This is a genomic window from Pseudomonas sp. PDM09 (assembly GCF_014852305.1).
In the GTDB taxonomy this organism is placed as follows: Bacteria; Pseudomonadota; Gammaproteobacteria; order Pseudomonadales; family Pseudomonadaceae; genus Aquipseudomonas.
In genome coordinates, this window is record NZ_JACVBI010000002.1 from 115,344 (window position 1) to 227,772 (window position 112,429).

General features: G+C 58.3%; 106 protein-coding genes, 9 tRNA genes and 7 pseudogenes (2 of these 122 only partly in view). 75 read left to right on the forward strand and 47 right to left on the reverse strand.

The window, feature by feature from the left end; all coding sequences use genetic code 11:
* Positions 1 to 1,010, reverse strand: the 5' portion of a protein-coding gene (locus IB250_RS05115; RefSeq protein WP_192343280.1) for an aldose epimerase family protein. 139 nt of this gene lie to the left of the window's left edge; the window shows 1,010 of its 1,149 coding nt (coding positions 1-1,010); it begins with the start codon at positions 1,008 to 1,010; the stop codon falls past the left edge of the window.
* A gap of 250 nt (positions 1,011 to 1,260) precedes the next feature.
* Between IB250_RS05115 and IB250_RS05120 the strand changes: the two genes are divergently transcribed.
* The 3 genes from IB250_RS05120 (at position 1,261) to IB250_RS05130 (ending at position 4,411) form a co-directional block, all read left to right on the forward strand.
* The gene (locus tag IB250_RS05120; protein WP_192343281.1) at positions 1,261 to 2,010 is read left to right on the forward strand and encodes a hypothetical protein; all 750 of its coding nucleotides are present in this window, start codon (positions 1,261 to 1,263) and stop codon (positions 2,008 to 2,010) included.
* Positions 2,011 to 2,173: 163 nt separating this feature from the next.
* Positions 2,174 to 2,959 carry a sulfite exporter TauE/SafE family protein gene (locus IB250_RS05125; RefSeq protein WP_192343282.1) on the forward strand — a complete coding sequence of 262 codons (786 nt, stop codon included), beginning with the start codon at positions 2,174 to 2,176 and terminating at the stop codon, positions 2,957 to 2,959.
* Positions 2,960 to 3,052: 93 nt separating this feature from the next.
* Positions 3,053 to 4,411 (forward strand): erythromycin esterase family protein, encoded by a 1,359-nt coding sequence (locus tag IB250_RS05130; protein ID WP_192343283.1) that lies wholly within the window; start codon positions 3,053 to 3,055, stop codon positions 4,409 to 4,411.
* A gap of 18 nt (positions 4,412 to 4,429) precedes the next feature.
* Here the strand turns inward: IB250_RS05130 and IB250_RS05135 are convergent, their stop codons facing one another.
* Positions 4,430 to 4,798 carry a VOC family protein gene (locus tag IB250_RS05135; RefSeq protein ID WP_192343284.1) on the reverse strand — a complete coding sequence of 123 codons (369 nt, stop codon included), beginning with the start codon at positions 4,796 to 4,798 and terminating at the stop codon, positions 4,430 to 4,432.
* A gap of 176 nt (positions 4,799 to 4,974) precedes the next feature.
* Between IB250_RS05135 and IB250_RS05140 the strand changes: the two genes are divergently transcribed.
* The gene (locus tag IB250_RS05140) at positions 4,975 to 5,508 is read left to right on the forward strand and encodes a DUF4174 domain-containing protein (protein WP_192343285.1); all 534 of its coding nucleotides are present in this window, start codon (positions 4,975 to 4,977) and stop codon (positions 5,506 to 5,508) included.
* Between the two features lie 334 nt (positions 5,509 to 5,842).
* Here the strand turns inward: IB250_RS05140 and ampC are convergent, their stop codons facing one another.
* Positions 5,843 to 7,006, reverse strand: a complete 1,164-nt coding sequence (ampC, locus tag IB250_RS05145; protein WP_192343286.1) for a class C beta-lactamase — start codon at positions 7,004 to 7,006, stop codon at positions 5,843 to 5,845.
* A 179-nt stretch (positions 7,007 to 7,185) separates the two neighbouring features.
* On the opposite strand from ampC, the pseudogene IB250_RS28595 reads away from it, so the two are divergent.
* Positions 7,186 to 7,275: pseudogene (locus IB250_RS28595) on the forward strand (hypothetical protein); the annotation flags it as partial.
* A 205-nt stretch (positions 7,276 to 7,480) separates the two neighbouring features.
* Here IB250_RS28595 and gudD read toward each other — a convergent pair.
* Together gudD and IB250_RS05155 are read right to left on the reverse strand one after the other, a co-directional pair.
* Positions 7,481 to 8,824 (reverse strand): glucarate dehydratase, encoded by a 1,344-nt coding sequence (gene gudD, locus IB250_RS05150; RefSeq protein WP_192343287.1) that lies wholly within the window; start codon positions 8,822 to 8,824, stop codon positions 7,481 to 7,483.
* A gap of 23 nt (positions 8,825 to 8,847) precedes the next feature.
* On the reverse strand, positions 8,848 to 10,194 hold the full coding sequence (locus IB250_RS05155) for an MFS transporter (RefSeq protein ID WP_192343288.1): 1,347 nt from the start codon (positions 10,192 to 10,194) through the stop codon (positions 8,848 to 8,850).
* 367 nt (positions 10,195 to 10,561) lie between these two features.
* On the opposite strand from IB250_RS05155, the gene IB250_RS05160 reads away from it, so the two are divergent.
* The gene (locus tag IB250_RS05160) at positions 10,562 to 11,275 is read left to right on the forward strand and encodes a FadR/GntR family transcriptional regulator (RefSeq protein WP_123497997.1); all 714 of its coding nucleotides are present in this window, start codon (positions 10,562 to 10,564) and stop codon (positions 11,273 to 11,275) included.
* A gap of 294 nt (positions 11,276 to 11,569) precedes the next feature.
* Here the strand turns inward: IB250_RS05160 and IB250_RS05165 are convergent, their stop codons facing one another.
* A complete protein-coding gene (locus tag IB250_RS05165) occupies positions 11,570 to 12,919 on the reverse strand; it encodes a heavy metal sensor histidine kinase (RefSeq protein ID WP_192343289.1) in 1,350 nt (449 codons plus the stop codon).
* Positions 12,919 to 13,599 (reverse strand): heavy metal response regulator transcription factor, encoded by a 681-nt coding sequence (locus IB250_RS05170; RefSeq protein ID WP_192343290.1) that lies wholly within the window; start codon positions 13,597 to 13,599, stop codon positions 12,919 to 12,921. The genes IB250_RS05165 and IB250_RS05170 overlap by 1 nt, the downstream gene beginning before the upstream one ends.
* A gap of 154 nt (positions 13,600 to 13,753) precedes the next feature.
* Between IB250_RS05170 and IB250_RS05175 the strand changes: the two genes are divergently transcribed.
* The gene (locus IB250_RS05175; protein WP_192343291.1) at positions 13,754 to 14,290 is read left to right on the forward strand and encodes a plastocyanin/azurin family copper-binding protein; all 537 of its coding nucleotides are present in this window, start codon (positions 13,754 to 13,756) and stop codon (positions 14,288 to 14,290) included.
* 61 nt (positions 14,291 to 14,351) lie between these two features.
* Entirely contained in the window at positions 14,352 to 15,182 is an 831-nt protein-coding gene (queF, locus tag IB250_RS05180) for an NADPH-dependent 7-cyano-7-deazaguanine reductase QueF (protein WP_192343292.1), read from the forward strand.
* Between the two features lie 171 nt (positions 15,183 to 15,353).
* Here the strand turns inward: queF and IB250_RS05185 are convergent, their stop codons facing one another.
* Positions 15,354 to 15,617: a DUF4404 family protein gene (locus IB250_RS05185; protein ID WP_192343293.1), complete on the reverse strand. Its 264-nt coding sequence runs from the start codon at positions 15,615 to 15,617 to the stop codon at positions 15,354 to 15,356.
* Between the two features lie 109 nt (positions 15,618 to 15,726).
* A complete protein-coding gene (locus tag IB250_RS05190) occupies positions 15,727 to 16,347 on the reverse strand; it encodes an HAD family phosphatase (RefSeq protein WP_192343294.1) in 621 nt (206 codons plus the stop codon).
* Between the two features lie 200 nt (positions 16,348 to 16,547).
* Between IB250_RS05190 and IB250_RS05195 the strand changes: the two genes are divergently transcribed.
* On the forward strand, positions 16,548 to 17,237 hold the full coding sequence (locus tag IB250_RS05195; protein ID WP_192343295.1) for a VacJ family lipoprotein: 690 nt from the start codon (positions 16,548 to 16,550) through the stop codon (positions 17,235 to 17,237).
* 72 nt (positions 17,238 to 17,309) lie between these two features.
* On the opposite strand, the gene IB250_RS05200 is transcribed toward IB250_RS05195, so the two are convergent.
* A complete protein-coding gene (locus IB250_RS05200; RefSeq protein WP_123497823.1) occupies positions 17,310 to 17,609 on the reverse strand; it encodes a PilZ domain-containing protein in 300 nt (99 codons plus the stop codon).
* Between the two features lie 276 nt (positions 17,610 to 17,885).
* Between IB250_RS05200 and rssB the strand changes: the two genes are divergently transcribed.
* Entirely contained in the window at positions 17,886 to 19,067 is a 1,182-nt protein-coding gene (rssB, locus tag IB250_RS05205; protein WP_008076016.1) for a two-component system response regulator RssB, read from the forward strand.
* Positions 19,067 to 19,549, forward strand: coding sequence for an anti-sigma factor antagonist RssC (rssC, locus tag IB250_RS05210; protein WP_007897104.1), 483 nt, complete (start codon positions 19,067 to 19,069; stop codon positions 19,547 to 19,549). The genes rssB and rssC overlap by 1 nt, the downstream gene beginning before the upstream one ends.
* A gap of 243 nt (positions 19,550 to 19,792) precedes the next feature.
* Here the strand turns inward: rssC and tal are convergent, their stop codons facing one another.
* The 5 genes from tal to IB250_RS05235 all read right to left on the reverse strand — a co-directional run bounded on the left by tal (position 19,793) and on the right by IB250_RS05235 (position 23,117).
* Positions 19,793 to 20,719: a transaldolase gene (tal, locus tag IB250_RS05215; protein WP_192343296.1), complete on the reverse strand. Its 927-nt coding sequence runs from the start codon at positions 20,717 to 20,719 to the stop codon at positions 19,793 to 19,795.
* A 178-nt stretch (positions 20,720 to 20,897) separates the two neighbouring features.
* Positions 20,898 to 21,893, reverse strand: a complete 996-nt coding sequence (gene dusA, locus IB250_RS05220; RefSeq protein WP_008076014.1) for a tRNA dihydrouridine(20/20a) synthase DusA — start codon at positions 21,891 to 21,893, stop codon at positions 20,898 to 20,900.
* 399 nt (positions 21,894 to 22,292) lie between these two features.
* Complete coding sequence (locus IB250_RS28600) at positions 22,293 to 22,544, reverse strand: type II toxin-antitoxin system YafO family toxin (protein ID WP_225603316.1); 252 nt, start codon at positions 22,542 to 22,544, stop codon at positions 22,293 to 22,295.
* 6 nt (positions 22,545 to 22,550) lie between these two features.
* Positions 22,551 to 22,697: a hypothetical protein gene (locus IB250_RS05230; RefSeq protein WP_192343297.1), complete on the reverse strand. Its 147-nt coding sequence runs from the start codon at positions 22,695 to 22,697 to the stop codon at positions 22,551 to 22,553.
* Between the two features lie 150 nt (positions 22,698 to 22,847).
* Positions 22,848 to 23,117 carry a hypothetical protein gene (locus IB250_RS05235; RefSeq protein ID WP_007947603.1) on the reverse strand — a complete coding sequence of 90 codons (270 nt, stop codon included), beginning with the start codon at positions 23,115 to 23,117 and terminating at the stop codon, positions 22,848 to 22,850.
* A 528-nt stretch (positions 23,118 to 23,645) separates the two neighbouring features.
* Here IB250_RS05235 and IB250_RS05240 point away from each other — a divergent pair.
* Both IB250_RS05240 and IB250_RS05245 read left to right on the forward strand, forming a co-directional pair.
* Positions 23,646 to 24,145 (forward strand): annotated as a pseudogene (locus tag IB250_RS05240) (type VI secretion system amidase effector protein Tae4).
* Positions 24,145 to 24,600 (forward strand): type VI secretion system amidase immunity protein Tai4, encoded by a 456-nt coding sequence (locus tag IB250_RS05245; protein WP_192343298.1) that lies wholly within the window; start codon positions 24,145 to 24,147, stop codon positions 24,598 to 24,600. Before IB250_RS05240 ends, IB250_RS05245 begins: the two are co-directional and overlap by 1 nt.
* Positions 24,601 to 24,837: 237 nt before the next feature.
* On the opposite strand, the gene IB250_RS05250 is transcribed toward IB250_RS05245, so the two are convergent.
* From IB250_RS05250 to IB250_RS05280, 7 genes are all read right to left on the reverse strand, one after another.
* Positions 24,838 to 25,629, reverse strand: a complete 792-nt coding sequence (locus tag IB250_RS05250) for a transporter substrate-binding domain-containing protein (RefSeq protein WP_048395177.1) — start codon at positions 25,627 to 25,629, stop codon at positions 24,838 to 24,840.
* A 153-nt stretch (positions 25,630 to 25,782) separates the two neighbouring features.
* The gene (locus tag IB250_RS05255; protein ID WP_192343299.1) at positions 25,783 to 26,124 is read right to left on the reverse strand and encodes a hypothetical protein; all 342 of its coding nucleotides are present in this window, start codon (positions 26,122 to 26,124) and stop codon (positions 25,783 to 25,785) included.
* A 101-nt stretch (positions 26,125 to 26,225) separates the two neighbouring features.
* Positions 26,226 to 27,188, reverse strand: a complete 963-nt coding sequence (gene copD / locus IB250_RS05260; protein ID WP_192343300.1) for a copper homeostasis membrane protein CopD — start codon at positions 27,186 to 27,188, stop codon at positions 26,226 to 26,228.
* A gap of 3 nt (positions 27,189 to 27,191) precedes the next feature.
* On the reverse strand, positions 27,192 to 27,575 hold the full coding sequence (copC, locus tag IB250_RS05265; RefSeq protein ID WP_192343301.1) for a copper homeostasis periplasmic binding protein CopC: 384 nt from the start codon (positions 27,573 to 27,575) through the stop codon (positions 27,192 to 27,194).
* A 55-nt stretch (positions 27,576 to 27,630) separates the two neighbouring features.
* Positions 27,631 to 28,521: a copper resistance protein B gene (locus IB250_RS05270; protein WP_192343302.1), complete on the reverse strand. Its 891-nt coding sequence runs from the start codon at positions 28,519 to 28,521 to the stop codon at positions 27,631 to 27,633.
* 10 nt (positions 28,522 to 28,531) lie between these two features.
* Positions 28,532 to 30,325, reverse strand: coding sequence for a copper resistance system multicopper oxidase (locus IB250_RS05275; protein ID WP_192343303.1), 1,794 nt, complete (start codon positions 30,323 to 30,325; stop codon positions 28,532 to 28,534).
* A 145-nt stretch (positions 30,326 to 30,470) separates the two neighbouring features.
* Positions 30,471 to 31,175: a murein L,D-transpeptidase catalytic domain family protein gene (locus tag IB250_RS05280; RefSeq protein WP_123501404.1), complete on the reverse strand. Its 705-nt coding sequence runs from the start codon at positions 31,173 to 31,175 to the stop codon at positions 30,471 to 30,473.
* Between the two features lie 81 nt (positions 31,176 to 31,256).
* Here IB250_RS05280 and IB250_RS05285 point away from each other — a divergent pair, with 81 nt between their 5' ends.
* On the forward strand, positions 31,257 to 33,008 hold the full coding sequence (locus IB250_RS05285; RefSeq protein ID WP_192343304.1) for a L,D-transpeptidase family protein: 1,752 nt from the start codon (positions 31,257 to 31,259) through the stop codon (positions 33,006 to 33,008).
* Here IB250_RS05285 and IB250_RS05290 read toward each other — a convergent pair.
* Positions 33,005 to 33,487, reverse strand: coding sequence for a hypothetical protein (locus tag IB250_RS05290; protein ID WP_192343305.1), 483 nt, complete (start codon positions 33,485 to 33,487; stop codon positions 33,005 to 33,007). The two genes, IB250_RS05285 and IB250_RS05290, sit on opposite strands and share 4 nt — an antisense overlap.
* Positions 33,488 to 33,966: 479 nt before the next feature.
* Between IB250_RS05290 and IB250_RS05295 the strand changes: the two genes are divergently transcribed.
* From IB250_RS05295 to IB250_RS05310, 4 genes are all read left to right on the forward strand, one after another.
* Positions 33,967 to 35,538: a GGDEF domain-containing protein gene (locus tag IB250_RS05295; protein WP_192343306.1), complete on the forward strand. Its 1,572-nt coding sequence runs from the start codon at positions 33,967 to 33,969 to the stop codon at positions 35,536 to 35,538.
* A 335-nt stretch (positions 35,539 to 35,873) separates the two neighbouring features.
* Positions 35,874 to 38,444: an EAL domain-containing protein gene (locus tag IB250_RS05300; RefSeq protein WP_192343307.1), complete on the forward strand. Its 2,571-nt coding sequence runs from the start codon at positions 35,874 to 35,876 to the stop codon at positions 38,442 to 38,444.
* A 100-nt stretch (positions 38,445 to 38,544) separates the two neighbouring features.
* Entirely contained in the window at positions 38,545 to 39,339 is a 795-nt protein-coding gene (gene xth / locus IB250_RS05305) for an exodeoxyribonuclease III (RefSeq protein WP_192343308.1), read from the forward strand.
* A gap of 101 nt (positions 39,340 to 39,440) precedes the next feature.
* Positions 39,441 to 40,280 (forward strand): arylamine N-acetyltransferase family protein, encoded by an 840-nt coding sequence (locus tag IB250_RS05310; protein ID WP_192343309.1) that lies wholly within the window; start codon positions 39,441 to 39,443, stop codon positions 40,278 to 40,280.
* A gap of 81 nt (positions 40,281 to 40,361) precedes the next feature.
* Here the strand turns inward: IB250_RS05310 and IB250_RS05315 are convergent, their stop codons facing one another.
* Both IB250_RS05315 and IB250_RS05320 read right to left on the reverse strand, forming a co-directional pair.
* Positions 40,362 to 40,706, reverse strand: coding sequence for a BrnA antitoxin family protein (locus IB250_RS05315; RefSeq protein WP_192343310.1), 345 nt, complete (start codon positions 40,704 to 40,706; stop codon positions 40,362 to 40,364).
* Positions 40,707 to 40,709: 3 nt separating this feature from the next.
* Entirely contained in the window at positions 40,710 to 40,991 is a 282-nt protein-coding gene (locus tag IB250_RS05320; RefSeq protein ID WP_192343311.1) for a BrnT family toxin, read from the reverse strand.
* A 254-nt stretch (positions 40,992 to 41,245) separates the two neighbouring features.
* Here IB250_RS05320 and IB250_RS05325 point away from each other — a divergent pair, with 254 nt between their 5' ends.
* The 7 genes and pseudogenes from IB250_RS05325 to IB250_RS05355 all read left to right on the forward strand — a co-directional run bounded on the left by IB250_RS05325 (position 41,246) and on the right by IB250_RS05355 (position 47,458).
* Positions 41,246 to 42,763 (forward strand): nucleobase:cation symporter-2 family protein, encoded by a 1,518-nt coding sequence (locus tag IB250_RS05325; RefSeq protein WP_192343312.1) that lies wholly within the window; start codon positions 41,246 to 41,248, stop codon positions 42,761 to 42,763.
* Between the two features lie 501 nt (positions 42,764 to 43,264).
* Complete coding sequence (locus tag IB250_RS05330) at positions 43,265 to 43,840, forward strand: TetR/AcrR family transcriptional regulator (RefSeq protein ID WP_071550876.1); 576 nt, start codon at positions 43,265 to 43,267, stop codon at positions 43,838 to 43,840.
* A gap of 397 nt (positions 43,841 to 44,237) precedes the next feature.
* Positions 44,238 to 44,792 (forward strand): OsmC family protein, encoded by a 555-nt coding sequence (locus IB250_RS05335; protein WP_095633398.1) that lies wholly within the window; start codon positions 44,238 to 44,240, stop codon positions 44,790 to 44,792.
* A gap of 98 nt (positions 44,793 to 44,890) precedes the next feature.
* A complete protein-coding gene (locus tag IB250_RS05340) occupies positions 44,891 to 45,664 on the forward strand; it encodes an SDR family NAD(P)-dependent oxidoreductase (protein ID WP_071550874.1) in 774 nt (257 codons plus the stop codon).
* Between the two features lie 105 nt (positions 45,665 to 45,769).
* Positions 45,770 to 46,343 (forward strand): annotated as a pseudogene (locus IB250_RS05345) (TetR/AcrR family transcriptional regulator).
* Positions 46,344 to 46,366: 23 nt separating this feature from the next.
* On the forward strand, positions 46,367 to 47,065 hold the full coding sequence (locus tag IB250_RS05350) for a DsbA family oxidoreductase (RefSeq protein ID WP_095633396.1): 699 nt from the start codon (positions 46,367 to 46,369) through the stop codon (positions 47,063 to 47,065).
* Between the two features lie 63 nt (positions 47,066 to 47,128).
* The gene (locus IB250_RS05355; RefSeq protein WP_095633395.1) at positions 47,129 to 47,458 is read left to right on the forward strand and encodes a thioredoxin family protein; all 330 of its coding nucleotides are present in this window, start codon (positions 47,129 to 47,131) and stop codon (positions 47,456 to 47,458) included.
* A 14-nt stretch (positions 47,459 to 47,472) separates the two neighbouring features.
* Here IB250_RS05355 and IB250_RS05360 read toward each other — a convergent pair.
* From IB250_RS05360 to IB250_RS05395, 8 genes and pseudogenes are all read right to left on the reverse strand, one after another.
* Positions 47,473 to 47,736, reverse strand: a pseudogene (locus IB250_RS05360) (glutathione-regulated potassium-efflux system protein KefC); the annotation flags it as partial.
* Between the two features lie 13 nt (positions 47,737 to 47,749).
* Positions 47,750 to 48,152, reverse strand: a pseudogene (gene kefF, locus IB250_RS05365) (glutathione-regulated potassium-efflux system oxidoreductase KefF); the annotation flags it as partial.
* Between the two features lie 166 nt (positions 48,153 to 48,318).
* Positions 48,319 to 48,537 carry a tautomerase family protein gene (locus IB250_RS05370; RefSeq protein WP_095633394.1) on the reverse strand — a complete coding sequence of 73 codons (219 nt, stop codon included), beginning with the start codon at positions 48,535 to 48,537 and terminating at the stop codon, positions 48,319 to 48,321.
* Between the two features lie 48 nt (positions 48,538 to 48,585).
* On the reverse strand, positions 48,586 to 49,692 hold the full coding sequence (locus IB250_RS05375; RefSeq protein WP_095633393.1) for an alkene reductase: 1,107 nt from the start codon (positions 49,690 to 49,692) through the stop codon (positions 48,586 to 48,588).
* A gap of 44 nt (positions 49,693 to 49,736) precedes the next feature.
* On the reverse strand, positions 49,737 to 50,069 hold the full coding sequence (locus IB250_RS05380; RefSeq protein WP_014860758.1) for a carboxymuconolactone decarboxylase family protein: 333 nt from the start codon (positions 50,067 to 50,069) through the stop codon (positions 49,737 to 49,739).
* A gap of 243 nt (positions 50,070 to 50,312) precedes the next feature.
* Positions 50,313 to 50,447, reverse strand: a pseudogene (locus IB250_RS05385) (integrase); the annotation flags it as partial.
* Between the two features lie 910 nt (positions 50,448 to 51,357).
* Positions 51,358 to 52,680 (reverse strand): tyrosine-type recombinase/integrase, encoded by a 1,323-nt coding sequence (locus tag IB250_RS05390; protein WP_192343313.1) that lies wholly within the window; start codon positions 52,678 to 52,680, stop codon positions 51,358 to 51,360.
* Positions 52,681 to 52,842: 162 nt separating this feature from the next.
* Positions 52,843 to 52,918 (reverse strand) — tRNA-Asn (locus IB250_RS05395).
* Positions 52,919 to 53,143: 225 nt separating this feature from the next.
* Between IB250_RS05395 and IB250_RS05400 the strand changes: the two genes are divergently transcribed.
* Positions 53,144 to 53,374, forward strand: a complete 231-nt coding sequence (locus tag IB250_RS05400; RefSeq protein WP_008007186.1) for a hypothetical protein — start codon at positions 53,144 to 53,146, stop codon at positions 53,372 to 53,374.
* Here IB250_RS05400 and IB250_RS05405 read toward each other — a convergent pair.
* Both IB250_RS05405 and IB250_RS05410 read right to left on the reverse strand, forming a co-directional pair.
* Positions 53,371 to 53,571, reverse strand: coding sequence for a hypothetical protein (locus IB250_RS05405; RefSeq protein WP_192343314.1), 201 nt, complete (start codon positions 53,569 to 53,571; stop codon positions 53,371 to 53,373). The genes IB250_RS05400 and IB250_RS05405 overlap by 4 nt on opposite strands.
* 240 nt (positions 53,572 to 53,811) lie before the next feature.
* Entirely contained in the window at positions 53,812 to 55,008 is a 1,197-nt protein-coding gene (locus tag IB250_RS05410; RefSeq protein ID WP_192343315.1) for an amino acid aminotransferase, read from the reverse strand.
* A gap of 337 nt (positions 55,009 to 55,345) precedes the next feature.
* Between IB250_RS05410 and uvrB the strand changes: the two genes are divergently transcribed.
* The 11 genes from uvrB (at position 55,346) to IB250_RS05465 (ending at position 63,662) form a co-directional block, all read left to right on the forward strand.
* Positions 55,346 to 57,361 (forward strand): excinuclease ABC subunit UvrB, encoded by a 2,016-nt coding sequence (uvrB, locus tag IB250_RS05415; RefSeq protein ID WP_008007189.1) that lies wholly within the window; start codon positions 55,346 to 55,348, stop codon positions 57,359 to 57,361.
* Between the two features lie 324 nt (positions 57,362 to 57,685).
* Positions 57,686 to 59,167: a glutamate--tRNA ligase gene (gltX, locus tag IB250_RS05420; RefSeq protein ID WP_007905986.1), complete on the forward strand. Its 1,482-nt coding sequence runs from the start codon at positions 57,686 to 57,688 to the stop codon at positions 59,165 to 59,167.
* Positions 59,168 to 59,357: 190 nt separating this feature from the next.
* Positions 59,358 to 59,433, forward strand: a tRNA-Ala gene (locus tag IB250_RS05425).
* 79 nt (positions 59,434 to 59,512) lie between these two features.
* Positions 59,513 to 59,588: transfer RNA gene (locus tag IB250_RS05430), tRNA-Glu, on the forward strand.
* A gap of 53 nt (positions 59,589 to 59,641) precedes the next feature.
* A tRNA-Ala gene (locus IB250_RS05435) sits at positions 59,642 to 59,717 on the forward strand.
* Between the two features lie 80 nt (positions 59,718 to 59,797).
* Positions 59,798 to 59,873: transfer RNA gene (locus IB250_RS05440), tRNA-Glu, on the forward strand.
* Positions 59,874 to 60,057: 184 nt separating this feature from the next.
* Entirely contained in the window at positions 60,058 to 60,597 is a 540-nt protein-coding gene (locus IB250_RS05445; protein WP_192343316.1) for a TetR/AcrR family transcriptional regulator, read from the forward strand.
* Between the two features lie 30 nt (positions 60,598 to 60,627).
* A complete protein-coding gene (locus IB250_RS05450) occupies positions 60,628 to 61,461 on the forward strand; it encodes an alpha/beta fold hydrolase (protein ID WP_063340923.1) in 834 nt (277 codons plus the stop codon).
* A 48-nt stretch (positions 61,462 to 61,509) separates the two neighbouring features.
* Positions 61,510 to 61,959 (forward strand): acyl-CoA thioesterase, encoded by a 450-nt coding sequence (locus tag IB250_RS05455; RefSeq protein WP_192343317.1) that lies wholly within the window; start codon positions 61,510 to 61,512, stop codon positions 61,957 to 61,959.
* Between the two features lie 166 nt (positions 61,960 to 62,125).
* On the forward strand, positions 62,126 to 63,085 hold the full coding sequence (locus tag IB250_RS05460) for a tRNA dihydrouridine synthase (protein WP_123498692.1): 960 nt from the start codon (positions 62,126 to 62,128) through the stop codon (positions 63,083 to 63,085).
* Between the two features lie 130 nt (positions 63,086 to 63,215).
* A complete protein-coding gene (locus tag IB250_RS05465) occupies positions 63,216 to 63,662 on the forward strand; it encodes an Hsp20 family protein (RefSeq protein WP_007905974.1) in 447 nt (148 codons plus the stop codon).
* A 9-nt stretch (positions 63,663 to 63,671) separates the two neighbouring features.
* Here the strand turns inward: IB250_RS05465 and IB250_RS05470 are convergent.
* The 3 genes and pseudogenes from IB250_RS05470 to IB250_RS05480 form a co-directional block, all read right to left on the reverse strand.
* Positions 63,672 to 64,925 (reverse strand): annotated as a pseudogene (locus IB250_RS05470) (IS3 family transposase).
* A gap of 287 nt (positions 64,926 to 65,212) precedes the next feature.
* On the reverse strand, positions 65,213 to 68,491 hold the full coding sequence (locus IB250_RS05475) for a PAS domain S-box protein (RefSeq protein WP_192343318.1): 3,279 nt from the start codon (positions 68,489 to 68,491) through the stop codon (positions 65,213 to 65,215).
* Between the two features lie 84 nt (positions 68,492 to 68,575).
* A complete protein-coding gene (locus IB250_RS05480) occupies positions 68,576 to 69,466 on the reverse strand; it encodes a LysR family transcriptional regulator (protein ID WP_007905966.1) in 891 nt (296 codons plus the stop codon).
* Between the two features lie 321 nt (positions 69,467 to 69,787).
* Between IB250_RS05480 and leuC the strand changes: the two genes are divergently transcribed.
* The 22 genes from leuC (at position 69,788) to IB250_RS05590 (ending at position 93,364) form a co-directional block, all read left to right on the forward strand.
* Positions 69,788 to 71,206, forward strand: coding sequence for a 3-isopropylmalate dehydratase large subunit (gene leuC, locus IB250_RS05485; protein WP_192343319.1), 1,419 nt, complete (start codon positions 69,788 to 69,790; stop codon positions 71,204 to 71,206).
* An 11-nt stretch (positions 71,207 to 71,217) separates the two neighbouring features.
* Positions 71,218 to 71,862, forward strand: coding sequence for a 3-isopropylmalate dehydratase small subunit (gene leuD, locus IB250_RS05490; RefSeq protein ID WP_192343320.1), 645 nt, complete (start codon positions 71,218 to 71,220; stop codon positions 71,860 to 71,862).
* Between the two features lie 174 nt (positions 71,863 to 72,036).
* Positions 72,037 to 72,804, forward strand: a complete 768-nt coding sequence (locus IB250_RS05495; protein WP_192343321.1) for a class I SAM-dependent methyltransferase — start codon at positions 72,037 to 72,039, stop codon at positions 72,802 to 72,804.
* 59 nt (positions 72,805 to 72,863) lie between these two features.
* The gene (gene leuB / locus IB250_RS05500; RefSeq protein WP_008007203.1) at positions 72,864 to 73,946 is read left to right on the forward strand and encodes a 3-isopropylmalate dehydrogenase; all 1,083 of its coding nucleotides are present in this window, start codon (positions 72,864 to 72,866) and stop codon (positions 73,944 to 73,946) included.
* 67 nt (positions 73,947 to 74,013) lie between these two features.
* Positions 74,014 to 75,126, forward strand: coding sequence for an aspartate-semialdehyde dehydrogenase (asd, locus tag IB250_RS05505; RefSeq protein WP_008075929.1), 1,113 nt, complete (start codon positions 74,014 to 74,016; stop codon positions 75,124 to 75,126).
* Between the two features lie 248 nt (positions 75,127 to 75,374).
* Positions 75,375 to 76,385 carry an aspartate-semialdehyde dehydrogenase gene (locus IB250_RS05510; protein WP_048395145.1) on the forward strand — a complete coding sequence of 337 codons (1,011 nt, stop codon included), beginning with the start codon at positions 75,375 to 75,377 and terminating at the stop codon, positions 76,383 to 76,385.
* A gap of 208 nt (positions 76,386 to 76,593) precedes the next feature.
* Positions 76,594 to 79,254, forward strand: coding sequence for a FimV family protein (locus IB250_RS05515; RefSeq protein WP_192343322.1), 2,661 nt, complete (start codon positions 76,594 to 76,596; stop codon positions 79,252 to 79,254).
* Positions 79,255 to 79,689: 435 nt separating this feature from the next.
* Positions 79,690 to 80,514: a tRNA pseudouridine(38-40) synthase TruA gene (truA, locus tag IB250_RS05520; protein ID WP_032830732.1), complete on the forward strand. Its 825-nt coding sequence runs from the start codon at positions 79,690 to 79,692 to the stop codon at positions 80,512 to 80,514.
* Between the two features lie 63 nt (positions 80,515 to 80,577).
* Positions 80,578 to 81,198 carry a phosphoribosylanthranilate isomerase gene (locus IB250_RS05525; RefSeq protein ID WP_192343323.1) on the forward strand — a complete coding sequence of 207 codons (621 nt, stop codon included), beginning with the start codon at positions 80,578 to 80,580 and terminating at the stop codon, positions 81,196 to 81,198.
* Between the two features lie 183 nt (positions 81,199 to 81,381).
* Positions 81,382 to 82,302, forward strand: coding sequence for an acetyl-CoA carboxylase, carboxyltransferase subunit beta (accD, locus tag IB250_RS05530; RefSeq protein WP_007905946.1), 921 nt, complete (start codon positions 81,382 to 81,384; stop codon positions 82,300 to 82,302).
* Entirely contained in the window at positions 82,299 to 83,606 is a 1,308-nt protein-coding gene (gene folC / locus IB250_RS05535) for a bifunctional tetrahydrofolate synthase/dihydrofolate synthase (protein WP_192343324.1), read from the forward strand. The genes accD and folC overlap by 4 nt, the downstream gene beginning before the upstream one ends.
* On the forward strand, positions 83,590 to 84,261 hold the full coding sequence (locus tag IB250_RS05540) for an SPOR domain-containing protein (RefSeq protein WP_192343325.1): 672 nt from the start codon (positions 83,590 to 83,592) through the stop codon (positions 84,259 to 84,261). Before folC ends, IB250_RS05540 begins: the two co-directional genes overlap by 17 nt.
* Before the next feature lie 98 nt (positions 84,262 to 84,359).
* Positions 84,360 to 84,920, forward strand: a complete 561-nt coding sequence (locus tag IB250_RS05545; protein ID WP_192343326.1) for a CvpA family protein — start codon at positions 84,360 to 84,362, stop codon at positions 84,918 to 84,920.
* Positions 84,921 to 84,961: 41 nt separating this feature from the next.
* A complete protein-coding gene (gene purF, locus IB250_RS05550; protein ID WP_007905939.1) occupies positions 84,962 to 86,467 on the forward strand; it encodes an amidophosphoribosyltransferase in 1,506 nt (501 codons plus the stop codon).
* A gap of 78 nt (positions 86,468 to 86,545) precedes the next feature.
* Positions 86,546 to 87,757, forward strand: coding sequence for an O-succinylhomoserine sulfhydrylase (locus IB250_RS05555; RefSeq protein WP_123498715.1), 1,212 nt, complete (start codon positions 86,546 to 86,548; stop codon positions 87,755 to 87,757).
* Positions 87,754 to 88,530, forward strand: coding sequence for an SDR family oxidoreductase (locus IB250_RS05560; RefSeq protein ID WP_007905933.1), 777 nt, complete (start codon positions 87,754 to 87,756; stop codon positions 88,528 to 88,530). The genes IB250_RS05555 and IB250_RS05560 overlap by 4 nt, the downstream gene beginning before the upstream one ends.
* A gap of 255 nt (positions 88,531 to 88,785) precedes the next feature.
* Positions 88,786 to 88,861, forward strand: a tRNA-Val gene (locus IB250_RS05565).
* A 55-nt stretch (positions 88,862 to 88,916) separates the two neighbouring features.
* A tRNA-Asp gene (locus IB250_RS05570) sits at positions 88,917 to 88,993 on the forward strand.
* A gap of 93 nt (positions 88,994 to 89,086) precedes the next feature.
* Positions 89,087 to 89,163 (forward strand) — tRNA-Asp (locus IB250_RS05575).
* Positions 89,164 to 89,422: 259 nt separating this feature from the next.
* Positions 89,423 to 89,932: a sigma-70 family RNA polymerase sigma factor gene (locus tag IB250_RS05580; protein ID WP_192343327.1), complete on the forward strand. Its 510-nt coding sequence runs from the start codon at positions 89,423 to 89,425 to the stop codon at positions 89,930 to 89,932.
* Positions 89,929 to 90,873: a FecR domain-containing protein gene (locus IB250_RS05585; RefSeq protein WP_192343328.1), complete on the forward strand. Its 945-nt coding sequence runs from the start codon at positions 89,929 to 89,931 to the stop codon at positions 90,871 to 90,873. The genes IB250_RS05580 and IB250_RS05585 overlap by 4 nt, the downstream gene beginning before the upstream one ends.
* A gap of 67 nt (positions 90,874 to 90,940) precedes the next feature.
* On the forward strand, positions 90,941 to 93,364 hold the full coding sequence (locus tag IB250_RS05590; protein WP_192343329.1) for a TonB-dependent receptor: 2,424 nt from the start codon (positions 90,941 to 90,943) through the stop codon (positions 93,362 to 93,364).
* A gap of 116 nt (positions 93,365 to 93,480) precedes the next feature.
* Here IB250_RS05590 and IB250_RS05595 read toward each other — a convergent pair whose 3' ends face one another.
* Positions 93,481 to 94,764, reverse strand: coding sequence for an NAD(P)/FAD-dependent oxidoreductase (locus IB250_RS05595; protein ID WP_192343330.1), 1,284 nt, complete (start codon positions 94,762 to 94,764; stop codon positions 93,481 to 93,483).
* 183 nt (positions 94,765 to 94,947) lie between these two features.
* On the opposite strand from IB250_RS05595, the gene IB250_RS05600 reads away from it, so the two are divergent.
* The 3 genes from IB250_RS05600 (at position 94,948) to IB250_RS05610 (ending at position 96,324) form a co-directional block, all read left to right on the forward strand.
* Positions 94,948 to 95,024, forward strand: a tRNA-Val gene (locus IB250_RS05600).
* Between the two features lie 174 nt (positions 95,025 to 95,198).
* A complete protein-coding gene (locus IB250_RS05605) occupies positions 95,199 to 95,666 on the forward strand; it encodes an anti-virulence regulator CigR family protein (protein WP_192343331.1) in 468 nt (155 codons plus the stop codon).
* Positions 95,667 to 95,844: 178 nt separating this feature from the next.
* Positions 95,845 to 96,324: a hypothetical protein gene (locus IB250_RS05610; RefSeq protein ID WP_192343814.1), complete on the forward strand. Its 480-nt coding sequence runs from the start codon at positions 95,845 to 95,847 to the stop codon at positions 96,322 to 96,324.
* Between the two features lie 53 nt (positions 96,325 to 96,377).
* Here IB250_RS05610 and IB250_RS05615 read toward each other — a convergent pair whose 3' ends face one another.
* Positions 96,378 to 97,592 (reverse strand): MFS transporter, encoded by a 1,215-nt coding sequence (locus IB250_RS05615; protein ID WP_192343332.1) that lies wholly within the window; start codon positions 97,590 to 97,592, stop codon positions 96,378 to 96,380.
* A 114-nt stretch (positions 97,593 to 97,706) separates the two neighbouring features.
* Here IB250_RS05615 and IB250_RS05620 point away from each other — a divergent pair, with 114 nt between their 5' ends.
* Entirely contained in the window at positions 97,707 to 98,162 is a 456-nt protein-coding gene (locus IB250_RS05620; RefSeq protein WP_192343333.1) for a DUF2214 family protein, read from the forward strand.
* A gap of 191 nt (positions 98,163 to 98,353) precedes the next feature.
* Here IB250_RS05620 and csrA read toward each other — a convergent pair whose 3' ends face one another.
* On the reverse strand, positions 98,354 to 98,548 hold the full coding sequence (csrA, locus tag IB250_RS05625) for a carbon storage regulator CsrA (protein ID WP_007905913.1): 195 nt from the start codon (positions 98,546 to 98,548) through the stop codon (positions 98,354 to 98,356).
* 249 nt (positions 98,549 to 98,797) lie between these two features.
* Between csrA and IB250_RS05630 the strand changes: the two genes are divergently transcribed.
* Positions 98,798 to 99,163 (forward strand): SPOR domain-containing protein, encoded by a 366-nt coding sequence (locus IB250_RS05630; protein WP_192343334.1) that lies wholly within the window; start codon positions 98,798 to 98,800, stop codon positions 99,161 to 99,163.
* A gap of 73 nt (positions 99,164 to 99,236) precedes the next feature.
* Here IB250_RS05630 and IB250_RS05635 read toward each other — a convergent pair whose 3' ends face one another.
* The 3 genes from IB250_RS05635 to IB250_RS05645 form a co-directional block, all read right to left on the reverse strand.
* Positions 99,237 to 99,926: an endonuclease gene (locus tag IB250_RS05635; protein WP_008007243.1), complete on the reverse strand. Its 690-nt coding sequence runs from the start codon at positions 99,924 to 99,926 to the stop codon at positions 99,237 to 99,239.
* Positions 99,927 to 99,930: 4 nt separating this feature from the next.
* Positions 99,931 to 100,221: a DUF1654 domain-containing protein gene (locus IB250_RS05640; protein WP_192343335.1), complete on the reverse strand. Its 291-nt coding sequence runs from the start codon at positions 100,219 to 100,221 to the stop codon at positions 99,931 to 99,933.
* Positions 100,222 to 100,383: 162 nt separating this feature from the next.
* Positions 100,384 to 101,472 (reverse strand): asparaginase, encoded by a 1,089-nt coding sequence (locus IB250_RS05645; RefSeq protein ID WP_192343336.1) that lies wholly within the window; start codon positions 101,470 to 101,472, stop codon positions 100,384 to 100,386.
* Positions 101,473 to 101,815: 343 nt separating this feature from the next.
* On the opposite strand from IB250_RS05645, the gene IB250_RS05650 reads away from it, so the two are divergent.
* The 8 genes from IB250_RS05650 (at position 101,816) to IB250_RS05685 (ending at position 109,431) form a co-directional block, all read left to right on the forward strand.
* Positions 101,816 to 102,268, forward strand: coding sequence for a hypothetical protein (locus tag IB250_RS05650; protein ID WP_192343337.1), 453 nt, complete (start codon positions 101,816 to 101,818; stop codon positions 102,266 to 102,268).
* Positions 102,269 to 102,444: 176 nt separating this feature from the next.
* A complete protein-coding gene (locus IB250_RS05655) occupies positions 102,445 to 103,401 on the forward strand; it encodes a sugar ABC transporter substrate-binding protein (RefSeq protein WP_008075878.1) in 957 nt (318 codons plus the stop codon).
* 56 nt (positions 103,402 to 103,457) lie between these two features.
* Entirely contained in the window at positions 103,458 to 105,011 is a 1,554-nt protein-coding gene (locus tag IB250_RS05660; RefSeq protein WP_192343338.1) for a sugar ABC transporter ATP-binding protein, read from the forward strand.
* Complete coding sequence (locus IB250_RS05665) at positions 105,008 to 105,985, forward strand: ABC transporter permease (RefSeq protein ID WP_095052164.1); 978 nt, start codon at positions 105,008 to 105,010, stop codon at positions 105,983 to 105,985. Before IB250_RS05660 ends, IB250_RS05665 begins: the two co-directional genes overlap by 4 nt.
* Positions 105,986 to 105,988: 3 nt before the next feature.
* Entirely contained in the window at positions 105,989 to 107,008 is a 1,020-nt protein-coding gene (locus IB250_RS05670) for a LacI family DNA-binding transcriptional regulator (RefSeq protein ID WP_192343339.1), read from the forward strand.
* A 42-nt stretch (positions 107,009 to 107,050) separates the two neighbouring features.
* Positions 107,051 to 107,968, forward strand: a complete 918-nt coding sequence (rbsK, locus tag IB250_RS05675; RefSeq protein WP_192343340.1) for a ribokinase — start codon at positions 107,051 to 107,053, stop codon at positions 107,966 to 107,968.
* Complete coding sequence (gene rbsD, locus IB250_RS05680) at positions 107,965 to 108,369, forward strand: D-ribose pyranase (RefSeq protein ID WP_123498772.1); 405 nt, start codon at positions 107,965 to 107,967, stop codon at positions 108,367 to 108,369. The genes rbsK and rbsD overlap by 4 nt, the downstream gene beginning before the upstream one ends.
* 33 nt (positions 108,370 to 108,402) lie before the next feature.
* A complete protein-coding gene (locus IB250_RS05685) occupies positions 108,403 to 109,431 on the forward strand; it encodes a nucleoside hydrolase (protein WP_192343341.1) in 1,029 nt (342 codons plus the stop codon).
* Positions 109,432 to 109,471: 40 nt separating this feature from the next.
* Here IB250_RS05685 and IB250_RS05690 read toward each other — a convergent pair whose 3' ends face one another.
* Positions 109,472 to 109,678, reverse strand: coding sequence for a hypothetical protein (locus IB250_RS05690; protein ID WP_063340416.1), 207 nt, complete (start codon positions 109,676 to 109,678; stop codon positions 109,472 to 109,474).
* A 131-nt stretch (positions 109,679 to 109,809) separates the two neighbouring features.
* On the opposite strand from IB250_RS05690, the gene IB250_RS05695 reads away from it, so the two are divergent.
* Entirely contained in the window at positions 109,810 to 110,115 is a 306-nt protein-coding gene (locus tag IB250_RS05695) for a hypothetical protein (protein WP_008075867.1), read from the forward strand.
* A gap of 165 nt (positions 110,116 to 110,280) precedes the next feature.
* A complete protein-coding gene (locus IB250_RS05700; protein WP_192343342.1) occupies positions 110,281 to 110,598 on the forward strand; it encodes an I78 family peptidase inhibitor in 318 nt (105 codons plus the stop codon).
* Between the two features lie 72 nt (positions 110,599 to 110,670).
* On the opposite strand, the gene IB250_RS05705 is transcribed toward IB250_RS05700, so the two are convergent.
* Positions 110,671 to 110,883, reverse strand: coding sequence for a cold-shock protein (locus tag IB250_RS05705; RefSeq protein WP_003179963.1), 213 nt, complete (start codon positions 110,881 to 110,883; stop codon positions 110,671 to 110,673).
* A 290-nt stretch (positions 110,884 to 111,173) separates the two neighbouring features.
* Positions 111,174 to 111,476 (reverse strand): hypothetical protein, encoded by a 303-nt coding sequence (locus IB250_RS05710; RefSeq protein ID WP_123498778.1) that lies wholly within the window; start codon positions 111,474 to 111,476, stop codon positions 111,174 to 111,176.
* Between the two features lie 374 nt (positions 111,477 to 111,850).
* Between IB250_RS05710 and thrS the strand changes: the two genes are divergently transcribed.
* On the forward strand, positions 111,851 to 112,429 hold the 5' portion of the coding sequence (gene thrS, locus IB250_RS05715) for a threonine--tRNA ligase (protein WP_123498780.1). The gene runs 1,344 nt beyond the window's last position; only the first 579 of its 1,923 coding nucleotides appear in the window; its start codon is at positions 111,851 to 111,853; its stop codon lies off the right edge, out of view.

The window sequence follows — 112,429 nt, forward strand, 5'->3', positions numbered from 1 at the left end:
ACCTTGCCAGCCTTGCCCTTGACTGTGCCATCAAGGAAGTTGCTGGTATAGAACTGCACGCCGGGCTCGGTAGTGTAGAGCTGCAACCGGCGGCCGGATTGCGGATCGCTGACATCGGCGGCGAGTTTGCCCAGATCACCCTTGGCGTCCAGCACCCAGTTGAAATCGAAACCGCCTTGTTTCGGTTCGGCGAATTTCAGTTGCGGGTGATCAGCCTTGATGTGTTGACCGATGGCGGTCGGTTGGGTGAAGTCCATGGGTGTGCCGGCGACTAGGGCCAGTTCACCGGTGGGGATCAGTTTGCCGTTGACCGGCGTGTAACGGGCTGCATGCAAAGTCGCAAGTTGCTTCAGTACGTCGCCGTTGCCCGCGCCGGCCAGATTGAAGTAACTGTGGTTGGTCAGGTTCAGCACGGTGGGTTGGTCGGTGCTGGCCTTGTACTCGATGCGCAGCTCATTGTTCTCGGTGAGGCTGTAGGTGACTTCGGTTTTCAGGTTGCCCGGGAAACCCATCTCACCGCCCGCCGACAGATACGTCAGGGTCACGCCCACCGAATCCTTGCCTTTGCTCGGTTCGGCTTTCCACACCCGTTTATCAAAACCCTGCGCCCCGCCGTGCAGTGAATTGCTGCCGTCGTTGAGTGGCACCTGATAGCGCTTGCCGTCCAGCTCGAAGGCACCGTTGGCCAGGCGATTGCCGAAGCGGCCAATGGTCGCGCCGAAGTACGCGGTGCCGCTTTGGTAACCCTGCACGTCGTCGAAGCCCAGCACCACATCGTCGAGCTTGCCGTTTTTGTCCGGCACTTTCAGCGACTGCAGAATCCCGCCGTAGGTAATGACCGTGGCTTGCAGGCCATGGCTGTTGCGCAAGATGTATTGCTCGACGGGCGTGCCGTCATTGGTTTTGCCGAAGGCTTTCTGTTCGCTGGACAAGCCAGCGGCGTGAGCGGGGAGGGTGGCGATCATCAGGGACAGTCCGAGGCCGGAGAGCAGGTAACGAGATTGAAGCATGGTTGACCTTCCTTTTTGTTGTTTTGTGAGAAGTAGTCATACTAATAATCGAGTTTTAACGCGATCAAGGAAGGATTTATAGCTTATCTATGCAATGTTGCAATTATAAAGTATGACTAATGCGGAGCCGTTTTCACGGTGATCCGCGTTTACGGACTACCGGCACTGCACTTTTTCGGCTTTCGCGGTTCTATCCTTGGCCAGCCCGCGGCGATCCCCACCGCCGGCCCATGCCCAAGTTCAAGAACCCATGGCTCGAGTTTTACCCCGCTTTACCCCGCACATTCGCCGTTATTGCTGGCTGCTGACAGGCCTGTCGATGCTCTTCGCCAGTGGCTGCAGCCATCAGCCGGGCAACGATATCGTCAGCCAGTTTCGCAACGGCCAACCCCAGGAATTCCTCCAGACCAGCGTCGACCGCATGGCGACCCTGACGATGCGTGACAACCTCGAAAGCCTCTACCTGCTGATGAATAAGCTCTACCTGCGCAACCCGCAGGAGCTGAAGAAATCCGGCTTCCTCGATGTCGGCACCGCGGAAAAACAAGTGCGCATGGCCATCGAACAGCAAGAGCCGCTACCCACTCTCGGCGGCAAAAAAGACCTCGCCGCGTTGAGTTACGCCATGAGCCCGGGATTTCTCGGCGACCGGGTCGGTGCCTTTATCTATGCCATCGGCAGCATGCTGGTCACCGCTCATGGCAATCGGCTGGAGTTCTACATGACGGATGCGATCAACCCGACCTTCGTCAGCAATGCCGCGCGCAATATCGAGAAAGCCACCTGGATTTTGAGTCAGCGGCAAAACAAGCAAGGCGAGCCCTTATTGTTTTCCAACGAAATCTCGGAGGAGGGCAGCAACCTGAGCTTTGCCGTGGAGTTCGGCAAAATCGTCGCGCGGCTGGACCTGCTGACCCAGATGCTCGACGAACGCTACCGGCGGATCGGCCTCAACTATGCCCAGAGTTTGCTGTTCCTGAATTTTTTGCCGGTGCAGTAAAACGAGTGCTGAACCCGCACACAAGGGGGATGTGGTGGAGAGGGAAAACTGTGTTCCACCTCAATGAGTTGGCATAACGATAGACCGTATCGATATAACTGGTTATAAGAAAAATCGCTATGCTGCGAGCCGGTTATTCTCCTGCGATTCTCTGGGCGTATTAATGGAATTCGGTAATTTCGGGTTGGTCGTTGCAGGTCTGGTGGTCGGCTTTATTGTCGGCATGACCGGCGTCGGAGGCGGTTCGTTGATGACGCCGATTCTGCTGTGGTTCGGCGTCAACCCGGCGACGGCGGTGGGCACGGACTTGCTGTACGCGGCCATTACCAAATCCAGTGGTGTGCTGGTTCATCGCAAGAACAAGAACATCGACTGGGCGATCACTGGTTGGCTGACCCTTGGCAGTGTGCCGGCGGTGGCGCTGACGCTGTGGTTTTTGAGCAGCTTGCAGACCTCGCCCGATGCGATGAACGCCGTTATCAAACAAGCCCTGGGCTTCGTATTGTTCGCCACGGCGCTGGCCATTTTCTTCAAAAAACGCTTGCTCGATTTCGCCCACAAACGGGCTGGCGGCTACTACAACCCTAGCGGGCCCCGGTTGAATGCACTGACCGTCATCACCGGATTGGTCCTTGGCGCCATGGTGGCCCTGACCTCCATCGGCGCTGGCGCTCTGGGCACAGTAGCGCTGTTCATTCTGTACCCGATGCTGCCTACCCGCCGCCTGGTCGGCACCGAAATCGCTCACGCGGTGCCCCTGACCCTGGTCGCCGGCCTGGGCCATGCGAGCATGGGCAACATGGATTGGCATATTTTGGGTTACTTGCTGGTCGGTTCGCTGCCGGGGATTTACCTGGGCAGCCATTTGACCGGGCGTATCTCCGACGAACTGCTGCGTCCATGCCTGGCCACGATGCTGGTGCTGATCGGCTACAAGCTGGCGTTCTGATCCGGCACCGTATAGATCACTGAATTTAGCGGAATCATGCCCTCACTGGCGTAGTCAAAATTATGACCACGTTCAGATGAGGTCATGACGTCCATGAACAGCCCCGTAAACGATCTTCTACGACGGTTCCGCCGCCCCCGCAGCGAGCCACCCGGCAACGCGGCCGAGGTGCTACGCCGTCATGCCGAGCCGTTGCCTGCACTCGACTCACCTGAATTCGGCAAACTCTTCGACCGCTTTGGCGATGCCAGCGTGGTGCTGATCGGCGAAGCCAGCCACGGCACCCAGGATTTCTACCAGACCCGAGCGGCGATCACCCGCCGCCTGATCGAGCAACATGGCTTCGGCATCGTCGCGGTCGAAGCCGACTGGCCCGATGCCGGCCAGATCGACCGATGTGTCCGCGACCTGGGCCGCTCTGCCTGGAAAAAACAGGCCTTTGCCCGATTCCCCACCTGGATGTGGCGCAATACCGCCGTGCAGACTTTCACCCGCTGGCTGCACCACCATAATCGCGGCTTGGCGCTTGAGCAGCGGGTGGAATTTCGGGGGCTGGATGTTTACAGCATGCGTCATTCCATCGACGAAGTGCTGGGCTATCTCGACAAGACCGATCCGCAGCTGGCAAAAGAGGCCCGCCATCGCTACAGCTGCCTGACGCCGTGGCATGACGACCCGGCGCTGTACGGTCATTTCGCTGAGCGGGGCAACATGGCCACGTGCGAGGACGCAGTGGTCGAGCAATTGAATGTGTTGCTGGGCGAACGGCTTGACCCGATGGTCGCCGACGACGAGGCGTTTTTCAGCGCCACCCAGAACGCCCGCGTGGTGCGGGCCGCCGAGCAGTATTACCGCGCCATGTACCGCGGCTCGACCGCTTCGTGGAACCTGCGTGACCTGCACATGTTCGACACCTTGCAAACCCTGATGGTGCATCGCGGGGCAGGCGCCAAAGCGGTGGTGTGGGCGCATAACTCACACATCGGCAACGCCGCCGCGACGCAAATGGGCTGGGAGGGGCAATTCAACATCGGCCAGTTGTGCCGCACGGCCTACGGCTCACAAGCGGTGCTGATCGGCATGGGCACCGACCATGGCACCGTCGCCGCCGCCGACGATTGGGACGAGCCGATGCAGGTCAAACAGGTGAACCCGGCATTGGCCGACAGTTGGGAACAACTGTTTCTCCAGACCGGTATTCCCGCAGCACTGCTCGACTGGCGGACGTCACCGAGCGAGGAATTGCTGGACGTACTGGCTGAGCCATTACTTGAGCGCGCCATCGGCGTCATCTATCGACCCAGGACCGAGCGCCAGAGCCATTACTTTCAGGCCGTACTGGCAGAGCAGTTCGACGCTTTTGTCTGGATCGAAAAAACCCACGCGGTCTCGCCATTGCCGGCGCCTGAGTTCATGGAGCACGAGGAAGACACCTTTCCGTTCGGTATATGACACGCCAATGACGGGTCTCTATTCCCGGGTAAAAATCTCCAGCAGATGCCCGTCCGGGTCATCGAAATACACCCGCCGGCCACCGCCGTACTCATTGATCTCATTCGGCCGTTGTTTGCCAGGATCTGCCCACCAGGGCTGCTTGCGCGCTTGCAGGCGAGCGAAGGCCGCATCGAAGTCTTCGTCGCCAATCAGAAACGCATAGTGTTGGGACGCGATCGGCGGGTCGTTGTTATAGAAATCCAGCGACACTGCGTTATCGAATTTGACCACCAGCATCGGCCCGAACGGCTCGGCATCGGGCAGGCCGAGGAGGTCGGTCAGGTAGCGGGCCGACACCTGTTTGTCACGGCACCAGACGATGGTGTGGTTCAGCTGAGCGCTCATGGAAAAATCCTCACGGCGAATCAGGTGGTGCGAGTTGTGCTATGAGATTAGCTCAGGCTGTTGCGCAATGACCGCCCTGACCTAAGCTTGGGGCAAGGCGAACATAAATACGCCTCACCCGGAACGTTCGCCGCGATGCGCAATCATTAGAGCGTGGATATCAAAAGGAGATGCGCATGCTCATCAGGTCTTTGACCCTGGCTACTCTGCTGGCTTTCGTCGGCCCCTTGTTCGCCGCCGATGACGACTCCCCTCTGGTTAAAGACGTGGGCAGGGCCCGTCCCTTGATTGTCATCGCGCCCAGTTCGGTCGATCCCACCTGGGTCAGTCTGAAAAAATCGCTGGATGAACCCGCCAGCCGCAAGGGCTTCACCGAGCGAAACATGGTGCTGTACACCGTGATCAATACGATGGGGCAACGCGACGGCAAAGACCTCGACCCGCAAACGACAATGGCGTTGATCCGTTCGCTGAAACTGGGCGCCGGGGCGAAGAGCAAAATCATCCTGGTCGGCAAGGACGGCGAAAAGAAGCTTGAAAAGGATGTGGTCGAGCTGAAAGAGATTTTCAGCACCATCGACGCGCTGCCAGCCGCCGAAAAGGAAGCGACAGTACCGGTGCCAGCGCCGGTGGCCGAGGTTGCACCGGCCAAAGGCGCAAAGGGCAAACCGGCGAAGCCCGCCAAACCGCCTGAGATGCCGGATGATTGAATTTCTGCTGGTAAGTTAAGACATTTGAGCGACGAAAATCCTGTGGGAGCGTGGCTTGCCCGCGAAGAATGCGCTGCGGTTTTTCAGGTACTGCGTGTCAGTGTTCTTCGCGGGCAAGCCACGCTCCCACAGGATCTGCGTCTTGACCATTTTTCGTTTATCCCCCGAACGTCCGTAGCAGCTGCCGAGCCCGCGAGGCTGCGTTCGGCTGCGAAGCAGTCGCAAGGTCTGTCACCGCGTTCTTTCAGGTAAACGGCATTCACCGGATGACGACCGCTTCGCGGCCGAACGCAGCCTCGCGGGCTCGGCAGCTGCTACGGCGCGTCACCCTCGGCTATTTGGTCAGCGCACTCAATATTTTGTGGGCGATTTTGACTCGCTCGGGGTTTGGGTAGTTTTTGTTGGCCAGGATCACAATGCCAATGTCCTTCGCCGGGACAAAGGCGACGTAGGCGCCAAAGCCGCCGGTTGAGCCGGTTTTGTTGATCAGGACATGATCGTGTTGCGGTTGAGGCGGGTTCAGCGGTTGGACTGCATGAGCCTCAAACGCCATCTGCGACGAGTTGCCCGCCAGCAATGTATCGAGCGTTACCGGGTAGTTGTAGAGTTCCCATCCCAACCCTTGAGTCATCTCGCCGACGGTGTAGTAGCCGGTATGTGTGGTGGCGATGGCTTGCTGCAAGGGCTTTTCCAGCGAAGCCGGATTCATGTTCGCTTCAACATAACGAAGCAGGTCCGAGGCACTGGTTTTCACGCCATACGCTTCAGAATCCAATGCGCCCGGGCCGACCCGCACAGGCTTGTCGTCCTTGTTGTAACCCTGGGCATAAAGCGCCATCCGATCCTGCGGCACCTTGAGGTAGCTGTGCTTGAGGCCGAGTTTGGGCAGCAAGGTGTTCTCCATCAGTTCATCGAACGGCGCTCCCATGCTGTGGGCTGCCAGATAACCGAACAACCCAAGGCTGGGGTTTGAATACAGGCGATGAGTGCCGGCGGCATAGGCCGGTTTCCACTGCTTGAAATAGCCGAGCATTTTGTCCTGATGGTCTGCATCGCTGGGGAATTGCAGGGGCAAACCACCGGCGGTGTAGGTGCCGAGTTGCAGCACGCTGATGCTGTCAAATGCGCTGCCACGTAATGTCGGTAAAACCTGACTGGCGTTGTCCGACAGGGCCAGTTTGCCTGTCGCCTGCGCGTAGGCGGCAAGGGTGGCGGTGAAGGTTTTGCTCACCGAACCGATCTCGAACAGGGTGTTGTTTGCCACCGGTTGCCCGGTTTCTTTCGACGCCACGCCGTAGTTAAAGTAATGCTGCTTTCCGTTGAACGTTATGGCCACGGCCATGCCGGGAATGCTCTGGGCCTGCATGACCGGCCGGACGGCGTCGTTAACAATCGTCTCGATGGGTTGGTCCGCCGCAGCAACACAATGGCTGGCGCCGAATAGCGCCACGCAAGCTGCGAGAGTCTTCAGCTTGGCCGCATTTCTCTTGTTCGTCATTGTTTCAATTCCATGATTTTTCGTGGTGTTAACCGCTACACTCCGAGCGGTTTTTCAAGCCGGTCCGTTGCTGGGCGAGCCAAATCCATGCAGTTTAGCGAACACTCACAAACGACGATATTTCAGATGAGCCATTAGAAAATTTTGGTAGTGGGCATGATTCGACCTCATCTGCCACTGAATGCGCTGCGCGGCTCACACCGGCCGATCTGTTGCAGCAAACGCTGTTGCGCTCCTATCGCACGGATGAGTGGCCGGAGTGGTTTCAGGTGACTGACCCGCTTGCAGTCGAGTCCTGAAACGTCGGCGATGGCCGCGTTCAAGAACTGGCTGCTGCAAGCTTCGCTTTAATACAAAACCCTGTGGGAGCGGGCTTGCTCGCGAAGGGGCCATCACATTCAACACTAATGTTGACTGACACACCCCCTTCGCGAGCAAGCCCGCTCCCACAGGGATCACGGCGCTTTCAGAAGCCTACCGCACCAGACACGGTCGCTTGTTATCGAATTTCCACCCCGGGATCAGAAACTGCATCGCCACGCTGTCATCCCGCGCGCCCAGCCCCATGCCTTTGTATAGCTCATGGGCCTTGGCCAGTTGGTCCATGTCCAGCTCAACCCCCAGGCCAGGTTTTTTCGGCACCTGCACGCAGCCGTCGACGATTTGCAGCGGGGCTTTGGTCAGGCGTTGGCCGTCCTGCCAGATCCAGTGGGTGTCGATGGCCGTGATCTCACCCGGCGCAGCCGCCGCGACGTGGGTGAACATCGCCAGTGAAATATCGAAGTGGTTGTTGGAATGCGAACCCCAGGTCAGGCCCCATTCGTGGCACATCTGCGCGACTCGAACCGAGCCTTGCATGGTCCAGAAGTGTGGGTCGGCCAAAGGAATGTCCACAGACTGCAACTGGATCGCATGGCCCATTTCCCGCCAGTCGGTGGCGATCATGTTGGTCGCGGTTTTCAGGCCCGTGGCACGACGGAACTCGGCCATGACTTCACGGCCCGAGTAACCGTTTTCCGCACCGCACGGGTCTTCGGCGTAAGCGAGAACGTGATGCTGATCCCGGCACAGGCGGATCGCTTCTTTGAGCGACCAGGCGCCATTCGGATCAAGGGTGATGCGCGCATCGGGAAAACGTTCGGCGAGGGCGGTGACCGCTTCGATTTCCTCGTCGCCACTCAACACGCCGCCCTTGAGTTTGAAGTCCTTGAAACCATAACGGGCGTGGGCAGCTTCCGCCAGGCGCACCACGGCGCCGGCGCTCATGGCTTTTTCGTGACGCACACGGAACCAGTCGTTGTCGGCGTCCGGTTCGCTGCGGTAGGCCAGATCGGTTTCGTTGCGATCACCGACATAAAACAGGTAACCGAGCATCTTCACTTCGTCGCGCTGCTGGCCTTCGCCGAGCAGGGCCGCGACCGGTACGTCCAGGTGCTGGCCGAGCAAGTCGAGCAGGGCGGCTTCAAGGCCAGTGACCGCGTGAATGGTGATGCGCAGGTCGAAGGTCTGCAGGCCGCGACCGCCGGCATCGCGATCGGCAAAGGTCTGGCGTACTTGATTGAGGATCTTCTGGTAAGTGCCGATCGGGCTGCCGACCACCAGTGCGCGCGCATCTTCCAGCGTCTGACGAATACGCTCGCCACCCGGCACTTCTCCGACGCCAGTGTGGCCGGCGTTGTCCTTGAGGATCACGATGTTGCGGGTGAAAAACGGGCCGTGGGCGCCACTCAGGTTGAGCAGCATGCCATCGTGGCCGGCCACGGGAACAACCTGCATGCTGGTGATGATCGGGGCTTTTGCGGCTTCTTGTGGAGTCATTTTTTTGTCCTTACAACCAATGTTCAGGCGTGATTAGGTGCTGGTTTGCCCAGGGCAACCACAGGTGCAGGTTTCGGTTTATTACGCGCGGCGAAAACGATGATCGCGGCGATGATCGAGGTGGCGGCCAGGCCGTACAGCCCGCCCTGAATCGAGCCGGTGTGTTGTTCCAGCAGACCGAAGGTGGTCGGCGCAACGAAGCCACCGAGGTTGCCCACCGAGTTGATGAGTGCAATCACACCCGCAGCAATCCGTGCATCCAGGTACGCCTGGGGAATTGGCCAGAACAGCGACGATGCCGATTTGAAACCCAGCGCGGCGAAGCAGATGGCGACGAAGGCGAAGATCGGCCCGCCCGTGGTGGACATGAACATCCCGGCGGCAGCGATCAGCAGCGCAGCGGCGACCCAGGCTTGCTGGTGTTTCCATTTGGCCGACAGTGTGGCGAAGGCGTACATGCCGACGATCGACAGCAACCACGGAATCGAGTTGAACAACCCGACCTGGATGTCGCTCAGGTCGCCCATCTTCTTGATGATGCTCGGCAGCCAAAAGGTCGCGGCGTAGATGGTCAGCTGGATGAAGAAGTAGATCACGCAGAACAGGATGATCTGGCGATCCTTGAGCAGCGTGCCCAGCGACGGTTTGATCGGCGTCGCGGCTTCGCGGGCCAGTTGTTCGTCATCGATGGCTTTGACCAGCGCGTCCTGCTCAGGAAGGGTCAGCCATTTGGCGTCGTGGGGCTTGGAGTCCAGCCAGAACCAGACGAACACGCACAGCCCGACCGAGAACATCCCTTCAATGAAGTACATCCATTGCCAGCCGTGCATGCCCAAACCACTGATTTGCAGCAGCAGCCCGGACAGCGGGCCGGAGATCAGCGACGCAATGGCCGAACCGCTGAGGAAGATCGCAATCGCCTTGCCGCGTTCGACGCCAGGCAACCAGCGGGTGAAGTAATAAATCACCCCGGGGAAGAAACCGGCTTCGGCCACACCGAGCAAAAACCGCAGAATGTAGAAGTGGGTTTCGTTCTGGATGAACGCCATGCAGGCGGCCACCAGGCCCCAGGTCAACATGATGCGGGTCAGCCAGATTCGTGCGCCGACTTTTTGCAGGAGGATGTTGGAGGGGACTTCGAACAGCGCGTAACCGATGAAGAACAGACCGGCTCCGAGGCCGTAGGCGGCAGCGCCAATGCCCAGGTCATGCTCCATGTGCGCGCGGACGAAGCCGATGTTCACACGGTCGATGTAGTTGACGATGAACATGATCACGAACAGCGGCAGAACGTGGCGTTTCACTTTTGAGATGGCGGACTTCAGGACCGAATCGGCGCCCTCGGTCATCCCGGATATGGATGTATTCACTGCTTTTTCTCCCACTCGTTATTTTTATGCGGGGTGTGGCTGGGTGTTGCGTTGTTGATAGACATCATACAACTAGGTTTTTTTGTTCTACAAGTACTGTCACTCAACAAAATGGTGCTAGGCGGAAGGTTTTTTATTCGTTTTATGGGTTTGTGTGGCGTATTTGTTGGGTTTTGCCCCGGGTTTCTTCAGTCGATAATTTCCCTTTTTCGCGACGGAGCGCTTGGGTGCGATGGTGTAAATCGTCTTTTTGTACAGTGAATATTGAGTGTTGTCATACAAGTTAAGCAGCGTTTTATTGAGATTCCCGTCATCGAAAAGCGCGCACGGTGATACGATCCGGATACCCGCTTTTCGGATGATCACCATGCAAGAAGACATCGACGCACCTGCCCGCAAGCGTGCCCATAACCTGGCCCATGATCTGGTGAGCAAACTGACCCAGAGCATCCTGCTCGGTCAGATGGTGCCGGGGGATAAGCTGCCGTCGGAGAACTCGATTGTTCAGGAGCATGGCGTCAGTCGCACGGTGGTGCGCGAAGCGATCTCGAAGTTGCAGGCTTCGGGGCTGGTGGAAACCCGTCACGGCATCGGCACTTTTGTTCTGGAGCGGGCACCGGATCAGGGGTTGCGTCTGAATGTCGATACGGCGCTGGGCGTGCGCAGTATTCTGGAGTTGCGCATGGGCCTGGAAACCCAGGCTGCGGCGCTGGCAGCGGTTCGTCGCACAGACAGGCAGTTGGCGCAGATGCGTGAAGCGCTGGATGACTATCAAAGCCTGTTGGCCAACAACGACAGTTGCGTCGAGGCAGACAAACGCTTTCATCTGCTGATCGCCGAAGCCACCGGCAACGCGTGTTTCACCGAGATCATGCAGCACCTGGGCAGCGCCATGATCCCCCGGACCCGCGTCAATGCCGCCGAGCGCGGGTCGGCGGATTTGAGCAAGCTGGGGCACCTCGCCAACCTCGAACACGAGGCGATTCTAAACGCCATCAAACGCCAGGATCCGGATGCGGCGCGGGCGGCAATGTGGTTACACCTGACTAACAGCCGCGACCGCTTTTCGGCTGATCGGTAGTCGCCGTTGGTCTCCTTGATAGCACCCCTTTTGCAGATTGTCCGACGACAGGCGATAAACGAAACCCGGCCGATGGACCCAATGTCAGTCAGTTAAGGCGCGGAACCTGTGGGAGCGGGCTTGCTCGCGAAAGCGGTGTATCAGGCGACATCAATGTTGACTATGCCGCCGTCTTCGCGAGCAAGCCCGCTCCCACATAGATTTGCGCCTTAACTGACTGGCATTGGCCAATGGGCCGCGTTTTTTGTGGGTACAGGTTTATTACGTCATCGTTCTTCGCGGGCACTATTGGCCTCAATCCCCCTTCGGCAACTCAATCACAAACCGCGTCCATCCCTTATCCGATTCGCAACGAATCTGCCCGCCATGGGCGCGGATGATTGACTGGGTGATGGCCAATCCCAACCCCGCATGCTCACTGCTGCCTTCACGGCGCGCCGGGTCTGCCCGGTAGAAGCGGTCAAACAAGCGCGGCAACAAGTCTTCAGAAATCACTTCCCCGCTGTTTTCAACCGTCAGGCTCAGGCCTGTCGGCTGCTCAACTATCTTCACCCGAACCTCGCCACCGCTCGGGGTAAACCGCAGTGCATTGTCCAGCAGATTGGACAGCGCCCGGCGCAACATGCTGCGGTCGCCCTGCATGCGCGCGGTGCCGTCACGACTCAATTTCACCTGAGCTTCCTCGGCCAGCGGCGCAAAAAATTCCAGCAGCACATCGGCTTCTTCCGCCAGTTCCAGCGCTTCGCGCTTGGGCATCAGCAAGCCGTGGTCAGCCTTGGCCAGGTACAACATGTCATTGACCAGTTGCGCCATCCATTGCAGTTCTTCGAGATTGCTGTGCAGTGCTTCGCGGTAATCCTCGATGGGGCGAGGGCGGGTGAGGGTGACCTGGGTGTGGGTCAGCAGGTTCGACAGCGGTGTGCGCAGTTCATGGGCGATGTCGGCGGAAAACGCCGAGAGCCGCTGAAAAGAGTCGTCGAGGCGTCCGAGCATGGCGTTGAAACTGTAAGCCAGTTCCTCGAGCTCTGGCGGCATGTCTGCTTCTGGCAGGCGAGCGTTGAGCGATTGCGCCGACACGCCGCTGGCGACCGCACTCATGCGCCGCAACGGGCGCAAACCGCTGCGTGCGGCCCAGGCTCCGAGCAGAGCAGTGGCCAGCGCCGACAAACTGACCGTCAGCCAAATCAGATGCTGCATGCGCTGCAGGAAATGTTGGTGATGGGTGATGTCCAGCAACAAGGTCAGTTGCGGTGAATCGGGTTTGTCGGGGAACAGCGGTGCATTCAGGACGCGGTAGTCAGTGCCGTCATCGCTCATCGTTGATAGGCCCAATTGGCGCGGCAAGTCTTTGGGTAAACGGGCCGAGCTGTCGTACAAGCGTTGGCCGTCGCTGCCAATGATGCGCAGGGAAAGATCGGCTTGTCGGCTCAATTCATCGGCCAGTCGGGTCTCGCTTTCGCTGGACGGAATGTCATCCAGCGCCCGGCGCAAGCCAATCAGCTTGCCATCCAGCAACTGCTGGTCCAACTCGACAAAGTGCGCCTCGCTGGCGCGGCTGAACAACACCCCGGCGAACAACGACACCACGGCAGTGCAAGCTGCGAACAGCAGCGCCAGACGATTGCTTAGAGAGAGTCGGCGCATCAGGCAGGGCGCTCTTCAAGGACGTAGCCCATGCCGCGCACGGTATGGATCAACTTGTTCGGGAAGTCATCGTCGATTTTCAGGCGCAAACGGCGGATCGCCACTTCGATCACATTGGTGTCGCTGTCGAAATTCATGTCCCACACCTGGGAAGCGATCAGCGACTTGGGCAGAACTTCACCCTGACGTCGCAAGAGCATTTCCAGCAGGGCGAATTCCTTGGCGGTCAGGTCGATGCGCTGACCGTTGCGTTCGACCCGGCGACGAATCAGGTCCAGGCGCAAGTCGGCCAGTTGCAGGCTGGTTTCCTGAGGCGTGGCGCTGCCGCGACGCAGCAGACTGCGAACCCGCGCCAGCAGTTCGGAGAAGGCGAACGGCTTGACCAGATAATCGTCGGCACCCAGTTCCAGGCCGTGAACCCTGTCCTCCACAGCGTCTCGCGCTGTAAGAAACAGTACTGGTGTGTCGAGGCCCGCGCCGCGCACTGCTTGCAGAATCTGCCAACCATCGCGACCGGGCAGCATCACATCGAGGATCAACAAGGCGTAATCGCCGCTCAACGCCAGTTGCTGGCCGGAGCTGCCATCGGCCACCAGTTCGGTGGGGAAACCGGCCTCGGTCAGGCCCTGACGCAAGTAATGGCCAGTTTTCGGTTGGTCTTCGACAATCAGCAGTTTCATGGGCGACTCGGGCAGTTGGAACGGTTGCGTTATACCGTGTGCGGCGGCGATACAGGCCAACCTGACAAAGTTGTAATCTGCCTGTCAGGTGGCTGGCAGAGCACGCGGGTTAGAGTTTCCCACAAGCTGAACCTCATCTTGTTGGAGAGCGACTATGTTTTTGCAAAATCGTCTGGTACTGACCGCTTGCTTGCTGACTCTGAGCTTGGGACTGGAGGCTTCGCCGGCGCATTCCTACGACTTCGGTCAACCGGCGGCAGCGACCAAGGCTACCCGTAGCGTTGAAGTGGTGATGGGCGATATGTCCTTCACTTCCAAGGCGATTGATATCAAGGCCGGAGAAACCGTGCGTTTTGTACTGGTGAATAAAGGCCAGTTACTGCACGAATTCAACCTCGGCGACGCAGCGATGCATGCCCGGCACCAGCAGGAAATGCTGCAGATGCAGCAAAGCGGCATGCTGATGCCTACAGGCATGAAGGCCATGGACCACGGCGCCATGGCCACAATGGATCATTCCTCCAAAGGGCATGGGATGAAACACGATGATCCGAACAGTGTGCTGGTGGAGCCGGGCAAAACCGCCGAGCTGACCTGGACCTTCACCAAGGCCACCAACCTGGAATTTGCCTGCAATATCCCCGGTCACTATCAGGCCGGCATGGTCGGCAAACTGACAGTCAGTCAGTAAGCACTCAAAGGCGGGAGCAAAGGCTGGTAGAATCCGCTGATTCTTCAGTCAGGTTTCCGTCATGCATCCCGCAGCCGAACATTCGCCGCTGGGCAAGTCCAGCGAATACATCGCCACCTACACGCCGTCCCTGCTGTTCCCGATCCCGCGCACCGCGAAATGGGCCGAGCTGGGCCTGACGGCTGAAACCCTGCCGTACAAGGGTGTGGACTTCTGGAACTGCTTCGAACTGTCCTGGCTGTTGCCGTCCGGCAAACCCGTGGTGGCGATTGGCGAATTCAGCATTCCGGCGGATTCGCCGAATATCATCGAATCGAAGTCGTTCAAGCTGTACCTCAACTCCCTGAACCAAACAGCGTTTGCCGACACCGCAAGCCTTGAAGCGACGCTGGCAAAAGACCTTTCGACCGCAGCCGGCAAACCGGTGGGCGTGCGGATTCGCAGCCTGAAAGATGTTGAGGCGGAAGGCGTCGTGGCGTTGCCGGGTGTGTGTATCGATGACCTGGATATCAGCGTCAGCAACTATGAGCATCCGCGTCCGGAACTGCTGCGGTGCAATGAGTCGCTCATTATTGAAGAGTGCGTACACAGCCATTTGCTCAAATCCAACTGCCCGGTCACCAGTCAGCCGGATTGGGGCAGCGTAGCGGTGGAGTATCGCGGCGCGGCGCTGGACCATGCGAGTTTGCTGGAATACATCGTGAGCTTCCGTCAGCACTCGGACTTCCATGAGCAGTGCGTGGAGCGGATTTTCCTCGACCTGCAACGGTTGCTCAAGCCAGAGAAGCTGACGGTGTATGCACGGTATGTGCGTCGTGGCGGGCTGGACATCAACCCGTATCGCAGCACGGAAGAAGTGCAATTGCCGAACCATCGGCTGGTTCGTCAGTAAAGTTCCAATGTGGGAGCGGGCTTGCTCGCGAAGACGTGGGCACATTCAACATGAAAGTGCCTGCTAGACCGCTTTCGCGAGCAAGCCCGCTCCCACAAGGGATTGCATTTCAGGTCGCAGGCATTAAAAAGCCCCGCTATCGATAGCAGGGCTTTTTTGTATCTGGCGGGTTCAGATCCCCATGTTGCCCAACGCTTGCACGATGTTGCGCAAGGTGCCAGCAAGGGTCGGGTGTTCAAGTTCGAAGCGCTCGACGGCCAGGTTCACATTGTCGGCGAGGCTGGTGTCCTGGGTTTTGGTTTCGAGTTCAAGTTCCAGTTCGATCTGTTGCATCAGCGCGTGCAGGTCAGCGCGCTCGGCTTCGGTAAGCGGTGGATTCTGTTCCAATTGCTCGCGCAGTTTGTTGAGCTGTTCTTGCAGTTCGCGGGCAGGCATGGCGTTCTTCCTTTTATCGATAGGCACTGGCATAGACCGCAGCGGCGCGCCAAAGGTCTATGGCTGACCTTTAGATTAATCCACTCCCGGGCAAACTGCATGATCTCGATCAGGGCTTCTCGCCCTTGAGCCGGCGCAGGCTGATATCGGCCAGGCAGGTGTCGAGTTCGCCCAGATGATCGATTACCGAATGCACGCCCAGGCCGAACAACTGCATTGTCGCCTTGCCGCGCAGGTGTTCCCGTTCCTTTTGGCTCAAGGCCTGCCATTCGCTTGGAGCCAGCCCGCACAGCGAGCCGCAGGACGCCAGGCCAATGGTCCACAACCCGGCATTCAGGCCCGATTGCAGGAGTCGCGGTTCGCCGCTGACCAGCACACAACCGTCCAGTCGTTCGACATTCAACGCCATCAAGGCTTGCCAACAGGCGTTCGGGGCTGGGCATGGATTGATTGTTGCCAGGTGTTGCGAAGGTTTGATCCATTCCGGGAGTGCCCCGGCCAGAGAGTGGCTGAGGGCGGGGGGCAGCTCATCGAGCCAGGCGCAAGGAATCTGTTGGCGCTGCAAGCTGGACAGGCTGTCCAGAGCGCCAAGCGTGACTTCGGCATGCTCGGCAGTCAGTGTGCCGCCTTGGCGAGTACGTGCGCCGAAATCCACCAGGCATCCGCTGAGGCCGAACAGTACCGCGGTCAGGCTGGGGGCGATGAGAGGCGTGGTTTCGGCGCGTGGCATATCAACATCCTTGAAATAGTAACAAGGCTATTCGTGGACGGTGACAGTTGAGTGACACTGATATGAATCGCTTCCAGCCAGGAGAATCATCCGGAGGTCATCGCGCACGATGCTGCCTAAACCGGGTTTTCCGTCATATACTAGCGGCCTTTGCGCCTGGGCCAAGCCCCCGCGCCAGTACGAATCCAAGGAGTTTCTCTATGCGCTGGAGCAATCATCTCGCTCAGCTTTGTATGTGTGCCAGTGTATTGCTGGTTCCGTTCGCGGCCCAGGCGGCCACGGAAGAAGACCCTTGGGAAAGCATTAACCGCCCGATCTACAAGTTCAACGATTTTGTCGACACTTACGCACTGAAGCCATTGGCTCAGGGCTATCAATTCGTCACGCCGCAGTTTCTGGAAGATGGCATCCACAACATGTTTCGCAACGTCGGCGACGTGACCAACCTCGCCAACGACGTGTTGCAAGCCAAGCCCGCTGCGGCAGGCGTCGACACCGCGCGTTTGATCTTCAACACCACCTTCGGCCTGCTGGGCTTTTTCGACGTGGGTACCCAGATGGGCCTGCATCGCAATGATGAAGACTTCGGCCAGACCCTCGGTTACTGGGGCGTGGGCAGCGGTCCGTACCTGATGTTGCCGCTCATGGGGCCAAGCACCTTGCGTGATGCGCCTTCCAAGTATGTCGACGGCTATACCGGCCCGTACCGCTACATCCATGACGTGCCGGTGCGTAATTCGATCTTCGGCCTGAACATCGTCGACACCCGCGCCAACCTGCTGTCGGCCGAGAAACTGGTCAGCGGCGACAAATACACCTTTATTCGCAATGCGTACCTGCAAAATCGCGAATTCAAGGTCAAGGACGGCCAGGTCGAAGACGATTTTTAATCTCGGCCGGTAAAACGAAGAAGGCGGCCATGTGGCCGCCTTCTTTCGTTTGGCTTGCGGGTAAATTCGGGGCTATTTCATTTTCAGGATTGTAAGCCCGAGTTTCTGATTGGAACCGTCCTGTGTTTTCACCCACACCACTTCGGTATCGGCCTCAAGGCCTTTGAGCGCTGCATGATCGGAATCAATCCGCACGCTGAGATGGTCACCGACCTTGAATAAGCGAGGCGCCTCAACTTGCATGCCACTGCTGGAAAGGTCGATGCAGACGGCTGGCACCTCGTCGCCTTCATGAATCAGCGCCACATCGGCATCGACCCGCATGCGGATGAAATCGCGCTTTTCGCTGTAGTCCCGATCAGTTTGGCTCATGGGCTCGATCCTTCCTTTGGGTTACGGTTTTGCCTGTTCTTATAACTCCCGGTGATTTGACAAGTAAAGACGTCAAGCGACCATCGGCGTGAGCTTGAAACGCCTCGCGGATGGGAGTACCGTCTGCGCCTTAGAAGGGCACCTTTGGTGTACCTGTAAGTAGGGCTAACGCTCGAAAACGGTGCGGCAGAGAGGCTAGAAAGCGAATCCAGTAGTGTGTGCGGGGGCCAATGCCCAGCCTGCTACGCCAACCTAATTCTGGCGCCGTTTGCCCACATGCCAAAAACCAGTGCCACGCTGCTGATAATCGATGATGACGAAGTAGTGCGCGCGAGCCTCGCGGCCTACTTGGAAGACAGTGGTTTCAGTGTCCTGCAGGCCAGCAACGGCCAGCAGGGTCTTCAGGTATTCGAGCAAGACAAGCCCGACTTGGTCATCTGCGATCTGCGCATGCCGCAGATGGGCGGACTCGAACTCATTCGCCAGGTCACCGAGCTGTCGCCGCAAACCCCGGTGATCGTGGTGTCGGGCGCGGGCGTGATGAACGACGCGGTCGAGGCCCTGCGCCTGGGCGCTGCGGACTATCTGATCAAGCCTCTTGAAGATCTGGCCGTGCTCGAGCACTCCGTGCGCCGGGCCCTGGATCGTGCGCGCCTGCTGCTGGAAAACCAGCGCTATCGCGAGAAGCTGGAAAAGGCCAACCGCGAGCTCGAAGCCAGCCTGAACCTGCTCCAGGAAGACCAGAACGCCGGTCGCCAGGTGCAGATGAACATGCTGCCGGTCAGCCCCTGGAGCATCAACGAGTTCCAGTTCGCGCACCAGATCATTCCGTCGTTGTACCTGTCGGGCGATTTCGTCGACTACTTTCGGGTCGATGAGCGTCGGGTAGCGTTTTACCTGGCGGACGTTTCCGGCCATGGCGCCTCTTCAGCCTTCGTTACCGTGCTGCTGAAGTTCATGACCACGCGCTTGCTGTTCGAATCCAAGCGCAACGGCACATTGCCGGAGTTCAAGCCTTCAGAGGTTCTTGGTCATATCAACCGGGGCCTGATCAGTTGTAAGCTGGGTAAACACGTCACAATGGTCGGTGGAGTCATCGACGAGGAGACCGGTTTGTTGACCTATAGCATCGGCGGTCATCTGCCGTTGCCTGTGTTGTACACGCCAGACAGTGTTCGTTACCTGGAAGGGCGCGGTCTGCCGGTGGGCCTCTTCAATGAAGCCACCTACGAAGACCACGTACTGGAATTGCCGCCAGTGTTCAGCCTGACGCTGATGTCTGATGGCATTTTGGACCTTTTGCCAGAACCCACACTCAAAGATAAAGAAGCTGCTTTGCCTCAACGGGTGAAGGCAGCGGGCGGCAGCCTGGATGGTCTGCGCCAGGTTTTTGGATTGGCCACGCTAGGGGAGATGCCGGATGATATCGCCCTGTTGGTGTTGAGCAGGAATCTTTAATGAGTACCGGTAGAATCCAGTTCGCCGAGCAGGATGGCACCTTCGTCCTGAAGTTCGTCGGTGAAGTTCGCCTGACCCTGTGTTCGGCGTTGGATGCGACTATTGAGCGGATCTTCACCGCGTTGAATTTCAACGCCATCGTGATCGATCTGACCGAAACCCGCAGCATCGACAGCACCACCCTGGGCCTGCTGGCCAAACTGTCGATCCTGTCGCGGCAAAAGGTCGGCCTGCTGCCGACCGTCGTCACCACCCACGAAGACATCACCCGTCTGCTGCAGTCCATGGGCTTTGAGCAAGTGTTCAACATCGTTGACCGCCCGATCCCATGCCCTGAATGCCTGACCGACCTGCCAGACCAGGATCAGTCCGAAGAAGTGGTGCGCGTCAAAGTCCTCGAAGCGCACAAAATCCTCATGGGCCTGAACGACTCCAACCGTGAGGCGTTCCATGACCTGGTGAATGCGCTGGAGCGGCATTGATCCTTTGAAGTGATGGAGGGCCGCTCTGGCCCCATCGCGAGCAGACTCGCTCCCATCTAATTCTTCGTTAAATACGCGATCTCAGCCATACCATAAACCCTGTGGGAGCGGGCTTGCCCGCGAAGGCGTCCGCACACCCGCCACGGCCACCAGCGCGAAGCCAACCCAATCCCCACTACCAAACACGCACAAAAAAGGGCGAACCCGCTAAGGTTCGCCCTTTTTGCACAGCTTCGAACTAGATCACAGCTTGGCCTGCAACAACGCCTCAAGCTTCTCCTGATCCCGAGCAAACTGACGAATCCCCTCAGCCAGCTTCTCGGTCGCCATCGCATCCTCGTTGGACAACCAACGGAACTGCGCTTCATTCAGGCTCAGACGCGCCTCACCAGCATGCCCCGGCGCCAATTTGCGCTCCAGTTTGCCAGTATCCGCCGCCAGCTTCTCCAGCAGATCCGGGCTGATGGTCAATCGATCACAACCGGCCAACTGCTCGATCTGATTCAGATTACGGAAGCTCGCGCCCATCACCACAGTCTTGTAGTCATTGGCCTTGTAGTAGTTGTAGATACGCGTCACCGACTGCACGCCCGGATCATCCGCGCCGGTGTAGTCGTTGCCAGTGGCCTTCTTGTACCAGTCGTAGATGCGGCCCACGAACGGCGAAATCAGAAACACCCCGGCATCGGCACAAGCGGCAGCCTGAGCGAAGGAGAACAGCAGCGTCAGGTTGCACTGAATGCCTTCCTTTTCCAGCTTCTCGGCAGCGCGAATGCCTTCCCAGGTCGAAGCGATCTTGATCAGCACACGGTCACGGCCAACGCCGGCCTTGTCGTACAGGTCGATCAGACGGTGCGCACGCTTCAATACGGCGTCAGTGTCGAACGACAGGCGCGCATCCACTTCAGTGGAAATACGGCCCGGTACAACCTTCAGAATTTCTTGCCCTACCGCAACGCCAAAACGGTCACTGGCCAAGCCCACATCGCCCTTGCAGTCATGAACGCAAGCGTTCAGCAACTCGGCATAAGCGGGGATGGCCGCCGCTTTGAGCAGCAGGGAAGGGTTGGTGGTAGCGTCCACGGGTTTAACGCGAGCGATTGCTTCGAAGTCGCCGGTGTCGGCAACCACGGTGGTCATTTGTTTGAGTTGTTCCAGCTTGGAAGTCATGAGCGTGCTCTGTCCTATGGGTCTAATGACATTACCCGAGCGCTTGCAGCCACTCAAGGGCGCGTACGTGTATCGATAGCCCCAGCGGCAACATCCTGAAAACGGATGTTTGAAAGGCGGGGCGTGGTATCGGTAGATACGATGCTGAAATAGGGGACAGGTTCAACGCAGGTGACGGTTAGCGCCCCTCCAGCAATTCCGCAGCCTGATCCAGTAACGCCAAAGGCTCTTTGGCCTTATGAATATCCACCGACAACAACTGCCGAAACTTCCGCGCCCCCGGAAACCCGGTGCCCAGCCCCAGCACGTGCCGAGTGATGTGGTGCATCGACCCACCCGCCAGCAGATGCTCGGCGATATAAGGCCGCAATTGCGCCAGCGCCTCGGCCCGACTGATCACCGGTGCCTTGCTGCCGAACAGCTGCTGATCCACCTCAGCCATCACATAAGGATTGTGATACGCCTCACGGCCCAGCATCACGCCGTCAAACGTCTGCAAATGCTCGTGACAAGCCTCCAGCGTCTTGATCCCGCCGTTGAGAATAATCTCCAGCTCTGGAAAATCCGTCTTCAACCGCGCCGCCACGTCATAGCGCAGAGGTGGAATGTCGCGGTTCTCCTTCGGCGACAACCCCTCCAGAATCGCAATCCGCGCATGCACGGTAAAACTCGTGCACCCGGCATCCCGAACCGTGCCGACGAAATCACACAACTCCTCGTAACTGTCCCGCCCATTAATCCCGATCCGATGCTTCACCGTCACCGGAATCGACACCGCATCACGCATCGCCTTCACACAATCAGCCACCAACTGCGGATGCCCCATCAGGCACGCGCCGATCATATTGTTCTGCACCCGATCACTTGGGCAGCCGACGTTTAGGTTTACCTCGTCGTAGCCATGGTCCTGGGCCATGCGTGCGCAGGCTGCCAGGTCCAGCGGGACACTGCCGCCGAGTTGCAGGGCGAGCGGGTGTTCGGCTTCGTTGTGACGCAGGAAGCGGTCATGGTCGCCGTTGAGGAGCGCGCCGGTGGTGACCATTTCGGTGTAGAGGAGGGCGTGTTTGGAGAGCAGGCGTAGGAAAAAACGGCAGTGACGATCGGTCCAATCCATCATCGGGGCGACGGAGAAGCGGCGGGAGAGCGGAGCGGGTGTGGCGGTGATTGGGGGCATTGGCGTTTCTGGAATGGGTGAGGCTGGGAGGTGGGGAGTTTATCAGGATTGGGCTTGCGGGGCTCAGGTGAGTATTGCTGCGGTAGTTCGGGACAAATGGACAGAAGAATGAAAGGGATTCAGGGAGATAACGCGAGTAAATAGATCCCACCCCATTTTTCGTGGGATTCTCTTTTTCGCCATAAGTAGTAATCAAAGAAACCCGGCCAAACACCGGGTTTTTGCGGACAGTTCACAAGTCATCCAGATCAGGGAATCTGATCTTGCCAACAATCCAGGGCTCTACGATATCGTTGCGCATCGTACGCAGGAACGAACCCCATTCTTTACGATTGTGAGCATCTGGCCCCGTGACCGTGAGCAGTAAGTATTCATCTCTGAAGTCGTCGTAGGCATAGATTAGCCAGAAGTCATTATCAGGGTCATCAACAAGGCGGTGCGATAATACTGACGACTGATTTTTGCCCAGCGAGTTTGTATCTCTTCTGTACTCGCGAGGTGGATATGGTGCATTTCGCTCAGGTCGAGCTTCTCGTCTCTACCGAAAATGGCAGGCAGGTCGCCGAACAACTTGTAGTTGTAGAACTGTGCGGCAATTGTTTCCCAGTGTTTTACTTTTTGAAAAACTGCAGCAATTTTAACTGCCTGCATCCAGACCTACTTTGTAATAGGAAGCTTGCCAGTGATCACAAACGTATCAAAGACCTTCTGCCCATCACGCGCTGCTTCCCGAACATCCAGGAACGTCAGTTCTTTATGGACGACCTTTCTGCGGGGCTTGTCGGTTTTTTTAGTGGTGGCCATCGGAGCCTCCGAAAGATGTGTATTCATGCTGACCAGCTTATGTGATTGAAGGGATCCGGGCAAACCGCGACAGCGGTACACGGGGCTACATTTTTTTTTATCGAATTCGATGATGCCGAGGGCGTCCGGGGAGGGCGCCCCTTTTTGACGTCAGGAGGGTTCAGCATCCATGCGTCGGGCGATAACGTCCAACACATCGCAGCCATCGCGTAATGGCACGCAGCACAGTAGCGCGAAGTCACTGAGTATTACTGAATCCGTGGTGATATCACCGCGCATCGCAAGGTTTTCAAGAATCTGCGTCACAGCTCGAATTCTGTAACTGGCGGTGCTGAGCAGTGAGTGCAAAGGTTGTGTGGTGTTTACAAAAAGGCTTGGCAGATCGTCGGCATTGCTGGTTAAAGCCATGTATTCGTTCATGTGGAGCTCCATTAATTCAAGAAAACTACTACTCAATCGTCGCCAAACGAATGGGTGGTAGCCGTACGCGGGTTGGCGAACCGGGCAATGGAGAAACCGGCAGACCCTAAGGTCTCCCGCGCACAGCCACCATAAAACAGGCAGCTAGGTGCGTTCCGAAGCGCTCCGAAAATGGTCGAAGGCTTCAGTTCAATTGCCATCGAGTCGCCAAACCCGACACGCCATTTGGGCGTCGGGTGGACTATAGGCCTCGTGACAAAAACGCAGCAATGGATAAGTGTACGGACAATTCCTAGTGTGGTGTAGGACGTTACTCTTTTGACAGTTTGTCTGGGCGAGGGCATCAATCGTGATGCGTTGCTGTTGCAGGACTTCGCGCGGGTGGCGATTCCGCTGTGCGCTGGCTGCGATTTGCTGGATGTGATGGAGCGGCGCTTCTTCATGACCCCGTCATTCAGGTCTATGTCACCTCAAGCATGAAGGATTAAACTGCCGCAGATTTCTGCTTCCTAAACTCAAGGATGAAACATGATTCGACCCTCATTTTCCAGCGCGTGGGCGGCATCTCAACGGATTTACGACACCCTCAATCCATCTGAAAAAGTTGCGACAGTCATCGGCGGCAATGTTGCAATGAACATTAACAGTCGTGATCCGGCCCTGAGGTGGGTCAACACGTGCGCAGTGCGCATGAGTTATATCCTCAATTACTCCGGCTCACTCATACCGCGAATAGTTGGCGAAACTGTGTCTGGCGCTGACAAGCGCTGGTACTTTTATCGCGTCAAAAGCCTGATTGCCTATCTGGAACAGCAATGGGGAAGTGCCGAGACGGTTAAATACCCGGCCGCAGATGGCGGTACCCTGGCGGGCCGGAAGGGTCTTGTATTGTTTGAAGTTTCTGGCTGGTCGACGCTCAGGGGCATGCCACATTGTTTGACGGCAGAATGTGTTATGACCACTGCTATTTCAACGAGCCGGGCATGAACTATCAAACCGACCGCGCAAACTTCTGGAGTTTGTCTTGATGAAGTATTTGACTGCGGTCTTGGTACTGGCTTGGGCCGCCGCGCCTTCTTACAGTTGGTCCAAGGATGATCCGACCAACTCCCCACAGGCAGGCGGGCGCACCTACGCGCAAAATTACAAGGATATGGTGCTGGCAGACTGCATCGCTACAGCCTACAAGAGCGAACCTAAAGTCGCCCAGGACGCCGGAAGCAGTGCCAGTGCGCTTATGGACTGGACCTATTTTGATCTGGAGCAAGCACCTCAAGCCGGTAGACCTCTGGTTGACCAGTTTCTGGCTCGTGATTATCACAATCCACTGGTCGAATCAGAGCGCCAAGGCGTTCGCTTTGAACTGCTCAAATGCCTGGACCTGTATCACAGCAAAGAGTTGGACAGCCAGGTCAGGCAATTGGTCATCAATCCCCAGCATACCTATCGTCAGGACAACCCGCCGCGCCCCAAAAAGGATTGACCCCGTGTCGCGATTGAAGATGAGCAGCCGTTGACGGGCTTTCGGCCCAGGATGACGACTTTAGATCGTGCCGTCACGCTTCCGGTCCACAGGAAACTGAAAATGATTTCGAGGATGCAACGGCTGAAATGCTTCCGCCGTTGCGTGATCTGCCTGATGCATTGCGAGTTCTGTTATTGCGACTGCTTCGCAGCCGAACGCAGGCTTCGCCAGCTGCTACAGGTAGTATGTAGCGAGCTATTTCGCCTCTGGCACCGCTATCCACTGACCCAGAATTTTCTGGTAGTTGCCCGTCACCTTGGCAAGATGCAGCCACTGATCGACGTACAACTTCCAACTAATATCATCGCGCGGCAGCAGGTAAGCCTTCTCCCCATACTGCATAAATTGCGTCGGGTTAACCGCGCACAACCCCGGTTTGAGTTTCTGCTGATACAGCGCTTCCGAAGCATCGGTAATCATCACGTCAGCTTTCTTATCCAGCAGTTCCTGGAAGATGGTCACGTTGTCGTGAAGCTGCAATTGCGCTTTGGGCAGGAAGGCGTGGACAAAGGCTTCGTTGGTGCCGCCGGCCGGTTCGACCAGGCGAACGGAAGGTTGGTTGATTTGTTCGATGGTCTGGTATTGCGCCTGGTTTTCGCAGCGCACCAGTGGGATTTTGCCGTCGACATCCAGCGTGGTGCTGAAGAAGGCTTTTTTCTGGCGTTCCAGCGTGACGGAGATGCCGCCGACGCCGATGTCGCATTTGCCCGCGAGCATGTCGGGCATCAGGGTTTTCCAGGTGGTCTGGACCCACTCAACCTTCACCCCCAGGCTGTCGGCCAATGAGCGGGCCATGGCGATGTCGATCCCCGAGTATTCGCCGTCTTCACCTTTGAAGGTATAGGGTTTGTAGTCGCCGGTCGTGCAAACGCGCAGTTGGCCTTGTTGCAGGACGGTGTCGAGATGGGAAGGGGATTGCTCTGCCTGAACGCCGCTGGCTAGCGCGAGCAGGCCACAGAGCATCATTGTGCTTTTTATGGTTTTCATTGTTATCGGGCTTTGTGATGAAGTGGGATTCAAGCGGAAGTCAGTGTAGTGAAAGCACTTCTCGATTGTCATCCATTGTCCCAATATCCCGTTCACTCCAGCGCGTGATACGCGTCAGGCAAGGCCCGACACGTATCCCTTCACATTAGTTGTTTATCCACAAGCCACGGACTTCGAACTCTTAAGATGCGCTTCAATCGAGTTGCTGGCAGAGTGGACTCTTACTCCCTTGAGTTTATCGAGTGGCGGCTCTTTCCAAAGCTTTGATGCGTCGATGGGAAGGATGACCTGTATAGCAGCCCCTTGGGGCGGATCAGCAACAAAATCGAAGTCTTGAATGCCGTCTGGTGGGAACTGAATGTAAATCCGCGGCTCCAGTCTCGGGTTTGTCCATCCACCAGAATTCACCAGGCCAATTGCCGATATGTGTAGCTGCGGTGGGTTTGATTTAAGTAACTTTAACTCGACATCCACCACTTTCATTACTTCAGCCATTTTCGATCTCCTTTCGATAATTGCGCCGCATTTTCACCTTGGCGCTTGGGTGTTGAACCCCATGGCTTGAAATCTGGTGGTTAGACGCTAGTAAAGGACTCTCACCCTGTCCACTGACTGCTAGTCCGGTCATCGGATGCTTCATTAGTGTCCATCTGCGGACTCAACGTCCCCAACCAGGCCACCAACCCCACGATCACCACCGCAGCCACCCATTCCACCACCACGCTGCGCCGCAACGCATTAGCGGCGACGGCGTATTGCCCGTCCCGCAACGATCGCTCCAATAACGGCCCAAGGTGAAACCGGTTCAACGCGGCGAGCACGAGCATTCCAGCAAACAGCACCACTTTGATGAACAGCAAAACCCCGTAAATACTGAGAAATACCTCATCCAGTTTCGGCCCGACAATGAACAGATAATTCACAACCCCTGTCACCGTTATGACCACCACGATGACCGCGCCAATCACCTCAAATCGATTAACGGCGCGGGCCAGCAACCTGATGCGCACTTCAGTGTGCAGGGCGTTGATTCTTGCCATCAGCGCAAACGCCATCAATGCGCCAAGCCAGGCCCCTGCCGTCAGCAGGTGCAGAATGTCCACCGTGAAATGCCAGAAACGACGACTGCCTTCATCCATGGCGCCATGCCCGTTCCAGGCCAGGCTGGAAAGAGCAACACCGCCGGCAAAAGCTGCAACCCATAAACTGAAACCAGGCGCACGGAGCATCACCGCTAAGCCCGCGACGACCAGCGCAACAATGCGAACCCCCCAAGCCAACCCGACGTTCGTCTCGAACAGCATCATCTCGATGTGCGGACGCAGTTCGGCGAAGTCCGATTCCCCGCTCATGGCACTCACCATCATCAGCATGCTGGCGACGGACAGCAGCGCACCCATCACTGCCATCCCCGCCAACATCGGCCGAAACGGCAACACCGCTCCCGACAGCCGTTCCTGTCCTTTAAGGCTATACAGCCCAAAGAGCGCCACCCCAAACAACAGCATCAAATCCACATACAACGCAAAGCGCAGGGCAATGCTGATTGAGTCGCTCATCCATCACTTCACTTTGAATGTAACGTTGCCGGTGATCGGGTGAGTGTCCGAAGACACGGCGCGCCATTCGACTTTGTAGCTGCCGGTGGGCAGTGGCGAAAGCGGGGTGATGACCATGGTTTTCGGGTCGCTGCCGCCGGAAACTTTGGCCTTCATGGGCATGGGCGAGTGGGCCATGCCGGGCATTTCGGTCATGACCAGTTTGGCGCCGGAGAACTGGGTCATGAGGTTTTCGGAGAAATGCAGTTCGATGTTGCTCGGCGCTACACCGTCCGCACCTTCGGCCGGGGTGGAGGAGAGCAGTTTCGGGTGGGCTTGAGCGAGTGCGCTCATGAGCAGCCCGGTTGAAAGTGCGATGGCAACAGCGGTGGTTTTGATTGTGCGCATGCAAGGCCTCTTACCGCTTTAAGCGGTTGGTTTTTAGGTTTTCGAGTTAATACATTTAGAACCACAGCCGAACGCCGACGACAAGGCGGGCTTCGCTGCGGTCCTCGCCTTCGTCCTTGGCGTAATCGGCGGTTTTGCCGTAGGTGCGGTTCCAGGTCACGCCAATGTAGGGCGCGAATTCCCGGCGAATTTCATAGCGCAATCGCAGGCCGGCTTCGGTGTTGGACAGCCCGGAGCCGATGCCCCGTTGCGGGTCGTTTTTGCCGTAGATATTGAGCTCGGCAGTCGGCTGCAAAATCAGCCGGTTGGTGAGCAGGATGTCGTAGTCGCCCTCCAGCCGTGCAGCGGTCTGGCCACCTTCGCCGATGAAGGCGGTAGCCTCGGCTTCGAAGTTGTACAGCGCCATGCCTTGCACGCCTAGTGCGGCCCAGGTTTGTGGGGCGCCGGGTTTGAAATCCTGGCGCACGCCGGTCACCACGTCCCACCAGGGGGAGATGGCGTGGCCCCAAAGGGCCTGGACTTCCGCGTCTTCGGTTTTGCCATTGACGCGCTCGCCTTCGGAGCGCAGCCACAGGCGATCGATGTCGCCGCCGATCCAGCCGGACAGATCCCATGCCAATGCGCTGCCGTCGTCGGCGTCCTGCCATTCGAGTTTGTCGGCGAGCAAGTAATAGTTGAGCGCGGAGTCATGCACGGCATGGCCGGCGGGACTGACGTAGACGGCAGCGCGGTCGGCGTCGGTCAATGCCGGGATCGGCGTGCGACTTTGGGTCGGCGCGGCGGGCTGCATCTGGCCGTTGTCCATGCTCTGCATTTGGCTGTGATCCATGCCCGGCATCTGGCTATGGTCCATGCCCTGCATATCGTCGGTAGCAGCCATGGCCGAAGAAGCCGTGAAGCCAGCGAGTGCCAAAGCGAGGCGGGTAGAGCGATTCAGTCTGGTCATGGGTAGCGCCTCATTCTTCCACGCGAACTTCACGGAACATGCCCATTTCCATGTGGTACAGGAGATGGCAGTGATAGGCCCAGCGGCCGAGCGCGTCGGCGGTGACCCGGTAGCTGCGCTTTGATCCCGGTGGCATGTCGATGGTGTGTTTGCGCACCATGAACTGGCCGTTCTCGTCTTCGAGGTCACTCCACATGCCGTGCAGGTGAATGGGGTGAGTCATCATCGTGTCGTTGACCAGCACTACACGAATTCGCTCGCCGTACTTGAGTCGCAGCGGTTCGGCGTCGGAGAATTTCACGCCGTTGAACGACCAGGCGAATTTCTCCATGTGGCCGGTCAGGTGCAGCTCGATGGTGCGACCGGGCTCGCGGCCATCCGGGTCTTCGAAGGTGCTGTGCAGGTCGGAGTAGGTCAGCACGCGGCGACCGTTGTCGCGTAGGCCCAGGCCCGGGTCGTCAAGTTTCGGCGAGGTGCTCATGGCTTGCATGTCCACCAGCGGGTTGTCTTTTTCCGTGTCTGGGTGGGATTGCATACCGGCCATGCCGCCCATGGCCATGCTGCTGTGATCCATGCTGGCCATGTTGTCCATGCCCTGCATGTCACCGCCGTCCATGCCCGTCATGCCTTGCGGTGCACTGTGATCCATCCCCGCCATGTCGCCGCCCATGCTGCCGTGATCCATCCCGCCCATGCCCATGTCATCCATGGTCACCAGCGGTCGCGGATCCAGCGGTGGCACTGGCGCCGACAAGCCGGCCTTCACCGCAAGGGTGCCTCGTGCAAAACCCGTTCGGTCCATTGACTGGGCGAACAGGGTATAGGCGTCCTGGGTCGGTTCGACGATGACATCGAACGTCTCCGCCACCGCGATGCGGAATTCGTCGACGCTCACCGGTTTGACGTGTTGGCCATCCGCCGCGACCACGGTCATTTTCAGGCCGGGGATGCGCACGTCGAAGTAGGTCATCGACGAGCCGTTGATGAAGCGCAGTCGCAGCTTTTCGCCGGGGCGGAACACGCCCGTCCAGTTCATGTTCGGCGCCTGGCCGTTCATTAAGTAGGTGTACGTGGCGCCGCTGACGTCGGCCAGATCGGTGGGGTTCATCTTCATCTCGGCCCACATCTTGCGATCGGCAACTGTCGAGCCCCAGCCTTTCTCGCTGACGTCGTGGATGAAATCGCCCACGGTGCGCTTGTGGTAGTTGTAATAGTCGGATTGTTTCTTGAGTTTGCTCATCAGGCCGACCGCGTCTTCATCGGTCCAGTCAGTCAGCATCACCACGTAATCGCGGTCGTACTGGAAAGGCTCCGGTTCCTTGGCGTCGATCACCAATGGCCCGTAAACCCCGGACTGTTCTTGAAAGCCCGAATGGCTGTGATACCAGTAAGTGCCGTTCTGCCGGACTTTGAACTGGTAGACGTACATCCCGTCCGGCTCTATACCGTGAAAGCTCAGGCCCGGCACGCCGTCCATGTTGGCGGGCAGCAAGATGCCGTGCCAGTGAATGGAAGTGGTGTCCTTGAGTTTGTTCTTCACCCGCAGCGTGACGGTGTCGCCTTCCCGCCAGCGCAGCAGGGGGCCGGGAATGCCGCCGTTGATGGTCATCGCGGTTCGAGGGTTGCCGGTGATGTTGACCGGGGTTTCGCCGATGTACAGGTCGAACTCGGTACCGGCCAGCACGTTCGGTTCGCCGGGGCTGGTGACCGCCCAGACCGGTGTGCGCCACAGCCCGAGGCCCGCGAGGGCTCCACCCGCGGCCAGGCCCTTCACGAAAGTGCGTCTTGAGGTGTTGGAATGCATGCCGTTTTTCCCGTACGTCAACCTGGTGAAGCCCTCAAGTCCATCCTGAGCGGAGGGAGGAGAACTTAATGAGGTGAAGGTTAACGGGCGGCGCCTTTCAGCAGACTGAGGCCAAGATTACATTTCTGACAGTTTCACTCGGTGTTTAGTGACTTCTGTTCGGCTTGGACGAGTCTGCCACGGTCGCGTTACCGCAATTGATATACGAAGAAGACTTCAACCAGCGCTGATCCGGATAGTAAGAAAACAACAGCTGCCCATCCTTCATCGAGTCGATCAGCTGATGCGCAATCGCAGGCCTCACCGCCGGGCAACCCAGGCTTCTGCCGATCCGGCCATTCGCCCGCGCCAGGTCAGGACTGACATACGGCGCGCCATGAATGACGATCGCCCGCTCGAAAGCATTGTCGTTGAAACCCGGCTCCAGACCTTCCATGCGCAACGAGTAACCGTTCTGCCCGACATAGCTGGACTGGGTTCGGTACAAACCAAGACTGGTGGCGAAGCTGGCATTGCGGTTGGAGAACTGACGGGCCATGTTTTCGCCGCTGTTGCGACCGTGGGCAACCAGTTCGTGGAACAACAACTTGCGTTGTTTAAGGTCGAATACCCAAAGGCGTTGCGCGGTCGAGGGCAGGGAATAATCGATGACTGCTAGTCTTTGCACCGGGGCAGCGCTTTGGGCCCGGCTGCATTGGGAAGCGCGTACGGCCAGGGCTATCACCTTGGCGTTGGCATTGGGGGCCGCTTTGATCAGCGCGGCTTCAAGCGAATCGGCGTAGGCTGCCGGTAAGGTACACGCGGTCAGCAACAGGGCCGTCATTAAAAAGCCGAAGCGGTCTAGGGCCATATGCAAGTCTCATCTGATTGTTTCGAGTCTAGCAGCGCGCACGACGCTAGCCGGTTGAAAACGGGAGATTAAGGATTATCCATGGGGCAGTTAACAAGGTTATTCGTCATAAGCCGCATATTTTTTATGGGCTTTCTGATAAGCGGCATGGCAATTGCGGAAACTTCGCCGATTGAGCAGCCATCTCCCGTTAGCGTCGTCGCGGAGGCAGCACCTGGCGATTACGTCGCCCAGGCGATTCAGGCGGCGTTGGCGCCATTGAGTTCGGCGTTTCCCCCGTTGCTCACGTCACCGAGCCATCAACGGGTCGACGTTAACCGAGCAGTGATGGACTTTTATAGCCATCGTGGCTATCGCGCCGCCTGGACGGACGATGACGATGTCGTCCAGTTATTGAAAAGCCTGAGCGACACCGGGGTCGATGGCCTGGACCCCGAGGATTTTCGAATTGCCGAACTGGTCACGGCCAGAAACTCGATGCAGGCAACTGAACCAACCCCCGGACAACGGGCGGCTTTTGATATCTCGGCGACCCAGACGTTCATCACGGCGCTGCTGCAGTTGCGGCGCGGCAAGGTCGACCCTTCGCGACTGGACATCCATTGGAATTTCGACCCGGTCGGCATCGATCCTCGGGAGGACGTCAATCTTTTCTTCGCTGCCCTCGATAGCCATGACGTCGCGCGCGCGTTCGCTCAAGCGCCGCCACAAGAAGCGATTTATGGCACGTTGCGACAGGGCCTGGCGCAATTGCGCAGGGTTCGCGACAGTGGTGGTTGGCCAAAGGTCCCGGGAGGGCAGACACTCAGGCCTGGCATGGACGACGCCTCGGTTGCGCAGTTGCGAGCCCGTTTGGTGGCGGGTGGTTACCTAAGCGCGAAAATGAACGCGCGCTCCGACTACGACGACGCCGTCATGGCGGCGGTGAAGAAATATCAGGCCGAGCAATACCTCGGGGCGGATGGTGTGGCGGGGCCGGCGACACTCGCGGCGCTGAATGTGCCGGTCGAGGCGCGAATCGATCAGGTCCGCGTGAACATGGAGCGGGCGCGGTGGCTGCTGTACAAACTTCAGGGTACTTTTGTCATCGTCGACATCGCCGGGTACAAGGTTTCGTTCTATCGCGATGGCAAGCTGATATGGCGCTCCCGGGTGCAGGTTGGTAAACCGTATCGCAGCACACCGATTTTTCAATCCGAGATCACTTACATCACGTTCAACCCGACCTGGACCGTGCCGCCGACCATTCTGGTCAAGGACATGCTGCCGAAGATTCGCAACAATCCCGGTTATCTTGATGCAAACCGGATCCGCGTGATCGATCGAGAAGGCAACGTGCTCGACCCGTCGACTGTCGATTGGGACAACCCGCGCGGCCTTACGCTGCGTCAGGATGCCGGGTCGGATAACTCGCTGGGGCAGGTGGTCATTCGCTTTCCCAATGATTACGCCATTTATCTGCACGACACTCCGCATCGTGAATTGTTTGCGCAATCCAATCGTGCGACCAGTTCGGGCTGTATTCGGGTAGAAAACCCGCTGCAACTGGTGGAGCTGTTATTCAACGATCCGGTTCGCTGGAACAGCGAGGGGATTCAAAAGCAGTTAGCCAATGGCAAGACAGAGAACATCAGGCTCCCCGTGAAAGTGCCGGTGCTGTTGGCCTATTGGACAGTGGACCTGAGTCTTGATGGGCGAGTGACGTTCAAACCCGATGTGTATGGGTACGATAACCCTGTGTTGCGGGCGCTGAATCTGCCTTCGGAACGGCCAACACTGGACGGGAGGCGAGCGGCGCCTCCCTCGATGGCGGTGGGGCAGAACAAGCTTTAAAGCCCCAGCCCTTCTTGCACCGCCAGAAGCAGGTTGTGTTCGGTCAGCGCGATCGCATCCGGTTGTTGTCCGGATTGCTCGATCGCCTGAAGCCACCAATGCGTATGGCCGTGTTCATCCACGGTTCGCAATAGCGCGAGTTCCTTGTCTGTCGAGTGAATCTCGATCCGCCCGGCACCGTCGGCGGTGAAGCGGGCGACGGGATCGAAGGTGATGCTGTGGTGGTTGCCTTCGATCAGCAGTTGGTCGATGGCGTAGTCGTAAGTCGCCCCGTCCGGAGCCCTCTCGAACACGTGAGTGGAATTGCGTCGCAGCTTCAGGCCCACTTCGATCAGTGGCTGCAGCCAGGCTTCGATCTGGTGATACAGCTCGTAGACCTGGGCGGGCCAGCTGTCGATAGCCTGATCGGCGATGGTCGCATCGGCACTGGTTTGCCGGGATTGTTTCAGCTTCTCGGCGAGCTCATCTGCTTTACTCATTTCGATTTCCTGTCGTGATGTCAGTTAATCGTAGCTCCTTCAAGATAATGCTGTTTTGCCTTGCGTCATGCGATTGAAACACCCCGCGGTCCTTGGGATAAATGCCAGTCAGTTAAACGGTAATGCGATCCTGTAGCAGCTGCCGAGCTTGCGAGGCTGCGTTCGGCTGCGCAGCAGTCGTGAATGCGGCTGACGAGATCTGCCTGACGTATCGCAATCTCTGGTTTTACGACTGCTGCGCAGCCGAACGCAGCCTCGCGAGCTCGACAGCTGCTACAAAAAAAGTGCGTCGCGGCTAATTGCTTAACTAAAGCTGTCGCGGGTGAAGGCGCTGATTACCCCTCGGCGCGTATTTCACTCGTCGGGAAGTCGATCTCTGTAGATCTGGCGCATTTACCCCGCACAACCCCGTAGACTAAGCTCACAAAAAATAAGGGTTTTGGGCCTTTGCCCATGCCTTACCCTTTCAGGACTCGCTTTTGCCTATCCCCATTCCCGATCCGCACCACGCGCCCGATGGTGCCTTGAGGCGGTTGCCCCTGCTCAAAGCTGCGGTGCTGTTTATTGCGGCAGTGTGCCTTTGTCTTTGTGGGCTGCTTTATCTGCAACTGGAGCAGTCGCGTCGTCACGATCTGGCGTTGGCCGAGGTGTCTTCGTCGAACCTGACGCGAGCCATGGCGCAACAGGCCGAAGACACGTTCATGAAAGCCGATCTGGTGCTGATCAGTCTGGTGGACTGGATTCAGGCTGAAGGTTTCGACGCTGTCCAGACGCCACGCTTGCAGAAAACCTTCGCCCGGCGGGTGCAGGCGCTGCATCAGTTGCACGGGATATTTCTGTTCGACAAGCAGGGGCAACGGGTCGTGACGTCGTTCGAAAACCTGTCCCGTGGCCCAGGTGTGGCGGACCGCGAATACTTCAGGTTTCACCAGCAGAACGTATCGTCCCTGGCACACATCGGCCCAGCGATTCGCAGTCGGGAGAGTGGCGAATGGATCATTCCGGTGTCCAGACGGATAAACGACCAGGACGGCAATTTCCAGGGGGTGTTGCTGGCCGGGATCAAGATGTCGTACTTCGACCAGTTCTTCAAAAGCTTCAGCCTCGATAACAACGGCGCGATGTTTTTGGCGTTGACCGATGGAACACTGCTGGCGCGACGGCCGTTTGTGGAATCGCAGATCGGCACGTCATTGGCTCAGGGGGAGATTTTTCAAAAACTTCTGCCCAGTGCGACATCCGGCAACGCCATGATCAACTCGGTGGTGGATGGCATCGTTCGGTTGTATGGCTACCGACAACTCGATACCTATCCGGTGGTGGTCGCGGCGGCATCTTCCAAAGACGCGATCCTCAAGGACTGGTATGACACGGCGATTCAATCCAGTGTGATCGTCGCTCTGGTCGTCCTCGGCGTGGGGTTGTTCGGTTGGGTGTTCATTCATCAGGTGCGTGCGGGCGAGCGCATCGAGGCGGATTTGCGCGAGGCGCAGAAAACCCTGGAGCTGATCGCCACCCACGATAGCCTGACCGGGTTGGCCAACCGTCGATTGTTCGAGCGGGCGCTGGAGGTCGAGTTCGGGCGCGGTGCCCGGCGGTCGAGCCCGCTGAGCCTGATCATGCTCGATATCGATTACTTCAAACGCTATAACGACACCTACGGTCATGTGGCGGGGGACCATTGCCTGGCCGAAGTGGCGCGGGCACTGAAGAGTTGCTGTCACCGCAACGCCGATCTGGCGGTGCGCTACGGCGGCGAAGAGTTTGCAGTGCTGCTGCCGGACACCGACATCCATGGTGCGCTGACGATCGCCGAGCAGATCCGTCGCAGCGTCATGGACAAGAACATCATCCACAGCGGCTCACCCACGGGCTACGTGACGGTCAGCCTTGGCTGTTATTCGTTTGTGCCGACGGGGCACGACAGCACCGAAATGTTGATCAAGCGCGCGGATTCGGCGCTGTACCAGGCCAAGCATTCGGGGCGAAATCGTTCGGCGGTGTTGTCCATGGAAGGCGGCGTCGAGGCGCTGATGCGCTCGGACCGCTAATGCTAGTCAGTTAAGTGCAATCCATGTGGGAGCGGCGGTGCGGCGATCCGACTTGCTCGCGAAGTCGGCGGCACAGTCAACATTGATGTCGCCTGACACACCGCCTTCGCGAGCAAGCCCGCTCCCACAGGTTTCACATTGGTCGTCATGGATTGCTTTTATGCGTCGAACTGCCCGTCCCACCGCCATCGGTGCCCGTGCCGCTGACTTGCATTATTTCAGGGGCGCTGACCGAGCATGGCTGCTATGGTCAGTGAAGAGCCTGGCTGTCATGACGACAGACCAGACCGCGCCGGCCTCACCCGATAAGGCGATCGATCGACAGGATCAAATGCATGGATTTTACTGCCATTACTATCGCTGCACCTGCGCGTCATACACCGATTACTCGCAACCTGATGTTTGTCATCGGCGTGCTGTTCATGGTTGGGGTGTTGATCGCGCTAATGGCTCTGTTCAGCATTGCCGCACGGCTCGATATTCAGGATCTGGGCAAAACCACGTTCTACACGCAACGGGCACTTGAGAACCGCATCACCGCCTCGAAAAACTACATTGCCAGCTACGCCAACTGGACGACCGCCTACGACCACCTGAACGACAAGGTCGATGTTCAGTGGGCCTACGTCGAGCAGAACATGGGTAAAACCCTGTTTACCATCGATCACTACGATGCGGTTTTCGTAATCGATGGTCAGCGAACCAAATACGCCACGGTGCGCGGGTTGCTGGTTCAGGATCAGGCGACAGCCTATCTGTCGACCTCGATGGCGACGCTTGTAGACGAGGTTCAAAGTCAGGAAAGCCTCATCGAGCCCATCAGCCGGTACACCTTGTTCGAAGGCAAACCGGCGCTGTTGACGGCGGCCGCGATCGTGCCCAATGACGAACGCCCGGCGGTCGATCCCAAGAGCACCTCAGTGCTGATATACGTCGACCAGTTGAACCCTGAAAAGCTCGCTACCTTGAGCGCCGATTACGGTTTGCATGACTTGAGCCTGACGGCCGACGACGTCATTGTTCCCGGTCAGCCAGCCGTCGCTCTGACCGGCACCGGTTACAGCCTGGACTCCCGGCTTGAGCAGCCGGGTCACCAATTGCTTTGGTCGCTGCTGCCGCCACTGGGCGGGGCGCTGTTGATTCTGGCGTTATTGACGGCTTACTTCTTTCGTTATGTCCTGCGCACGTCGGGGCATGTGGATGCCAGTTACACCAGCCTCGATTTGTCGAATCAGGCGCTTGAGGCCAGTGAAGAACGTTTTCGTGCGGTGGCCGAAGCCGCGTCCGACTGGATCTGGGAAACCGACGAACAGCATTGCATCACTTATCTGTCGGGGCGCTTCAGCACCGTCACCGGGTTCTCGGATCAACAATGGCTGGGGCAGAACATCGGGCAACTGCTCAATTGCGAAACCACGCCCTTGTCGCTGTGGCTGAACAAACTTGATGAAGAGCAAGCCGTCAGCCACTTGCGCTGTTCCTACCGTGATCAATCGGCGCAACAACGGGTCTGCCGGGTGTCGGCGCGACCGATCCAGCGCAAGGGCGCGCTATTGGGTTTTCGCGGGACGGCCAGCGACATCACAGATGAAGTCGCCGCCCATGCGCAGATCCAGCATCTATCGATGCACGACGCACTGACCGGCTTGCCGAACCGCAACAAACTGGCGCGCTACCTCGAAGATGCGCTGGCACTGAAAGAGCAATCGACGGCGTTGACGTTGTTGATGATCGACCTGGATAACTTCAAGCCGATCAACGATTCCCTCGGCCACCCGGCGGGCGATGCGGTATTACTGGAAGTGGCGATCCGTTTGCGCGAATGCACGCGGGATATCGATCTGGTTGCGCGATTGGGGGGCGACGAGTTCGTGCTGGTGCTCCACGGCATGGACAGCCACGCGGAAATCGACCGGTTTTGCGAGCGCTTGCTCGACAGCCTGCATCAACCGATCCATTACGATCATCACACGCTGCACATTGGCGCGAGCATCGGTATCGCCTTGAGTCGGCGCCAGGGGCACGTTCCGGAGGAGCTGATTCGCTGTGCCGATATCGCGTTGTATCAGGCCAAATCCAATGGCAAGAAGACTTGGTGCTACTTTGCGCCGCACATGAACGATCAGATCCAGCACCGCCGACAACTGGAAAGCGACCTGCGTCAGGCGATCAAGAACAACGAATTCGTGATGCATTACCAGCCGCGTTATCACGTCGATGGCAAACAGATCGTCTCGGTCGAAGCGCTGCTGCGCTGGCAGCATCCGGTGCAAGGCTTGTTGAACCCCGATGCGTTTATCCCATTGGCCGAGCAGACCGATCTGATCGTGCCCTTAGGGCGCTGGGTGTTGCGCGAGGCGTGCGAGACGGCCCTGACCTGGCCGGGAGCGATGATGGTGTCGGTCAACTTGTCGCCGGTGCAGTTTGCCCGTAGCGATGTGATCGAGGATGTCCGGGAGGTGTTGATCCAGACCCGCTTGCCAGCCAGTCGACTGGAACTGGAGATCACGGAAAATGTGATGCTCATCGATGTCGACGGCGCTCTGGCGACCATGAATGCGCTCAAGGAGTTGGGCGTACGGCTGAACATGGACGATTTCGGCACGGGTTATTCTTCGCTGGGTTACTTGCGCACGTATCCGTTCGACGGGATCAAGATCGACAAGCGCTTCATTGCGTCCATGAGCAACGGCAGCAATGACCGCGCCGTGGTGCAGGCGATCATCAACCTGGGCAAGGCCATGGGCCTGACCGTGACGGCCGAAGGTGTCGAGACGCTGGAGCAACTGGACTTTCTGATTTCGGACCAGTGCCATGAAGTGCAGGGGTTCTACCTCAGTCGACCGGTGGACAGATATGCACTGCTGCCGTTGCTCAAGGCATCATGGGACGATCACCCGCTGTAAGTCTCGCGCCTTTAGTCGCCTGTTTCGTTCGCCGCGGCAACTGCCGTGGCGCACCCCGGTCACAACTGGATACCGCCCCATCCGTTGCGAGCGTCGGATCATGAAGAACCTGAAAATCGCCACCTTCAACGTCAACGGCATGCGCGCCCGCTTGCCGAATCTACTGGCCTGGCTTGCGCGGGAGCAGCCAGACATCGCCTGTTTGCAAGAACTCAAATCGGTCGACGGCGCGTTCCCCATCGCCGAACTGGAGGCGGCCGGGTATGGCGCCGTCTGGCACGGCCAGGTGTCGTGGAACGGGGTGGCGATTCTGGCGCGCGATGCGCAGCCGTTGGAGAGCCGGCGCGGTTTGCCAGGTGATGACAGCGATACCCATAGCCGCTACGTGGAAGCCGCCGTGCACGGGGTTCTGGTGGGATGTCTGTACCTGCCCAATGGCAACCCGCAGCCGGGGCCGAAGTTCGATTACAAACTGGCGTGGTTCGAGCGTCTGATTTCGCACGCCAAGGACTTGCAGAGCAGCGACCATCCGGTGGTGCTAGCCGGTGATTACAACGTGGTGCCCACCGATCTGGACATCTACAACCCGCGCTCCTGGCTCAAGGATGCGCTGCTGCAACCCGAGAGTCGCGCGTGTTATCAGCGGCTGCTGGATCAGGGCTGGACTGATTCCCTGCGTCATCTGTATCCAGAGGAGCGGATCTACACCTTCTGGGATTATTTTCGGCAGCACTGGCAGAAAAACTCGGGGTTGCGCATCGATCATCTGCTGCTCAACCCGGCACTGAGTCCTTACCTGCAGGAGGCTGGCGTCGATGCCTGGGTTCGCAACGAACCTCATGCCAGCGATCATGCACCGACATGGATTCGAGTGGGTTCGCGCAAGCGTCGATAATCCTGGCGTGTGCGGTGATTGGCTAAATCAATTGTCGGTCCGACCGCGTTATCCCTTATACATGGCGCCCATCCGCGGACCTCTGCATAAAGGATTGAGCGATGAGCGAGACACGACTGACGAATCTTGCGCTGTACCTGCAACGCCTGGGCTTCGATACGCCCCCGGCGCCAACCCTGGAAACCCTGCGCCAACTGCAACTGCGCCACACCGGGGCCTTCCCGTTTGAAAACCTCACCACTTTAATGGGCGAACCGGTGCTCATCGATCTGCCGTCCATCGAGCAGAAAGTCCTGCACGACGGTCGCGGTGGTTACTGCTACGAACTCAACCACCTGTTCCTGGTCTTGCTTCAGACATTGGGCTTCGACGCACGCGGCATCACCGGTCGCGTGGTCATGGGACAGTCCGAAGGTGCCTGGACTGCCCGCACTCACCGCTTGAGTCTGGTGACCCTCGATGGCATGCGCTACATCACTGACGTCGGCTTCGGCGGCATGGTGCCCACCGCACCGCTGATGCTGGATACCGAAGCCGAACAGTACACCCCCCACGAATCCTATCGCATCGAACCACACGCCGACGGCTACACCCTGCGCGCCAATGTCGGCGATGAATGGCGGGCGATGTACATCTTCGATCTGCAGCGGCAGGAAGACATTGATTACACCCTCGGCAACTGGTACGTCTCGACCCATCCCGAATCTTCCTTCGTGAAACAATTGATGGTGGCGCGGACGGGGGAGGGATGGCGACGCACATTGAGTAACGGCAGCTTTGCCATTCACCGCATGGGCAGTGAGAGCGAGCGGCGGCAGGTGACGGATGTGGATGAGTTGATCGGGTTACTGGAAAGTGAATTCGGGATTCGAGTGCCAGCGCAGGAAGTGTTGAAGCGGGTGCTTGAGCGGTTGATTGAGCCTGTGTCGCAGGTAAATTAAGCTCCACGCAAAGGGGCGGATTTGATCAATTCGCTCCTTTTTCTTTTGCTCGATCCAGGCGTGGGTGTGTTGGTTTTGTGCCTAGGAACGAACCTCAAGCTCCATCACGTGATGGATTTCGCTGAGGACCTCTGACAACTTTTTCTCCAGGCTTTTCAGCTCGGAGGCGGTGAGGCCTTTTTTGAGATGCCCGACATTGGCAACAGCCGTGTTCTGATCGGGCTTCGCCGTTTTGCCTTTATCGCTGAGCAATGCCTGGCGCAGGGTATTGTTGATCACCGTCTGGTAGCCGTACCCCTCGCTTTCTGCCAGCGCGCGCGCGGCCTCTATGACGACATCATCGAGCATGATGGTGATTCGGGTCTTGCCTTTGCTGGAGGCAACCGCCCCGCGCTTGGCATTGCTGAAGTCGTATTCATCTTTCATCGGTCAAGCCTTCATATAGTGGCGACGCTCGTTTTTGGTAGCGATGCGCGCGGAAATGATTCGCACGAAATTCGGGTCGCGGTAGGTGTATGCAACGACCAGCAGTCGACCTTTGGCATCCAGCCCGATGATGATCCATCGCTGCTCATCATGGTGGTTGTCCTGAAGCGTCAACGCTCGATCGTCATAAAACACAGGTTCTGTCTCGGCGAGGCTGATGCCTTGGTGCTTCAGTTTGTTGGCCGCGTTCTTTGCCTTGTGATACTGAATTTCGAATGACTTCATTATGCATACTTTATATGTATAAGCGAGAGGGCGGCCGTGCCGGCGGTCGCTTGGAAAGCAAAAGATTAGCGGTGGAGAGGAATAGGGGAGGAGGGATGTATTTCAAGAGTTTTTAGGCCGGAGGCTCTACGGCTAAAGGGCAGTGTGAACATCTGTCCGTAATCTGACTGGTTAGTTGTATACAACTCTATAGACATTTGTCCTGACTATTGAATACAGTGTGCGCACAACAAAAACCAGGGAACCCCCCAACCATGAAAACGCCCCATGTTTCACAACAACGGCCCGAGGATGAGAATCTCGGGATCGGCGCGAATATGGCTTACGGCCTGCAACACGTTCTGACCATGTATGGTGGTATCGTCGCGGTGCCTTTGATCATCGGCCAAGCGGCCGGGCTCTCGCCGGCGGACATCGGTTTGTTGATTGCTGCTTCATTGTTTGCAGGGGGGCTGGCGACGTTGCTGCAGACCCTGGGTTTACCGTTTTTCGGTTGTCAGTTGCCGCTGGTGCAGGGCGTGTCGTTTTCCGGCGTTGCGACCATGGTGGCGATTGTCAGCAGCGGTGGGGAGGGTGGCTTTCAGTCGATTCTCGGGTCGGTGATTGCCGCGTCGTTGATCGGCTTGCTGATCACGCCGGTGTTCTCGCGAATCACCAAGTTCTTTCCGCCGTTGGTAACCGGCATTGTGATCACCACTATCGGCCTGACGCTGATGCCGGTGGCTGCGCGCTGGGCCATGGGCGGCAACAGCCATGCCCCGGACTTCGGCAGCATGGCGAACATCGGCCTGGCGGCGGTGACGCTGGTGCTGGTACTGCTACTGAGCAAGATCGGCAGTGCGAGCATCTCCCGTTTGTCGATCCTCTTGGCGATGGTCATTGGCACCGTCATCGCCGTGTTCCTCGGCATGGCGGATTTCTCGTCCGTCACCCAGGGCCCGATGTTCGGCTTCCCGGCACCGTTCCATTTCGGCATGCCGACGTTCCACTTCGCCGCGATTCTGTCGATGTGCATCGTGATCATGGTGACCCTGGTGGAAACCTCCGCCGACATTCTGGCCGTCGGTGAAATCATCGGCACCAAAGTCGACTCCAAACGCCTGGGCAACGGCCTGCGGGCCGACATGCTGTCGAGCATGATCGCGCCGATCTTCGGCTCCTTCACCCAGAGTGCTTTCGCCCAGAACGTCGGGCTGGTGGCGGTCACCGGGATCAAGAGCCGTTTCGTGGTGGCCACCGGCGGTGTGTTCCTGGTGGTTCTCGGTTTGCTGCCCTTCATGGGCCGCGTCATCGCCGCCGTGCCAACCTCCGTACTCGGCGGCGCCGGCATCGTGCTGTTCGGCACCGTGGCGGCCAGCGGCATTCGGACGCTGTCCAAGGTCGACTACCGCAACAACGTCAACCTGATCATCGTCGCCACCTCCATCGGTTTTGGCATGATCCCCATCGCTGCACCGAATTTCTACGACCACTTCCCCAGCTGGTTCGCGACGATCTTCCACTCGGGCATCAGCTCCTCGGCAATCATGGCCATTGTGCTGAACCTGGCCTTCAACCACCTCACTGCCGGCAACTCGGATCAACAATCGGTGTTTGCGGCCGGTACCGAGCGAGTCTTGCGTTATCAGGATCTGGCGGCGTTGCGGGAAGGGGATTACTTCAGCGAAGGCAAGCTGCGTGACTGCGACGGGAATGAGATTCCGGTGGTGGAGGCAGAACATGGGCATGCCGAGCCGCGGGCGGTGCATGCGAAAAGCAGTGAGCATGTTTGACGGCGGTACCTGGTAAAGAGGCAGGTAGATCAAAAGATCGCAGCCTGCGGCAGCTCGGGGATTCGTGTGAGATGCGATCTCCGGAGCTGCCGTAGGTTGCGATCTTTTGACTTTATGGCGAGCACAAAAAAGCCCCTGAGTCTTTCGAATCAGGGGCTTTTCGGTCTTGCTGTCTGGCTCCACGACCTGGACTCGAATGCAAAATTAAGTACCTGTTTTACAATAAATTAATGCGGATTTCTGAAGTCTCTATCCCTACGATTATCCTAATCAAGACAGTATTTTATGCGAGTTCTTTCAGTACCTCATGAGCACGGCAACGGCAACAGTAGAAAGTTAGCAGCCTAACGTTAGGCTTAATTCACTGAGGAGAATGCAGAGCTGAGAAACGGCTGACTGCTTGTGGCCGATTCCAGAGGGTGGTTCATGCGCAACCTGAGCGCTGTCTTATGAAGAAGTACTAATTTATGATGCCGCATTGATAAATTTGGAAACGGCATCATGAGTACACGTTCCGACCTCCTGACCAGCGCTGAGATTCTGTTGCGTACCAAGGGCTACGCAGCCTTCAGCTATGCCGATCTGGCGGAAGACATCGGTATCAAGAAGGCGAGTATTCACCACCACTTTCCCACCAAAGAAAGTCTGGCGATTGCCATCGTTGAGAGTTATCTGTTCCGGTTCAAGAATCAGCTGGAATGCATCAATGATGAAAATACCGGCATTATCGATCGGCTCAATGCCTTCGCCTTGATGTTCGCACAAAGCAGTAAAAACGCGATGCTTCCGCTCTGCGGCGCTCTGGCGGCGGAATTGCTGGCTTTGCCTGAAAGCCTAAAGGAATTGACGCGGGATTTTTTCGAAATCCATCTCAATTGGCTTCAGGCCAATATCGCACTGGGCCAAGCGGCAGGGGAACTCAAAGCTGAGCTGGACGGCGTGAAGGTTGCCAGGTTCATCTTGAATACGTTGGAAGGTGGCAGCTTTGTATCTTGGGCGTTGAGCGACAATTACGAACAGTCTTCTGGATTTGATTTCATTTTAGATGGACTTCGGGTTACCGAAACACATCACTGAGGTTCGATCAGCTTTATTCTGCGTCATAAATCGACCGATTCTGCCCCCGCTGGCTCGGTCCGTTTTCCCGCCTCGTAAGTGGTTTCAGCCGCTTAGCTCACACTCTCTGAATTCTTTTTGCGCGCACTCAATCTGACGAGCGTACGTCTAGTCTCGCATTTGGGTTGCGGATATCTACCCATGTCTACACTTTCGGTGTGTGATCAGAAGTACAAGATTAAGTAGAAATTACTGCATTGTTATCGGAGTTATCCCTATTCAGGAAAACTCTGTCGAAGCTGGTTTTTTTTGGCGATTGGTTATAAGAAGAATAATCTATTGATCGACAACCTACTAGTTGGTAGGCTTGTTTCTCTTCCGGGCCAAACGCCCGGTCCATCCGAAGAGGAACGAACACATGAGCAACAACCTGAATGGTATCGATGTCGCCGCACTCCAGCAGTTTGCCCAAGGCGTTGCTGAGGATGCGACCAAGCGCCACGCGAGCTTCAACGTCAAGACTCAGTGGAAAGGCCAGACTCGCTCTGTGGCCAAAGTCAATCGGTACAGTCTGGCCGGTGAAACCTATTCGCGGGATTTCGAAATCGTCGCCGATGAGCCTAATGAATTGCTGGGCCAAAACACTGCGCCTAACCCTCAAGAGCTGCTGATGGCCGCTCTCAACGCCTGCATGTCGGTAGGTTATGCCGCCAACGCCGCGATGATGGGTATCAAGATTCACAGCCTGGAAATCGAAACGGACGGCACCCTCGACCTGCAAGGCTTCCTGGGCCTCGACGAGAACGTCAACCCAGGTTACGACGAAGTGAGTGTGATGATTCGACTGCACACCGACGCCTCCCGTGAGCGCGTTGAAGAACTGCACAAAGTGGTGCTCAAAACCTCGGTCAACTACGCCAACTTCTCGAAAGCCATCCGCATGGTGCCAACCCTCGAAGTGCGTGAGGGCTGATTCGCTCGTTTCAAAGACATTCAAACCTTGCGTGCACCAGCAGGCAGCCAGCCGCCTTGGTGCCGACCCTAATTAGTTCTGAATAACCGGAGTCTGCAATGAACGATTTTTTCAAAGGTAAAAAACTGCTAGTTGTCGGTGGCACCAGTGGCATGGGCTTGGAAACGGCCCGCATGGTGCTCAAGGCAGGCGGCAGCGTGGTGCTCACCGGCAGCAAGCAAGACAAGGCCGATGCGGTGCGTAACGAGCTGAGCCCGCTGGGCCCTGTGTCGGTGATCGTCGCCAACCTGATGACTGAAGAAGGCATGAATTTTGTTCGCAAAGAAATCAATGCCAACCATAGCGATATCAGCCTGATGGTGAACTCCGCTGGGATCTTTATTCCCAAGCCGTTCACCGAGCACGATGAGGCCGAGTACGACATGTACCTGTCTCTGAACCGTGCGACTTTCTTCATCACCCAGGCAGTGGTCAAGAACATGCTGGCTGCCAAGCGCGAAGGGGCAATTGTCAATGTTGGCTCCATCGGTGCGCAGGCCGCATTGGCAGGTTCACCGGCCTCTGCCTACTCCATGGCAAAGGCAGGTCTGCATGCGCTGACACGCAACCTGGCAATCGAATTGGCTCACTCGGGTATCCGGGTCAACGCCGTCTCACCAGGGATCGTTCACACCTCGATCTATGAAGGGTTCATGGACAAAGAGGCGATCCCGGAAGCGATGAAGTCGCTGAACGATTTCCACCCCCTGGGACGAGTCGGCGTTCCCGAAGACGTCGCGAACACCATCCTGTTCCTGCTGTCGGACAAGACGTCCTGGGTGACCGGCGCAATCTGGGACGTGGATGCTGGAATTATGGCTGTTAGGGCCTGACCACGGTGGCGAGCGCGGCCTGATGAAAGCTCCCATCGCGGGAGCTTTCACGCCTTCACTCAGTACAAGTGAAAGTAGGCTGAATGCTGGCTGCAGGAGTCTTCAATGTCGATCACGACAAAAGCAGCGCTGTTGAGAGCCGCGGAAACCCAAATGCGCTCCAAGGGCTATTCCGCGTTCAGTTATGCCGATCTTGCGGCGCAGATCGGCATTAGAAAAGCCAGTATTCACCATCACTTCCCGACCAAGGAAAGCCTGGGCGCGGAGTTGATCAAGGACTACATCAAACGCTTCGATGCGACCCTCAGTTCGATCGAAGAAACGCATGTCGATCCGCTGCTGCGGCTTCGTGGTTTTGCCCGGCTTTTCATCATTAGCGCCAACGAGGGGCTGCTGCCCTTGTGTGGTGCCCTGGCGGCAGAAATGGCGGCACTGCCGCTGTCGCTTGCAAGGGCTCACTCGGGCGTTCTTTGAAACCCAGCTCGATTGGCTTCAGGCCACTCTCAATGCAGGGGGCCGGCAGCGCAACTGGTCGCTGGACAAACCCGTTGAGACCTACGCGTTCATGCTGCTGAGCAGCCTGGAGGGCGCGAGCCTTATCGATTGGACATTGGGCCGATCAACCGACCCGTTGGCAGGCTTCGATCATTTGCTTGAAACGCTGGTAACGCGGTCTTGATTTCTTTGAGTACAGGACGAGTCATGCAAACTTCTTCGAAAAAATATGCAGTGGATATCTGGTCTGATTTTGTTTGCCCTTGGTGCTGGGTAGCCAAGCGTCGATTCGAGCAGGCGCTCGATAAATTTGCTGAAAAAGACAATGTACAAGTCAACGTCAGGGCCTATCGTCTGGCGGCGAATCAAGCGCCAGAGCCTATGATCGCTGCCCTTAAACGCAAGCTCGGCAATCCGGATTCCGCTGTCGCGATGATGAACACCGTCAGTAAATATGGTCGGGCCGATGGGCTTGATTACCGCTTTGACAGCATGCTGTTTGGCGATACCGCAGATGCCCATGTACTGGTCAAGGCGGTTGCGGACGAAGTCGTTAAAAAACGCTTGGTCGAGGCGCTGTATGAGCAAAGCACCTCCCATGGTCAGTCGCTGTTTGGTCGCGGCAGCCTGGAGGCCATAGCCAAGACCGTAGGTGTTTCGGACGCGTTAATCCAATGGGCGTGGTCATCCGTTGAATTGCGCGAAGAGATGGAGGAAGACGAACATATCGCCGCGCAACTAGGTTCGGGCGTGCCTTTGTTTGTATTCGATAATGCCTTCTCATTGTCCGGTGCTCAGCCTGAGGCTGCTTTTCTTGAAGCGCTGAACAAGATGCAGGAGAAGTCGAAAGTCGAAGATGACGCATTCAGCAGTCAAGTCTGCGGCATAGATGGCTGCAAAATTTGATCAGCAGAAGCGGTGCGGCACTGGGTTGTGCCGCCCTTCATCCATATTGAGAGCGAGATCCAAATGAGCCGTATCGTTGAGTTGAGTGCTCAGCAGTTCGCCCGCTTTGTGGCCAAAGGCAGCAGCGTCGTGCTGTTTTCAGCGTCCTGGTGCAAGCCTTGTCAGGAGATGAAGCCGGTCTTTCATGCTTTGGAAGAAAAGCTTCACTCCCTGGCGGCTTTTGCAAAGATTGATGTGGCGGTGTCTCCGACGATCGCGCAAATGTACGGTATCCGGGCGGTGCCATCCTTGGCGGTGTTCCATGAGGGGCGGCTGCTGCGGGTCATGCCCGGATCCCGTTCAGTTGGAACAATGAAAAAAGCCATTCTTGCGGAGTTGGAAGAGGCGATTTAACCGAACCTCCTCCATCAGCGGTCAGGCTGATCAGCCTGGCGTTCTTTTTCATCCCTCGGGTGTCCGATGGGATGAGCGCGGTCTTCGTTGAAGATTTCCGTTAACAGCGCGTTGGCCCGTTTGTAGGCGTCATACTGGAACTCGGTATCATCCACAGGCTGCGCGGCCATTTCTTCCAGCATCTCCAGGTTCAGGCGACGGAATCGATCCGCTCGTTCGCGGGCTTTGTAGCGACCAATGCCCAGTTGCTCCAATGCCCTGCGGCCCAAGGACAATGCGAAAGCAGGGTCGAGGGGCAGCGTTGAAAGCACCGTGGACAGCCACAGGCGTCAGCCTGCGCATCTGGCAGTAGGTCGCGGTCGCATGCAGGGGTTGGGTAAGCACCGAAAACCCGGGGGTGGTCACCCATGTCGAACTGGTCGTGCTCGACGCCGGTGGTCACGGCCCACAACAAGTTCTTACCTTTGAGTGCGGTGGCGCCTTTGCCATAGGCCCACCCTTGGGTGAAGACTTTATCGATCCACAATTTCAGCCGCGGCGGGCAGCTGTACCAGTACAGCTGATGTTGCAGGATCAGAAGCTCTGCCTGTTCTAGGGATTGCTGTTCGGCTTGGACCTCGATGTTGAAGTCCGGGTACAGGTCATAAAGGGAGCGTATGAGCACATCCGGGTTATTGGAGGCTTGCCTGAGCATCACCTCGTTAACCTTGGATTTGTCGGGGTAAGGGTGAGCGTAATGATCAGAATCATTGTGAGCATTCCACGACAAATCGCGAGTTCATTCAGAACGAAAAAACTCTCTGGTCGTTGGGCATAAAGATGCCCACCGACCAGAGAGTCGCTTCTTGGGGATGGAACCCTTATTTACCTACTTGCAGTTTCAATATGTCCTGCGCAGTCACGGGTTTGCCAGCGATTCCCCAATCTCCGCTTTTGACCTCTTCGAAGATGACCCAGGTGAGGGCGCGCATGTTTTCACCTTCCACAGACACCATGGCGTCCGTCACTTTCTGGATGACTTCGGCTTTCTGCTTGTCGGTAAAAACGCCTTCAATGCCTTTGATGGTAACGAGAGGCATGGTGTGCTCCTTAACGTCTGAAGTGGACAGTGATGAAACAGCGAATAATCAGGCTTTGGCTGCAACGTATTCCGGGTAGTCGGTGTAACCCTTGGCAATGCGATCGCTGACACCGTAGTAAGTCGCGCGATCACCCTCTGCCAGTGGCCAGCCGTTTTGCATGCGCTCCACCAAGTCGGGGTTGGCGATGTAGGCCGTACCGAAGGCGATCAAGTCGAGTTCACCTTTAACCAGTTCCGACTCAGCGAGGGCTTTGTTAAACCCACCGGCGGCCATCAAGGTACCCTTGTAGACTTCACGGAACGCGGCGCCGAACCCCGGCGGCGTTTCAGCGGCGACGATGGTCGGTTGGTAGTTCAGGTGGACGTAGGCCAGTTCGCGTTCATTAAGCGCTGCCGCCATGCTCATCCAGGTTTCTGCTTCACCTTCGTACACACCAAAGTCATACAGGCGGCCAAACGGCGAGAACCGTACGCCAATCTTCGAGCCGCCGATTTCGGCAGAAATCGCGTCAATGGTTTCCAGCAGAAAGCGCTGGCGATTGGCGATCGAGCCACCGTACTGGTCGGTACGGGTGTTCAAGGCGCTGCTGAGGAACTGATCGAACAGGAACCCGTTGGCAGCCATGATTTCGATACCGTCAAAACCGGCCTCCATCGCCATACGCGCAGACTTCACAAAGTCAGCGATGACACGTTTCACTTCTTCCGTTTCCAGCGAACGGGGCACGCTGGGTTGCACAGCGCCGGATTCGCCAGGCTCGATCCAGGCATACACCGTGGTATCGACCGCCGGCTGAGTACCCGAAGAAACCGGAACCATGCCATGCACCGAAATATGGGACATACGGCCAACGTGCCATAACTGCGCGAAGATCTTCCCGCCCTTGGCATGCACCGCGTCGGTGACCTGACGCCAGCCTGGCAAGTGTTCGTCGGCATAAATACCTGGGGTGTACAGGTAGCCACGGGCTTCGTCGGAAATCGGCAGGCCTTCGGTGATCAGCAGACCAGCAGAAGCACGCTGTGCGTAATACAGCGCGGTGAACTCGTTAGGGATGTTGTCTAGTGTCCGGGTGCGGGTCATGGGGGCCATAACGACCCGGTTTTTTAGCGCAGTACCGGACAGATCGTAAGGGGTGAACAGCTTATTCATGATTAGTCTCGAAGTCGTTAACAGGTTGAAAGTTAGCGTTTGATTTACGACTTATCGAATGCGTCCAGCACATGTGTGCTGTACACCAACGCGGCACCGGCGTTCATGTTGATTGCCACGCCCAGTGCTTCGGCGACTTCTTCACTGGTGACGCCAAGTTTCTTGGCTTCGGCGGCGTGGAAGGCGATGCAACCGTCGCAGCGGGTGGTCACGGCCACGGCGAGGGAAATCAGTTCGCGGGTCTTCGCGTCCAGGTGATTGGTCTTGCCGCCGGCAGCGCCGAGCGCCGCCATGCCTTTCATTGTTTCCGGAGACAGGCCGTTTAGTTCTACCAAGCGAGTATTGATGTCTTTGCGGGTTTGCTTCCAATCTTGCATGGGATTCTCACAGGGGTGGTGTTAATTACAGTTATATAAAAACTTGTTAATAAGCTACCATCCAGTTGGTAGGCGTACAATGTATTCGTGCTGATTTTCACTATCAACGCAATCGAAGGTATTGATAATTTGGTCCCGAACAATAGAAAATCGCTTCATGGGGATGACGATTACTGGACTGTTGATTGTCAGCACCGCTTGCTGTCAGGCATCGTCGAGACGCTCACACCGAACAAACGCCTACCAGCGATCACTGTGCGCCTGCACCGTGCCGTAATGCCCGCCGCCAAATAGATCGCGCAATGCCTGCGGCCCGGCATAACTCAGTTGCCGGCCATAGCCAAAATTGCGTCTATCTCGCCTGCCCACTGGTGCCATGATCGAACTCCTCTCGAAGCCAAACCTTTGAAACTTTCCCCACGTCATCCCGCCAAGGATGTTGAGTGTTATCAGGGATCAAGGCCCCTGCGACCTGTGAGGGGTGTCCACTAACGCGGGACTGGCGGCTCTTTACGACCGGGAGCTTGGGCATCTCATGATCTGGCCTCCTGAACATTTCCGAAGAAGTGGGCGGGTGGAGGCTGCGCTGGCTGACGAGACCAATGCCGTGAGATCCTGAGTCGGGTGAAGGCAGCGAGGCAATGACCGGGGCATGCCTGACTGTCAGTCAGGTGCAGTCCATTCCTTGGGCTGCGGCACCATCATCTGCATCGCTGTTGCTGGTGACTTCGGTGTTTGTCACGCCGATTGTCACGAGGGGAAATGCCGCAATGCCTTGTACGAGGTGGGCTGCAGCAGTGGTAGGAGCGCCCGTCTCTTTCCGGGAGAAAGAGACGGGCGCAGGTTGGCGCAATAAAATGGCCAAGCGGATAGGTTGCTGCAGGGCAGTTGGGTAGGGGGATGTATTTGCCGCAATGGCAATGATCTGAAGTGGGCATCCATCACTCGGTGAGTGACCGTGCGAGCCGCCGGACGCTAATCGCACTTTGGGAGAACCACCACGGTGTGGCGTAGCCTTAAAAGTTCTGGCTACCTGGGTTGCTGTCAACGACAGCGCTTTGCCCGACCTTTTCTACGCCTGTGGAGAATTCGGGTCAAGGCTCGAATTTTTGGGAGTTCTGCGGCTGTGGATGAAATTATCGACTAATGGAAATCAGTGGTTTTCCACAGACAATTGCGTGGGCTTTAGATTTTTTAAGTGAGGTCCATCCAAACAGGGCGGCTTTGCAGCCCTGTTTGGATGGACCCGCGTGGACAAGCGGATCACTGAGATATGAGGACCGAGCGCTTACTCAGTTGCGCCACGTTTTGCTTTTAGGCGAGTGACATTCGCACCCATCTGATTGGCGAATTCGCGTGGGCTGACATGCTTCTGCTGATTAGTCTCAAGGTAGCGACTCCACCAGTTCATGATCAGCCTGCGCTCCTCGATGAACTCGGCCTTATGGATGTAAGCGGCGCGGACGTTGTTGCGTTCCTTGTGGCTCATCTGCCGCTCGATGGCTGTGTCCGTCCACAAACCTGACTCGATCAGTGCGCTGCAGGCCATCGAACGAAACCCATGCCCACAGATCTCGGATTTGGTGTCGTACCCCATCTTCCGAAGCGCGCTGTTCACCGTGTTTTCGGACATTGGTTTCCAAGACTTGGTATCGCCTGCGAACACCAAGTCAAATTTGCCTGTGATTGCGTGGATCTGCTCGAGCAGGGCGATCGCTTGCGGCGATAAGGGTACAAGATGGATGTCCCCGGCCATCTTCGTACCTCTTGTGGAAAAGGGTACGCCTTCCAACGCTGGTCGCGTGTCGGGTATTTCCCAGACGCCACGTTTGAGGTCGAACTCGCTCCAGCGGGCGAAGCGCAGCTCACTGGAGCGGACAAACACGTGCAGCGACAGCAAGACCGTCAGCCGGGTAAGTGCGCGGCCTTTATAGGTGTCGATCCGTTCCTGCAACTCAGGTAAGCGCGATAAGGATAAGGCGGGGCGGTGGACGACCCGCGAGGCTTTGATCGAGCCTACGAGGTCGTAAGCAGGGTTTACGGTGATAAGCCGGAGGCGCTTTGCCTCGCGCATGATGCTCTGCAGGTAGTTTTGTACCCTTAAAGCAATGTCTATCGTTCCGCGCTTCTTAATCGCGTCCAGGGGCCGCATAAGGTCGTGGGTATCAAGGTCGACAATGGCGCGGGTGCCGATCAGAGGGAAGAGGTGAGTTTTGAGGCGACTCATCACTGTCTTGGAATAGTCCGGTGCCCACTTGGCTGACATTTCCGTGTGCCAGCCGAGGGCAACGCTTTCAAAGGTGCGGCCTTTGATCAGAGCGTCCGTCTTGGCTTGGTTATTGGCTCCTATAGGGTCAATGCCATCCGCCAGCATTCGCTTGACCTCCAAGCGCTTGCGGCGCGCATTCGCGAGGCCAACGATGGGGTAGTTGCCGAATGAGGTCAGTCCTTCTCGGCCATCAGGTTTGACGTATCTGAGACGCCAGCCTTTGCGGCCATTGGGTTGGACTAGAAGGTAAAGGCCGTCGCCGTCGAAAAGCTTGTAGGCACGGTCTGTGGGCTTGGCCGAACGGCAAGCGGCGTCGGAGAGTGGAGCAGTGGTGCGCGACATAAGGGTACTCCCTTTTATCGAACTGATCTTTATCCCAAACTCTACCCTTAAAATGGCTGGTACTTACCGGAATCCGACAGAACGCCAAAACGAAAAAACCCGCCATAAGGCGGGTTTTTCGGGGGTTTCAGAGATTTTGAAAGCCTTCTCTGGAACCTTGTCTGGCTCCACGACCTGGACTCGAACCAGGGACCCAGTGATTAACAGTCACTTGCTCTACCAACTGAGCTATCGCGGAATGGCGTCTATGTTACTGATTCAAAAAGAGAAGTCAAGCCTCTGTCGGCAGTTTGATGTTTTCATCGGATCAGAGGGGGTTATCGGCCATTGGCGGTTACCAGAATCGCGGTAGAGGTCTACCATGGTCGCCCGGAAGTGGTGACACGCGCTGCCGGCCCTCAGCCGAAAAGGTACGCGCCATGAATCATCCAGTCCTCACACCTCAAAACAGCGGGGTGTTCGCATGAGCATCGCTCAGATCAGCCTGCCCAAAGGCGTTGGCCCGCACGCCGAGAAACTGTTCGACGCAATCACTCAGGCCAGCACCGCTGACGAATTGAACCGCGCGGGCGGCAAGGCCGAAGGTTTTGTTTTGGGCCTGGAAAGCACCAAGGCGATCAAAAGCCAGGTGGCCGAGTCGCTTTATGTGGCCTATGACGATGCGGCCAGCCAGCGTGCAACCGAATTGGCTTAACCGCCGAAGGTAATGGTGCCGAGCATCAGCTTGGCGTACAGCATCGTTGCGGTCAGTTGCACCAGCCACAAGGCCAGGCCGCCAAGGAACACGCCCGCAGCCACTTGCAGCATCAGGTTATTGCCGCGTTTGGCCGAAGAGCGGGGTACGAAGTGGTCCAGCTCGTCGCGGTCGGCGCGTAGGTCATCGTTTTTCATGTGGGTTCTCAAGAATTCTCGGGTGTACTCATAACCTGTGGGAGCGGGCTTGCTCGCGAAGGCGGCGGCACATCCAGCATCAATGTGACAGATAGACTAGACCGCTTTCGCGAGCAAGCCCGCTCCCACATTTTTGATCTGCGTGCAGTCTAGAGCGACCGGTCGCCGAACTGGGAATTATCAAAGACAAATAAAAAACGGGAAGCCCTGCGGCTTCCCGTTTTCGTATCACGCGAGGACTCAGATCACCTGAACGATGGCCTTGGTCACGACGTCGATGTTGCTCTGGTTCAGCGCAGCAACACAGATGCGGCCGGTGTCCAGAGCGTAGATGCCGAACTCGCTGCGCAGGCGGGTAACCTGCTCAACCGTCAGGCCGGAGTAGGAGAACATGCCGCGCTGGCGACCGACGAAGCTGAAATCGCGCTGTGGAGCGTTTTTCGCCAGCAGGTCGACCATCTGGGTGCGCATGCCGCGAATCCGCAGGCGCATTTCTGCCAGTTCCTCTTCCCACTGGGCACGCAGTACCGGGCTGTTCAGCACGGCGGCGACGATGCTTGCACCGTGGGTCGGCGGGTTGGAGTAGTTGGTGCGGATCACGCGTTTGACTTGCGACAGTACGCGCGCGCCTTCTTCTTTCGATTCGCTGACGATCGACAGGGCGCCAACGCGCTCGCCGTACAGCGAGAAGGATTTGGAGAACGAACTGGAAACGAAGAAGGTCAGGTCGGATTCGGCGAACAGGCGCACGGCCGCGGCGTCTTCATCGATACCGTCACCAAAGCCCTGGTAAGCCATGTCGAGGAACGGCACGTGACCTTTGGCCTTGACCACTTCCAGCACGTTTTTCCAGTCCGCCGGGCTAAGGTCCACGCCGGTCGGGTTGTGGCAGCAAGCGTGCAGCACAACGATGGAGCCGGACGGCAGGGCGTTCAGGTCTTCCAGCAGGCCGGCGCGGTTAACGTCATGAGTCGCGGCGTCGTAGTAGCGATAGTTCTGCACCGGGAAGCCGGCTGTTTCGAACAGCGCGCGGTGGTTTTCCCAGCTCGGGTCGCTGATGGCCACGACGGCGTTCGGCAGCAGTTGCTTGAGGAAATCAGCACCGATTTTCAGCGCGCCGGTACCGCCGACGGCTTGGGTGGTGATAACCCGGCCAGCGGCGATCAGCGGCGAATCATTGCCGAACAGCAGTTTTTGCACGGCCTGGTCGTAGGCGGCGATGCCATCGATCGGCAAGTAGCCACGGGAAACGTGTTGAGCGGCGCGAATCGTCTCGGCTTCGACAACGGCGCGCAGGAGTGGAATTCGCCCCTCCTCGTCGCAGTAAACACCGACCCCCAGGTTGACCTTGTTGGTACGGGTATCGGCATTGAATGCTTCGTTGAGGCCCAGGATTGGATCGCGTGGTGCCATTTCGACAGCGGAGAACAGGCTCATTATTGCGGCGGCTCTGAATGGAGTGTGGAGGGACGTGTCGCGCTCCAGCCGAATGCACTAGAGCGGTGCACAAACGGGGAGCTAGTATAGAGGCCATCAGCGATTGATGGCGACAGGCGATTCGGCTTTTACCGTAAGTTTTTCCAATTATTTTTCGATCGTGGGTCGAGTGGTGTCGTCAAAGGTTTTACCCGATGTAGGACGTTTGCCTTGAAAGCGATGGCAATCGGCTCCACATTGAGCACAATCCAGTTTTTTCCTTGGGCGACATCGGTCGTTTGTGGTTTTTTTCGTCGCTGTCCGGTTTGACCGGGCAGGCGCGAATCCAGAGGTATGTATGTCTGAATTCCAGCTAGTCACCCGCTTCGAGCCCGCCGGCGATCAGCCGGAAGCCATCCGCCTGATGGTCGAGGGCATTGAGGCCGGGCTGGCGCACCAGACGCTGCTCGGTGTGACCGGCTCGGGCAAGACCTTCAGCATCGCCAACGTGATCGCCCAGATACAGCGCCCGACGCTGGTGCTGGCGCCCAACAAGACCCTGGCCGCGCAGTTGTATGGCGAATTCAAGGCGTTCTTCCCGAACAACGCCGTTGAATACTTCGTGTCTTATTACGACTACTACCAGCCCGAAGCCTACGTGCCGTCATCCGACACCTTCATCGAGAAGGATGCCTCGATCAACGACCACATCGAGCAGATGCGCCTGTCCGCCACCAAAGCACTGCTGGAGCGCAAGGACGCGATCATTGTCACCACTGTGTCGTGCATCTACGGTCTGGGCAGCCCGGAAACCTATTTGAAGATGGTGTTGCACGTGGACCGCGGCGACAAGCTCGACCAACGCGCGCTGCTACGTCGGCTGGCCGACCTGCAATACACCCGCAACGACATGGACTTCGCCCGGGCGACCTTCCGGGTGCGCGGCGACGTGATCGATATCCACCCGGCGGAATCCGATTTCGAAGCGATCCGCATCGAGCTGTTCGATGACGAAGTGGAGAGCTTGTCCGCCTTCGATCCGCTGACTGGTGAAGTCATCCGCAAACTGCCGCGTTTCACCTTCTATCCAAAGAGCCACTACGTGACCCCGCGGGAAACCCTGCTCGAGGCCACCGAAGGGATCAAGGTCGAATTGCAGGAGCGCCTGGAATACCTGCGCTCCAATAACAAACTGGTGGAAGCTCAGCGACTGGAGCAGCGCACCCGTTTCGACCTGGAGATGATCCTCGAACTGGGTTACTGCAATGGCATCGAAAACTATTCGCGCTACCTGTCGGGCCGTGAATCCGGTCAGGCGCCGCCCACGTTGTTCGACTACCTGCCGGCGGATGCCTTGCTGGTGATCGACGAATCCCACGTCAGCGTGCCGCAAGTCGGCGCCATGTATAAAGGTGACCGTTCCCGGAAAGAAACGCTGGTGGAGTACGGTTTCCGCTTGCCCTCGGCCCTGGACAACCGGCCGATGCGTTTCGACGAGTTCGAAAGCATCAGTCCCCAAACGATTTTTGTCTCGGCCACGCCGGGCAATTACGAGGCGGAGCACGCCGGCCGAGTGGTCGAGCAATTGGTGCGACCGACTGGCCTGGTGGACCCGCAAATCGAGATCCGTCCGGCGTTGACTCAGGTCGACGACTTGCTCTCGGAAATCACCAAACGTGTGGCCCTGGAAGAACGGGTGCTGGTGACCACGCTGACCAAGCGCATGTCCGAAGACTTGACCGATTACCTGGCCGACCACGGCGTGCGCGTGCGTTATCTGCACTCGGACATCGACACCGTGGAGCGGGTCGAAATTATCCGTGACTTGCGTCTCGGCGTCTTCGATGTGCTGGTGGGGATCAACCTGCTGCGTGAAGGCCTGGACATGCCGGAAGTCTCGCTGGTAGCGATTCTCGACGCGGACAAGGAAGGCTTCCTGCGTTCCGAGCGCTCGCTGATCCAGACCATCGGCCGGGCGGCGCGCAACCTCAATGGGCGGGCGATTCTTTATGCGGATCGCATCACCGGTTCCATGGAGCGGGCGATCGGCGAAACCGAGCGTCGTCGCGACAAGCAGATCGCCTTCAACCTGGCCAATGGCATTACGCCGAAGGGTGTGTTCAAGGACGTCGCCGACATTATGGAAGGCGCGGTCGTGCCGGGTTCGCGCAGCAAGAAGCGCAAAGGCATGGCCAAGGCCGCCGAGGAAAGTGCCAAGTACGAGGCCGAACTGCGCTCGCCAAGCGAGATCAGCAAACGCATTCGTCAGTTGGAAGAAAAGATGTACCAGCTCGCCCGCGACCTGGAATTCGAAGCCGCGGCGCAGTTGCGCGACGAAATCGGCAAGTTGCGGGAGCGGTTGATCGCGGTTTGAGATGTGCAGTGAATGGGCGGACCTCACCGCGGGCAAGCCCGCTCCCACAAGGATTTGAGGGTATTCACACAATATGTGGCCACCTACAGACCCTGTGGGAGCGGGCTTGCCCGCGATGAGGCCCGTCGGAACACTACAAATATCAATTGCGCGCTTCCCTGGCCTTCAGCTCCACCTGCAACCTCCTGGCAGGCAACACCGCCACCAAGCTGATCCCCCAATGCAATATTGCTTATATGCCCTGCTGACTGGAGCCGGGCGGCTATCGCCTGTTACCATTCGCCTCTTGTTTGATCTTCGCTTTTATTCTTTTCGAGACATGCCATGACCACCGTCCGCACTCGCATCGCGCCATCGCCTACCGGGGACCCCCACGTAGGTACCGCTTACATCGCTTTGTTCAACTACTGCTTTGCCAAGCAGCATGGCGGTGAGTTCATCCTGCGGATTGAAGATACCGACCAACTGCGTTCGACCCGCGAATCCGAACAGCAGATTTTCGACGCCCTGCGCTGGTTGGGTATCGACTGGAGCGAAGGCCCGGACGTCGGCGGCCCGCACGGTCCTTACCGCCAGAGCGAGCGCGGCGATATCTATCAGAAGTACTGCCAGCAATTGGTCGACTTGGGTCATGCCTTCCCGTGCTTCTGCACGGCTGAAGAATTGGACCAGATGCGCGCCGAGCAAATGGCGCGTGGCGAAACCCCGCGTTACGACGGCCGTGCGCTGTTGCTCTCCAAGGAAGAAGTCGCGCGTCGTCTGGCCGCTGGCGAGCCACACGTCATCCGCATGAAAGTGCCGACCGAAGGCGTGTGCGTGGTGCCTGACATGCTGCGTGGCGACGTCGAGATTCCGTGGGATCGCATGGACATGCAAGTGCTGATGAAGACCGACGGCTTGCCCACGTACTTCCTGGCCAACGTTGTCGATGACCACTTGATGGGCATCACTCACGTTTTGCGTGGTGAAGAATGGCTGCCTTCGGCACCGAAACTGATCCTCTTGTACGAATACTTCGGCTGGGAACAACCGCAGCTGTGCTACATGCCGCTGCTGCGTAACCCGGACAAGAGCAAACTGTCCAAGCGCAAGAACCCGACCTCGGTGACCTTCTACGAGCGCATGGGCTTCATGCCGGAAGCGATGCTCAACTACCTGGGCCGCATGGGCTGGTCGATGCCAGACGAGCGCGAGAAGTTCTCCCTGCAGGAAATGGTCGATAACTTCGACCTGAGCCGCGTCTCTCTCGGCGGGCCGATTTTCGACATCGAGAAGCTGTCGTGGCTCAACGGCCAATGGCTGCGTGACCTGCCGGTGGAAGAGTTCGCCGCTCGTCTGCAAAAGTGGGCACTGAACCCTGAATACATGATGAAGATCGCACCGCACGTGCAGGGCCGGGTTGAAACCTTCAGCCAAGTCGCACCGCTGGCCGGCTTCTTCTTCGCTGGTGGCGTGAACCCGGACGCCAAGCTGTTCGAATCCAAGAAGCTCTCGGGCGATCAGGTTCGTCAGTTGATGCAGTTGATTCTATGGAAGCTGGAAAGCCTGCGTCAGTGGGAGAAGGACAGCATTACCGCGACGATTCAGGCGGTGGTCGAATCCCTGGAATTGAAGCTGCGTGATGCCATGCCGCTGATGTTCGCCGCGATCACGGGGCAGGCCAGTTCGGTGTCGGTGCTCGACGCGATGGAAATCCTCGGTCCGGACCTGACCCGTTTCCGTCTGCGCCAGGCTATCGATCTGTTGGGTGGCGTGTCGAAGAAGGAAAACAAGGAGTGGGAAAAACTCTTGGGCGCTATCGCTTAAGGCTGTTTAACCTAGTGTAGGAGCTGCCGAAGGCTGCGATCTTTTGATCTTGCTCTTCGGCGCCACCCCCGTTTTTCGGGGGGAGGGCGGTAAGTGATTGTTATGTGGGCAAAAAATTTTGGAAATTGTTAAAAATAAGTTTGACAGCCTTCCGATGCGCCATTAAGATTCGCCCCGTCCTCAGCGATGAGGGGCTATAGCTCAGCTGGGAGAGCGCTTGCATGGCATGCAAGAGGTCGACGGTTCGATCCCGTCTAGCTCCACCAATTTACACTTCAAGGTCTGGCCACACCGGCCTTGAAGCGATCAACACTCAGCGTTGATCAGTTGTATAGAAGGGTTTGCGTCCCCTTCGTCTAGTGGCCTAGGACACCGCCCTTTCACGGCGGTAACAGGGGTTCGAGTCCCCTAGGGGACGCCAGTTTTACAGAAGCGATGTCGCAAGATGTCGCTCCGCCGCGAGGCGAAAAATCCGGGGCTATAGCTCAGCTGGGAGAGCGCTTGCATGGCATGCAAGAGGTCGACGGTTCGATCCCGTCTAGCTCCACCAATTTTACAGTTCAAGGTCTGGCCACACCGGCCTTGAATCGATCAGCTCTCAGCACTGATCAGTTGTATAGAAGGGTTTGTGTCCCCTTCGTCTAGTGGCCTAGGACACCGCCCTTTCACGGCGGTAACAGGGGTTCGAGTCCCCTAGGGGACGCCACGATTACCCGCTCTGCGGGATTTTTAAGGGTCATTCAATTATTGAATGGCCCTTTTGTTTGTCTGGCGTTTGGCCAATTCTCCGTTTTCCTCAAAAAACTGTTCTTCAGACCAGCGGTCGCATCCACGACTTGCGGAAAATTATTATGAGAATAATATTCTAGTCGTAATATTCGGAGGCAACGATGAACGATAAAAAAGCTCAAACCCGCGAACGCATCCTCAAGGCTGCCAGTGCAGCGCTGACTCGGCGCGGCCCGGCCGAGCCGAGCGTGGGCGAAGTGATGGGCGCGGCCGGCCTGACGGTCGGCGGCTTCTACGCGCACTTCGAAAGCAAGGACGCGTTGATGCTGGAAGCATTCAAGCAGCTACTCAGCCATCGTCGTGGCTTGATCGCCGACATGGATGCCGAGTTGACCGGCGAAGAGCGGCGTGCGTTGGTTGCAGCGTTCTACCTGTCGCGCAAACACCGTGATTCCATCGAGCAGGCATGTCCGATTCCGGCATCGGTCGGTGAGCTGGGTCGTCTGCCGGACGAATTTCGTGTGGCATTGAGTGAGCATATTGAGTTGATGGTCGCGCAGTTGGCGGCCAGCCCGGAAGAGGCCGACAAAGCCTTGGCCGACATGGCCTTGATGGTCGGTGGTTTGGCTCTGGCGCGGGCGCTGGGGCCAGGAGAGTTGTCCGATCGATTACTGCGCGCCGCCAAGTCGGCGGTGCTATGACCTGAAGGCGCCAGCCTGAGGAGATGAGCGATGAACACGTTGAGCTGGGTTCGTGGCGTTAATGGCACCTTGGGCTGGTTCGCGCCGAAGCTGGTGGCGAGCAAGATGCGTCTGGCGTTCATGACTCCGCGGGAATTGCCGCCGCGTGATTGGGAGTTGCCGCTGCTGGCGAAATCCGAACGGATCACCTTGCGCTTCGGCCTCTCCGCGTTGCGTTGGGGGCAAGGGCCGGCGGTGTTGTTGATGCACGGCTGGGAGGGCCGGCCGACACAGTTTGCCGCACTGATCACCGCGCTGGTCGATGCCGGTTACACCGTGGTTGCCCTGGACGGCCCGGCTCACGGTCGCTCACCTGGTCGCGAAGCAAATGTGGTGCTGTTCGCCCGGGCCATGCTCGAGGCGGCCGCTGAGTTGCCGCCGCTGCAAGCGGTCATCGGACACTCCATGGGTGGCGCCAGTGCCATGCTCGCAGTTCAGTTGGGCTTGCGCACCGAAACCCTGGTCTCGATCGCAGCCCCGGCGCGAATTCTCGGGGTACTGCGTGGGTTCGCACGCTATGTACGCCTGCCGCCCAAAGCGCGTTCGGCGTTTATTCGCCAGGTCGAGAAAGATGTCGGCATGCGTGCCGCTGCACTGGATGTCGCGCACTATCAGCTCGACATGCCGGGGCTGATCGTTCATGCCGAGGACGACAACTTTGTTCCGGTCAAGGAATCCCAGTTGATCCACGAAGCCTGGTTCGACAGCCGTCTGTTGCGCCTGGAAGAGGGCGGGCATCAGCGGGTGCTGGCCGATCCTCGGGTGATCGACGGCGTTCTTTCGCTGCTGGCCGGTCGCAGTCTGCAATCGCGCCAATCGGCCTGAGCATCCGTTACACTGCCCCGGTCGAAATAATCTGACCAGGAGTGGGGCATGGGCTGGGATCGGGCAACGCCGTTTATCATTGATCTGGAAGTGGGCGCCGAGGATATCGACGGGCTGGGCCATGCGAACAACGCGGTGTACGTGACCTGGCTCGAGCGTTGCGCCTGGCGCCACTCGCAGCGGCTGGGCCTGGATCTGGTCGAGTACCGGCGGCTGGATCGGGCGATGGTAGTGGTACGGCACGAGATCGATTACCTGGCTGCGGCCTATGAGGGTGATGAGTTGCAGTTGGCGACCTGGATCGTCGATTGGGACCAGCGCCTGAAAATGACCCGACACTTTCAATTGAAGCGCCCCAGCGACAACACGACGTTACTGCGGGCGCAAACCACTTTCGTGTGCATCGAATTGTCGACCGGCAAGCCCAAGCGCATGCCGGCGGAGTTTATCGAGGGCTATGGCCCGGCGTTGCAAGAGTTGGATTCAGCGAAAATTTAATGTGGGAGCGGGCTTGCTCGCGAAAGCGGTTTAACATTCAACGATTATGTTGCCTGTTAGTCCGCTTTCGCGAGCAAGCCCGCTCCCACAAGGGATCTGCGATGTTCTGCAGATTTTCCGCGTAATCCAGTAAACTGCCGCACGTTTTTCGTTGAGTGTGTTTTTCATGCAAATTGCTTTGGCGCCCATGGAGGGGTTGGTCGACAACATCCTGCGGGACGTGCTGACCCGTGTGGGCGGTATCGATTGGTGCGTGACCGAATTCATTCGGATCAACGATCAACTGCTCACACCTGCCTATTACCACAAATTCGGCCCGGAACTGCTGACCAACGCCCGAACCGCCTCCGGCGTGCCGCTGCGGGTGCAACTGCTCGGCTCCGATCCGGTGTGCCTGGCGGAAAACGCCGCACTGGCCTGCGAGTTGGGTTCCGAGGTCATCGACCTGAATTTCGGCTGCCCGGCCAAGACCGTCAACAAATCCCGTGGCGGTGCGGTGCTGCTCAAAGAGCCTGAACTGCTCAACCAAATCGTCGAACATGTCCGTCGTGCCGTACCCGCGCACATTCCGGTGACCGCCAAGATGCGCCTCGGTTTCGACAGCCCGGACGGTGCGCTGGTCTGCGCCACGGCCCTGGCTGAAGGCGGGGCGGCGCACATCGTGGTCCACGCGCGGACCAAGACCGATGGCTACAAGCCGCCGGCTCACTGGGAATGGATCCCTCGGGTGCAGGACGTGGTCAAGGTGCCGGTGTTTGCCAACGGCGACATCTGGAGCGTCGAGGACTGGCGTCGTTGCCGCGAGATCAGCGGCGTCGAAGACATCATGCTCGGTCGTGGACTGGTATCGCGCCCGGATCTGGCCCGGCAAATCGCCGCCGCCCGCGCCGGTGAAGACGTCGTCGAGATGACCTGGGCCGAGCTGCTACCGTTGATTCAGGACTTCTGGCTGCAAGCCAAAGCGCAGATGACACCGCGTCAATCGCCGGGTCGCTTGAAGCAATGGCTGGCGATGCTGACCCGCAATTATCCCGAAGCGGTAGAGCTGTTCACCGTCCTGCGTCGTGAGACCGAACTGGATAATGTCTCGCGTTTACTGGGTTTGCAGGTGTCTGAAGCGGCCTGAATCGACTTAAAAAAATCTTGAAATAATCTCTTGAAAAGCAATCAGCGATCCTTATCTAAGGATTACGCGATGCCGAATTCGGGTCGCGGAGACAAAAAAACTTGCTGATTATGTTCAGGAGATTTGAATCATGAGTACTGCATTTTCCCTGGCCCCACTGTTCCGTTCCTCGGTAGGTTTCGACCGTTTCAACGACCTGTTCGAAACCGCCCTGCGCAATGAGCCAGGCAGCACCTATCCACCCTACAACGTTGAAAAATACGGTGATGACCAATACCGCATTGTCGTAGCGGCCGCCGGTTTCCAGGAAGAAGACCTGGACCTGCAAGTGGAGAAAGGTGTGCTGACCATCAGTGGCGGCAAACGTGACGCGGACGAAAGCGTCACTTACCTGTACCAAGGCATCGCTCAGCGCGCCTTCAAACTGTCGTTCCGTCTGGCGGATCATATTGAAATCAAGGCCGCCGAACTGCGCAACGGTTTGTTGAGCATCGACCTGCTGCGCGTGATTCCGGAAGAGGCGAAAGCCAAACGCATCCCGATCAACGGGACGCAGAAGCCGGCCCTGCAACACTGAGTCAGATGTCTAGTCCTGAAATAGGTTTACACCTGTTTCACCCTAACGCCCGATGCACCGCATCGGGCGTTTTGTATTTCAAAGACAGATGCGGTCGCTCACCGTTATAGATCGATACCGACTCACTCACCATCTTCTTCGCCTGCGTTAGATCCTGTGGCCTCTCGAGCAAAAGCTCTGTCTTCAATATTCCGTTGACCCGCTCCGCCAAGGCGTTTTGGTAGCAGTCATAGCCGTCCGTCATTGAACACCTGATGCCGTGTTTCGCGTGCAGTTCCTGGTACATCCCCGAGCAATACTGGCTGCCTCTATCCGAGTGATGAACCAGCGACTGCTCCGTTCGACGGTGCTTTACCGCCCGGCGCAGTGCGTGTGCTACCGACTCGGTGTGCAGGCTTTCATGGACGTGATAGCCCACGATCTTTCGCGAAAAGGCATCCGTCACCAGGCTCAGATAGGCCACACCCTCCTGCGTTGGCAAATAGGTGATGTCAGCCACCCAGACTTGTTCCGGGCCGCTTGGAACAACCTGATCAGGACCTGGCTTGAGCAGGTTCGGATGGCGTCGGAAGCGATGATGGCTGTCAGTCGTCTTGTGATAAGCCCGCTTGCGAGCCACCAATAAACGTCTTTCCCGCAGGATCGAAAACAGCCGATCTCGACCCACTTGCAGCTCAAGTTGAGGCTGGCAATGCAGCAAATAATGCAGCTTTCGGGTGCCCAAACGCGGCTGCCGCTGACGTTTTTGCTGAACGAAATCGGCAACCTTCTGATCCAGAACCAGACGAGCAGCGTAGGCGCGATTGCGTTTGTAGTAAGCCTGTCGGCTTATCCCCATGAACTGGCAAGCCCTGCTGATGCTCAGGTTTTGGATTCGTTTTTGCGCGAGGACTTGCCGGGACGCTTTTTTACGACAGAGAGACCGTAGTCATTTTTCAAAACATCCACGACCGCCTCGAAAAACTGCGCTTTCTGATTGGACAGCGCCAACTGTTCTTCAAGCTCTTTGATGCGTTGCTCTGGCGTTAATGGTCGGTTTTTGTCGGGCATAGACCCCATCCTCGGCGAGCCAATGTATGTGCCTGGGCTCCAATCCTGCCGACCATGCTTGCGTAACCACGTCAGAACGGTCGTTTTGCCTTGAATCCCGTAGCGCTCCTGAGCCTCTTTATAACTCAGCTCGCCTTTTTCGACCTGATCGACGACCGACAATTTAAAGGTCAGCGTGTAGTCGCGCTGACTACGCCTTTTTGCTGATTTCATTACGTCCTCCTGAAAAACGGATCAGAAGGTGTAAACCTTATTCAGGACGGGACAAGAGCAACAAAAAAAGGGCGCCATCCACTGGCGCCCTTTTTTGTGCCCATTTGTAGCAGCTGCCGAGCCTGCGAGGCTGCGTTCGGCTGCGAAGCAGTCGTGAATTCAGACGGCGCGGTATTTCAGTAAGACCTTGCATGCAGGTTTTACGACTGCTGCGCAGCCGAACGCAGCCTCGCAGGCTCGGCAGCTGCTACAGCCGTACATAGCGGCTCGGCAGCTGCTACATCGCCTCACTTAAGCAGCTTCTGAAACTCCTCCACCGGCAACGGCCGGCTGTGCAAATACCCCTGATACAAATGGCAGCCCAGCCCCTGCAAAAACGCCAGTTGCTCCAGGTTTTCCACCCCTTCGGCGATGACTTCCAGCTCCAGGCTGCGGGCCATGGCGACGATGGCGCGAATGATTTCAGCATCGTTGGGGTCGGTGGTGGCGTCGCGGATGAACGACTGGTCAATTTTCAGGGTGTCTACCGGCAGGCGCTTGAGGTAGGTCAGCGAGGAATAACCGGTACCGAAATCGTCCATGGCAAAGCTCACGCCGAGTTTTTTCAGGCGCCGCATTTTGCTGATGGTGTCGTCCAGGTTCTGGATGACGATGCCTTCGGTGATTTCCAGTTTCAGCAACGAGCAGGGCAGGCCGTGGCTGCCGAGGCTGTGTTCGATGCGTTCGACGAAATCGTTCTGACGGAATTGCCGGGGGCTGATGTTCACGCACAGGCTGAAATCGAGCGGGTCGATCAGACCTTTGGCAATCAGATGTTTGAAGGCCGCGCAGGCTTCATCGAGGATCCACGTGCCGACTTCCAGAATCAGCCCGCTGTCCTCCAGCACCTTGATGAACTCGGTGGGCGATTGCGCGCCCAGTTGCGGATGGTGCCAGCGTACCAAGGCTTCTGCGCCGGTAATACGGTTATTGCGAGCGTCCACCTGCGGTTGGTACTGCACGCTGAACTCACCCCGGGAAAGGGCAAGGCGCAGATCGGTTTCCATGCGCAGGCGTTCGCTGGCGGCCTTCTGCATGGTGTTGTGATACATCTGCGTGGTGTTGCGGCCTGAATCCTTGGCGCGATAGAGGGCGATATCGGCGCGTTTGAGCAGGTCGGTCGGGGTCGAGCCGTGGTCGGGGATCAGCGCGATGCCGATGCTCGGTGTTACTTGCAGGCGCTGTCCGTCGAGGAACATCGGTTCGGACAGCAGTTCGCGCAAGGTATCCGCCAACTCCCGGACCTGAGCGCTGACGTCGCTGCGCGAACCTTCCAGGCCGCTGAGCAGCACCACGAATTCGTCACCGCCCAGGCGCGCGACGGTGTCCTCCATGCGCACGCTGGCTTCAAGGCGCGCGGTGATAATCTTCAGCACCGTATCGCCCACCGGGTGGCCAAGGGAGTCGTTGATGTGTTTGAAGTGGTCGAGGTCGAGGAACATCAGCGCACCACGCAGGTTGTGGCGTTTGAGCAGGGCGATCTGCTGGCTCAGGCGATCCATCAACAGGGCGCGGTTGGGCAGGTTGGTCAGCGGGTCGTGGTAGGCCAGGTGACGGATCTGTGCTTCGGCGTTTTTCAGCAGGCTCACATCCCGAGCGGTCAGCAGCAGGCACGCCGTTTCGTTGAGGGTGATCGGCTCCACCGAGACTTCGACGGTCAACAACTCGCCGCGTTTGTTGCGCCCGAGCATTTCCTGATGGTGAACCCGGCCCTTGATCTGTAGCTCCGCCAGCAACGCCGAGCGTTGTTTCTCTTCGGCCCAGATGCCCACCTGATACACCGTGCGGCCGATCACTTCATCGGCGCGGTAGCCAGTCAGGCGACAAAAGCCGTCATTAACTTCCAGGTAGCGTCCGGTGTCGCGCTCGGTAATGGTGATGGCGTCGGGGCTTGAGTGGAAGGCCTTGGCGAACTTCTCCTCGCTGGCCTTGAGCGCCGCTTCCGAGCGTTGCTGCTGGGTGATGTCGCGCAGGGTGGTGACGATGCAAGGTTGGTCGCCGACGCTGATCTGCCGGCTCGATATCACACACGTCAGGGATTGCCCGTTTTTGTGTTGAACGATGATCGCCACATTGTTCAGGCCCTGTTCGCGGATGACCCGCTCGATCCTTTGCAGGCTCTTCGCCGAAGCGTCCCACAGGCCGATTTCGTCGGCGCTGCGGCCGATCACGTCGGTGGTGCTCCAGCCGAATGTCTGGGTAAAGCTGGAGTTGATCTCGATAAAATGGCCGGTGTCTTGGCGCGTGACGCAGATCGGGTCCGGGCTGACCTGGAACAAGGTGGCGAATTTCTCTTCCGACGCAACCAGTTGCTGTTCGCGCTCCACCTGATCGGTGATGTCCAGCAGCGTGCCGGCCATGCGCAGCGGGTTGCCCTGTTCATCGCGGTAGAGTCTGGCGCGGCTTTCCAGGTAGCGCGAGCTGCCATCCGTTAGCTGCACGCGGTAAGTCAGCTGGTAATTGCCGGCCGGGCCTTCGCGCAGGCTGCGGTAGGCATCACGCATGGTGTCGCGTTCTTCGCCGGGCACGCCTTCGAAAAACGCATCGAAGGATTCATGGAAGGGTTTGGGGTCCAGCCCATGTAACTGGGCGGCCCGCGCCGAGCCGTAAAGCATGCCGCTGGGAATGTGCCAGTCCCAGGTGCCGAGTTGCGCCGAGTCCAGGGCCAGGTCGAGGCGTTCCTGGCTGTCTTTGAGGGCGTGCTCGGCAATTTTACGTTCGGTGGTGTCGAGGAACGTGCTCAGCAGGTAAGGCTGGCCTTCGAGTTCGACCTTTTGCGCGCTGAGGATGCCGTCGTGAACCTGGCCATTGCTGGCGCGAAATTGCACCTCCATGTTGATCAGCTCGCCTTTGGCTTTGGTGGCCTTGACCAGTTGCACTCGTTGTTCCGGGTTGACCCAAAGGCCCAGTTCCAGCGTGGTTCGGCCGATGGCGTCCTGCACCGGCCAGCCGAACAGGCTTTCGAAATACTGGTTGGCTTCGCTGATCAAGCCGTCTTCCTGACGGGTCAGCAAGACCATGTTCGGGCACAGGTGAAACAGCGTGGCGAAGCGCTTTTCCGAACTGCTCAGCGCCTGTTCGCGCTGGCGCTGATGGGTGATTTCACGAATGACCCCTATCATTCGTGGCCGGCCGTTTTTGTCCGGCAGCAGGCTGCCGTTGATCTCCAGCCAATGCAGACTGCCGTCGGGCCAGCGGATGCGGTGGTGCATCGCCTGCTCCAGCGGGGCGCCGGCGATCACTGCATTGAAGGCGCGGATGGCTTTCGCCCGATCCTCCTGAGGCAGCAGGTCGAGGTATTCCAGATCTTCCGGCAGCGGTTGTCGGGGATCGAAGCCGAACAGCGCCTGAGTACCCCGAGACCAACTGATCTGCCCCCGCTCGATGTCCCAATACCAGGCGCCCAGCCGGGCGCCGTTGAGGGCTGCCAGCAACTGCGGGGCGCTTTCCCAGCTCTGCTCGGACCGTTTGGGGTCAAGTGCCTGAATTCGCGGCATCGGCGGCATACGTTCAACAGATTTGGGCATGGATAACAGGCCTTGGGCTGAATTGGGCGTTAGGCACAGGGTTTTGGGGCTCTATAGGCGTAGCACAAAAAGAAGAAGCACAGCTTAGCCGCGAGTCCCTGGCTGATCGATTTGTGCATCCAGCAGAGCCATGAAGGCCCGTGCCGCGTTCGACAGCGTCCGTTCGGTGTGCAGGATATAGCCTAGCTGGCGAGTGAGCTGTATGCCCGGCAAAGGTATGCGCGCCACTTGATCGTCCAGCATGGTGCGCGGCAAAACGCTCCAGGCCAGGCCGATCGAGACCATCATCTTGATGGTTTCCAGATAATTCGTGCTCATGGCGATGTTCGGTGTCAGGCCCTGGGCCTCGAACAGGCGCTGCACGATGTGGTGGGTAAAGGTGTTGCCGCCGGGAAAAACCGCAGGATGCAGGGCAATATCCGCCAGGCTGACCGGACCGTTAGCGATCAGCGAATGCTCCGGGGCGACCACGAAATCCAACGGGTCGTCCCACACCGGCGTGGCCTTGACCAGTGCATGGGGCTCCGGTGCAAGAGTGATTACCGCCAGTTCGGCGCGGCCATGGAGGATTTCTTCGTAAGCCACTTCCGAATCGAGGAACTGAATATCCAGCGCCACCTGTGGGTAACGTCGGGTGAACTCCCTTAATAAGGGCGGTAAACGGTGCAGGCCGATGTGATGACTGGTGGCCAATGTCAGACGACCGGAGACTTCGCCGGTCAGGTTGGTCAGGGCGCGGCGGGTGTCATCCAGTACATTGAGGATCTGATAGGCCCGTGGCAGCAGGGCGCGACCGGCTTCGGTCAAGCTGACTTCCCGGCCCAGTCGATCGAACAGCCGCACCTTCAATTGCTGCTCCAGGCCGGCGATGCGTTTGCTGATGGCGGGTTGTGTCAGGTGCAGCCGTTCGCCAGCGCCGGAGAAGCTTCCAGTCTCGGCAATCGCGATAAAAGCATTGAGGTTGGCGAGGTCCATGATGATGTCTCAGTTGTATTCCAGATGGTTATGCAAAGCATGAAAAATATGAATTTGAGTTATTTAATGTAACCCCCTAGGATCGACCTCACAAGCCAAGGGGTTATTGAAATTGCTCAAGACCCGGAGGTCTGTGTGGCGAGTTTGTTGGGTCAAATTCGGATGCCGGAAGTTCATAGCCAAGGAGCTGCGACGAGTCATAGCTGGCTATGGCGAGGAGCAGCAACGCAGGATATGGGCTTGCGGCGCCGAAGTTGACCTAACAGAACTCGCTACACAGACCTCTCCGGCATAGAAACAAGCTGATGAGGAAACCGTCTGATGGCCGGCAAAACGCTCTACGACAAGCTCTGGGATTCGCATTTGGTCAAGCAGCGCGACGATGGCTCGGCGCTGATCTACATCGATCGTCACATCATCCACGAAGTGACCTCGCCGCAAGCCTTCGAAGGCCTGCGTCTGGCCGGGCGCAAGCCTTGGCGCATCGATGCCAACATCGCGACCCCGGACCACAACGTTCCGACTACTTCGGAGCGCAAGGGCGGCATCGAAGCGATTGTCGACCAGGTCTCGCGTTTGCAGGTTCAGACCCTCGACGATAACTGTGACGAATACGGCATTGTCGAATTCAAGATGAATGATGTCCGCCAAGGCATCGTCCACGTCATTGGCCCGGAGCAGGGCGCAACCTTGCCGGGCATGACCGTGGTTTGCGGCGACTCCCACACCTCGACCCACGGCGCGTTTGGTGCCCTGGCTCACGGTATCGGCACTTCCGAAGTCGAGCACGTGCTCGCCACTCAGTGCCTGGTCGCGAAAAAGATGAAGAACATGCTGGTGTCCGTCGACGGCCAATTGCCGTTCGGCGTGACCGCCAAGGACATCGTCCTCGCAGTGATCGGCAAAATCGGCACCGCCGGCGGTAATGGCCACGCCATCGAATTCGCCGGTAGCGCGATTCGCGACTTGTCCGTTGAAGGCCGCATGACCATCTGCAACATGGCGATCGAGGCCGGCGCTCGCGTTGGCCTGGTGGCGGCTGACGAAAAAACCGTGGCTTACGTCAAGGGCCGTCCATTTGCTCCGAAAGGCGCGGAATGGGACTTGGCTGTCGAAGCCTGGAAAGACCTGGTCTCTGACGCGGATGCCAAGTTCGACACCATCGTCGAGCTCGATGCCACTCAGATCAAGCCGCAAGTCAGCTGGGGTACCTCGCCTGAGATGGTCTTGGCTGTCGATCAGAACGTTCCCGATCCTGCGAAGGAAATGGATCTGGTCAAGCGTGGCTCCATCGAACGCGCCTTGAAGTACATGGGTTTGACCGCCAATCAGGCGATCACCGACATTCAGCTGGACCGCGTATTCATTGGCTCCTGCACCAACTCGCGGATCGAAGACCTGCGCGCCGCCGCCGTGATCGCCAAGGGCCGCAAAGTGGCTTCGACCATCAAACAGGCCATCGTGGTTCCGGGTTCGGGGCTGGTGAAGGCTCAGGCCGAATCCGAAGGCCTGGACAAGATTTTCCTCGAGGCCGGTTTCGAATGGCGTGAGCCGGGATGCTCGATGTGCCTGGCGATGAACCCGGACCGTTTGGAGTCGGGCGAGCATTGCGCGTCGACCTCCAACCGTAACTTCGAAGGCCGTCAGGGCGCCGGTGGCCGTACGCACCTCGTCAGCCCGGCCATGGCCGCCGCCGCCGCCGTGAACGGTCGTTTCGTCGACGTCCGTGAATTGATCTAAAGGAGCGCAGCATGAAAGCTTTTATCCAGCACACTGGTCTTGTCGCGCCTTTGGATCGTGCCAACGTCGACACCGACCAGATCATTCCGAAGCAGTTCTTGAAGTCGATCAAGCGCACCGGTTTCGGCCCGAACCTGTTCGATGAGTGGCGTTACCTGGATGTCGGGCAGCCGTATCAGGACAACTCCAAGCGTCCGTTGAACAAGGACTTCGTCCTCAATGCCGAGCGTTATCAAGGCGCCAGCGTGTTGCTGGCCCGTGAGAACTTCGGTTGCGGCTCCAGCCGCGAGCACGCGCCGTGGGCGCTGGAAGAGTACGGTTTCCGCAGCATTATCGCGCCGAGCTATGCCGATATCTTCTTCAATAACAGCTTCAAGAACGGCTTGCTGCCGATCATCCTGAGCGACGCTGAAGTTGATGAACTGTTCCAGCAGGTTGAGGCGACTCCGGGCTATCAATTGCAGATTGATCTGCAAGCCCAGACCGTGACCCGTCCGGATGGCAAGGTGTTGAGTTTTGAGATTGACGCGTTCCGCAAGCACTGCCTGCTCAATGGCCTGGACGATATCGGCCTGACCTTGCAGGACCATGAGGCGATTGCCACGTTTGAAGCCAAACACCGCGCGAGCCAGCCGTGGTTGTTTCGCGACGCGTGATTGATCCGGAATTGATGTAGGTAGGGCCGGCCTCTTCGCGAGCAAGCCCGCTCCCACATTTGATCGATGGTGTACACAAAATATGTGCCCAACAAAGAACCAATGTGGGAGCGGGCTTGCTCGCGAAGACGGCAGTACAAACACCACAAGACTCATTCCCAAAAGGAAGTCCCCATGACCAGCACCGCCCAGCACAGTCAGGTAGTACAGAAGCAATTCGGTGAGCAGGCCTCGGCCTATCTGAGCAGCGCCGTACACGCTCAAGGCACTGAATTCGCGCTGCTACAGGCTGAACTGGCGGGGCAGGGCGATGCTCGCGTGCTCGACCTCGGTTGCGGCGCCGGTCACGTGAGTTTTCACGTGGCTTCGCTGGTCAAGGAAGTGGTGGCTTACGACCTGTCTCAACAGATGCTTGACGTAGTGGTCGCGGCTGCGGTCGATCGCGGCTTGGGCAATGTGTCCACGGTACTGGGTGCCGCCGAGCGCCTGCCGTTCGCCGATGGCGAGTTCGATTTCGTCTTCAGCCGCTATTCGGCACACCATTGGAGCGACCTCGGGCTGGCCCTGCGCGAAGTTCGTCGGGTGCTGAAGCCGGGTGGGGTGGCGGCGTTCATCGATGTGTTGTCGCCGGGCAGCCCGTTATTCGACACTTACCTGCAAAGCGTCGAAGTGCTGCGCGACACCAGTCACGTGCGCGATTATTCTGCTGGCGAGTGGTTGCGTCAGGTCAGCGAAGCGGGGTTGCATACCCGCAGCACCACGCGCCAACGGCTGCGTCTGGAGTACACGTCCTGGGTCGAGCGCATGCGCACGCCGCAGGTGATGCGCGCGGCAATCCGCGAGTTGCAGCAGTCGATGGGCAATGAAGTTCGCGAATATTTTGAGATTGAGGCCGATGGCTCGTTCAGTACAGATGTGCTGGTGCTGATGGCTGAACGATAGGCGCCAAGACTTTTTCCGGGTACGCCTGCGGGCGTGCCGACTGATGACATGAGGAAAGCATGAGCAAGCAGATTCTGATTCTCCCGGGTGACGGTATTGGCCCGGAAATCATGGCCGAAGCAGTCAAGGTGCTGGAGCTGGCGAACGACAAGTACAGCCTGGGCTTCGAACTGAGTCATGACGTGATCGGTGGCGCTGCCATCGACAAGCACGGCGTGCCGCTGGCCGACGAAACCCTGGCCCGTGCCCGTGCCGCTGATGCGGTATTGCTGGGCGCCGTGGGTGGCCCGAAATGGGACACCATTGAACGTGACATCCGCCCTGAGCGCGGCCTGCTGAAAATCCGTGCGCAACTGGGTCTGTTCGGCAACCTGCGTCCGGCGATCCTGTACCCGCAACTGGCCGAGGCTTCCAGCCTGAAGGCGGAAATCGTCGCGGGCCTGGACATCCTGATCGTCCGTGAGCTGACCGGCGGCATCTACTTCGGCGCGCCACGCGGCGTGCGTGAACTGGAAAACGGCGAGCGTCAGGCCTACGACACCCTGCCGTACAGCGAGACCGAAATCCGCCGTATCGCCCGTGTCGGTTTCGACATGGCCCGCGTGCGCGGCAAGAAGCTGTGCTCGGTGGACAAAGCCAACGTGCTGGCGTCCAGCCAGCTGTGGCGTGAAGTCGTCGAGCAGGTGGCCAAGGACTACCCGGACGTCGAACTGAGCCACATGTACGTCGACAACGCCGCCATGCAACTGGTGCGTGCACCGAAGCAATTCGATGTGATCGTCACCGACAACCTGTTCGGCGACATTCTTTCCGACGAAGCGTCGATGCTCACCGGTTCGATCGGCATGCTGCCGTCGGCATCGCTGGATGCCAACAACAAAGGCATGTACGAGCCGTGCCACGGTTCGGCGCCAGACATCGCTGGCAAGGGCATTGCCAACCCGTTGGCGACCATTTTGTCGGTGTCGATGATGCTGCGTTACAGCTTCAATCTGCAGGATGCGGCCGATGCTATCGAGAAGGCCGTGAGCCTGGTATTGGATCAGGGCCTGCGCACGGGCGACATCTGGTCGGCCGGTTGCACCAAGGTCGGTACGCAGGAAATGGGCGATGCAGTAGTCGCCGCGCTGCGGAATCTGTAATCTCTTTGGCCCGCTGCAACTTTCAACCATGAAAGCAGCGGCCCACTTTTAAGAAGGTGTAGTTGCGATGAAACGTGTAGGTCTGATCGGTTGGCGCGGTATGGTCGGTTCCGTGCTCATGCAGCGGATGCTGGAAGAGCAGGATTTCGATCTTATTGAGCCGGTGTTTTTCACCACTTCCAATGTCGGTGGCCAAGGCCCGTCCGTGGGTAAGGACATTGCTCCGCTCAAGGACGCTTACAGCATTGAAGAGCTGAAAACCCTCGACGTGATTCTGACCTGCCAGGGTGGTGACTACACCAGCGAAGTTTTCCCGAAGCTGCGCGAAGCCGGCTGGCAGGGTTACTGGATCGACGCCGCTTCCAGCCTGCGCATGCAGGATGATGCGGTGATCGTGCTGGACCCGGTGAACCGCAAGGTCATCGACCAGCAGCTCGACGCGGGCACCAAGAACTACATCGGCGGCAACTGCACCGTCAGCCTGATGCTGATGGGCCTGGGTGGCCTGTTTGAAGCCGGTCTGGTCGAGTGGATGAGCGCCATGACTTATCAGGCGGCCTCCGGTGGCGGCGCGCAGCACATGCGTGAACTGATCAAGCAAATGGGTGTGACCCACGCCGCTGTCGCCGATCAACTGGCCGACCCGGCCAGCGCCATTCTCGACATCGATCGCCGTGTTGCCGAAGCCATGCGCAGCGACGCGTACCCGACCGAAAACTTCGGCGTACCACTGGCTGGCAGCCTGATCCCGTGGATCGACAAGGAACTGCCGAACGGTCAGAGCCGCGAAGAGTGGAAGGCCCAGGCCGAGACTAACAAGATCCTCGGTCGCTTCAAGAGCCCGATCCCGGTGGACGGCATCTGCGTGCGCATCGGCGCCATGCGTTGCCACAGCCAGGCGCTGACCATCAAGCTGAACAAAGATGTGCCGATCGCCGACATCGAAGGGCTGATCAGCCAGCACAACCCTTGGGTCAAGCTGGTGCCGAACAACCGCGAAATCAGCATGCAGGAGCTGAGCCCTACAAAGGTTACCGGTACCCTGAACGTGCCGGTCGGCCGTCTGCGCAAGCTGAACATGGGTTCGCAGTTCGTCGGAGCCTTCACCGTCGGCGACCAACTGCTGTGGGGCGCGGCCGAACCGCTGCGTCGCATGCTGCGGATTCTGCTTGAGCGTTGATCTATTGAAGTAATGAAGAGCCCGCGCCTTGAAAGAGGTGCGGGTTTTTTGTTCCCGCCGATCGTTCACACGCTCTGCGTGGGAATGCATCCCGTGACGCTCCGCGTCACTGTCTCAACGGCGGACGCAGAGCGTCCATGGCGGCATTCCCACGCAAAGCGTGGGAACGATCAAATCCCCCGTCGAATTGCCTCACTGCCAACCACCCGGTAAAGTGCCGCTCCCCCCGTTTCGCCAGAGGTTGAACCATGAGCCAGTCCTTTGATATTGCCGTGATCGGCGCCACCGGTACTGTCGGCGAAACACTCGTCCAGATTCTCGAAGAGCGGGACTTTCCCGTCGGTAACCTGCACCTGCTGGCGAGCAGTGAATCGGCCGGTCATTCGGTGCCGTTTCGCGGCAAGAACGTGCGGGTGCGGGAAGTCGATGAGTTCGATTTCAGCAAAGTCCAGTTGGTGTTCTTTGCCGCCGGCCCGGCGGTGACCCTCAGTTTCGCTCCGCGTGCTACGGCCGCCGGTTGCTCGCTGATCGACCTGTCCGGCGCCTTGCCGGCCGATCAGGCGCCGCAAGTGGTGCCTGAGGCCAACGCTGAAATTCTGGCCGGCCTGAAAAAGCCCTTCCAGGTCAGCAGCCCAAGCCCTTCGGCTGCGACGCTGGCGGTGGTGCTGGCGCCGTTGCTCGGTTTGCTCGACCTGCAACGCATCAGCTTGACGGCGTGTCTGGCGGTCTCTGCCCAAGGCCGCGAAGCGGTCACCGAGCTGGCCCGGCAAACCGCCGAGCTGCTTAACGTGCGTCCGCTGGAGCCGGCTTTCTTCGATCGGCAGATGGCTTTCAACCTGCTGGCGCAAGTCGGTAAACCTGATGATCAGGGCCATACGTTGCTGGAAAAACGCCTGGTGCGCGAACTGCGTCAGGTCATGGCGCTACCGTTATTGAAGATTTCCGTCACTTGTATTCAAGCTCCGGTGTTTTTTGGCGATAGCTTTAGCGTGACCTTGCAGTCGTCGAGCGCTGTCGACCTGGCGAAAGTCAATGCAGCTCTGGAAGCGGCGCCCGGTATCGAACTGGTCGAGGCGGGCGATTACCCGACCCCGGTAGGCGATGCAGTAGGGCAGGACGTGGTTTACGTTGGTCGGGTTCGCAGCGGGATCGACGACCCGGCGGAACTTAATGTGTGGCTGACGTCAGATAACGTACGCAAAGGGGCCGCGCTCAATGCTGTGCAGGTGGCTGAATTGTTGATAAAAGACCTGCTGTAAAAGATACTTGGCAACAATTTATCGAATGATTCCGGTCGAGTGTCATGCTTGGCCGGAATGCTTAAGGTGAGCCACCCCGCAGGGCTTCCCATTGCATGAATGAAATGATCGCGCGCGACGACCCTTCGCCGTCGCGCGCAATGCCTTACGGCAGCGGCAATCAACACCTTCTCGCTGGCCGAGGAATGTTCAAACAAAGGAAGAGGTTATGGTTCAAGTTCGCAAACTGGTGTTAGCAATAGCGGCCGCCTCGGCGCTGTCCTCCGGTATGGCGCATGCCCTCGGGCTCGGGGAATTGACCCTGAAATCGACGCTGAACCAGCCTCTGGTCGCAGAAATCGAGTTGCTCGACGTCAAGGACCTCACGGCTGCCGAAGTGGTGCCGAGCCTGGCCTCGCCCGAAGATTTCGCCAAGGCCGGTGTCGATCGTCAGGCATTTCTCAATGACCTGACCTTCACCCCGGTGCTTAACGCCAGCGGCAAAAGCATCTTGCGCGTCACGTCCAGCAAACCGCTGTCCGAACCGATGGTGAAATTCCTGGTTCAGGTGATGTGGCCCAACGGTCGTCTGCTACGCGACTACAGCGTGCTGCTCGATCCGTCCAAATTCTCGCCGCAGACCGCCGATGCCGCCGCGCAACCAGCGCCAGCCCAAACGGTGACTGCGCCAGTCACTGGCGCGACCAAATCGTCGCAATACACCACCACGCCGCGCGATACCCTGTGGGAGATCGCCGCGAAGGCGCGTAACGGTGGTTCGATCCAGCAGACCATGCTGGCCATCCAGGCGCTGAACCCGGATGCGTTCATCGACGGCAACATCAATCGACTGAAAACCGGTCAAGTGCTGCGTCTGCCTGATCAGGTGCAGAGCACCAACCTGCCACAGCCCAAGGCCATCGCTGAGGTCGCCGCGCAGAACACCGCGTGGCGTCAGGGCCGTCGCTACGTGGCGAAACCGGGAGCCGGTCAGCAGCAACTCGATGCCACCAAGCGCGCTCGCGGTGAAGGTGCTTCATCGCAGCCTGCCGCAGACAAACTGAGCCTGGTGTCTGCCGACACCGGCAAGGGCGGCAAAGGCGCCGCCGGTGATGCGAAAGCGTTAAGCGATAAACTGGCCGTTACCGAGGAAAGCCTGGACGCGACTCGTCGTGATAACGCCGAATTGAAAAGCCGCATGAGCGATCTGCAAAGTCAGCTGGACAAGCTGCAACGCCTGATCGAACTGAAGAACAACCAGTTGGCCAAGTTGCAGGCCGCAGGCGGCGCGGATGCATCCGCTTCGAGCGTTCCGGCGATGTCGGCTGAGCTGGCGGCCAGTCCTGCGGCAACGCCTGCGGACGCGGCTCCGGTCCCTGCGCCAGAGGCTGCCGCACCAGAAGTCGTTCCGGCGCCAGTCGTCGAGCCAACACCCGATGATCAGAAATTCAACGAGCTGCTGACCAATCCGATCCTGTTGGGTCTGGTGGGTGGCGGTGCGGTGGTGCTGCTGCTCTTGCTGCTGTTGCTGGCCCGTCGTCGTAAGGCTCAGCAAGAAGCCGAGAAGCATCTGCGCATGGCCCGTGCCTTGGAGGAGGAGCAAGAGTTCTCCGTCGACCAGGATCTGCCGCCAAGCAGCTTCGAAGGCCTGGAAGTTCCGCCGCCGAGCGTGAAGCTTGCGACCGCGCCAACGCCAACGCCAACGCCTGCACCCGCGCCGGCCCCGGTGATTGCTCCGGTTGTGGTGACGCCGCCGATCGCTGCGCCACTGGTATCGCCTGCGGCCGAGCGTTCCGACCGTTCCGACGACGTACTGGCTCAGGCACAGTCGCACATTGCCGGCGGTCGTCTGAATCAGGCCGCCGCATTGCTGGAAGACGCGATCAAGCAAGAGCCGCAACGCAGTGACCTGCGCTTGAAGCTGATGGAAGTCTATGGTCAGCAGGGTGACCGCGACGCGTTCGTCGCTCAGGAGCGTCAACTGGTGGCCAACGGCGATAACTTCGCCCGGGTTGAAGAGTTGAAAAGCCGCTTTCCGGCCATGGCTGTTGTGGCGGCCAGCGGTCTGGCGGCCGCCGCCATCGCTGCCGAGCTGGACGCGCAATACGTCAAGGACCTGCTGCTGGACGAGCCGCAAGCCCCGGAGCCGGCATTGTCCGACTTCGACAGCGCCTTCGATCTGAGCCTGGACGATCTGGAGGCGGCTACGCCGATCGCGCCAGTTGTTGCTGCGGAGCCGGAGGTGCAGGTGGAGCCAGCGCCCGCACCAGCACCCGAACCAGAAGAGCTGGCTGAATTGGACGAATTCCCGCTGGACGACGATCTGAGCTTTGAGTCGGTGTTGCAGCAGCAGGCTGAAATCAAGGAAAACCTCGACGATCTGTCTGTCTTCGACCTGGACATGGATCTGGGTGGCGACGCTTCGCCGGCAACCCTGGCTGAAGATGACTTCCTGCTGAGTCTGGATGAAGATCTCAAGGATTCGCCTGTCGCCGAAGCGGCGCCCGTGACCGAGCCGACGCTCGACGACCTGGAGTTACCTGCGGATTTTGACCTGTCACTGGCTGATGAAATGGACGCCGCTGCCCCGGATCAGCCTGATGCCTTCGAAAGTGAACTCAACGACGTCAATGCGGAACTGGATCGTCTGTCCCAGAGCCTCGGTGAGCCTAGCTTCACCGAGGAAGACGCTTTGGCCTCCGCGGCTGATGAGCCGGACTTCGATTTTCTCTCCGGCACCGATGAGGTCGCTACCAAACTCGATCTGGCCCAGGCCTACATCGACATGGGCGACAGCGACGGCGCTCGGGACATCCTCAATGAGGTGGTGACCGAGGGCGATGCCGGTCAGAAGAGCGAAGCCAAGGAAATGCTCTCGCGTCTGGCGTGAGTCATCGGTAAGGCATAAAAAAACGGCAGCCCATCGAGGCTGCCGTTTTTGTTTTGGCGAGGATGCGATGATGCCTGTTGGATGGCCTTCGCGGGCAAGCCTCGCTCCTACAGTGGGTCGGGGTTGTCCACATTATTTGTACCCGGCACATCCCTTGTGGGAGCGGGCTTGCTCGCGAAGACGGCGGCACAGTCAATATTGATGCTGTCTCACACGCCGCTTTCGCGAGCAAGCCCGCTCCCACAGTGATCGGGGGTGTCTGCATCATTTGCGCCTGGCACCAATCTCCTGTGGGCGCGGGCTTGCCCGCGATGAGGCCGGAACAGTCCATGGAGATCCCTCTGGCGTCCCCGCCCGACAGCCTTATAATGCATGCCTTTGCGCAGATCAGCAGGCTGTCACCCCTTGGCAAATATAGATAATCCGGCCGCCGAAATGGCGGCCGACGGCTTTTTCCGGATCGCGTTGGGCGTTGAATACAAAGGTTCGCGCTATCGCGGCTGGCAGCGCCAGGCCTCCGGTGTGCTCACGGTGCAGGAAACCCTTGAAAAGGCTTTGTCCAAAGTCGCCGACTCGCCGGTGTCGCTGCTCTGCGCCGGGCGCACTGATGCCGGGGTGCATGCCTGCGGTCAGGTGGTGCATTTCGATACCCAGGTCGAGCGTTCGATGAAGGCCTGGGTGATGGGCGCCAATATCAACTTGCCCCACGACGTCAGCGTCAGTTGGGCGAAGGTCATGCCGGCGCATTTCCATGCGCGGTTCAAGGCGATCGCCAGGCGCTATCGCTACGTGATCTACAACGATCAGATCCGTCCGGCGCACCTGAACGATGAAATTACCTGGAACCACCGCCCGCTGGACGTCGAGCGCATGTCCGAAGCCGCTCAGTATCTGGTCGGTACCCACGACTTCAGTGCATTCCGCGCCGGTCAGTGCCAAGCCAAGTCGCCGATCAAGGAGCTGCATCACCTGCGCGTCACGCGCCATGGCAAAATGATCGTGCTGGATATTCGCGCCAGCGCGTTCCTGCATCACATGGTGCGCAACATCGCCGGAGTTCTGATGACCATCGGCGCTGGCGAGCGTCCCGTGGAGTGGATGAAGGAAGTCCTGGAAAGTCGTATCCGTCGTTCCGGCGGGGTAACGGCCCATCCGTTTGGCCTGTACCTGGTCCAGGTCGAGTACCGCGACGAGTTCGAATTGCCTGAGCGTTACATCGGCCCACACTTCCTTACCGGCTTCTCGGAACTTGACGGCTGACGCCCTCGAACGCTTTTGTTACCATCCGGGACTTTCCCGGATTTGTCCTGAGGTTCTATCGACATGTCAGCCGTTCGCAGCAAAATTTGTGGGATTACCCGCATAGAGGATGCGTTGGCGGCGGTCGAGGCCGGGGCCGATGCCATCGGATTTGTGTTCTACGCCAAAAGCCCGCGAGCCGTGACGTTCCAGCAGGCGAGGGCGATCATCAAGGCCTTGCCGCCGTTCGTGACCACCGTGGGTTTGTTCGTCAATGCCAGCCGCTGCGAGTTGGGGGAAATCCTCGATGCCGTGCCGCTGGACCTGTTGCAGTTCCATGGCGACGAAACCGCGGCTGAGTGCGAAGGCTGGCACCGTCCGTACATCAAGGCGCTGCGGGTCAAGGCCGGTGATGACATCGCAGCGGCTTGCGATGCCTACGCCAGTGCCAGCGGGATCCTGCTCGACACGTACGTCGAAGGTGTTCCCGGCGGAACCGGTGAAGCGTTCGACTGGTCTCTGATACCGCAAGGCCTGAGCAAGCCGATCATCCTGGCGGGCGGCTTGACACCGGACAACGTCGCCGAGGCGATTGCCCGGGTTCGGCCTTACGCGGTAGACGTCAGCGGTGGAGTAGAGGCGAGCAAGGGCATCAAGGATCACGCAAAGATTCAGGCATTCATCAAAGCGGTTGTTGGGGCTTGATGTGACGGCTGGCACACTGCCGCCGTCCACAGGCATGGCTGAGGATATTTGGGGTTGTACGCAGGTCACATCTCGCTGACCCGGCACGCCATCGATCATCGCCACACATATGAATTTAGCTCAAGGGCATACGCGGGGCTGCGAACCAGAGCGTTCGGGCCGCCGGTACTGGAGAAAGAAAGCATGAGCAACTGGTTAGTAGACAAACTGATCCCTTCGATCATGCGTTCCGAGGTCAAGAAGAGCTCGGTGCCTGAAGGTCTGTGGCACAAATGCCCGTCTTGCGAGGCGGTGCTGTATCGTCCGGAGCTGGAAAAGACCCTGGATGTTTGCCCCAAGTGCAACCACCACATGCGTATCGGCGCCCGCGCGCGCATCGACATCTTCCTCGACGCTGACGGCCGTGCCGAACTGGGCGCGGACCTGGAGCCGGTTGACCGTCTGAAATTCCGCGACGGCAAGAAGTACAAGGATCGCCTGACCGCTGCGCAAAAGCAGACCGGCGAAAAAGACGCACTGATCTCCATGAGCGGCACCTTGCTGGGCATGCCGGTCGTGGTGTCGGCCTTCGAATTCTCCTTCATGGGTGGCTCGATGGGCGCCATCGTCGGTGAGCGCTTCGTGCGCGCCGCCAATTACGCCCTGGAAAACCGTTGCCCGATGATCTGCTTCGCTGCCTCCGGTGGTGCGCGGATGCAGGAAGCGCTGATCTCCCTGATGCAAATGGCCAAGACCTCCGCGGTGCTGGCGCGTCTGCGTGAAGAAGGCATTCCGTTCATCTCGGTACTGACTGACCCGGTCTACGGTGGTGTTTCCGCCAGCCTGGCGATGCTCGGCGATGTAATCGTCGGTGAGCCGAAAGCCCTGATCGGTTTCGCCGGTCCGCGCGTTATCGAACAAACCGTTCGCGAAAAACTGCCGGAAGGCTTCCAGCGCAGTGAGTTCCTGCTGGAACACGGCGCGATCGACATGATCATTCACCGTCAGGAACTGCGTCCGCGTCTGGGCAACCTGCTGGCACAAATGATGGGCCTGCCGACGCCAAAATTCGTCGCCGCGCCGATCGAACCGATCGTGGTTCCGCCGGTGCCTGCCAACATATGATCCAACGCACCCTTGGCGAGTGGCTCGCCTACCTTGAACAGTTGCATCCTTCGGCCATCGACATGGGGCTGGAGCGTTCGCAACAGGTAGCGTCTCGCATGGGGCTGGGCAAGCCGGCGCCTCGGGTGATCACGGTCACTGGCACCAACGGCAAGGGTTCTACCTGCGCGTTCGTGGCTTCGTTGCTGCGGGCGCAGGGCCTGAACGTGGGTGTCTACAATTCTCCGCACCTGCTGCGTTACAACGAGCGGGTGCAGGTCAATGGCGTCGAAGCCACTGACGCCCAGCTGTGCGAAGCCTTCGCAGCGGTCGAGGCCGGTCGTGGCGACACTTCCCTGACGTACTTCGAAATGGGCACCCTGGCGGCGTTCTGGCTGTTTCAACAGGCAGGGCTTGATGCGGTGGTGCTGGAAGTGGGCCTGGGCGGGCGTCTGGATACGGTCAACGTGGTGGATGCCGATATCGCGCTGGTCACCAGCATCGGCGTCGATCATGCGGACTATCTGGGCGATACCCGTGAGTCCGTGGCTTACGAAAAAGCCGGCATTTTCCGCCAGGGCGCGCCTGCGCTCTGTGGCGATCTGAATCCCCCTCAGCCTTTGCTGGATAAAGCGCGCGAGCTCAATTGCCCGTTTTTCCTGCGTGGACGCGATTTCGACCTGGGTATCACCGATCACAACTGGCAATGGCGTGGCCTTGATGCTCAAGGGCGTGCAGTCGAGTTGCATGATCTGCCATTGCTCGATCTGCCGATGGAGAACGCCGCCCTGGCGTTGCAGGCTTACCTGCTGCTCGGTTTGCCTTGGGTGGATGCGCAGATTATCGAAGCCCTGAAAGCGACACGCGTGGTCGGTCGTCTCGATCGCCGTCAGTTCGACTGGCAGGGCAAGCGTCTTAATGTGTTGCTGGACGTGGGGCATAACCCCCATGCGGCAGAGTACCTGGCCCGTCGTCTGGCCAGTCGACCACCGGCCGGCAAGCGTCTGGCGGTGTTCGGGTTGTTGGCGGACAAGGATCTGGATGGTGTTGTCGGTGAATTGAATGCTAGTGTCCAGCATTGGGCTGTCGCCCCTCTGGATTCGCCGCGGGCGCGACCCGTTGAGCAGTTGCACGCGGCGTTGCAGAACCTTGGCGCCTCGGTAACGTCTTATGACAGCGTGGCCGCAGCCCTGGAAGGGCAGTGCGCGCAGGCGACGAGCGACGACGAGATTCTGTTGTTCGGATCATTTTATTGTGTCGCCGAGGCCCTTGAATGGCTGGCCCGGCACTCCACGGAGGAAGCGGCAAATGGCTTTGCTGGATAAGGCGTACAAGCAGCGCATGGTCGGTGCCCTGGTGCTGGTAGCGCTGGCGGTGATTTTCCTGCCAATGCTGTTTTCCCGTCAGGACGAACAGCGCCAGGTGAGGGTCGACGCACCGGCTGCACCGCAAGCGCCGGCTGTGCCGCAAGTGCAGGTCGAACCGGTGGTGGTGCCTGAACCGCAGGCATTGCCGCAGGAGCCAGTGCCAAGCGATGAGGAAATTGCCGCGCAGCAAGCGCCTTCGACACCGATTGCGCCAAGTGCGCCAAGTGTTCCCGTGGCCCCGGCGCCACCGGCTGCCAAACCGGTCACGCCACCTCCGGCGCCAGTCGCCAAGCCTGTGCCGACACCTGCCCAGCCAATCGCTGCTGCACCGACCAAGCCGGCAGCCACCCCAAGCCGCGTCGATGCCAATGGCCTGTCGGTCAGTTGGTCGGTTCAACTGGCCAGTCTATCGAGCCGCGAGAGCGCTGAAAGCCTGCAGAAAACCCTGCGCAGCCAAGGCTATAACGCCTATATCCGCTCCGCCGATGGCAAGAATCGGGTGTTCGTCGGGCCGCTGATCGAGCGCGCGGAAGCCGATCGTCTGCGTGACTTGTTGAGTCGCCAGCAGAACCTCAAGGGTTTTGTGGTGCGTTTTCAGCCTGAGCGCGGTTAAAACTATCGCATTGATTTGAAAAGCACTGATAATCTCAGCTTACCGACAGCCATGGGCTCTGCTAAAATGCGCCGCCTTATCTGTCTGTAGGCTGCACTGTGCCATTTACCTGGGTTGACTGGGCGATCGTTGCAATCGTCGCCATCTCCGCTTTGATCAGTCTTAGCCGCGGCTTCGTCAAAGAAGCACTCTCGCTGCTGACCTGGATCATCGCAGGAGCGGTTGCCTGGATGTTTGGTGGTTCATTGTCCGAGTACCTCGGCGGATACATCGAAACGCCATCGGCTCGCGTGATCGCGGGCTGTGCCATCATGTTTGTCGCCACTTTAATCGTGGGCGCAATGATCAATTATCTTATCGGCGAATTGGTTCGCGTCACCGGGCTATCCGGGACCGATCGATTCCTCGGCATGGCCTTCGGCGCCGCGCGTGGCGTGTTGCTGGTGGTCGTGGCGGTCGGGCTGTTGAGCCTGGGGCCGGTACAGCAGGACGGGTGGTGGCAACAATCACAGCTCGTGCCAAAATTTCTATTGGTCGCAGACTGGTCCAAAAACCTGATTCTTGGGTGGAGCAGTCAGTGGCTTGCCAGCGGAATCAGCGTACCCGCTGATATACCGTTCAAGGAGCACCTCTTGCCGACGGCCAAAACGCCTCAGTGAGTTGTGTTCAGTTCAGATCCATTAAGTAGGGGTTGCGTCGCATGTGTGGCATCGTCGGTATCGTCGGTAAGTCGAACGTCAATCAGGCGCTGTATGACGCGCTAACCGTCCTCCAGCACCGCGGCCAGGACGCTGCCGGTATCGTGACCAGCCATGATGGCCGGTTATTCCTGCGCAAGGACAATGGGCTGGTGCGTGACGTGTTCCATCAGCGTCACATGCAGCGCCTGGTCGGCCACATGGGCATTGGCCATGTGCGTTACCCGACCGCGGGCAGCTCGACTTCGGCCGAGGCCCAACCGTTTTACGTCAACTCGCCGTACGGCATTACCCTGGCGCATAACGGTAACCTGACCAACGTTGAACAACTGGCCAAGGAGATTTACGAATCTGACCTACGCCACGTCAACACCAATTCCGATTCGGAAGTGCTGCTCAACGTGTTCGCACACGAGCTGGCCCAGCGCGGCAAGTTGCAGCCGACCGAAGAAGACGTGTTCGCTGCTGTCACCGACGTGCACAACCGTTGCGTCGGTGGTTACGCGGTCGTGGCGATGGTGACCGGTTACGGCATCGTCGGTTTCCGCGATCCGCACGGCATCCGCCCGATCGTTTTCGGTCAGCGTCACACCGATGAAGGCGTCGAGTACATGATCGCCTCCGAAAGCGTTTCGCTGGACGTACTCGGTTTCACCCTGATTCGCGACCTGGCACCGGGCGAAGCGGTCTACATCACTGAAGACGGCAAGCTGCACACCCGTCAGTGCGCGACCAACCCGTCGCTGACTCCGTGCATTTTCGAGCACGTTTATCTGGCGCGTCCGGACTCGATCATCGACGGCGTCTCGGTCTACAAGGCCCGCCTGCGCATGGGCGAGAAGCTTGCCGAGAAGATCCTGCGCGAGCGTCCGGATCACGACATCGATGTGGTCATCCCGATTCCGGACACCAGCCGCACCGCGGCCCTGGAGCTGGCGAACCACCTGGGCGTCAAGTTCCGCGAAGGCTTCGTGAAGAACCGCTACATCGGCCGGACCTTCATCATGCCGGGTCAGGCTGCACGGAAAAAATCCGTACGCCAGAAGCTCAACGCCATCGAGCTGGAGTTCCGCGGCAAGAACGTGATGCTGGTGGATGACTCCATCGTTCGCGGCACCACCTGCAAGCAGATCATCCAGATGGCTCGCGAAGCCGGCGCCAAAAACGTCTATTTCTGCTCCGCGGCACCGGCTGTGCGTTACCCGAACGTCTACGGCATCGACATGCCGAGCGCTCACGAGTTGATCGCCCACAACCGTTCGACCCAGGACGTGGCTGATCTGATCGGCGCTGACTGGTTGATCTATCAGGACTTGCCTGACTTGATCGAAGCGGTCGGTGGCGGCAAGATCAAGATCGAGAAGTTCGATTGCGCGGTGTTCGACGGCCAGTACGTCACCGGCGACGTCGACGAGGCTTACCTGAACAAGATCGAGCAGGCACGCAACGATGCCTCCAAGGTCAAGACCCAGGCAGTCAGTGCGATCATTGATCTGTACAACAACTGAGTAACTACCGGCCCCTAGGGGCCGGTTTTGTATCTACTAAAGACTCTCTAAATCAAGAGCAGGGCAAGGAGTGACAGCATGAGTCAGGATTGGGATGCCGGTCGGCTGGACAGCGACCTCGAAGGCGTAGCGTTCGATACCCTGGCCGTACGCGCCGGTCAGCACCGCACGCCGGAAGGCGAACACGGTGATCCGATGTTCTTCACTTCCAGCTACGTATTCCGTACCGCCGCCGACGCGGCCGCGCGCTTTGCTGGCGAAGTGCCGGGTAACGTTTACTCGCGCTACACCAACCCGACCGTGCGCGCGTTCGAAGAGCGCATTGCCGCGCTGGAAAGCGCCGAACAAGCCGTAGCTACCGCGACCGGTATGGCCGCGATCATGGCGGTGGTGATGAGTCTGTGCAGCGCCGGCGACCATGTTCTGGTCTCGCGTAGCGTGTTCGGCTCGACCATCAGCCTGTTCGAAAAGTACTTCAAGCGCTTCGGCATCGAAGTCGATTACGTGCCCCTGGCGGACTTGTCCGGCTGGGATGCGGCAATCAAGGCCAATACCAAATTGCTGTTCGTCGAGTCGCCGTCCAATCCGTTGGCCGAACTGGTGGATATCAAGGCGCTGTCGGAAATTGCTCACGCCAAAGGCACGATGCTGGTGGTCGACAACTGCTTCTGCACCCCTGCGTTGCAGCAACCGCTGAAGCTGGGCGCGGACATCGTTGTGCACTCGGCGACCAAGTTCATCGATGGCCAGGGCCGTTGCATGGGCGGCGTTGTGGCTGGTCGTAGCGAGCAGATGAAAGAAGTCGTCGGTTTCCTGCGTACTGCCGGGCCGACCCTGAGCCCGTTCAACGCCTGGATCTTCCTCAAAGGTCTGGAAACGCTGAGCCTGCGCATGAAGGCGCACTGCGCCAATGCCCAGCAACTGGCCGAGTGGCTGGAGCAGCAGGACGGTATCGAGAAGGTCCATTACGCGGGCCTCAAGAGCCATCCGCAGCATGAGCTGGCCCAGCGTCAGCAGAAGGGTTTCGGTGCGGTCGTGAGTTTCGAGGTCAAGGGTGGCAAAGAGGGCGCCTGGCGCTTTATCGATGCGACGCGCCTGATCTCCATTACCGCCAACCTGGGCGACAGCAAAACCACCATCACGCACCCGAGCACCACCTCTCACGGCCGTCTTGCGCCGCAAGAGCGTGAAGCGGCAGGGATCCGTGACAGCCTGATCCGCATCGCGGTCGGTCTGGAAGATGTGGCAGACCTGCAAGCCGATCTGGCGCGCGGGTTGGCTGCCTTGTGATCGAGTTATCGACGCCGACCACGGGTACCCATGGCCGCGTCGCGCTGGTCACCGGTGCCGCGCGCGGCATCGGTCTGGGGATCGCGGCCTGGCTGATCAGCGAAGGCTGGCAAGTGGTGCTGACCGATCTGGATCGTGAGCGCGGTTCGAAAGTGGCGAAGGTGCTTGGCGAAAACGCCTGGTTCATCGCCATGGACGTCGCGAATGAAGCGCAGGTGGCGCTGGGGGTGGCCGAGGTGCTCGGGCAGTTCGGGCGTCTGGATGCGCTGGTGTGCAATGCCGCGGTGGCCGACCCGCACAACATCACCCTGGAAAGCCTCGATCTGGCCTACTGGAACCGGGTGTTGGCGGTAAACCTAAGCGGGCCGATGCTGTTGGCCAAGCACTGCGCGCCGTACCTGCGCGCTCACAGCGGCGCCATCGTCAATCTGGCCTCGACCCGTGCCGGCCAGTCAGAACCCGACACAGAGGCTTATGCGGCGAGCAAGGGCGGCCTGTTGGCCCTGACTCACGCCTTGGCCATCAGCTTAGGGCCGGAGATTCGCGTCAATGCGGTCAGCCCAGGCTGGATCGACGCGCGAGACCCTGCGGCACGGCGTGCCGAACCGCTGACCGACGCCGATCATGCCCAGCATCCGGCGGGCAGGGTAGGGACGGTCGAGGACGTGGCGGCGATGGTGGCGTGGTTGCTGTCCAAGAACGCCGGGTTCGTCACGGGCCAGGAGTTCGTGGTCGATGGTGGCATGACCAAGAAAATGATTTACAGCGAGTAATAGGGCGGGGTGCGGTCTCCAGCATTGATGTTGAATGTGCCGCCATCATCGCGAGCAGGCTCGCTCCCACATTAGAAAGCATGTTGTCTGAATAAACGCGGTCCCCTGTGGGAGCGAGCCTGCTCGCGAAAGCGGTCTGACGGTTGCTGACCTCGTTCGGAATGACACTATTTTGTCTTTTTCAGAAAAACTTCAAGCAGGGTATTGACTTAGCTTCGGTACCTGCGTAAATTTCGCGGCCTCGGAGATGCAAACGGGTGATTAGCTCAGCTGGGAGAGCGTCTGCCTTACAAGCAGAATGTCGGCGGTTCGATCCCGTCATCACCCACCACTTCCGAGAGTCTTGCGAAAGCAAGATGGAAGCTTTTAAAAGCCTCCACCGACGCGCAGCGGTAGTTCAGTCGGTTAGAATACCGGCCTGTCACGCCGGGGGTCGCGGGTTCGAGTCCCGTCCGCTGCGCCATATTTTCCGAGTCAGGTTTACCTGGCTCGAGATTGAAAAGCCTCGAAGCTTTCCAGTCAGACGAGTTACTTGGGCGAAAGTCCAAAGCGATACGCAGCGGTAGTTCAGTCGGTTAGAATACCGGCCTGTCACGCCGGGGGTCGCGGGTTCGAGTCCCGTCCGCTGCGCCATATCTGCCTCAAGGCCCACTGAACGCCTTGGAGCTACGAAGCAAGTCGCTGGTTAAGCCAGTGTCTGTTACGAGTCGATAGCAAAAACCCTGGTCGAAAGACCGGGGTTTTTTGTGTCTGCGATTTGGCTTTTCCTCTCTCATGTCCTTCCCGCCCAACCTTTCTGCGCCCCAATTGCATAAAGGACTTGGTTCACAGCTCCGACATTAATTAGAATCACTCTCATTTACGATAACTCCTTGGCACAGGGCTTCTTGAGATGAGTGATGCAGCGATGCCGAAGGAGCAAACCTTCCACGACCTGTACCGCGATCACCGTGGCTGGCTGGAAGGCTGGTTGAGAAGACGCATGGGTAATGGCTGTGATGCGGCGGACCTGAGCCAGGATACGTTCCTGCGTTTGCTCGCCAGCTCTCAACGAATCGCCGACCTGCAAGAGCCCCGTGCCTATCTGCTGACCGTGGGCAGACGCCTGCTGAGTAATTTCTATAAACGTCGAAGCCTCGAGCAGGCTTATCTGACGGCACTGGCGGCGTTGCCGGAAGACTGTGTGCCGTCGCCCGAGCAGCGCTGGTTGTTGCTCGAAACCCTGCAAGCCCTGGATGAACTGCTCGATGGACTGCCGGCGGCGGTGCGTAGGGCGTTTCTCTGGAGTCAGCTGGAAGGCCTGAACTATCAGCAAATCGCCGAGCGCCTGCAGGTATCGGAGCGCACGATCAAACGCTACATGGCGCAAGCCTATGAGCATTGCTTGTTGGTGGAACTGTGAACAGTTCAGTGCCCGATGCCCGTCAGGCAGTGCGAGCTGCCGCGCAGTGGCTTGCCTTGCTGGAGTCTGGAAGTGCCAATGAGCGGGATCGTGCGAATCTGCAGCGTTGGCGCGACAGTTGCGTCAGTCACGAGCAGGCTTGGCAGAAGGCTCAAGCCTTGCGTCAGCGGTTTGCCGATCTGCCTTCAGCGTTGGCGCTCAAAAGTCTGGATCGCCCCGATCCGGGTCGGCGTATGGCGCTCAAGCGTGCATTGGGTGCGGTGGCGTTGGTGCCGGCGGCTTGGCTGATCAGCCGACAGTTGCCACTGGATGTCTGGCGAGCCGATCTGCATACGGCCACCGGGGAGCGCAAACAGGTACAGCTCGCTGATGGCAGTTCCTTGCAACTCAACACGGCCAGTGCCGTCGATGTGGATTTGCAGAGCCGTCGCTTGAAGCTGATTGAGGGCGAACTGTCGCTGAAGGTGCCGAGTGCGTCGCCGCTGACGATTCAAACGAAGTTTGGACAGGTCATCGTCAGCCAAGGCGAAGTCTGTGTTCGTCAGCAAGCGCGCGGTTGCCGCGTGTCGGTGTACAACGGCGCCGTGCAATTGCAGCCCTTGCAGGGGCTGGCGTTGGCCTTGCGCAGGGGGCAGCAACTCAGTCTTCAGGCAACCGGTGTCGGGCCGATCAGCCCATTCGATGTGCTTGCGCCGGGTTGGCGAGAGGGCGTGCTGATGGCGAAAAACCAGCCGCTGGGAGATTTCCTGCGCGAACTCGGCACTTATCGACCGGGTGTGCTGCGTTGGGAGCCGGAGCTTGAAGCGTTGCGGGTCACCGGCAGTTTCCGCCTGGACGACACCGATCGCGTCCTCGCGTTGCTCGCGGCCAGTCTGCCGCTGGAGGTGCATTCACGTACCCGTTATTGGGTGACGTTGCTGCCGCGCAAAAATAGTGTGTGAAGCCTGTCCCCTTTTTTCGACTCGCTTGTCATTCAAGGCATGTGAACGAATCAAGAGAGCTATTTCAATGCCCGCAGTAATACCTTGCTGTCCGCGTCCGGTTTCTTCCCGCCTGCGTCCGTTGTTGCACCTGAGCCTGTTGCTGGGCCTGAGTGCCAGTCCGTTGTTCATCACAGCCAGTTGGGCCGAAGACAGTGCCCGGCGCAATTATCAGGTGCCTGCCGGCAGCCTGAGCGATGCGCTGACCCGCTTCGCCGGTCTGTCTGGCGTCAATCTCTCGGTAGACCCGGCGCTGGTGGGTGGTCGCACCAGTCCTGGTCTTTCCGGCGAATTCGCGGTCGAGGAGGGCTTTGCCCGGCTATTGCAGGGTTCTGGTCTGCAGTTGCAGCCGGTGGGCGAACAGGCCTACATCCTGACCCCGGCGCCAGAAGGCAGCAGCCTGCAACTGGCCCCCACCTCGATTCTCGGTGCCACGGGCGGGGCGGACGGCGAGGTGTATGCCGGAGGTCAGGTCGCGCGCCGAGGTTCGCAAGGCTTGTTGGGCTCGAAAGACTTCATGGAAACGCCGTTCAGCATGACCACCTACACCGGCGAGGCGGTCAAAAACCTGCAGGCTCGTACCTTGGGCGACCTGATCGCCAGTGATCCTTCGGTTCGCGCCACCAACCCGGCGGGTGGGCGTTATGAGCAGTTCACCATTCGCGGGCTCAGCCTGTTCAACAGTGATGTCGCCTACAACGGTCTCTACGGCGTCCTGCCGACCTATACGATCGACATGGAGATGGCCGACCGCGTCGACATCATCAAAGGCCCGAGCCAGCTCATCAATGGCATCTCGCCGCGGGGCAGTGTGGGTGGCGGGATCAACGTGGTGCCCAAGCGCGCGACCGACAAGCCCATCACTTCGTTCACCGGTAGCTACGCTTCCGACAACCAGGTCGGCGGTGCTGTGGATGTCGGTCGGCGCTTTGGTGAGGACAATAAATTCGGTATTCGTTTCAACGGCGTGAAGCAGTCCGGCGACACCGAGTGGGATCACCAGAGTGTCGATCGCGAGATGGCCGTGCTGGGCCTGGATTTTCGCGGTGAACGCCTGCGACTCTCGACGGACATCGGGCGCACCGAGCGTGATACCGACGCCCCTCAGGAGCGCGTGCAGGTCGGCGCCAATGCCAAGGTGCCGAATGCGAACGATGTGCGCGACAACTATGCGCAGCCCTGGAGCAAGGCGAGTACCAACGACACGTTCGGGGTGGTGAACGGCGAATTCGATGTCAGCGATTCTGTCATGCTGTACGGCGGTGTGGGCGCGCGTAAAAGCAACCATGACTTCCTCCGGCATGCCGTTGCGGTCACCAACGACGCCGGCGATTTCAGCGTCCAGCCGCGTGACTTCACCCGTGACGAAAATGTCCGGACGGCCACGGCAGGGGTGCGCAACTGGTTTCATACCGGCCCGGTGAGCCATGAAGTCAATCTGGCCGCCAGCTATTTCTACATGGACTTCGAAAATGGCGGCGCCCGTTATGCCGCGGCCCGCAGCAACCTCTACGACCCCGTGGAAACACCAACACCTGTCAGACCCACTCGACTCGATTCGAAGGTCTACACCGAAAACCGCTTCAGCGGCGTGGCGTTGTCCGACACTCTGGGCTTCTTCGATGACCGGCTTTTGCTGACCCTCGGCGCCCGCTGGCAGCGTGTGAAGGTTGATGACTGGACGGATGATGTCAAAGGCGCCACGGCCTACGATGAAGAAAAGGTATCGCCGTCGGGGGGCATCCTGTTTAAGGCAACCGATAAGCTGTCGCTGTATGCCAACTACATGGAGGGCCTGAGCCAGGGCAAGATCGCGCCGTCGACCTCTGTGAACGAGGACGAGATATTCCCGCCGTTCATCAGCCGTCAGGTCGAGGTTGGCGCCAAGTATGACGCGGGTGCGTTCGCCGTGACTGCCGCGGTGTTCCGGATCAAGCAGCCGGCCTATGAGACCAACGCCACGACGCGGGTTTTCGGCCCGAACGGCAAACGTGAGAACACGGGTGTGGAACTGAGTGTGTTCGGTGAACCGCTCGATGGTTTTCGTCTGCTCGGCGGTGTCATGTATATCGACAGCGAGTTGACCAATACCACCAATGGCACCTATGACGGCAACCGGGCACCGGCCACGCCGAAATACAACGTCAACCTGGGCGCCGAGTGGGATGTACCGACCATGCAGGGCCTGACCCTGACCAGCCGCGGCCTCTATTCCAGCTCGCAGTATCTGGACCAGTCCAACAACAAGGAAATCGACGCTTGGGAGCGTTTCGACGTGGGTGCGCGCTATGCGTTCAAGGTCGACGAAAAGAACATCACCCTGCGTGCCAATGTCGAGAACGTGGCGGACAAACGCTACTGGAGTTCGGCCGGGGCCTCGGATGACAGCGAGCCTGGCTTGACGCTCGCGACACCGCGCACCTACCTGCTTTCAGCGACAGTCGACTTCTGAATCAGCGAAGGGGCGCGTTCAGCTAATGCCAGAGAATGAACCGCTTTCGTAGGAGTCAGGCTTACCGGCGAAGGCGTACGGAATGACGCCTTCGCTGGCACCTTTACCTCTATCGATCAGTATCCGAACTTGTCCCGCAATCCGTAATACCAGGCGCCCAATGCAGCGAATGGTGTACGCAGCAATTGCCCGCCAGGGAATGGGTAGTGGGGCAGGTCGGCAAAGGCGTCGAAGCGCTCGGCCTGGCCACGCAATGCTTCGGCCAGTACCTTGCCCGCCAGGTGCGTATACGTTACGCCATGGCCGCTGCAACCCTGGGAATAGTAGATGTTGTCGCCCAGCCGTCCGACCTGGGGAAGTCGCGACAGGGTCAGCAGGAAATTGCCGGTCCAGGCGTAATCGATTTTCACGTCCTTGAGCTGCGGGAAGGCCTTGAGCATCTTCGGTCGAATGATCGCCTCGATGTTCGCCGGATCGCGTGCGCCATAGACCACACCGCCGCCGAAAATCAGGCGTTTGTCAGCGCTCAGGCGGTAGTAGTCGAGCAGGTAGTTACAGTCTTCGACGCAATAGTCCTGAGGCAACAGGCGCTTGGCCAATTCATCGCCCAAGGGTTCGGTGGCGATCACTTGAGTCCCGCAGGGCATCGACTTGGCCGCCAGCTCCGGCACGAGGTTGCCGATGTACGCGTTGCCGGCGACGATGATGAATTTGGCCCTGACCTTGCCTTGAGGCGTATGCACTACCGGATTGGCGCCGCGCTCGATGCGCACCGCTGGCGACTGCTCGTAAATAGTGCCACCCAACGACTCCACGGCTGCTGCCTCGCCGAGGGCAAGGTTGAGCGGATGCATATGCCCGCCGCTCATGTCGAGCATGCCGCCGACGTATTGATCGCAAGCCACCACTTCGCGGATGCGACGCTGATCCAGCAACTCAAGTTGCGTGTGACCAAAACGCTCCCACAGCCGTTTCTGGGATTCCAGATGGCCCATCTGCTTGGCAGTAATGGCGGCGAACACGCCGCCGTCCTTCAAGTCGCACTGGATGTTGTATTTGACCACCCGCTCACGAATGATCCGCCCACCCTCGAACGCCATTTGCCCCAATAGCTGAGCTTGCTTGGGGCCGACACTGCGCTCGATCACATCGATATCGCGGCTGTAGCTATTAACGATCTGGCCACCGTTGCGCCCTGATGCGCCAAATCCCACTTTGGCGGCTTCCAGGACCGTTACCCGAAAACCGCTCTCCAGCAAAAACAGGGCAGAGGACAGGCCGGTATAACCGGCGCCGATGACACAGACATCAGTCTCTACATCATCCTGCAAGGCCGGGCGCGGCGGCGCTACATTGGCCGACGCAGCGTAATAGGACTCTGGGTAGGGAGTGTTCGCCATCCTGCAGCCTCTGTTTAATATATTTTACGAGTGCATCGATCCTACCCGAGTTAAAAAACGACCGCCAGCCAGCGGAAAATCTTCTTTGCCACAGCAAAATTAAATATTTTGCATATTCATAGGGTTAGGTGAAAAAAAGGTGTTGACACCCCTTCGGAATTCCGTAGAATGCCGCCTCACAGCAGGCACGTAGCTCAGTTGGTTAGAGCACCACCTTGACATGGTGGGGGTCGTTGGTTCGAGTCCAATCGCGCCTACCAAACAAAATCCGCTCTGCTGGGCGGTCTAGAAGGGCTCACCGAAAGGTGGGCCCTTTTTTGTTGTCGATTTAACTTGAGCCGATGGCGCCACCTCCAGCGAACAGAGTTTCTGAACTAACACAGCCATAACCGTCTATACATTGCAGGGGGCATCCCCTTTCTGAGAGAACGGATATGTTTAGATCTCGCTCGTTGATTGCCGCTATGACGTGTCTTGCCTTGGCGTCCGGTTCAATGACTGCATTGGCCGACCCGGGAAACGGGAAGGGCCAGGGAAGCGGCAAGGGAAATCCACAAAACATCCAGGACCATGGCAACGCCAGCCATGGAAACAAAGGCAAAGGTTCAGGGGGTGACGATTGGAGTCACGGCCCGAGCATCAACCACGGAAGTGTCCTCGGTATCCTGGGTGGTTATCGCGACTACTGGAGCCCCGGGCCCGCCTTGCCACCCGGCATTCAAAAAAACCTCGCCCGTGGAAAACCGCTACCGCCGGGGATCGCCAAAAAACTCGATGGCCGATTGCTCGGCAGGCTTCCGCATTACGATGGCTACGAGTGGCGCCAGGCTGGCACTGATTTGATATTGGTAGCGATCGCTACCGGAATCATCTATGAAGTTCTCAATGGCGCGTTCGATTGATATGAAAGCGACAAATTCCAACCGCTCCCTCGCCGCATAGCGATTGGCAAAATTACGGGAAGCAATGTGCATTGTTCGATAACTGCACATTGCCTGCCCGCTGGTCGCCAACCTTTGAACTGTGTGGCGCCGAAACAGTCAATTACTCCGTGCGATATCAACCTCACGGAACCCACCCATGTTATTAAAAAACAAGAGTTTTGCAGCTGTCATGTCCTGCGTGCTGATGCTTGCAGCCGCCCCATTATTGCCCGCTGATCTGTCCATCATGAGTTCCGCCTACGCGAAGGATGGTGGCGGTGGCGGTGGTGGTAACGGCGGTGGCAATGGCGGCGGTAACGGTGGTGGTAACGGCGGCGGTCATGGTGGCGGCGGTAATTCCGGCCATTCTGGCGGCGTCAGCAGCAATGGTCACGGCGCAGGCTTAAGTAGCGATCATGAAGGCAAAGCCGTCCGCGACCATGGTCTCAGTGGCAACCACTACGGTAGCGATCGTAACGGTGATCGCGGCCGTGGTTCAGTCACTTCGGGCATTGCCCACTCCAAGGATACGCGAGGAGTGGCGAAGGCCTCTGCCATTTCGGCCTCCAGGCCTGGCGATAACAACACGAAAGGGTTGAGCAACGCTCGCACTTCGATTTCAAAAAGAACGCATTGAGTCAAAGGCTCTCAAGCCGGGTATCCATCAGGAGCCCGGTTTTTTTGCGCCCGCTATTTACCAATTGAATCGGGCAGTGGGACAGCAGTTGCATTGCTCGCCCTGGCGAAAAGCACCACGCCCACCCCGATCAAGCCAGTGATCACCGCCAGCAGCAGAATGACTTTCTGTACTCCCAGAGGGGCGGCCAACAAGGCGATCAGCAATCCGGCCAATGGTTGAGAAAGATTGTTCAGCAAGGTAATGACGCCCACGGTCTTGCCGAAGTCCTTGGGCGGAATCACCCGCTGGCGGATGCTGCGTATGTATACGTTGAACATCTTGTCGAAACCGACAATCAGCAGGAAGCCGATGGCATACTCCCAAGCGTTCGGACTGAAGGCAGTGGTCAGAGCGCCGGCGGCAATCATCGTATAAGAAACGACTCCCAGTACTCTCATCGGTAAGGTCACCCGCGCCAGGAAGAACAGAATGACGATGGTGGTCACCGCCCCGGCGGCTTGCAGTCCTGCATAAAAGTCTTTGCTGGCGCTGTATTGGCCGATCACCATGGCTGCTGATGTGGCCAGGGTGATGCCGATGATCAGGTTCACGCCCACCGCCAGGCTGATCACCTTCTGCAGTTCCGCCAGGTCGCGAATATGCCCGTATGCAATGCGTAGCGGTTGCAGCCAGATGTCCTGATGTTGCTCGAATGACTCCAGAGTGATCGAGCTGGTGCGTTGCCAGATCAACATCGCCAGATCAGCTAGCAGAAACAGCCCGGCAATCCCCAGCACCACCCAGTGCCACGCCCAGACTTCCAGCATCAGCGCCGCGATCAGTGGGCCAAGCACCAGCCCGGCCTGATCGGCGATCTGCGAATAGGAGAGGGTCTTGGTGTAGGTGTATTGCTTGAAAATGTAGGGCATGACCACTTCGCGGGCCATGATGCCCTGGGTGGTCAGCACGCCGCACAGCACGGACAGAATCACGATCCAGTAGATGCCATCAAACACACCATACAGTGCCACGGCTGCGACGCAGGCCGCTGCACGGTAGACCTGGCTGATGTGCAGGATGCGAATGGGCGAAAACTTGTCGCACAGTGCACCGCATACGGGAAATGCCAGAAAGCGCGGCAACGACTCGGCAAAAAAAGCCAGGCCGGCCAAAGCGACACTGTTGGTGGTCTGAAAGACAATCAGCGGGACGATGAACAGCAGGATCTGGTCAGCCAGCCGGGACAGGAACAGCGAGATAAAGAAAGCCAGGTAATCCTTACGCATAGTGACCTCATGTCGATGGCGGTGTATCAGCGGAACCACGTGCTTTTGGGCAAATATCCTCCGATGAACTACTACTGTAGGGCTGTTTCAACTTCGTCTGTAAGGAGTATGTCGATGCTGGCTCACTGGTTTCTGGCGGTGATTCACCTCTTGGCCTTTTCGCTAGGCTTCTGGGCGGTACTGACCCGCGGTACGGCTTTACGTCGTCTGATTGCCGGGACAGGGGAGGCACGCAGCGTTTTGGTTGCGGATAATCTGTGGGGGATCTCTGCAGTCATTCTCTTGGTCACGGGAGGGATGCGAGCTTTTGGTGGGTATGAAAAAGGCACTGATTACTATCTTCACCAACCGCTGTTTCATCTCAAAATGACGCTCTTCGTCCTTATCCTGTTGCTTGAAATTGCGCCGATGGTGACGCTGATCAAATGGCGGATTGCGCTGGGGCGTGGGGCGGCTATCGATACCGGGCGCGCAACGCTGTTTGCCCGTATCAGTCATATCGAAGCGCTGCTACTGGTGCTGATGGTCGTAGCTGCCACGGGCATGGCGCGTGGGGTAACGTTTGGTTAGCCAGGAATGAGGAAGCTCTTTCTCGCTGCAAATCCGAAACGTCTGACAGTCATGGCATGAGATGGGCGGTAGTATCGGCTCCACGTTGCGGCGGTATCGCAAAGAGGCTGGGCAGAGGGCGATGCGGTGCTTGAATCTTTAGCCAGCCGTTATTCGAGGCAGAATGGGCTGGCTACTGACCACAGCAGGATTCAGGGTGTTTGCGGTTTGTCTGGGGCGGTCAGGCCGGCCTGAATGCGTTGGTAGATTTCTTCGCGATGCACCGCAACGTCTTTCGGGGCGTTGATGCCAATCCTGACTTGCTGGCCGCTAACGCCCAGAATGGTGATCGTAATATTGTCACCGATGTTTATGCTTTCACCGACTTTGCGGGTGAGTATCAGCATGGTTTTCTCCTTGATTGCTTTGTGGGGCACCTGATTCGGACAGTGCAGAGGTCGGTATAGGTATAGATTAGTGCGAAGTCTCGCAGTTTGGGTGCCTCTTTCTGACGCGCAGATGCTGCATTAATTCCCAAGGCGTAACTATACAGAGGCCGCAACCATCATTCTCGTTGTTTTGCGCCCATTTTGCGGCGCTCGAGCAGGATCCATGAGTGTTAAAATCGCCGCTTTCAGCATTCAGAGGGAAGCGTTGTGCGCAAAATGGCCTTGGTAATCGCAGTATTGACGTTGGCCGGGTGCGGTGAAGGTAAGGGGGTTGACGCTCAAAAGCCGCAACCGGCAGTCGCCTCCGTGCCCGCAGCGACAACCGGTCCACAATGGGACGTCGAGGTACGCGGCGAAACCCCCCAGGCGGTCAGCGACCTGAGCGGCTGGTTGATTGAGCATAGCTTCGTTTCCAGCGTCATCAGGGAGAACGGAAAGGTTCGTATCCTGATAGGGCCGTTCAATTCGAAAACCGAGGCACAAGACAAGCAAGCTGAGGTGACGGCAGCGCTCACCCGGGCAAAGAAAAGGAATATCGAGGCGCTGGTGGTCGAACATCCGACGGCTCAATAAACAAAAACAGCGGTTAGAAACGAACAAAGGCCTGAGGTGTGATGCTCCAGGCCTTTGTGTTTTCAGCGGCCGGTCAGCCGCAGGTTTTCATGTCCACCGGGCCGACAAACTCGTTGCCGCGCCCCATCACGCACGCAACGCTCTGATTGCGTTGACGTTCCCAGGCCTGTACCGGATAGGTTTTATTCCAGGCTTCATACAGTTGCCGATCCTGTTTTGACAGGCGCAAGCCGTATTGCTTACTCATGTAGAAATAAGTCCGGGCGATCATGCCGCGAATGGAAGGACGGGGCATGACCTTCTTCGCCTTGAAGTCGACCTGTGTCAGGCACGAACCGTATTGACCGGTTTGCACGGGCAACCAGCCGAAGCTGAAGTTGCTGCGATCTCCATTCACCTCGCCGATGCTCGGCACCAGATTGTGCAGATCGGCCTCGGCTTTCTGATAGGTCGGGTCGTACCGTGTGCAGTTCTTGCGACCGCCTTGTTGCCAGCATTCGCGCTGATGGCCGATCTGCCAGGCCGGGACAATGTGTTCCCACTCGATGCGCGAGGCTCGTTTGGCGTTTTTGCGCGGCACATAGCCGCAGGCGGCCAAGTCCACGCGGTTGCCGGTGTATTTGCAGCCGCAATAAAACTCGGTGGATTGCGGCGCGTACAACTTCCACGCGACTTTCTTGGCTTCGTTGAAGGTGCGTGGGGCGCCAGCCTGGGCGCCGAGGGTGATGAACAGCAGCAGTAAAGCAAACCAGCGGACACTCATTGACTCAGTCTTCCTTTGGCACAACCCAGAAAATCTGCACACCGCCATCGTCGCGATGGGCGAGGGTGACGTTATCGTTCTCGTCGATTTCTTCGAGCAAGCGTTCCCACTCATCCACCGGTTCATCTGGAAGACGGAAGATCAGTGCCGCTTTGGCTTTTTGAGCGGTGGGGGAATTGATGATTTTCTGAACGCGCATACCCAGGCGTTCATAGGTATCAGGAGAGACAGAGGTAGTGGCCACGGAATTATCCTTATTAAGCTGTACGGGCATACAGTATTTAACTGTAAGCATTTTCGCAACTGCTTAAAATTCAAGAAAATCCTCTGACAGTAGTTTTTTCCGCTTGGTGTAGGACGATGGGAAATTTTTTATCGGAATAGGTCGTGAACCACTCACCAAGGCTGGCGAGTGGTGGCAGCGATGCCCGACCAGAACAGGTCGGGCGAGGGCGGATCAGTATTCCCAGAACATCCGTTGCAGCTCTTTGCTGTCGTTGGTCTTGGTCAGCGCGACCATGGCCAGGATGCGGGCTTTTTGCGGGTTCAGGTCGTTAGCCACAACCCAGTCGTACTTGTCGTCAGGCTGTTCGGCGTTACGCAGTACGAAACCACCGGCGTTGACGTGGGAAGAACGAATGATATGTACGCCGTCCTTGCGCAGGGCTTGCAGGGCGGGAACCACGCGGGACGAGACCGAGCCATTGCCGGTACCGGCGTGGATGATGGCTTTGGCGCCCGATTGAGCCAGGGCTTTGTAGGCGGTGTCGCTGACGTTGCCATAGGAATAGGCGATTTCGACGTCGGCCAGGCTCTTGATGGTTTTGATGTCGAATTCCGAATCCATGGTGTGGCGCTTGGCTGGCAAGCGGAACCAGTAGGATTTGCCTTCGACCACCATGCCCAGTGGGCCCCAGGCACTTTTGAATGCCTCGGTCTTGATGTTGATCATTTTGCTGACATCGCGACCCGACTGGATTTCATCGTTCATGGTCACCAGTACGCCTTTGCCGCGTGCGTCTTTACTGCTGGCCACGGCGACGGCGTTGTACAGGTTCAGCATGCCGTCGGCCGACATGGCGGTGCCAGGGCGCATAGAGCCTACGACGATGATCGGCTTGTCGGTTTTTTCCACCAGATTGAGGAAGTAAGCGGTTTCTTCCAGCGTGTCGGTGCCGTGGGTGATGACAATGCCATCGACGTCTTTGCTGTCGGCCAGTTCAGCCACGCGACGGCCCAGTTGCAGCAGGTTGTCGTTGGTGATGCTTTCGGACGCGATCTGCATGACCTGTTCGCCGCGAACGTTGGCCAATTGGCTCAGTTCCGGAACCCCTGCGATCAACTGTTCGATACCGACTTTCGCCGCTTGATAGGTGGCGCTGTTGGCGGCACTGGCACCCGCGCCGGCAATGGTGCCGCCAGTGGCCAGGATCACCACGTTTGCCAATTTCTGTTGGGTTTCGACTTCTTTTGCCTGAAGGGCGGTGGGCAGAAGCAATAGCAGGGCCAAAGCGCCCGGAATAAAAGTGTTGAAGGCAGATTTCATTATTGTTTTCTCTCGTAGTGAAACGTTGCGGATGCAGGTTCATCTAGACACGCCCCCAAGCAGATCTGAACGCCGGGGGTGTAGGAGAAGAGCAGGATCTGTACCAGCCTGACATTCAACAAGTAGATCTTTTAACCTCATGATTTTTATATAAATTATTGAAATATCTGGAAAAGTGTTCGCACTTGCTCGTCCGGGTTCCCGAACATGGGTTGCTTTTGCGTTCGGCTCTCCGACCTCCATTAAGAAAGTCACCTTGCGAAATCGAAAATCAGTGCTAAAGAAACTCCCGCACAGGTCGATGCTCCTTTAACAGGGATCAAATTTTTCCAGGAGTTCACACATGTCGTTTGCTGTCGGTTTTCCAAATGCAGGTGCCATCACTATCGCGGGCAAGTCTCCGGCGACTGTCAACGCCTTGAGTGAAGCGACGTCCGACGCCTCAACCCAAGCGCTGGGTGAAGAGGCGGGTAGTGACAACCAAGTCAGAACCGGTGGCGGTGCGCAGACTCAGGGCGAAAGCAAGTCCGAAAAAAGCAGCAATCAAAGTATTGCGGTGCAGGTACTGCTCAAACGCATGCAGGAACTTCAGCAGCAACTGCGCGAACAGCAGCAACAACTGGCGGCCACTCAGGCAGCGAATTATCCGACCCCGGAAGCCAAAGCCACCGCTGTCATGTCGATTCAGGGGCAAATCGCCGATACCAGCGGTGCGCTCGCGCAAGTGACAGGCAATCTGGTCAAAGAGCTGGCCAAGGGTTCCAGCAGCGGCAATCTGGTCAGCACTACGGCGTGAGGCAGGGTTGACTTTTGCCGGTCGGGACACAAAACGGGTCGTTGACAAATCTCGATAGGGTTCGCATAGTTTGGTCTACGCAAACGTTTGCGCGGTCACCCTTGATGGCTTGATCCCGTAGGGGCAGAGTCCAGCGCAAGCATTGCTCAGAATAATCATAAGATCGGAGTGAACCCATGAAGCTGCCATTCGCTGGACGTCTTCTCGCTGTCGCAATGCTGGCTGCCGCATCCGCCGCGTTGCCCGTCTCTTCGGCTTTCGCCGAAACCCCTGAAAAACCTAAAGTCGCATTGGTCATGAAATCCCTGGCCAACGAATTCTTCCTGACCATGGAAGACGGCGCCAAGGCTTACCAGAAAGACCACTCCGGCGACTTCGAGCTGATCTCCAACGGCATCAAGGACGAAACGGACACGGCCGGCCAGACGCGTATCGTCGAGCAAATGATTTTGTCCAAAGTCAACGCATTGGTCATCGCTCCGGCAGATTCCAAGGCCATGGTTCCGGTCATCAAGAAAGCGGTCGACGCCGGCATCACCGTGATCAACATCGATAACCAGCTGGACCCGGCCGTGGTCAAAAGCAAAAACATCACCGTTCCATTCGTAGGCCCGGATAACCGCAAAGGTGCGCGTCTGGTGGGTGAGTACCTGGCCAAACAGCTGAAGGCTGGTGATGAAGTCGGCATCATTGAAGGCGTTTCCACCACCACCAATGCGCAACAGCGCACGGCGGGCTTCAAGGATGCGATGGAAGCGGCGCAGATCAAAGTCGTGTCCCTGCAATCCGGTGATTGGGAAATCGACAAGGGCGGCAAAGTTGCCTCGTCGATGCTCAGCGAATACCCGAACATCAAGGCTCTGTTGGCCGGCAACGACAGTATGGCGGTCGGCGCGGTATCTGCCGTGCGCGCGGCGGGCAAGGCCGGCAAGGTGCAAGTGGTCGGTTACGACAACATCAACGCCATCAAGCCAATGCTCAAGGATGGCCGTGTCCTGGCCACCGCCGACCAGTTCGCTGCCCGCCAAGCGGTATTCGGCATCGAGACTGCGCTGAAAATCATCAAGGGCGAGACAGTCGATAGCGGCGCCAACGGCGTCATCGAAACTCCGGTAGAGCTGGTTACCAAGTAGTCTTTCTGGCGACACAACGGTGCTCGCCTCCTGGGGCGAGCACATGGAGAGTTTTTATGTCCGTTTGCGCCCCGAACGCTGTCCTCTCGGTCAGCGGTATCGGTAAAACCTATGCCCAACCTGTCCTCACCGGTATCGATCTGACGCTGATGCGCGGTGAAGTGCTGGCGCTGACCGGTGAGAATGGTGCCGGTAAAAGCACGTTGTCGAAAATCATTGGCGGACTGGTCACGCCGACCACCGGCCAGATGCAATTCCAGGGGCAGGATTACCGTCCCGGCAGCCGGAGCCAGGCCGAAGAGCTGGGCATCCGCATGGTCATGCAAGAACTCAATCTGTTGCCGACATTGTCGGTAGCGGAAAACCTGTTTCTCGACAACCTGCCCAGCCATGGTGGCTGGATCAGCCGCAAGCAATTGCGCAAGGCGGCGATCGAGGCCATGGCCCAGGTCGGCTTGGACGCCATCGATCCGGATACTTTGGTTGGTGAACTAGGTATTGGTCATCAGCAAATGGTCGAGATCGCTCGCAACCTGATCGGCGATTGCCACGTGCTGATTCTCGACGAGCCGACAGCAATGCTCACGGCCCGTGAAGTCGAAATGCTGTTCGAGCAGATCACTCGCCTGCAGGCTCGTGGCGTGTCGATCATCTACATTTCCCACCGCCTCGAAGAACTGGCAAGGGTGGCCCAGCGCATCGCGGTATTGCGCGACGGCAACCTGGTCTGTGTCGAGCCGATGGCCAATTACAACAGCGAGCAACTGGTCACCCTGATGGTCGGCCGTGAATTGGGCGAGCACATCGACATGGGGCCGCGCAAGATCGGCGCGCCGGCCTTGACGGTCAAAGGGCTGACCCGTTCCGACAAAGTCTGCGACGTGTCTTTCGAAGTGCGCGCCGGTGAGATTTTCGGGATTTCCGGATTGATCGGGGCAGGGCGCACCGAGTTGCTGCGCTTGATCTTCGGCGCCGATACAGCCGACAGCGGCACCGTCGCGCTGGGCGCGTCGGCTCAGGTGGTGAGTATTCGTTCTCCGGCCGACGCGGTTGGTCACGGCATCGCGCTGATCACCGAAGACCGCAAAGGCGAAGGCCTGCTGCTGACACAATCGATCAGCGCCAACATCGCCTTGGGCAATATGCCGGTGATTTCCAGCGGTGGCTTCGTCAACAACGGTGACGAGATGTCTCTGGCCCAGCGTCAGATCAACGCCATGCGCATTCGCAGTTCCAGCCCGACGCAATTGGTCTCGGAATTGTCCGGCGGCAATCAGCAGAAAGTCGTGATCGGCCGCTGGCTCGAACGCGACTGCACGGTGATGCTGTTCGACGAGCCGACCCGTGGCATCGACGTCGGCGCCAAGTTCGATATCTACGCATTACTCGGTGAGTTGACCCGTCGGGGCAAGGCGCTGGTAGTGGTGTCCAGCGACCTGCGCGAACTGATGCTGATCTGCGATCGCATCGGTGTGTTGTCGGCAGGGCGTCTGATTGACACCTTCGAGCGTGACAGCTGGACCCAGGATGATTTGCTTGCCGCCGCTTTCGCCGGCTACCAAAAACGTGATGCGCTGCTCAACGAAGCAGCGCCTAGGGATCTTCCATGAATACTGCATCTTTGGCCGGCAAACGTAGTGGCAATTTTTACGGCCTCGGCACTTATCTGGGCCTGGCCGGTGCCTTGCTGGCGATGGTCGCGCTGTTCTCGATCCTGAGCAGCCATTTCCTGTCCTACGACACCTTCAGCACCCTGGCCAACCAGATTCCCGATTTGATGGTGTTGGCGGTCGGCATGACCTTCGTATTGATCATCGGCGGTATCGACTTGTCGGTGGGGTCGGTACTGGCGCTCGCGGCCTCGGCGGTCAGCGTGGCGATTCTCGGTTGGGGCTGGAGCGTCTTGCCTGCGGCCTTGCTTGGCATGGCGGTAGCGGCATTGGCCGGGACAATTACCGGCTCGATCACCGTGGCCTGGCGGATTCCATCGTTCATCGTGTCCCTCGGCGTGCTGGAGATGGCGCGAGGCCTGGCGTATCAAATGACTGGTTCGCGCACTGCCTACATCGGTGATGCCTTCGCCTGGCTGTCCAACCCGATCGCCTTCGGCATCTCCCCGTCATTTATCATTGCCTTGCTGATTATCTTCATCGCCCAGGCTGTGCTGACGCGTACGGTGTTCGGTCGTTACCTCATCGGCATCGGCACCAACGAAGAGGCAGTGCGTCTGGCGGGGATCAATCCGAAGCCCTACAAGATCCTGGTCTTCAGTCTGATGGGGCTGTTGGCCGGTATCGCTGCGTTGTTTCAGATTTCGCGCCTGGAAGCGGCAGACCCGAACGCCGGCTCCGGTCTGGAATTGCAAGTGATTGCCGCTGTCGTGATCGGCGGCACCAGCCTGATGGGCGGGCGCGGTTCGGTCATCAGTACATTCTTTGGCGTCCTTATCATCTCGGTACTGGCGGCCGGTCTGGCGCAGATCGGCGCGACCGAACCCACCAAGCGCATCATCACCGGTGCGGTGATCGTGGTGGCGGTGGTGCTTGATACTTATCGCAGTCAGCGCGCAAGCCGGCGGACCTGAGTCATGGCAACAATCAAGGATGTAGCGGCACTCGCGGGCATTTCCTACACCACGGTTTCCCACGTGGTGAACAAGACGCGGCCGGTCAGTGAAGAAGTACGGGTCAAGGTCGAGGCGGCGATCAAAAGCCTCGACTACGTGCCCAGTGCCGTGGCCCGGTCGTTGAAAGCGAAAACCACCGCGACCATCGGTCTGCTGGTGCCCAACAGCCTCAACCCGTACTTCGCCGAGTTGGCCCGTGGCATCGAGGATTACTGCGAGCGCAACGGCTATTGCGTCATCCTCTGCAACTCCGACGACAACCCGGACAAGCAACGCAGCTACCTTCGCGTGTTGCTGGAAAAACGCATTGACGGCCTGATCGTTGCCTCAGCCGGGGGGGATAGCGGTCTGGCCGAAGGTCTGGCGGGGGTGCGCACGCCGATGGTAATCGTCGACCGTGGGCTCGAAGGTCTCGATGCCGATCTGGTGCGCATCGATCATGAATACGGTGCCTACCTGGCGACCCGACACCTGCTGGATCTGGGGCATCGGGACATCGCCACGATTGGCGGGCCGGGGAGTACCAGCGTGGCGCAGATGCGTCTGGCCGGTTATTGCCGCGCCTTGAAAGAGGCAGGCATCGAAGTGCCGCGCGAGCGCATGCTGGAAAGCGACTTCACCAGCACGGGCGGTTACAACGCCGCCGCGATACTGCTGGAAAACAACCCGCCCAGCGCGATCTTCGCCGGTAACGACATGATTGGCATCGGTGTGTTGCGCGCCGCTGCCGAGCGCAATATTCGTGTGCCCACCGAGTTGTCGGTGATCGGCTTCGACGACATCCAGATGAGCCGTTACGTCTATCCGGCGCTGACCACCGTTGGTCAATCGATCCTGCAGCTTGGCGAGATGGCGGCCGAAGTGCTGTTGCGCAGGATTGCCACGCCGGATCTGGCAACCGATCAGCGCATCGTGACGCCCAGTATTGTCCTGCGTGAATCGACTGCGCCGCTGGCCAGTACATTTTCCCAATACCGCTGAAATAAAAAGCACCGCAGAAACAGAATTGACGAGTAGTGATGTATGCCAGCAAAAGTAGTGGTAATAGGCAGCCTGAACATGGACCTGGTAACCCGGGCACCACGGCTGCCCCGTGGTGGTGAAACGCTGATTGGCGAATCGTTTGCTACGGTTTCCGGCGGCAAGGGCGCGAACCAGGCCGTGGCTGCGGCGCGGCTGGGGGCGCAGGTGTCGATGGTCGGTTGTGTCGGCAATGACGCCTATGGCGAAGCGCTGCGCGGGGCGTTGTTGGCCGAACAGATCGATTGCCAGGCGGTCAGCACGGTCGAAGATTCCAGTGGCGTAGCGTTGATCGTGGTCGATGACAACAGTCAGAACGCGATCGTGATTGTTGCCGGTGCCAACGGTGCGCTCACACCCGAAGTGATCGACCGTTTTGACGCGGTGTTACAAGCGGCGGATGTCATCATCTGTCAGCTGGAAGTTCCGGATGCCACGGTTGGCCATGCTCTGAAGCGCGGTCGTGAGCTGGGTAAAACCGTGATTCTCAATCCGGCGCCGGCCAGTCGCCCGCTGCCGGCGGATTGGTATGCGGCCATCGATTACCTGATCCCCAACGAAAGCGAAGCCTCGGCCCTGAGCGGTTTGCCGGTGGACTCCCTGAGCACCGCCGAAACCGCCGCCACCCGCTTGATCGCCATGGGCGCCGGCAAAGTGATCATCACCCTGGGTTCTCAAGGATCACTGTTCGCCGATGGCCAACGCTTCGAGCATTTCCCGGCAGCGAAAGTGAAGGCGGTCGATACCACCGCAGCCGGCGACACGTTCGTCGGTGGTTTCGCCGCGGCGCTGGCGGCCGGCAAAAGCGAGGCCGATGCGATCCGTTTCGGCCAGGTCGCCGCAGCGCTGTCGGTCACCCGGGCTGGTGCGCAACCTTCGATTCCCACCTTGTCCGATGTACAGGCCTTTAAAGCACCATGAAAAAGACTCCTTTGCTCAACGTCGCGCTGTCGCGGCTGATCGCCTCCCTGGGCCATGGCGACACGGTGGTGATCGGCGATGCCGGCCTACCGGTTCCGCCCGGCGTCGAATTGATCGACCTGGCTTTGACCCACGGTATTCCAGACTTCGTCAGTACCTTGAAGGTTGTGCTGAGCGAAATGCAGGTCGAAAGCCATGTGCTGGCCCATGAGATTCTGGATAAGAAGCCGTCGGCCTTGAGCGCGCTGGATGAGCTGAATGCCGACGGTGTACTGGGGCGGCGCGAGCTGCTCAGTCATGACCAATTCAAAGTGCTCAGCCGACAAGCACGGGCGATTATTCGTACAGGCGAATGTCAGCCGTACTGCAACATCGTTTTGGTGGCTGGAGTAACGTTCTAACTTTCCGTTCTTCCCACGCACAAGGAGTGCCCTATGCAACGCTATGCTCAGAAACTGCACCATCTGCTTCGGAGTCTGCTGCTTTTGTCCCTGATTACCGCAACAAGCGCCCAAGCGGCGGAAAAGATCGACTTGATCATCGACACCGATCCGGGGGCCGATGATGTGGTCGCCTTGCTGTTTGCCCTGGCATCGCCGGAGGAGTTGAATATTCGTGCGCTGACCACCGTTGCGGGCAACGTGCGTCTGGACAAGACTTCGCGTAATGCGCGTCTCGCCCGCGAGTGGGCAGGGCGCGAGGAGGTGCCTGTTTACGCGGGCGCGCCGAAACCAATGATGCGCACGCCGATTTATGCCGAGAATATCCACGGCAAGGAAGGCCTGTCGGGTGTCACGGTGCACGAACCGAAGAAAGGCCTGGCCGAAGGCAATGCGGTCAATTATCTGATCGATACCCTGAAGACCGCCAAACCCCAAAGCATCACCATCGCCATGCTCGGTCCACAGACCAACCTGGCGCTGGCGCTGATCCAGGAGCCTGAAATCGTTCAGGGCATCAAGGAAGTGGTGATCATGGGCGGTGCGCATTTCAATGGCGGCAACATTACCCCTGTGGCCGAATTCAACCTGTTCGCCGACCCTCAGGCTGCGGAAGTGGTGCTCAAAAGTGGCGTCAAGCTGACCTACCTGCCGCTGGACGTGACCCACAAGATCCTGACCAGTGAAGCGCGCCTGAAGCAAATCGCCGCTCTGAACAATAATGCCAGCAAACTGGTAGGCAATATTCTCAACGAATACGTCAAAGGCGACATGGAGCATTACGGCATTCCGGGTGGCCCGGTGCATGACGCCACGGTCATCGCTTACCTGCTCAAGCCAGAGCTGTTCACGGGGCGTTCGGTCAACGTCGTGGTTGATAGCCGCGAAGGGCCGACCTTCGGCCAGACCATTGTCGACTGGTATGACGGGCTGAAGGCACCGAAAAATGCCTTCTGGGTTGAAAGCGGCGACGCTCAGGGCTTCTTCGACCTGTTGACCCAGCGTCTGTCTCGTTTGAAGTAAGTCATAGGCCCGCAGGTGTCAGCCTGCGGTTTTTTTTGCGCTACTCGGTCTCTGTTGCGCCCTTATAGTCGGCGGGGTACTTCTCGAGAACCTGTTTGATGAATGTCTGTGCGGCTTGTGTTCCCAGTTCCTTGACCAGCAAATCGATACCAATGATTGCCAGCTCTTCCGGGCTACCCGGGCTGTAAGAGCTGTGGCCTTGTGGCCACTTGGCTTTGATGTCGGCGTCGATGCTTACGGTGGTCATGATGGCGCTCGTGAAGTCGGAAAGGCTGAGTATCGAGTTAACCATTTTGCGCGGCGTTTGGCACTCCGACTTAGGCATGAGGGGAGGGCTATGCGACACTTGGTCTTTGACGAATTTTCAAGGACCGTGCTGTGCAGATCGATTTGAACACTCCCGACGGCTTGACCCTCGAAGCGGTGCGTCAGTTGCTGGCCTCTGCCAGCGACGATGAACACACTCAGTTGCGGGTCACCAAGGGCGGTATCGCCTACATTTCCTCGGGTATTGTGGGCGGTACGGACATCGACGGGTTGCTGTTTCGCCTGGAAACCTGGGCCAAGGGTTCCGGTTATGTCGGATTGGTCGCGGCCAGCGATGAGGTCTGGGTGATGCAGATTTTCAATGCGCTCAAGGAGAACTGGCCGAAACCGCCTTTCGACTACATCGACGTCTATTGATCGCTGTTCATATTCAGTCACGATTGAATGATGAACGACAGGGTGATGCTCAGGCAAACTCGTCGCTGTCCGGATCGAGGGCGGGGCGATGGTACTCATCTTGAAACCAAACGCCGAAATGGCGGTCGCACGATCTCAGCTTAACTATTGAAAAAAGGAGGCTTCATGCCTTGGAAGCTCGCGTCATTGGGTACTTTGTTGGCCGCCACTCTGCTGGCCGGTTGCAGCAGTACGTCCACCGAGTCGGCAAAGGACCCCGTGGCGACCGATACCGGCCACAGCCGTTGTGAAGCCAAAGCTGCCGAATTCACCATTGGCAAAAAGGCTTCGCCCCAATTGCTGGAGCAGGCACGTACCCGCTCAGGCGCGCAGAATGCCCGGTTCCTCAAGCCCAATGATATGGTGACCCTGGAATACCGCTCTGATCGCCTGAACCTGAACACCGACAACAACCTGGTGGTCACCCGCGTCAATTGCGGCTGATTGCTTCAGGCTTTTGTTTCGACCATAAAAAACCCCGTCACATGGACGGGGTTTTTTTAGTGCGCCAGAAAATTACTCTGGGCGGACTTGTGCAGCTTGCATACCCTTTTGGCCTTTCTCAGCCACGAAGGAAACGGTCTGGCCTTCTTTCAGGCTTTTGAAACCGTCGCTTTCGATAGCTTTGAAGTGTACGAACAGGTCGTCACCGCCACCTTGAGGAGTGATGAAGCCGAAGCCTTTTTCATCGTTGAACCATTTAACGGTGCCGGTTTGGCGATTAGACATGGTGTATCTCCAAGAAACATATATTTTCAGTAGTACTGTGCTGCTCAGGCCAACTGGGCACACCGGAGTATCATAGTCGAAATGTTCGCTTTGGGAGCCCCCCGGCGGTGCTGTTTGCCCTACAGTCGTGTTTTCTTTGTTGCTTTGCGTGGCTGAAAGCCCCGGTTTAAAAGGCTTTCAGCCGAAAGTAAAGACAATAAAAAAAGCTGAAAAACCTTCGTAAATCGTACGGAAAAGCTGAAATTCATCCTTTTTTATCAGCGTTGGGCCGAGTCAAAAGGTTTTTTTTCTCACTTTTTCGCCGGTGCATTGGCCTTGCATTTGGCTATCTGACCCAGCGCCTTTTGTTGCAAATCCGGACTGGCCTTATTGTCCATCAGAGCCTGAATGTCGCTGGCCGGGTACGATTTGATAGCGTCGGCACCACATGCGCAGTGTGACTTGGCTGCCGCAGCGCCGATCTGCGGAGTGGCCGCCTGAGTGCACTGAGCCATGTATTTCTCGCGCTCGCCCTTTGGCCAATCGGCATGGGCAGCCAGCGGCAGCAACAGGACGACGGGTGCGACGATGGCGAATAAACGATTCAGACGCATGCTGGGATGCTCCTTTTGGGTCAATGTCTTGTTATCTGAGGGGTAAAGCGAGGTTCAAGTTCAGCACTCTGGCATAAAAATGCGTGATTTGCCCCAGCAGAAAACCTTGCCACCGCGACGACCGTTCATCTGTGCTAGCATGCCTCGCTCGGGCGTTTGCAAGCTCCGGATGACCTTCAGTCCCGGTAGCGGCAGCGACTCGAATAACCCTGATTTGAATCCCAGTCACTCTGGTTCGGTTTTCCGGTTGGCCGCAAGGCTCCTGCCGCTGTAAGGCAGGCGTTCGTCATTGAATGGCCTGGATCGGATCTTGTACTGGCTCATCCCAACCCACGTGACCTTTGGTAGGGGTCACCACTAGGAGAGGAGGCGCCATGCCAACTATTACTCTTCCCGACGGCAGTCAACGTTCATTCGATCACCCGGTTTCCGTAGCCGAGGTCGCCGCATCCATCGGTGCCGGTCTGGCCAAGGCCACCGTGGCCGGCAAGGTCGATGGCAAGCTGGTCGACGCCAGCGACATCATCGATAGCGACTCCTCGCTGCAAATCATTACGCCAAAGGATGAAGAGGGGCTGGAGATCATTCGCCACTCTTGTGCCCACCTGGTGGGTCATGCGGTCAAGCAGCTGTACCCGACTGCGAAGATGGTCATCGGTCCGGTCATCGACGAAGGCTTCTATTACGACATCGCCTTCGAGCGTCCTTTCACTCCGGACGACCTGGCAGCCATCGAACAGCGTATGCAGCAGCTGATCGAAAAAGATTACGACGTGATCAAGAAAGTCACTCCGCGCGCCGAAGTGATCGAAGTGTTCAAGGCCCGCGGCGAAGACTACAAGCTGCGTCTGGTCGAAGACATGCCGAACGAGCAGGCCATGGGCCTGTACTATCACGAAGAATACGTCGACATGTGCCGCGGTCCGCACGTGCCGAATACCCGCTTCCTGAAA

Excerpts from the sequence above, each read along its gene's own strand:
- IB250_RS05580 (WP_192343327.1), top strand. The coding sequence starts at position 89,423 with ATGAGTGATGCAGCGATGCCGAAGGAGCAAACCTTCCACGACCTGTAC.
- IB250_RS05120 (WP_192343281.1), top strand. The coding sequence starts at position 1,261 with ATGGCTCGAGTTTTACCCCGCTTTACCCCGCACATTCGCCGTTATTGC.
- xth (WP_192343308.1), top strand. The coding sequence starts at position 38,545 with ATGAAGAACCTGAAAATCGCCACCTTCAACGTCAACGGCATGCGCGCC.
- IB250_RS05390 (WP_192343313.1), bottom strand. The coding sequence starts at position 52,680 with ATGTCGCGCACCACTGCTCCACTCTCCGACGCCGCTTGCCGTTCGGCC.
- IB250_RS05620 (WP_192343333.1), top strand. The coding sequence starts at position 97,707 with ATGCTGGCTCACTGGTTTCTGGCGGTGATTCACCTCTTGGCCTTTTCG.
- IB250_RS05195 (WP_192343295.1), top strand. The coding sequence starts at position 16,548 with ATGCGCTGGAGCAATCATCTCGCTCAGCTTTGTATGTGTGCCAGTGTA.
- IB250_RS05710 (WP_123498778.1), bottom strand. The coding sequence starts at position 111,476 with ATGCGTCTGAATCGTTTATTCGCCATCGTCGCACCCGTCGTCCTGTTG.
- IB250_RS05280 (WP_123501404.1), bottom strand. The coding sequence starts at position 31,175 with ATGGCCCTAGACCGCTTCGGCTTTTTAATGACGGCCCTGTTGCTGACC.
- IB250_RS05285 (WP_192343304.1), top strand. The coding sequence starts at position 31,257 with ATGGGGCAGTTAACAAGGTTATTCGTCATAAGCCGCATATTTTTTATG.
- gltX (WP_007905986.1), top strand. The coding sequence starts at position 57,686 with ATGACCACCGTCCGCACTCGCATCGCGCCATCGCCTACCGGGGACCCC.
- IB250_RS05590 (WP_192343329.1), top strand. The coding sequence starts at position 90,941 with ATGCCCGCAGTAATACCTTGCTGTCCGCGTCCGGTTTCTTCCCGCCTG.
- csrA (WP_007905913.1), bottom strand. The coding sequence starts at position 98,548 with ATGCTGATACTCACCCGCAAAGTCGGTGAAAGCATAAACATCGGTGAC.
- IB250_RS05650 (WP_192343337.1), top strand. The coding sequence starts at position 101,816 with ATGTCGTTTGCTGTCGGTTTTCCAAATGCAGGTGCCATCACTATCGCG.
- IB250_RS05165 (WP_192343289.1), bottom strand. The coding sequence starts at position 12,919 with ATGCGCCGACTCTCTCTAAGCAATCGTCTGGCGCTGCTGTTCGCAGCT.
- IB250_RS05555 (WP_123498715.1), top strand. The coding sequence starts at position 86,546 with ATGAGTCAGGATTGGGATGCCGGTCGGCTGGACAGCGACCTCGAAGGC.
- IB250_RS05635 (WP_008007243.1), bottom strand. The coding sequence starts at position 99,926 with ATGAGTGTCCGCTGGTTTGCTTTACTGCTGCTGTTCATCACCCTCGGC.
- leuB (WP_008007203.1), top strand. The coding sequence starts at position 72,864 with ATGAGCAAGCAGATTCTGATTCTCCCGGGTGACGGTATTGGCCCGGAA.
- IB250_RS05350 (WP_095633396.1), top strand. The coding sequence starts at position 46,367 with ATGCAAACTTCTTCGAAAAAATATGCAGTGGATATCTGGTCTGATTTT.
- IB250_RS05235 (WP_007947603.1), bottom strand. The coding sequence starts at position 23,117 with ATGAACGAATACATGGCTTTAACCAGCAATGCCGACGATCTGCCAAGC.
- IB250_RS05170 (WP_192343290.1), bottom strand. The coding sequence starts at position 13,599 with ATGAAACTGCTGATTGTCGAAGACCAACCGAAAACTGGCCATTACTTG.
- IB250_RS05605 (WP_192343331.1), top strand. The coding sequence starts at position 95,199 with ATGTTTAGATCTCGCTCGTTGATTGCCGCTATGACGTGTCTTGCCTTG.
- IB250_RS05190 (WP_192343294.1), bottom strand. The coding sequence starts at position 16,347 with ATGCCACGCGCCGAAACCACGCCTCTCATCGCCCCCAGCCTGACCGCG.
- IB250_RS05670 (WP_192343339.1), top strand. The coding sequence starts at position 105,989 with ATGGCAACAATCAAGGATGTAGCGGCACTCGCGGGCATTTCCTACACC.
- truA (WP_032830732.1), top strand. The coding sequence starts at position 79,690 with ATGGCGGCCGACGGCTTTTTCCGGATCGCGTTGGGCGTTGAATACAAA.
- IB250_RS05355 (WP_095633395.1), top strand. The coding sequence starts at position 47,129 with ATGAGCCGTATCGTTGAGTTGAGTGCTCAGCAGTTCGCCCGCTTTGTG.
- rssC (WP_007897104.1), top strand. The coding sequence starts at position 19,067 with ATGAGTACCGGTAGAATCCAGTTCGCCGAGCAGGATGGCACCTTCGTC.
- IB250_RS05510 (WP_048395145.1), top strand. The coding sequence starts at position 75,375 with ATGAGCCAGTCCTTTGATATTGCCGTGATCGGCGCCACCGGTACTGTC.
- IB250_RS05660 (WP_192343338.1), top strand. The coding sequence starts at position 103,458 with ATGTCCGTTTGCGCCCCGAACGCTGTCCTCTCGGTCAGCGGTATCGGT.
- IB250_RS05480 (WP_007905966.1), bottom strand. The coding sequence starts at position 69,466 with ATGGACCTCGCCAACCTCAATGCTTTTATCGCGATTGCCGAGACTGGA.
- IB250_RS05160 (WP_123497997.1), top strand. The coding sequence starts at position 10,562 with ATGCAAGAAGACATCGACGCACCTGCCCGCAAGCGTGCCCATAACCTG.
- IB250_RS05475 (WP_192343318.1), bottom strand. The coding sequence starts at position 68,491 with ATGCCCAAATCTGTTGAACGTATGCCGCCGATGCCGCGAATTCAGGCA.
- folC (WP_192343324.1), top strand. The coding sequence starts at position 82,299 with ATGATCCAACGCACCCTTGGCGAGTGGCTCGCCTACCTTGAACAGTTG.
- IB250_RS05270 (WP_192343302.1), bottom strand. The coding sequence starts at position 28,521 with ATGACCAGACTGAATCGCTCTACCCGCCTCGCTTTGGCACTCGCTGGC.
- IB250_RS05450 (WP_063340923.1), top strand. The coding sequence starts at position 60,628 with ATGAACACGTTGAGCTGGGTTCGTGGCGTTAATGGCACCTTGGGCTGG.
- uvrB (WP_008007189.1), top strand. The coding sequence starts at position 55,346 with ATGTCTGAATTCCAGCTAGTCACCCGCTTCGAGCCCGCCGGCGATCAG.
- leuD (WP_192343320.1), top strand. The coding sequence starts at position 71,218 with ATGAAAGCTTTTATCCAGCACACTGGTCTTGTCGCGCCTTTGGATCGT.
- IB250_RS05655 (WP_008075878.1), top strand. The coding sequence starts at position 102,445 with ATGAAGCTGCCATTCGCTGGACGTCTTCTCGCTGTCGCAATGCTGGCT.
- tal (WP_192343296.1), bottom strand. The coding sequence starts at position 20,719 with ATGACTTCCAAGCTGGAACAACTCAAACAAATGACCACCGTGGTTGCC.
- IB250_RS05290 (WP_192343305.1), bottom strand. The coding sequence starts at position 33,487 with ATGAGTAAAGCAGATGAGCTCGCCGAGAAGCTGAAACAATCCCGGCAA.
- IB250_RS05465 (WP_007905974.1), top strand. The coding sequence starts at position 63,216 with ATGAGTACTGCATTTTCCCTGGCCCCACTGTTCCGTTCCTCGGTAGGT.
- IB250_RS05445 (WP_192343316.1), top strand. The coding sequence starts at position 60,058 with ATGAACGATAAAAAAGCTCAAACCCGCGAACGCATCCTCAAGGCTGCC.
- IB250_RS05610 (WP_192343814.1), top strand. The coding sequence starts at position 95,845 with ATGTTATTAAAAAACAAGAGTTTTGCAGCTGTCATGTCCTGCGTGCTG.
- IB250_RS05515 (WP_192343322.1), top strand. The coding sequence starts at position 76,594 with ATGGTTCAAGTTCGCAAACTGGTGTTAGCAATAGCGGCCGCCTCGGCG.
- IB250_RS05200 (WP_123497823.1), bottom strand. The coding sequence starts at position 17,609 with ATGAGCCAAACTGATCGGGACTACAGCGAAAAGCGCGATTTCATCCGC.
- IB250_RS05640 (WP_192343335.1), bottom strand. The coding sequence starts at position 100,221 with ATGCTTACAGTTAAATACTGTATGCCCGTACAGCTTAATAAGGATAAT.
- IB250_RS05665 (WP_095052164.1), top strand. The coding sequence starts at position 105,008 with ATGAATACTGCATCTTTGGCCGGCAAACGTAGTGGCAATTTTTACGGC.
- IB250_RS05315 (WP_192343310.1), bottom strand. The coding sequence starts at position 40,706 with ATGAAAGATGAATACGACTTCAGCAATGCCAAGCGCGGGGCGGTTGCC.
- IB250_RS05320 (WP_192343311.1), bottom strand. The coding sequence starts at position 40,991 with ATGAAGTCATTCGAAATTCAGTATCACAAGGCAAAGAACGCGGCCAAC.
- IB250_RS05705 (WP_003179963.1), bottom strand. The coding sequence starts at position 110,883 with ATGTCTAATCGCCAAACCGGCACCGTTAAATGGTTCAACGATGAAAAA.
- queF (WP_192343292.1), top strand. The coding sequence starts at position 14,352 with ATGCATCCCGCAGCCGAACATTCGCCGCTGGGCAAGTCCAGCGAATAC.
- IB250_RS05300 (WP_192343307.1), top strand. The coding sequence starts at position 35,874 with ATGGATTTTACTGCCATTACTATCGCTGCACCTGCGCGTCATACACCG.
- IB250_RS05645 (WP_192343336.1), bottom strand. The coding sequence starts at position 101,472 with ATGAAATCTGCCTTCAACACTTTTATTCCGGGCGCTTTGGCCCTGCTA.
- accD (WP_007905946.1), top strand. The coding sequence starts at position 81,382 with ATGAGCAACTGGTTAGTAGACAAACTGATCCCTTCGATCATGCGTTCC.
- IB250_RS05185 (WP_192343293.1), bottom strand. The coding sequence starts at position 15,617 with ATGCCTGCCCGCGAACTGCAAGAACAGCTCAACAAACTGCGCGAGCAA.
- IB250_RS05255 (WP_192343299.1), bottom strand. The coding sequence starts at position 26,124 with ATGGCTGAAGTAATGAAAGTGGTGGATGTCGAGTTAAAGTTACTTAAA.
- IB250_RS05615 (WP_192343332.1), bottom strand. The coding sequence starts at position 97,592 with ATGCGTAAGGATTACCTGGCTTTCTTTATCTCGCTGTTCCTGTCCCGG.
- IB250_RS05700 (WP_192343342.1), top strand. The coding sequence starts at position 110,281 with ATGCCTTGGAAGCTCGCGTCATTGGGTACTTTGTTGGCCGCCACTCTG.
- gudD (WP_192343287.1), bottom strand. The coding sequence starts at position 8,824 with ATGACTCCACAAGAAGCCGCAAAAGCCCCGATCATCACCAGCATGCAG.
- IB250_RS05325 (WP_192343312.1), top strand. The coding sequence starts at position 41,246 with ATGAAAACGCCCCATGTTTCACAACAACGGCCCGAGGATGAGAATCTC.
- dusA (WP_008076014.1), bottom strand. The coding sequence starts at position 21,893 with ATGCCCCCAATCACCGCCACACCCGCTCCGCTCTCCCGCCGCTTCTCC.
- IB250_RS05380 (WP_014860758.1), bottom strand. The coding sequence starts at position 50,069 with ATGCAAGATTGGAAGCAAACCCGCAAAGACATCAATACTCGCTTGGTA.
- IB250_RS05685 (WP_192343341.1), top strand. The coding sequence starts at position 108,403 with ATGCAACGCTATGCTCAGAAACTGCACCATCTGCTTCGGAGTCTGCTG.
- purF (WP_007905939.1), top strand. The coding sequence starts at position 84,962 with ATGTGTGGCATCGTCGGTATCGTCGGTAAGTCGAACGTCAATCAGGCG.
- IB250_RS05330 (WP_071550876.1), top strand. The coding sequence starts at position 43,265 with ATGAGTACACGTTCCGACCTCCTGACCAGCGCTGAGATTCTGTTGCGT.
- IB250_RS05400 (WP_008007186.1), top strand. The coding sequence starts at position 53,144 with ATGAGCATCGCTCAGATCAGCCTGCCCAAAGGCGTTGGCCCGCACGCC.
- rssB (WP_008076016.1), top strand. The coding sequence starts at position 17,886 with ATGCCAAAAACCAGTGCCACGCTGCTGATAATCGATGATGACGAAGTA.
- IB250_RS05595 (WP_192343330.1), bottom strand. The coding sequence starts at position 94,764 with ATGGCGAACACTCCCTACCCAGAGTCCTATTACGCTGCGTCGGCCAAT.
- IB250_RS05250 (WP_048395177.1), bottom strand. The coding sequence starts at position 25,629 with ATGAAAACCATAAAAAGCACAATGATGCTCTGTGGCCTGCTCGCGCTA.
- rbsK (WP_192343340.1), top strand. The coding sequence starts at position 107,051 with ATGCCAGCAAAAGTAGTGGTAATAGGCAGCCTGAACATGGACCTGGTA.
- IB250_RS05370 (WP_095633394.1), bottom strand. The coding sequence starts at position 48,537 with ATGCCTCTCGTTACCATCAAAGGCATTGAAGGCGTTTTTACCGACAAG.
- IB250_RS05140 (WP_192343285.1), top strand. The coding sequence starts at position 4,975 with ATGCTCATCAGGTCTTTGACCCTGGCTACTCTGCTGGCTTTCGTCGGC.
- asd (WP_008075929.1), top strand. The coding sequence starts at position 74,014 with ATGAAACGTGTAGGTCTGATCGGTTGGCGCGGTATGGTCGGTTCCGTG.
- IB250_RS05335 (WP_095633398.1), top strand. The coding sequence starts at position 44,238 with ATGAGCAACAACCTGAATGGTATCGATGTCGCCGCACTCCAGCAGTTT.
- IB250_RS05540 (WP_192343325.1), top strand. The coding sequence starts at position 83,590 with ATGGCTTTGCTGGATAAGGCGTACAAGCAGCGCATGGTCGGTGCCCTG.
- IB250_RS05125 (WP_192343282.1), top strand. The coding sequence starts at position 2,174 with ATGGAATTCGGTAATTTCGGGTTGGTCGTTGCAGGTCTGGTGGTCGGC.
- IB250_RS05130 (WP_192343283.1), top strand. The coding sequence starts at position 3,053 with ATGAACAGCCCCGTAAACGATCTTCTACGACGGTTCCGCCGCCCCCGC.
- IB250_RS05410 (WP_192343315.1), bottom strand. The coding sequence starts at position 55,008 with ATGAGCCTGTTCTCCGCTGTCGAAATGGCACCACGCGATCCAATCCTG.
- IB250_RS05460 (WP_123498692.1), top strand. The coding sequence starts at position 62,126 with ATGCAAATTGCTTTGGCGCCCATGGAGGGGTTGGTCGACAACATCCTG.
- copC (WP_192343301.1), bottom strand. The coding sequence starts at position 27,575 with ATGCGCACAATCAAAACCACCGCTGTTGCCATCGCACTTTCAACCGGG.
- IB250_RS05690 (WP_063340416.1), bottom strand. The coding sequence starts at position 109,678 with ATGACCACCGTAAGCATCGACGCCGACATCAAAGCCAAGTGGCCACAA.
- ampC (WP_192343286.1), bottom strand. The coding sequence starts at position 7,006 with ATGACGAACAAGAGAAATGCGGCCAAGCTGAAGACTCTCGCAGCTTGC.
- IB250_RS05135 (WP_192343284.1), bottom strand. The coding sequence starts at position 4,798 with ATGAGCGCTCAGCTGAACCACACCATCGTCTGGTGCCGTGACAAACAG.
- IB250_RS05495 (WP_192343321.1), top strand. The coding sequence starts at position 72,037 with ATGACCAGCACCGCCCAGCACAGTCAGGTAGTACAGAAGCAATTCGGT.
- IB250_RS05405 (WP_192343314.1), bottom strand. The coding sequence starts at position 53,571 with ATGAAAAACGATGACCTACGCGCCGACCGCGACGAGCTGGACCACTTC.
- IB250_RS05455 (WP_192343317.1), top strand. The coding sequence starts at position 61,510 with ATGGGCTGGGATCGGGCAACGCCGTTTATCATTGATCTGGAAGTGGGC.
- IB250_RS05340 (WP_071550874.1), top strand. The coding sequence starts at position 44,891 with ATGAACGATTTTTTCAAAGGTAAAAAACTGCTAGTTGTCGGTGGCACC.
- IB250_RS05375 (WP_095633393.1), bottom strand. The coding sequence starts at position 49,692 with ATGAATAAGCTGTTCACCCCTTACGATCTGTCCGGTACTGCGCTAAAA.
- copD (WP_192343300.1), bottom strand. The coding sequence starts at position 27,188 with ATGAGCGACTCAATCAGCATTGCCCTGCGCTTTGCGTTGTATGTGGAT.
- IB250_RS05275 (WP_192343303.1), bottom strand. The coding sequence starts at position 30,325 with ATGCATTCCAACACCTCAAGACGCACTTTCGTGAAGGGCCTGGCCGCG.
- leuC (WP_192343319.1), top strand. The coding sequence starts at position 69,788 with ATGGCCGGCAAAACGCTCTACGACAAGCTCTGGGATTCGCATTTGGTC.
- rbsD (WP_123498772.1), top strand. The coding sequence starts at position 107,965 with ATGAAAAAGACTCCTTTGCTCAACGTCGCGCTGTCGCGGCTGATCGCC.
- IB250_RS05245 (WP_192343298.1), top strand. The coding sequence starts at position 24,145 with ATGAAGTATTTGACTGCGGTCTTGGTACTGGCTTGGGCCGCCGCGCCT.
- IB250_RS05310 (WP_192343309.1), top strand. The coding sequence starts at position 39,441 with ATGAGCGAGACACGACTGACGAATCTTGCGCTGTACCTGCAACGCCTG.
- IB250_RS28600 (WP_225603316.1), bottom strand. The coding sequence starts at position 22,544 with ATGCAGGCAGTTAAAATTGCTGCAGTTTTTCAAAAAGTAAAACACTGG.
- IB250_RS05230 (WP_192343297.1), bottom strand. The coding sequence starts at position 22,697 with ATGGCCACCACTAAAAAAACCGACAAGCCCCGCAGAAAGGTCGTCCAT.
- IB250_RS05175 (WP_192343291.1), top strand. The coding sequence starts at position 13,754 with ATGTTTTTGCAAAATCGTCTGGTACTGACCGCTTGCTTGCTGACTCTG.
- IB250_RS05525 (WP_192343323.1), top strand. The coding sequence starts at position 80,578 with ATGTCAGCCGTTCGCAGCAAAATTTGTGGGATTACCCGCATAGAGGAT.